The sequence below is a fragment of the Hymenobacter ruricola genome, from assembly GCF_015694525.1.
In the GTDB taxonomy this organism is placed as follows: domain Bacteria; phylum Bacteroidota; class Bacteroidia; order Cytophagales; family Hymenobacteraceae; genus Hymenobacter; species Hymenobacter ruricola.
In genome coordinates, this window is sequence record NZ_JADQDM010000004.1 from 57296 (window position 1) to 172638 (window position 115343).

Genomic DNA, 115343 nt, shown 5'->3' on the forward strand with positions numbered 1-115343 from the left:
AGACGACGTGTACTACCCCGCCAACCACGGCATGCCCGGCAACGACCAGCAGCCCCGCGTGGAAGCTTTGTGTTCTACCGCCGTGCAGCAGTCGCGCGCCGTGGTTTACCACGACCTGCTGCTCGAAAGCACCGCCCTCACTCCCGAAGCGGCCCGCGCGGCTAAGGAAAACGAGTTGCGTTTCTACGCCGGGGCCCTGCTGCAACTGCCCAACCAGCCGCCCCTGGGCACCCTGTGTATCATCGACCGCCAGCCCCGCACCCTCAGCGCGGCCGAGCAGCAGCTGCTGGAGCAATTGGCGGCGCTGGTCAGCCAGGCCATTGCCGTGCGCGTCAGCTGCCTCGGCCAGCCCACCGGCGGCCTGGAGCAGTGGGACGCACTGCGAAGCCAGCTGCAGGAAGAGCTGCGCGAACTGACGGCTTTGGTGCGTTACCTCTTCACCCGCCACGGCGTGCAGGTGCCCGTGCCCGCCGAGCTGCTGAGCCAGGTAGCCCGCCGCCTGAACGACATCAAAACGCTGCTCGATGAATACCACCGCGTATAATTAATTCCGTTTGCTGACGGACTCCGTCTCCGTGGCACCGCTGTCAGAACTGGGGTTCCGCTGCATGATAAAGCCCCTGCCCGACCAACATTCGTTGGACTGGGCAGGGGCTTTATCATGCAGCGGGCAAGGCGCTATTTAGCAGCGGCGCGCTTGCGTTCGCGTAGGCGCTTCAGGCCATAGGCGGCGCCGGCGGCCAGCAGCAGCGAGGCGCCGCCATCGAGCGGCACGTCGGTAGCGGCGGGCGTGCCGGGAGCGGGGCCGCCCGTGCTCGGGCCCTGGGCTAACACGGGCGTTAAGGCACCCGCCAGCAGGCATACGCCCGCGGCGGCAATAACCAGGCGGAAAGACGAGGTAATGATTTTCATAATCAGAAGGCTGAAAGACAAATACAGTGAGAGGCGGCGTTGCCAAACCCCGGAAGCATGAGCGCCTCCGGGGCCGGCAACTTAACCGGTTATTCTACCACGAGGCGTTTCACCACGAGGCCGGCAGCGGTGCGGGCCTGCACCGAGTACACGCCCGGCGCCAGCCCGGCCAGGGGCAGGGCCAGGGTTTCGGCCGCGCCGGCGGCTAGGGTGCGGGTAAGCACCGTGCGGCCCAGGTTATCCACCACCGACACGGGCGTGGCCTGCCGGTTGCGCAGGGCCACCGGCAGCAGCAGCGTGGCCGTGGCGTGGGCCGGGTTGGGGTACACCGTGGCCAACTGCGCCAGCTGGGCCGGAGCGGCCGCCAGCACGGTCAGGTTCTGGGTCGTGAACACGACGGCGTAGCGCCCGCCCGTGGCGGCATTGGCCGCCAGGTTCAAACTCACCGCCGGCGTGGCGGCCAAATCGGTGTAGGCATTGGTCAGGGCGTCGCGTAGGTAGGCGTGGTAGCCGGCGGGCAGGTTGGCCAGGTTATCGACGGCCAGCGTGTAGGCGCCCGTGGTAGCGGCGGCCACTTGCAGGGGCAGCACGGCATCGGCCCCGGACAGGGCGGGCAGGCCGTTGATGGCCAGGGCTTCCGGGCCGGCCTCGGTGGCCAGCAGCAGGCCATTGCTGGCCGGCAGGTAGTGGGCGTCGAAACCTGAATCGAAGCCAGCGGTGGCGCCTTGTTCAAAGTACATCACCGTTTGGTTGGCGGCGGTGGCGTTGCGCAGGGTGAGGGCCAGCTGCGGGCGCACATCCACGGCGGTGCGCTGGAAGGGCGTGTTGTCGGGGGCGTCGAGGCGGGCGGCGTTGGTGAAGTTCACGGCGCCGGTCTGGCCGGCGGCCGTCCGCACAAAGAAGCCCTGGGCCACGGGCAGCACGTTGGTGCCGCCGTTGGCGCTCACGCCGTTGTTGTAGCTGGCGTAAGCCCCCGTGTACTGGCCGTTGCTTTTGAACACGTACAAAGCCGGCTCCATGCCCGCGGAGTTGGCCGAAACCACGTCGTAGTTGAGGGCCGACGGGTAGGGGTTGCCCAGGAACTGGTAGCCAGCGGTGGCCTGCGGGCCGCGCGCGAGGCCGGTGCGCGAAATCGCCCCGTTGTTGAGCGTGCCCACGAAATCGACCAGCTGCGAGGCGTTGATGTTCACGGTGTAGCCGGTGCCCACGAGGAGGGGGTCGGTGAGGGCATTGGGCGACTGGAAGCCCTTGTCGAACTCCGGCGACGTGTTGCTCAGGCCCAGGCGCGACTGGTCGTAGGTGAAGACGTTGGGGAAGGTCGGGAAAAGCGGCGGCGTGGGGCTGGTGTTGTAGCCGGAATTCACCACTGGCGTGAAGCCCGCGGTGGCAAAGTCGGCCACCGTGTTGCCGTTCACCGGCGAACTGTAGTGGCGGTAGCCCGGCCCGTTATTCAGGTTAGACGTGATGTAGCGTTGCATCGTGGCGTCGTTGATTACCGCGTTCGTGCCATTGTTTACCACGTAGGCCGTGCCCGTCGGGCCGGAGAGCAGCGTGAGCGTCTGGGCCACGAAGGGCGTGCCCGAGCCCACGGTCAGGTTGCCGTTCAGCACCAGGCCTTGGCGAATGCCCACGGGGCCGGCGGTGTTGGCGTTGGCCGGGCCCACGGTCAGGTTTTGGAAGTTCGAGACCGACGTGCCGCCCAGGGTCTGGATGGCCACGCCGGTCAGCACCACCGCGCCGGTGCCGGCGCCGCCCACAGTGCCGCCGTTGTTGGTGAAGTTGCCGCCCACGCTCAGCGTGCCGCCGTTGGCGGTGGTCAGGCTGGCGCCGGTGGTGAGGGTCACGTTGCGGGCTTGCTGGGCGTTGCCCACCACGGGCTGGTTGGCCGGGGCGCCGGGAATGGTCACGTCGTTGCCGGCCGTGGGCACCTGGGCGGGCGTCCAGTTGGCGGCCGTGCCCCAGTCGGTGCTCACCGAGCCGTTCCAGGTCAGCAGCGAACCCGCCGAGATGAAGGCCGACAAGCCCGACACGTTCGTGCCCTGGCCAATGGGGCCGGCGTTGCTCACCGTGAAGTTGAACGGGCTGCCAAAATCGCCCACGATATACAGGTTGTCGTTGGCACTGGCCGAGGAGGCCGCCGTGGCAATAAAGCCCTGGTTAATCGTCGTGCCCGGCGTGTTGTAGATGTCGAAGTCGCCGCCGGTGGTCGTGCCGGTGCCCGTCACAAAATACACCGGGCCACCTATCACCCCGTTGTTGGGGTCGGTCACCCGCGTGAAGCTCCCGTTCGATGAGTCAAACACGTACTGTGCGGTGGTGTTGGCGCTGCTTTGGTTGTTCGTATAAGCAGTAGCTGAATACGTGCCGGCGGTCCCGTTCAGGTTGGGGTCCATGCTGGCCACGGCGCCGTTGGTGGGGTTGAGGCGGTAGTTCGCGTTGTTGGTGCTCACCACCCGAATGCGGTCCACCGTCGGGTTGAAGTCGAAGCCGACTTGCGAAGTGCCGGGGCCCAGTTCCAGCCGGATGGCCGTGCCCACGGCGGTCAGGCCGCCGCTGGCCAGGTTCACGGTGTACAGTTGGGCGTTGTTCGTGGGGTTGGCCAGGGCAGGGTCGTAGCCCAGGGCATACAACTGCCCATCGGCGGGCCGGAAATCGACGCCCACCACGGTTTGGCCCGCCGTGATGCCGCCCCCAAAATTCACCGCCGAGCGGATGATGCCGGGCGCGTTGGAATCAAAGGAAATCAGGTTGCCCCCGGCCACGGCATACAGCAGCCGGCCGGCCACGGGGGCCGGGCTGGCGGCCACGGTCGACGCCGCCGACAGCGGAATCGAGATGTCGCGCAACACGAGCCCCGCGCCAATCGCGCCCAGGTCGGTAGCCGCCTGGTCGGTGGTAGCCGTGGTGCTGAAAGCGGCCAGGCGATATAGACGGCTGGCAGCCTGTCCATTGGGCACCGCGGTCAGGTACCCGACGTTCGCAGTGCCATCATAATACACGTCAAAATCGTTCTGCGTGCCAATGGCCCCGCCCACGCCGGCGCCGTTCACCCCGGTCAGCGTGCGCGACAGGTCCTGCGTGCCGTTGTTTGGCGGATTCTGGAAGTTGATGAGGCCCAGCGCGTGGTCCAGGGTATACAAGGCGGTAGTGGTGGCACCCACGAAGGAATTGACATAGGCGCCCGTGCCCACCGTGGGGTCAGTGCCCGCATTGGGGTTGCTGGCCGCGTAGGCGATGTTGCCGTCGGGGGCCGCAATGGCGCCGTTGACGGGGTTGAGGCGGTAGTTGCGGTCGTTGGTGCTCACCACCCGGATGCGGTCCACCGTCGGGTTGAAGTCAAACCCGATGCTGTTGGTGGCGTCGCCCAGGTCCAAGGCAATGGCGCTGCTGCCCGGCACCTGCGTGGCCACGCCCGTCGTCCGGTCGATGGTGTACAGGTTGGCGCTGGGCGAGCCCGCGGCGGCCGTAAAGTCATAGCCCAGGCCAAACAGCTGGCCGGTGTTGGGCCGGAAATCGGTGCCCACCAGCGTTTGGCCCGCGGCCAGGCCCGTGACGGGCGCCGTGCTGCGGATGATGGACGGGTTGTTGGTGTCGAAGCTCACCAACACGCCCTGCGACGTGACGCCGAAGGCCAGCTGGCCCGTGAGGGCGGCGGCCGGCGCGGCGGCAATGTCGCGGATTTCAAACGGCGTGCCGGCTGGCACAGTGTTGCCGCGCCGCGTGGCCGCGCCCGTGCTCAGGTCCAGCGAGTAGAAATTGGTGCCGCCGGAGTTGTTCACTTCCGTCAGAAACGCCTGGTTCTGCTGCGTGTCGGGGTTGTAATAAATGTCGAGGTCGATGGCGCGCACCACACTGGTGGGAAAGCCATTGAACATTACCGGCAGCTGCGCCGTCAGGGTTCCGCTGTTCGGCGGATTTTGAATGGACAGGATGTTAGTGTTGCCGCCGGGACCGGCGATGAGGTTCAGTTCATCATAGTCGTAGAGCGTGGTGGCGGTGGAGCCCAAAAACGAGTTGGTGTAGGCCACCGACCCCACGCCGGGGTTGGCCGGGCTGCCGCCCGCGTAGTTCAGGGCCCCATCGGTGCCCGCCAGCGTGCCGTCGACGGGGTTCAGCCGTACGTCCGCGTCGTTGGTGCTCACCACCCGGATGCGGTCCACCGTCGGGTTGAAGTCGAAGCCAATGCGGTCAGTGGCTGTGCCCAGGTTCAGGGTAATGGCGGCGCCCACGGGCGTGGCCACGCTCGTGGCCGGGCTGAGGGTGTAAACCTGCACCGTGGTGGTGGCCGCGTTGTAGCCCAAGGCGTACAGCTGCCCGCCATTGGGGCGGAAATCGATGCCCACCAGCGTCTGGCCCGCCGTCACGCCCGAGATGGGCGTATTGATGAAGGGCGCAAAGCCGGTGCCCGCGTCGATGGTCACCAGTCCCTGCTGGCCATTTGTGAACGGACCCACGCTAGCCGTGAGCGTGCCCAAGCCATACACGGTCTGGGCTTGCGCGTCGGCCGCTCCCAGGAGCAGGGTCAGGCCCGCAGCGGTACCCAATAAACGACGAAACCGCCGGCGCGCTGCCAGCGGTGAAAGTAGGTGTTTGGACATGAAGTAAGGGGTAAGAATGGAACGATAGGAAAAGCAGCAACGCGGCCAATGACATCAGCCCGCTTCTTCCATACGTTGCCTTCGCTTTAGATAGATTCCCCTTTTTAACTTTTTAATCTTAAATTAATTCCGAGCCGTACTGCTCTTCCCGAAGCAGTGCCGGACAGTCCGGAATTTAGGCCGCAACGGTCGGCTCGTGCGGCCGTCCCCTCAACGGTTACGGATGGCCCGCATCATGTTGTTGAGGGCCGCCGCCGGGTAGGCCTTGCCCCTCGACACCACGGCGTCGATGTGGCGGATGTTGGCAATGTTTTCGAGCGGGTTGGCGGTCAGCAGCACCAGGTCGGCATCCTTGCCCACGGCAATGGCGGCCGTGCGCTCGGCCACGCCCATGAACTTGGCGCCGTTGACGGTGGCCGCCTGCAGGGCCTGCAGCGGCGTGAGGCCCGCCTGTACCAGCAGTATCACCTCGTCCTGCAGGGAAGCGCCGGGATAAACGAACGAGTTGAACGGCCCGCTGTCCGAGCCCGCCAGCAGCGTGATGCCCGCCGCCTGCATCTGCGGCACCAGGCTCGTGAACCGGGCGTCAAGCTTCTTGCTGAATTGCTGAGCCGCCAGCGGCTGCTGCTTGGCGTTGGCTAGCCGGCGCGCGTAGGTGGCCTGAATCTTCGGGTCGATGTAGGCGCGCAGGGTGTCGCGGGCGTGGTCGTTTTCGGGCAGCTCACTCAGCGTTTTGCCGATGTGGAGCGTGGGCACGGCGGCCGTGTGGTGCTTGGCCATCAGCTTGAAAATGCGGCTGGCGGCGGCCGGGCTGTAGGTGTCGTACACGGCCGGCAGCATGGCCGAAAGGCCCAGCGGCTTGGGCGTGTTCAGGCTGGCCCGCACCACGGCGGTGAGGCTGTCTTCCTTGCCGGAGCAGGCTTTCAGCACGTAGTACAAGTGCTCGGTGGCGTCCAGGCCGCGCTTCACGGCCTCGCCCAGCGTCACGGAGTAGGGCATGTGGCCGGTGGTTTTCAGGCCCCGCCGCTGGGCCAGCCGGATGGTGTTCAGGTAAGCCTCGCCGGAGATTTTGCTGTCGTAAATCTTCACGTAGTCCACCCGCAGGCGCTGCAACGAATCCAGCGCCTTGTTGATTTGGGCCGGCGTTTCCACCTCCAGCGAACCGGGCCAGTAGGCGCCGGGCCCGTCAATCTTGGGCCCCGAGGTGAAGATGCGCGGGCCGGCGTACTTGCCGGCGTCCATGTCCTGCCGCCACTGCAGCACGCTGGGCGTCAGGTCGCCGCCGGCGTCGCGCACGGTGGTCACGCCGTGGGCCAGGTACAGCGTCAGGCTCTTTTTGTTGGCTGCCACCAAGCTGTCGCCGCCCCGGAAGTGCACGTGCATATCCCAGAGGCCCGGAATGAGGTAGCGGCCGTTGCCGTTCACGTACTGCTTGGCGGCGTAGCTGTCTTTGTCGGCTACCTGCACTTCCACAATCTTGCCCCGCGAAATGGCCACCACCTGGTTGGGCAGCAGCTGGCCGGTGGCCACGTTCACGATGGTCACGTGGTTGATAACCACGTCGTAGATGGGCAGCTTGGTGGGCCGGCGGGCGCAGCCGGCCAGCAGCACGCCCAGGCTCAGGCCGAGCAAAACTCGATTCAAATTCATGCAGTAAGGCGGCGCACGGCCGGCGGCAAAGTTAGGCCGGCAGCCGCACCAGAAACTCGGTGAACTCGCCTTCCCGGGTTTCCACGGTCAGCGTGCCGGAATGGCCCTTCGTGATGATGTCGTGACTCAACGACAAGCCCAGCCCCGTGCCCTCGCCGGCCGACTTGGTGGTGAAAAACGGCTGGAACACCTGCGCCGCCACGTCTTCCGTCATCCCGGTGCCGTTGTCGCGCACCCGGATTTCCACCGCGCCGTCGGTGCGCTGGGTGCGCACGCTCACCGCGGGGTGGTAGGCAGGGTCGGTTTGCTGGCGGCTGCGCACGGCGTGCAGCGCGTTGGTAAACAGGTTCAGGAAGGCGCGGCCCAACTCCTCGGGCACGGCGGCCACCGGCCCCAGGTCGGGCGCAAACTGGGTGTCCCAGCGCACGGCTTCGGCGCCGGCGGGCGTGGGCGTGCCCAGCGTGGCCAGGCGCAGATTTTCGGCCAGCAGGGCGTTGAGGTCGGTGGGTTCGCGCTGGCCGGTGCCGGTGCGGGCGTGGGCCAGCATGTTGGTGATGATGGAGGACGCCCGCTGCCCGTGCTCGCTAATTTCGCGCAGGTTTTGCTTCAACCCGGCCATTATTTTCTGCTCCAGGCCGTCGGCGCCGGGCCGGGTGGGCTCCTGCTCCAGCAGCGCCTCGCTCACGGCCGCAAAATTCCGCATGAAGGCCAGCGGGTTTTGCAGCTCGTGGGCAATGCCGGCCGAGAGCTCGCCCACAAACGACCATTTTTCGGCCGCCACCAGCTGGGCCTGCATCGTGCGCAGCTCCGTCAGGGCCTCGTCGAGGGCGTTGCGCTGCGCTTCAATCTGGGCGTTGCGCTCGTTCAGCAGCCGGTTGGCGCGGCGCTGCTGGCGGTTGGAGCGCCACAGCAGCAGCGCAATCAGCAGGCAGAACCCCAGCGCGGCCAGCAAGGCCATGCGCTGGTAGCTAGCCGTTTGCAGCTCGTGGGCCTCGCGCTGGCGCAGCTGGCGCTGCTGCTCCGTGAACGCCAGCAGCTGAAGCTGCCGGTATTTCTCGGGCCCAAACAAACTGTCGCGGGCCGCCACGGCCAGGCGCTGGTAATGGTAGGCACTGTCCGGTTGCTGGCGGTCCTGGTAGAGGCGCGCCAGCAGGTTGCCGGCATCGAGCACGGTGATGCGGTACGAAACCCGCCGGGCTGTCTGGAGCGCCCGGCGGGCATACTGCAGGCTCGAATCGGGCTGGTGCAGGGTATTGAATAAGTCAGCCAGGCGGTACTGCGCCACCGCCTGGTTGCGCAGGTCATTGGTTTGAGCGGCCTCGCGCAGCGCGCGGCGGTAGTAGCCGAAGGCCTCCGGAAAGTGCCCCAGCCGGGCCTGCAGCAGGCCCATGTTGCGCAGGGCCAGTGCCTCGGCCAGCCGGGGGCGCGGGGTTTTGGCCATCAGGTCCTGGGCCTGACGCTGGCGCAGCAGGGCCGAGTCCAGCACGTTTAGCTGCTCGTAGCTGCTGCCCAGGTTGGTAAGCGCGCCCGCCACCCAGGCCGGCTGCCGCGTGCGCTCAAACAGGGCCCGAGCCTGCTCGTAGTAGCGAATGGCCTGCCGGTACTGGCGCAGGTCGAAGCTGATGTTGCCCAGAGCGTTGAGGCTGGCGGCTTCGCCTTCCAGGTCATGCGTTTTGCGGCTTATCTGCAGGGCAATGAGTTGGTTGGCGTAGGCTTTCGGCAGCTCGCCACGCTCGCGCAGCACCACGCCCATCATGCCCTGGGCGCGCCCCCGGCCTTTGTCAAACTCGAGGCGCTGCGCCAGTTGCCAGGCTTGCTGGGCCAGCGCCATCGCCGAATCGGGCCGGGAGGCGCGGAAGGAATACGCCAGCCTCAGCAGCGCCAGCACCCGGCCCGAATCGGCGGGGGTGCGCAGGTAGGCGCGCCGCAGGCTGTCGGTGGCGGGCGTCTGGGCCACCGTGAGCGGCAGCAGGCCCGCCAGCAGCGCCCCGGCGAGGAAAAAGCGCCGCAAGGCGGCGGGCAGCGGTAAGTAAGGGAGTCGGATACGAAAGAATCGAAAAGAACCAGACACTTGGCGGTGGAAAACCATTACGCATGCCGAACGTTTGTGGCGAGCGAAAAAGTCCCTTTTTTGTGCGGGTGCAATGAAGTTGAGGGCGTTCAGCGCCAGCGCACTCTGGCCGTGGCACCGCTGGCGTGCAGCCGGCCGGGCACGCTGGCCAATATCAGGTCGCGCAGGGCCGTGAGCAGCGTGGTGCGCACAAAACCGTGGTGCACCACCAGGCCCACCTCGCGCACGGGCGCCGGCTCGGCAAAGCGCTTGAGCAGCGGATTGTGGTCGACTTCGTCGAGCACGGCCAACTCGGGCACCAGCGTGTAGCCGTGCTGTCGGCGCACCAGCGCCATCAGCGTCTCAATGGAACCGCTCTCGTAAGTGACGGCGCCGGTGGGGGAAGTGGGGCCGCACAGGTTCAGCACCTGGTTGCGGAAGCAGTGGCCCTGCTGCATCAGCCACAGGCCGGGCTGTTTGAGGTCGGCGGGCTGCACGGTGGCCTGGGCGGCCAGCGGGTGCGTTTCGGAAGCCAGCAGCAGGAAGGGCTCGTCCAACAAAGGCAATTCGCGCAGTTGGCGGTCGTCGAGCGGCGTCACGAGCAGGCCCACGTCGAGCCGGTGGTCTTTGAGCTGCTGCATGATTTCCTCGGAGCGCAGCTCCTCTACCCGCACCCGCAAGTCGGGGTAAGCGGTGGTGAGGCCCACCAGGAAGCGCGGCACAAGGTAGGGCGCCAGCGTGGGGATGACGCCCAGGCGCAGGTCGCCCACCACTTCGCCTTTTTCCACCTGCACCAGCTCGCGCAGCAGCTGGGCTTCGCGCAGCACCAGCCGGGCCTGGGCAATGACCTTGGTGCCCACCGCCGTGGGCTCGGCGCCGCGCTGGGTGCGGTCAAACAGCAGCACGCCCAGCTCTTCCTCCAGCTTTTGCACCTGCACGCTCAGGGCGGGCTGGCTCACGCAGCTTTTGTCGGCGGCCAGGCCAAACTGGCGGTGCGTGTCCAGAGCCACCAGGTACGTGAGCTGTTGCAGGTTCATACTGTAAATATAACCTGGGATTATAAAATAAGAAAAAGTATTTGGTTTGATTATATAAATTGGCTAATCGAAACGCCGCAAGCAAAAAACGACGCCCCGGCAACCGGAGCGTCGTTAGTGACAATGCATTTATCAGCAGCTACAGCGGCTTCTTGCGCTCGGCCTGAAACTTCTTAAGCTGCGGCTCCACCACCTTTTTGTCGCCCACCACTACTATGGTCATGGCCTCGGGGCGGATGTACTTGCGGGCGGTTTCGCTCACCTGCTGCGGCGTCACGGCGTTGATGTTCTTGACCTGCTCGGTGAGGTAGGTGTCGGGCAGGCCGTGCAGGTCCAGGGTGTTGAGTTGGCCAATGATGCCGTCGGGCGTGGAGTTGCGCAGCACAAACATGCCGCCCTCGTAGTTCTGAATGCCCTTGAGCTCGTCGGCCGAGGGCGCTTCTTTCTGCAGGCGCTCCACTTCGTTCATGATTTCCTTGAGCGAGTTGCCGGTTTCGGAAGTCGTCACGTCGGCGGTTTCGGTCCAGGTGCCGGCCCGGTAGCGGGTGTTCAGGGAGCTGTACGGCGAATACGTGTAGCCCTTGTCCTCGCGGATGTTGCGCGTGATGCGCGAGCCGAACGAGCCGCCCAGCAGCGAGTTCATCACCCGCATCCGGATGTAGTCGGGGTGGCTGGGGTCCACCACGGGCAGGCCCACCACAATGGTCGACTGCGGCGCGTTGGGCCGGTCCTGGGTCAGCAGGTCGCCCCTGGTCAGCGGCTTGGCAATTTCAATCTTGGGCGCCGGGCCCTGCGGGAAACCGCTCCACGCCGCCGTGATGGCCTGGCGCAGGGCTGGCGCGTCGAAGCGCCCGGCCGCGTACACGCTGGTGCGCTGGGCGCCGTACTGGGCCTTGTAGAACGCCTGCACCTGCTCCAGCGTGAGGGCGTCAATCTGGGCGTCGGTGGGCAACCCGCGGCCGTAGGGGTGGTCGCCGTAAATGGCGTTCGAGAACTTCATGCGGGCCTGCGTGCCGGGCTGGGCCCGCGCCAGGGTCATCTGCCGCTTCATGTCGGCCTTGAGACGGGCCAGCTCGCTGGCCGGAAACGCCGGGTGCTGCACCACGTCGGCCATGATGGTGGCCAGCTCGGGCGCGTACTCGCTCAGGCACGAGGCGTACAGCGTGGTTTGGTCGAGCCCCACCGACAGGCTGAGCGAGCCGCCCATGCGGGCCACGCGCTGGGCCAGCTGGGCCGCCGTCATGGTGGCGGTGCCTTCCTGCATCAGCTTGCCCAGCAGGTCGGCCACGGCCACCTCGTTCGGGCCCTCGTGCACGTTGCCCACCTGCACGGCCACCATCAGGCTCACCTTCGGCACCTGGCCGAAGGGCACCAGCCGGGCCCGCAGGCCATTGTCGAGGGTGAAATCTTCCTTGGCGGGCAAGGCGAAATCGCGCGGCTGGCCGCCGGCCGGCGGGGCCTGTTTCGCCACGGCTGAAGCCTTGGCGGCCGCTACGGCCTTGGCCGCCCCTTTGGAGTAGATGACCGGCTTCGTGGCCGTTTGGGCTTTGGTGGTCGTTTTGGTTTTGGCGGGGGCCTTCTGGGCGTGGGCGCCCGGTGCGGCGGCACCCGCCAGGGCCGCGCTCAGCAGCCCGATAACTAGCTTGTTCATATAGCAGAAGTAAGAAAACTAGCTTTTGGCCAGCGGGTTGACGGTGATGATGGTGCGGTTGGTGGGCCGCAGGTACTCGCGGATGGTGCGCTGCATCAGCTCCGGCGTCACCTTGCGGAACTCGCCCTCTAGGCGGTTGATGCGGGCCGGGTCGTTGTCGAACATCGCGAACGAGGCCAGCAAATCGGCCCGCCCGAAGTTGTCGGAACCGCTCACTTGGTCGTAGAACGCGGAGCGGATTTTCACCATCGCCAAGTCCAGCGTGGCCTGGTCGATGCCCGTGCGGTTGAGCCGGTCAATTTCCTGGTCGAGCACGCGCACCACCGAGTCGGGCTGCACGGCGGGGTCAAACACGAGGTCGCCCATCCAGAGCATGGGGCCGTTGTAGTTGAACTGGTTGCCAAGGTAGTTGATGCCGCCGCTCACGTTGTCGGTGTAGCCGCGCTTCTGCACCAGGGCCTGGTAGAGGCGGCTGTCGTTGCCCTGCAGCAGAATCTGGTCGAGCATTATCATGGCGTAGTACTCCGGCGTGTTGCGCTCGGGCATGTGGTAGCCAAAGGCCAGCGCCGGCTTGGTGGCCAGCTTGTCGTCCTTGCTAAAGCGCTGCTCTTGTTCCTGGCGCGGCTCGGCAATGTCCGGCTTGGGCGGCTGCGGGGCGCTCGGGATGGCGGCGTAGTACTTCGCCACCCAGGCCTTGGCTTCGGCGGGGTCGAAGTCGCCCACCACGGCCAGCACGGCGTTGTTGGGGGCGTAGTAGGTTTTGAAAAACGACTTGGTATCGGCCAGATTGGCGGCGTCCAGGTCGCTCATGTCGCCGTAGAAATTGTGGGCGTTGTTCCAGTTCTTGTTGGCCTTCATGGGCATGTCAATCCACGGAAAGCCGCCGTAGGGCTGGTTGAGCACGTTCACGCGCACCTCGTTTTTCACCACGCCCTGCTGGTTGGTCAGGTTCACCTGGGTGATGGCCAGGCCGCGCATCCGGTCGGCCTCGGCCCACAGAATGGTTTCGAGCTTGTGGGCCGGCACCACCTCAAAGTAGTTGGTGAAATCGAAGCGCGTCGAGCCGTTCAGCGCCCCGCCATTCTTCTGAATCAGGCCAATAAACTCGTTCTTGCCCAGGTTCTGCGAGCCCTGAAACATCAGGTGCTCAAACAAATGCGCAAAGCCCGTGCGGTCGCGCGGCTCGGTGCGGAAGCCCACCCCGTAGTAGGCCGCCACGGTGGCCGTGGGCGCCGTGTGGTCGGGCGAAAGCACCACCTTCAGCCCGTTGGGCAGCGTGTAGTACTCCACCGGAATCTGGAAAGTGGGGCTGGCTGGGGCGGGCGGGGCCGCTGCCACGGGCGGCGCGGTCGCGGCCGCCGGGGCCGTCACTACCGAAGTCGCCTTCGGGCTGCACGCGCCCAGGGCCAACGCGGCCATCGGGGCCCAGCGCAGGCCCCGCGGCAAGGTAAACAACTGTCTCATAGGTAAAAGGTGTGAAGTGAGAAGAGAGTAAAAGTGGCTTTAAATTAGTAAATCTTAGCTCGCAGCCCAGCAAATGGCCCCGCGAGCCAGCAGAAGACCACGCAAATGAGGCAGATAACGCGCGCCCGTTGCACGGCGGGCAGCTTTTGCCGGGCGCCGCCCGACCTTTGCGCCGTGTTTGCCTTCTCCACGCTGCCGGCGTTGCTAGCCGGCCACCTCCTCCAGGCCCCCGCCGACCCGGCCGCCGACGTCCGCCACCTGCTGCTCGACAGCCGGCGCGTGGGCCTGCCCGCCGGCGCCCTGTTTTTCGCCCTGCGCGGCCCCAGCCACGACGGCCACCGCTACCTGCCGGCCCTCTACGCCCAGGGCGTGCGCCTCTTCGTCGTCGAAGCCGGCCAGGAACTGCCCGGCGGCCTTGCCGCCTACTCCGAAGCCGGCATCGTGGCCGTGCCCAGCCCGCTGGCGGCGCTGCAGGCCCTGGCCGCCGCCCACCGCGCCGCCTTCCGCGGCCCGGTGCTGGCCATCACCGGCTCCAATGGCAAAACCATTGTGAAGGAGTGGCTGGCCCAGCTGCTGAGCCCCGACGAAGACATCTGCCGCTCGCCGCGCTCTTACAACTCGCAAGTGGGCGTGCCGCTGAGTGTGTGGGAGTTGAACCCCGAACGGCACACGCTGGGCATCTTCGAGGCCGGCATTTCGGAAGTGGGCGAAATGGCCCGGCTGGCGGCTATCATCCGGCCCACCGAAGGCATTTTCACCAACCTCGGCACTGCCCACGACGCCGGCTTTGCCTCGCAGGAGCAAAAGCTGCTGGAGAAGCTGCAGCTGTTTCAGGGGCCGGGTTTTCGGCGCTTGTTCTATTGCGCCGACCAGCCCTTGGTGCAAGCCGCCGTCGCTCAGCTATGGTTGTTGGCTTTCAGCTGGACGCGCCGGGCCGACCAAGCGGCGGATGTGTTTTTTGCAGCCCAGCCCAGCGCCGAAGGCAGCACCTGCTGGCAAGCCCATTTTGCCGGCAACGAGCAAGTAGCCGAGTTCACTTTGCCTTTCGTCGATGAGCCCTCGGTAGAAAACGCGCTGCACTGCGTGTCCGTGCTGCTGCACCGCGGCCTGGAGCCGGCCGAAATCCAGCGCCGCCTGGCCCGCCTGCACCCCGTGGCCATGCGCCTGGAAATGAAGCTGGGCCGCCACGATTCCTACCTGCTCGACGACACCTATAATAATGATTTGGCTGGCTTGTCATTGGCCTTGAACGCCTTGGCCCGGCAGCCGCGGCCCGGACGGCGCACCCTCATCTTGAGCGACGTGCTGGAATCGAACCTCAGCAGCGAAGAGTTGTATGCCCAGGTAGCCGCCCTGCTTCCGGCGGCCGGCATCACGCGCCTCATCGGGATAGGAGAGGAAATAAGTCGGTTAAGAGTTAGAAGTGAAGAGTTAAGAGTTGAAAATTTGGGGACTAGAGCGACTGAGCCGTCATCCCAACTCTTAACTCTTCGCCCTCAGCTCTTAACTCAATTCTACCCCAGCACCGAGGCCTTCCTGGCTGCGCTCAACCCCGCCGACTTTGCCCGCGAAGTGGTGCTGGTGAAGGGCGCCCGCCGCTTCGGCTTCGAGCGCATCGTGGCCGCTCTGCAGGCCCAGCAGCACGGCACGGTGCTGGAAGTCAACCTCGATGCCCTCGGCCACAACCTGCAGCACTACCGGCGCCAGCTCCGGCCGGGCACCCGCCTCATGGTAATGGTGAAGGCCTTTGCCTACGGCGCAGGCTCCTACGAAGTGGCCAGCCTGCTCGAATTTCAGCGCGCCGACTACCTGGCCGTGGCCTACGCCGACGAAGGCATTGCCCTGCGCGAAGCCGGCATCAGCCTGCCCATCATGGTGATGAACCCGGCGCCGGATTCCTTCGCCACGCTGCGCCAGTATCGGCTGGAACCCGAGATATATTCTTTCGAGATGCTGGACGAGTACCTAGCGGCCTTCGGCTCGCTCGTCGCGGACGGCGCTCAGAGCCCGCCGCCGATTCCCAAAATCCACCTCAAGCTCGATACCGGCATGCGCCGCCTGGGCTTCGATGAAGCTGACCTGCCCGCGCTGCTCGCCCGCCTGCGCAGCCACGCCGCCCACCTGCCCGTGGCCAGCGTGATGACGCACCTGGCCGCCGCCGACGAAGCCGGGCACGACGACTTCACCCAAGAGCAGCTCGCCACGTTCCGCCGCATGGCCGCGGCCCTGGAAGCCGTGCTGGGCCATTCCGTGCTCAAGCACGCGCTGAATTCGGCCGGCATTCTGCGCTTTCCGGAGGCGCATTTCGACATGGTGCGCCTCGGCATCGGCCTTTACGGCGTGGACGCCAGCGGCCGCGACACCGATGCCCTGCGCCCCGTGAGTGAGCTGCGCACCACCATTTCCCAAATCAAAACCCTGCCCGCCGGCCACACCGTGGGCTACGGCCGCCGCGGCACCGCCGTTGCCACCGCGCGCCGCATCGCCACGCTGGCCATTGGCTACGCCGACGGCTACGACCGCCGCTTCGGCAACGGCGCGGGCGCGGTGCTCATCCGGGGGCAGCGGGCGCCGCTCGTGGGCTCGGTGTGCATGGACATGTGCATGGTCGACGTCACGCACATTCCCGACGCGCGGGCCGGCGACGTGGCGCTGGTGTTTGGCGAAGGCCTGCCGCTGCCGGAACTGGCCAGCCGCATCGGCACCATTGCCTACGAGTTGCTCACCAACGTGAGCGAGCGGGTGAAGCGCGTGTTTGTGAGCGAGTAAGCCCAGCCGCGGCGGCCCTACAGCTTCCGCAGCGTGCGCCGAATCTGGCGGTGAGCCGTCTTGAGGTAGTGCTTGGCTTGCTGCTTGCGCGACACCTTGATGACGTGGGGCGAAGTCAGTTTCACTGCGTCGTTCTGCTCCGTGACGGACAGCACCACCGGCACATCGGCGTAGCCCGCGTAGCTGACCGTGGCCGCCACCGGCCCGCTGGCCACCGGCACAGCCAGGCTGAACTCGCCGGCCGCGTTGGTGACGGTGGTTTGCTTGGAGCCGGTCAGGCGGACCACTGCACCGGGCAGGGCGCCGGCGGGGCTCTCCACCCGGCCGTAGATAACGCGGGTGGCCGGTGCGGCGGGCGCCACCACAGAAGTGTCACGCGGTGCGCTGGCTATGAAATCATTAAAGCTTGCGGCCGAGTTGGAAGCTGTAGAAGCGCCGGCATGGCTTTCGGCGGCAGCCAGGCCCAGCAATAAGGAGGCGAGTAGGGTAGAGGTAAGGCTCATGAAAGGGCGTGCGTAAAAGGTGGGTAGATGACCAACGAATGCTGCCCGATACGCCCCGCGCAAACCGTTGGTTTTGTGCGCTTCAGCTTAAAACTGTTCTGAACTCAACCTTAGTTGAACCTTGGAATTGCGTAAAATATTGGTGCCTAAGAATTACTGGTTGAAATTCTAAAGTCATTTTTATTTTCAATTTCTATATAATGCTATTGCCTGAAAAACAACGATTAAGCAGGTGAATTGCGATTGAGTTCGGCACCAAGAAAAAGCTTTTGTACTTGGCCGGAAGAGTGCGGATTCACAGTTTACAAAAGCTCGGCTTAATATTCTGCCTATAAATAATGTAGTATTTCTTATAACGCCCAATTTGCAGGTTGTCAGCTTAGAAAAAAATTTACAGTTGACAATCAGTAGATTAAATTTTCTCATAGTCTGGCTTTTGTATTAATGCTAGTTCGTATAGAACCGACTGTTTATCATTGTCCCATTATAGAACCTTATTTCCAATTTCTGGAAAGTCCTTTGATTGCATTTTAACTACTTTATGGTGCATTTTTCCAAAACAGCAATTTTATCTTTTTTCATGAGCGGTGCATTGGTGCCGCTCGTCCGGGCGCAATCGGCGCCGACAGCTACCACGGCCACGGCCACGGCGGAAATAACCGGCAGCGTGCAGGCAGAAAATGGCACGGCGCTGACCGGGGTCAACATAGTGGCCCTGCACTTGCCCACGGGCATTCGGCGCGTGGTCATCACCGACAACACCGGGGCGTTCGGACTGAAGATGCTGCTGCCCGGCGGGCCCTACGCGCTGCAGATTTCGCAGCCGGGTTTCCGGCCGCAGGTCATCAACAACGTGTTTTTGAGCGTTGACAAGCCCTCGACCCTGAAGCTGACGCTGGTGGCCGACGTGGTGGCCGTGGGCACGCGCCGCGTCGACCGCACGGCCCTGGAGTCGGTAGCGCCGGTGGATGTGATTGACATGCGCGAGCTGGCCCTCCTGGCGCCGCGCGTGGACAACACGCAGCTGCTCAACTACGTGGTGCCATCCTTTAACTCGGTGCGTGAAACCTCGGCCGACGGCGCCGACCACGTGGACGCCGCCACGCTGCGCGGCCTGGGCTCCGACCAGCTGCTGGTGCTCGTGAACGGCAAGCGCCGCCACACCTCGGCCCTCATCAACCTGCTGGGCAGCCGCCCCTACGGCAGCGCCACCACCGACCTGAACACCATTTCCTCTAACGCCCTGGACCGGGTGGAAATCCTGCGCGACGGCGCGGCGGCCCAGTACGGCTCCGACGCCATTGCGGGGGTGATGAACTTCAGCCTGAAAAATGACAACCACGGCGGCAACATCCTGGTGAACAACGGCATTCATCAGTCGGGCTTTGGCTACAACACCACCGTGAGCCTGAACAAGGGCCTGAAGCTGGGCGAAAAAGGCTTCCTGAACGTGACCGGCGAAGTGGACTACCGCGGCTACACCACCAGCCCCACTTACCAGCGCGACCTGACCTCTTGGCCCATCTATTCGCCCATCCGGGCGCAGGAAGATTCGTTTTTGCTGGCCAACCACAAAACCGAGAAGGACTACCGCCAGCGCAACGGCGACGCCATCATGCTGAACTACCGGGCGGTGTATAACGCGGGCATTGCGCTATCGGAGAAGGCGAAGCTTTATTCTTTCGGCACCTATAATTTCCGGCGCGGCCAGGCGGTGGCGCCGTGGGTGCTGCCCAGCGCCAACCCCGCCGACCTGGGCACCCGGCCCGGCTACGACCTGGGCTACCAGCCCAACATCAACACCCGCATCCACGACGGCGCCGCCGTGCTGGGCCTCGACCTGAAGCTGGGCCGCTGGGACCTGGACCTGAGCCAGAGCATCGGCACCAACCGCATGCGCTACGACCTGAGCAACACCCTGAACCCCTCTATGGGCGCGAACTCGCCCACGTCGTTCAACGCCGGCGGGCTGCAGTTTACGCAAGCCGTGACCAACGCCACGGTTAGCCGCCTGTTCGATAACGTGCTGGCAGGCACCAACGTGGCTTTCGGCGGCGAATTCCGCAACGACTTCTACGAAATCGTGGCCGGCGACGAAAACTCTTGGCAGGACTACCAGGCCGGCGCGCCCGGCGCTTCGGGGGGCTCGCAGGGCTTCATCGGCTTCGACCCCACTTCGGCCATCTCGGGCAGCCGCCAGAACGTGGCCGGCTTCCTCGACGTGGAAGCCGACATCGTGAAGCGCTGGACCGTGGGCGGCGCCGTGCGGTACGAAGACTATTCGGACTTTGGCTCGGCCTTCATCTACAAAGCCACCACCCGCGTGCAGGCGGCTAAGTGGCTGGCATTGCGCGCGGCCTACAACACCGGTTTCCGGGCGCCGTCGCAGCACCAGCAGCTGTACCGGCAGCTCACGCTGCTGCCCACGGCCAGCGGCACCACGTATTCGGGCATCTACAACAACCAGAGCGACATCGCCCAGGTGGCCGGCATCGGCAAGCTGAAGGCCGAAAACTCGCGCAACCTGAGCGCGGGCCTGGTGCTGACGCCCGCCAAAAACCTGGTGCTCACCGCCGACATCTACCAGATTGACATCGACGACCGTATTTCGCTGACCAATGAGTTCGGTGCTGGCATCTCGCCGCAGTTCGACGCCGCCCTCGACCGCGCCCAAACCACCAGCGTGCAGTTTTTTGCCAACGCCCTGAACACCCGCACCCGCGGCCTCGACCTGGTGGGCAGCTACAGCGCGCCGCTGGGCCGCGGCCAGCTGCGCTTTACGGCGGCGGCCAACTTCAACGAAACCACGCTGCGCAGCCTGAAGGTGCCCACCCTGTTCCAAGGCATTCAGAACGACGAAATTGCGGGCAACAACTTCATCGGCCAGCGCCAGCTCTCGCTCATCACCACGGGCAGCCCCAAGAGCAAAATCCTGGGCAGCGTGGGCTACGAGGGCGTGAAGCTGGGCCTCACAGCGCGCTACACCCGCTTCGGCGAAGTGGCTTCCTACGATTTCAACTTCGACGGGCTGGACGAAGGCGGCTACTACCTGGTGTTCAGCCCCAAGGCGGTTACCGACCTCATCCTGAGCTACAAAGTGACCAAGGGCCTGCTGCTGGCCGCTGGCGCGCAAAACCTGTTCAACGTGCGGCCCGACGACCTGCTGCAAGCCGCCAAAAACGGCCACGCTCCCGACGGCTTCGCCTCGATGGCCGACTACCAGGCCTACTATCTGAAAACGAACGGCACGCCCTCGACCACGCCCTACGACCACGACATCCTGCCCTACCACATGGTGCAGATGGGGACCAACGGCGCCTTTTTCTACCTGAAGGCTTCCTACAGCTTCGGCCAATAGGTTCGGCTTGATTAGCAAATTTTTAATTTCCAATTCCCATCCACTTTTACGCGTCCTCTATGTCCGAACCCATTACCCCCTCCTCCCGCATGGCCCGCACCGACCTGTTGCGCTCCCTGCAAAAGGCCTTCGGGCTGGCCGTGGCCGCCGAGCAGCCCGGCGCGCCGTCGGTGGCCGAGCTGATTGAGCAGGCCGAAGACCACAGCCGCCGCCGTTTCCTGTCCAACACCGCCAGGTTTGGCGTGCTGGCCGGCGCCACCGGCCTGCTGGCTGCCTGCGAAACCGTGGCCCCGGAGCCCGCCCCCGACCTCACCGCCTTCAACGCCGCCAATGCCCAGGGTGGCGCGGCCCGCGTGGTGATTGTGGGCGGCGGCATGGCTGGCCTCAACTGCGCCCTCAAGCTGCAGAAGGGTGGCATCACGGCCAGCATCTACGACGCCAATACCCGCACCGGCGGCCGCATTTTCACCGCCAAGAACCTGATGGGCTCCGGCCTCACCACCGAGCTGGGCGGCGAGTTCATCGACAGCGGCCACACGGACATGCTGAACCTGGTGCGCGAGTTTGGCCTGCCGCTCTACGACGTGGAATCGCCCAGCGAAACGGCGCTGGAGAAGGACACCTACTTCCTCAACGGCCGCCGCTACTCCCTGCAGGAGGTGATTCAGGCCTTCCGGCCCTACGCGGCCCGCGTCACCGACGACGTGCGGGCCATGCCCAATACCATCGTGTTCGACAATTACGGCGCGGCCGGTCCTTACGACCAGATGTCGATTTCGGGCTATTTCGACTCGATTGGCATGACGGGCATGATTCGGACCCTGCTCGAAGTGGCCTACGTGACCGAATACGGCCTCGAAGCCAACGAGCAGACCGCCATCAACTTCCTCTGGCTGTTCTCGCCCGACACCCGCAAGGGCACCTTTGACGTCTTCGGCGAAAGCGACGAGCGGTACAAAATTCAGGGCGGCAACCAGTTGCTGGTAGACGCCATGGCCCAGCGCCTGGCCGGCCAAATCACGCTGCAGCACAAGCTGGTGGCCCTGGCCAAGCCCGCCGACGAATACGTCCTCACCTTCCAGAAGCCTAGCGGCGCCACCGTGACCGTGACGGCCGACATCGTGGTGATGGCCATTCCGTTCAGCGTGCTGCGTCAGGTGAGCCTTAACCTGCCGCTGCCTTCCTGGAAAACGAATGCCATCAACAACCTCGGCTACGGCACCAATGCCAAGCTGCTGCTGGGTTTCAACAGCCGCCCCTGGCGCACCAACGGCTGCACCGGCTACCTCTTCACCGACCAGGCCGCGCAGGGCGGCTGGGACAGCAGCCAGCTGCAGCCCGGCACCGCCGGTGCCTACACCGTGTACGTGGGCGGCCAGGTGGGCGTGAGCATGGGCGCCGGTACGCCGCAGTCGCAGGTGAGCCGCTTCCTGCCCACCCTGAACGCCGCCTGGCCCGGCACCCAGGCCCAGTACAACGGCAAGGTGGAGCGCTTCCACTGGCCCAGCTTCCCGCTCACGCGCGGCAGCTACGCCTGCTACCGCCCCGGCCAATACACCACCATCGCCGGCGCCGAAGGCCGGCCGGTGGGCAACCTGTTCTTCGCCGGTGAGCATTGCAGCGCCTACTTCCAGGGCTTCATGAACGGCGCCGCCGAAACCGGCCGCGTCGCCGCCCAGGCCGTGCTGCAGGCCGCCACCACCAAAAAGGTGGCCTTGCTGTCGCGCTTCCGGCGCGTGCGGGAGCTGGTGTAAAGCAAAGCCTAGCCTTTGCGGCATAAAAAAAGCCTTCGTTTCTGGCAGGAAGCGAGGGCTTTTTTTATGCCGCAAAGGCTTCTTTAAAATGTTGGCAAGGTATTTATTTTGCTACTTTACAGTTGGCGCACCCTGGCTCTGATAACTTTGGCGCGCCATAGGCCTTTGGGGCGCTCTTTTTTAGTTATGAACATCAATACGTTTCGTGTCCTGCGTGTGCTGGGCGCAATTGCTATCTGCTTCGCGTTGGCCGCTCCGGCGTCGGCCCGGCCGGTACCCGGCCCGGTGGCCGTGGCCGACATTCCGCCGCTCGACGGCCTCTGGAAAGGCCCGCTGAAAGTGCCCGGCGGCCAGCTCGAAGTCATCTTCCGGTTTGTGAAGCTCACCGGCGGCGAATACTTCGCCACCCTCGACGTGCCGCTGCAAAAGGTAAGCCGCATGGCCGTGAAAACCGAGCTCAAAGGCGACACCGTGCGCCTCTTCGCCGAGGAAGCCGCCACCCGGTTCACCGGCCGCATCTCGGCCGACGGCAAGCAAATGGTGGGCACCTGGCAGTCGCCCGGCTTCAAAGTGCCCATGACGCTCACCTTCAGCGCCCTGCCGGCCCTGAACGACAAGAAGGCGCGCCTCACTCCGCCGTACCGTGAGGAGGAAGCCACCTTCAGCAACCTGGCCATCAACACGCGGCTGGGCGGCATGCTCACCATTCCGGCGGGTCCGGGCCCCTTCCCCGCCGTGGTGCTGCTGAGCGATGCCGGGCCCCACGACCGCGACGGCACCGTGGGCGACTTTGCCCCGCTGGGCCTGTTGGCCGACTACCTCACCCGCCGCGGCGTGGCCGTGCTGCGCTTCGACGACCGCGGCGTGGGCAAGTCGGGCGGCACACCCGCCATCACCACCGCCGACTTGGTGAGCGACGCCCAGGCCGGCCTGAACTACCTGCGCACCCGCCCCGAAATCGATTTGGCCCACCTCGGGCTGGTGGGCCACGGCGAAGGCGGCAACGTGGCCCTGCTGGCCGCCGCGCAGCCGCTGCCGCCCGCGTTTGTGGTGGCCTTGGCGCCCTACGGCCTGCCCGGCCGCGACATCGTGGTGCAGCAGCAGGCCACCACGCTGCGCACCCTCGGCACCGAAAACCCCCAGATTGAAGCCGCCACCAAGCGCCAACTGGCCATGCTGGAAATCATCCGGCAAACCACCGACAACGCTCAGGCGCAGGCCATTGTGGCCAACATGCTGAAGCAGAACAACGCCGCCATCGACAACGCCACGGCCCAGTCGAGCGCCGCCGAAATGACCTCGCCCCGCTACCGCTACTTCCTGGCTTTCAATCCCGTGGAAAAACTTTCGGCCGTGAACTGCCCGGTCCTGCTCCTCAACGGTACTTCTGACCTCACCATTAATGCCGACGCCAACCTGAACGCGCTGAAAAGCGGCCTGAGCAAAAACAAAGCCCTCACCATCAAAAAGCTGCAGGGCGTCAACCACCTCTTCCAGCCCGACCAGTCCAAGTGGCCCGTCATCAACGGACAGCCGCAGCCCAACTTCTCGCCCGAAGCCCAGGAAACCATCCGCGAGTGGATTGTGGAACAGACGAAAAAGTAGACCGCAGATTCTGCAGATTGAACGGATTTCACAGATTCAACCTCAATCGCCTATCAATTACTATCCTCGCTCCGCTCTCGGAGTTGACAACAAAAAAGGTCCCGCTTATGAGCGGGACCTTTTTTGCTTACTAAGCTGAAGTCGGCTACGAGCCGTCTGAATCTGCGCAATCCGTTCAATCCGCTTAATCTGCGGTTCAGACTACTTAATCATGTCCACCTCGGCCTTAATCATGGCGTTGTAGCGGCGGCCCTGGCCGTTGGCCAGCGTGAGCAGGTTCCAGCCCTTGCCGATGGTGTAGCTCCAGGTGCGGCTTTCCTTGTATTCGAAGGTGGGGCGCATTATCTGGCCGTAGGGCGTGTAGTTGTCCATGAAGTTGGTGGTGTAGAACTTGTCGCCGCCCACAATCCACTCCATGGCCACGAAGAAGCCTTCTTCCGGCGCCGGAATGTTGTAGGTGCTCAGGTCGATGGTGTACCACTCGCCGCCGCGCGAGGCCGAGACCACCACGTTTTCGGTGAGCAGGTCGGTGTTGGGGGCGTTGTAGTTGCCGTCGGCCTTGTAGAGGCGCACGCGGAAGGGCTCGCGCGGGAAGCCGTTCTCGCCGATGTAGAACGACACCGTCCGCACGTTGCCCAGCTTTTTCTGCTTGTCATTTTTGACGAAGAAGGCGTACTGGCTGCCGGGCAGGCCCTGAATCATGCCCTCGCCCGGGTTGTTCGACTTTGAGCCGAGCTCCAGGTTTTTCACCTTGCCGCCCTTCACCGTCACGTTGCCCAGCTCAATCACGCGCTTTTTGAGCTCGATGATGAGGTCTTCGGTGGCGCCGCGCTTGATGAAAATGGCGGTGCGCTCGTAGCCCAGCGTCATCACGATGAGGGAGTCCTGGCTGGTTTTTTCCAGGCCGGCCAGCTGGAAGTAGCCGTACTCGTTGGTGAGGGCGCCGGTGCCCTCTTCGCGCAGGCCGATGGAGGCAAACGGCACCGGGTCCTTCGTTTTAGCATCCACGACACGACCGGTAATGCGGTTTTCCTGCGCCCAGCTCAGCGCCGGCAATAGCAGCAGCACCCAGAATGCGAGAAAAGGTAAGCGTTTCATCATTGCCAAAGATAATAATAATGGGATGTCGACTGGCAAATTTACAAATTCCGAGTCATAGTATTGCCATTGATGTTCAATCAAGGCAGTAATGAAGTTAGGGAATGCAAATTGAATTCCGCAAGACAACGCCTCAAATGACGCCGTATTGCCTTAAAAATACGTTCTGCTTGGCCCGACCGGATGCTGCCGCCGCCCATATAAAATTAACACAGGAACCCTGCCGGCCGGGCTGCGTATCGGGGCCAACGTTTATTCCTTCACCTTTTTCTTTCTAACGTGAAAAAAACCTTCCTCTCCCTGCTGGCCGCCAGCGCCCTGCTGGCCAGCTGCGAAACCAAGCATTCGGAAACCAAAGACCAGCTCGCCGAAGCCGGCCAGGACACGGCCGTGATGGCCCGCACCGGCCAAACCGCCGGCGACATGGCCGCCAGCGCCGCCAACTCGGCCGACAACGCCTGGGACCTGACCAAAGCCAAGCTGGCCGACGTCAAGTTCAAGGAAATCACCTCGCCCGGCGTGACCGTACGCGGCGACAGCACCTATAACGTGTACAGCGTCGACGAAACGGTGCTCTTCGACACCGACAAGTCCGACATCAAGCCCACCGCGGCCGAAACCCTGAAGCAGATTACTGGCTCCATTGGCCAGCGCTACGCCACCGGCCAGGTGCGGGTGATGGGCTTCGCCGACTCGCGCGGCGACAAAAACTACAACAAAGACCTGAGCGAGAAGCGCGCCGAAGCCGTGAAAAGCTACCTCGTGGCCAACGGCGGCATCGAGGCCGGCCGCGTGAGCGTGGAGCCCATGGGCGAAGCCATGCCCGCCGCCTCCAACGCCACCGCCGAAGGCCGCCAGGAAAACCGCCGCGTCGAAATAGCGGTGCGCACCAAGTAGTCTGCTGGCGCTCCTCCCGAGAAAGCCCGAATGCGCAAGCATTCGGGCTTTTTTAGTTGTGCATTTGAGGGCCCGGCAGTGCTTGGCTGCGCCGTCGGCCCTGAATTGAGCATTTTCGGCGGGCCGCTGGCTTGAAGGTGCATGTCATATAGGAGTTTTGTTATTTTTTAAATGATTGGTAAAAAAGCCCTTATCTGTTAATACGCTGGCTGTTTTCTGAAGGCAATGCCTTGCTGCGTACCTTTAGGGTGCCATAAATGGATTCGTATTGTATTGAGATGAACAGGTACTTACTATGGGCTTTGTTGTGGTTGGTGGGGCTGTGCGCCGCGCAGGCCCGCCCCACGGCCCCAACCGATGAAGCCATTCCGCTGGCCGGCCTGTGGAAAGGCAAGCTGACCGTGCTGGGCGGGCAGCTGGACCTGACCATCAGCGTGGTGCCGCTGACGGGGGGCAAATACTTCGCCGCGCTCGACGTGCCGGCCCAGAAAATGAGCCGCGTGGTGACCGAAGTCACCGTGCGCGGCGACTCGGTGCTGCTCGTCATGCCCGGGGCCGGCAGCCGCTACGCGGCCCGCTTCGACCGCGTGAAAAATGAGCTCAACGGTACCTGGACGCAGGGCAAGGAGAAGTCGACGGTGCGGCTGACGCACTCGCCCATGCCCACGCTCACCGGCGCGGGCACCCGGCTGGCCCCGCCCTACCGCGAAGAGGAGGTGACCTTCAACAACCCGATTTCGCGCCTCAACCTGGGCGGCCTGCTCACCGTGCCCGCTGGTCCGGGGCCTTTTCCGGCCGTGGTGCTCGTGAGCGACGTGGGCGCGCAGGACCGCGACGGCACCGTGGGCGACTACCACATGATGGGCTCGCTGGCCGACTACCTCACCCGCCGCGGCATTGCCGTGCTGCGCTACGACGACCGCGGCGTGGGCAAATCGGGCGGCAGCACCGCCACGGCCACCACGGCCATGCTGGTGGGCGACGTGCAGGCGGCCGTCAACTTCCTGCGCTCCCGCCTCGAAGTGAACATCAGCCGCATTGGCGCGATAGGGCACGGCGAAGGCGCCAACGTGGCCCTGATGGCCGCGGGCCAGCCCCTGCCGCCGGCGTTTGTGGTGTCGCTGGCCGGCTACGGCCTCACGGGCGAGCAAACCCTGCTGCAACAGCAAGTGGACGAAAACCGCGCGCAAAAAATGGACCCCGTCAAGGTGCAGGCCGCCTACGAGCGCCAGCGCACCATGTACGACATCATTCGGCAAACCAACGAGCCGCAAGCCAAGTCCATCGTGGCCAACATGCTGCGCCAGGACCACCCCGACCTCGACCCCAAAGAAGCCCAGGTGCAGGCCGTGAAGCTCCTCACGCCCTGGCGCCGCTTTTTTCTGGCTTACGACCCCATTGCCGAACTCGACCAGGTGGCCTGCCCCGTGCTGCTCCTGAACGGTACCGATGACCGCGAAGCCCCCGCCGACCTGCACCTCACCGCCTTGGAAAAAGAGCTGAAGAGCGTGAACCGCAGCACGGTATCGAAGCGCCTGCCCGGCGTCAATCACCTCTTTCAGCCTCCCAAAACCGAGTGGACCCTAATGAACGGCGAGATGAAGCCCTTGTTCTCGCCCGTGGCCCTCGACGTCATCCGCGAGTGGATTATGGGCCTGGGGGTGAAGAAATGATGTGCTGATTATTTGATGTGCTGATGTGCTGTTTTCTGCAAGGCAGATGTTGCAACAAAAAGGCCCTGCTCGACAGCAGGGCCTTTTTGTTGAACGAGAAGCGAGGTGTTTGACGGCCTGTGGGCTGGTTTATAGCGCAGCACATCAGCACATCGACCCATCAGCAAATTATTTAATCATGTCGACCTCGGCCTTAATCATGGCGTTGTAGCGTAGGCCCTGGCCGTTGGAGGCGGTGATGAGGCTCCAGCCCTTGCCCATGGAATAATTCCAGGTGCGGCTTTCCTTGAACTCGAAGGTGGGGCGCATTATCTGGCCGTAGGGCGTGTAGTCGTCCATGAAGTTGGTGGCGAAGAACTTGTCGCCGCTCACCACCCATTCCATGGCCACGAAGAAGCCTTCTTCCGGCGCCATGATGTTGTAGGGCGTGAGGTCGACGGTGTACCACTGGCCGCCTTGCGGGGCCGACACCACCACGTTTTCGGTGAGCAGGTCGGTGTTGGGGGCGTTGTAGTTGCCGTCGGCCTTGTAGAGGCGCACGCGGAAGGGCTCGCGCGGGAAGCCGTTCTCGCCGATGTAGAACGACACCGTTCGCACGTTGCCCAGCTTCTTTTTCTTGTCATTCTTGACAAAGAAGGCGTACTGGCTGCCGGGCAGGCCCTGAATCATGCCTTCGCCGGGGTTGTTGGACCGGGCGCCCAGGTCCAGGTTTTTCACCTTGCCGCCCTTTACCGTCACGTTGCTCAGCTCCACTGCCCGCTTGGGCACTTCGATGGTTAGGTTGGCCGCCGCCACGCCGCGCTTCACCAGCACCGCCCGGCGGGCGTAGCCCAGGGCCACCACTACCAGCGAGTCGTCGGCGTTCTTGGTGGGAGCGGGCACGATGAACTGGCCGTGCTCGTTGCTGAGCGCGCCAATTTGCTCGTTTTTAAGGCCAATAGAAGTAAAAGGCAAAGGCTCTTTGGTGTCTTTGTCGACAATAACGCCTTTGATTTGGACTTGCTGAGCCCAGCCTGCCGTTGCAGTGCCGGATAAAAATAATGCTATAAAAAGTAGGCGTTTATACATAGTATGCCAGGTAGAACGAACAAAATTACAAATTAGAGAGCGGAAAGTTATTAGAAATTATTAGCACATACAACCATTGCGGAAAAGCAGGCACCCCAGACCTCACGAATTGCATTATTTCCGAAGGGCTTGGCGGGGCCAAAAAAATGTTGGCCGCTGGAAAGCCTTTGCCGTTGTACCTTTGTTTGTATTCTTTCTAAATAAGCTTTTCCCACATCCCACCCGTGGCCCTATTCCGTCGTTCCTCGCAAAAAGTCGCTGCCAGTGCCGCCACTCGGCGCACCGCCAAAGACCTGCGCCTGGGCGAAACCGGCACCATTTGCTGCCTGGAAGACCCCGAGATGGCACTTAAGCTGCTCGAAATGGGTTGCGTGCCCGGAGTGAAAGTGCGGCTGAGTGGCCGCGCTCCGCTGGGCGACCCGCTGATGCTGGTGCTCGGCGACCAGGAATACACCTTGTCGGTGCGCGCCAATGAGGCGGCCACCATTTTGCTGAAAGAATAGGGCGCAGCGTATGGCGGCGATTTTGAGCAACCCCAGCGCGGCGGAAGCCGTCGCCTCGCAAGCCGGCGCGGCGGCCGGCGCGCGGCCCATGCGCATCGCCCTCATTGGCAACCCCAACAGCGGCAAAACCTCGCTCTTCAACCAGCTCACCGGCCTCAACCAGAAAGTGGGCAACTTCCCGGGCGTGACGGTGGACCGCAAGTCGGGCTTCGCGCAGCTCACGCACACGCAGCGGGCCGAGATTGTGGACTTGCCGGGCACTTATTCGCTCTACCCCAAGAGCCTGGACGAGAGGGTGATAACCGACCTGCTTTACGACAAAAGCTCGGCCAGCTACCCCGATTTTGTGGTGGTGACGGTAGACGCCAACAACCTGCGCCGCAGTTTGCTGCTGTTTACGCAGCTCGGCGACCTGGGCCTGCCCGCCGTGCTGGCCCTGAATATGATGGACGTGGCCGAGCGCCACGGCGTGAACATCGACCTGCCGGCGCTGGAGCAGGAGCTGGGCGTGCCCATTATCCCAATGAACGCGCGGAATGGCATCGGCGTCGCGGCCCTCAAAATTGTGATGGCCCAGCGCCTGGACGCGCCGCCGGTGCGCTGCTGGGAGCCCGACGACCAACTGCTGCCCATGGTGCGGCAGATTCGCTACTACTTCGACCTGCACAACGACTACCTGGCGCTGCACTACGCCCAACAGTTCCGCCAAATCGGCTTTCTGAGCGCCGACGATAAAGCGTATCTGCAGGAGCTGACGCAGCAATACGGCTTCGACCCCACGGCGCAGCAGGCGAGCGAAACCATTGCCCGCTACGCTCGAATCAACGAAATCCTGCTGGAAACGGTGACGGTGACGCGCACCGAAACCCGGGAGCCCATCAGCAACCGCATCGACCGGGTGCTGACGCACCGGGTGGGCGGCTACCTGATTTTTCTGGCAATTCTGTTCCTGCTGTTTCAGGCCATTTTTGCCTGGGCCCAGTACCCGATGGACTGGATTGACCAGGGCATTTCGGCCCTGAGCGCGACCATTCAGGACAACTTCCACGGGCCTCTGATTCGCCTGTTAACGGAGGGCGTGCTGGCCGGCCTGGGCGGCGTGCTGATATTCATTCCGCAGATTGCGCTGCTGTTTGGCTTCCTGGCCATTCTGGAGGAAACGGGGTACATGGCCCGAGTTACCTTCTTGATGGACAAGCTGATGCGGCCGTTTGGCTTGAGTGGAAAGAGCGTGGTGCCGCTGATTTCGGGCCTGGCCTGCGCGGTGCCGGCCATCATGGGCGCGCGCACCATTGAGAGCTGGAAGGACCGGATGATAACCATCTTTGTGACGCCGCTGATGTCGTGCTCGGCGCGCATTCCGGTGTACACGGTGCTGGTGGCGCTGGTGGTGCCCGACGAGGCCGCGTGGGGCATTTTCAACCTGCGCGGCGTGGCCTTGATGTCGCTGTACCTGTTGGGCTTGTTCTCGGCGCTGGCCTCGGCCTGGGTGCTGAAAACGGTGCTGAAGGCGCGGGAGCGGAGCTATTTCATCATGGAGTTTCCGGTGTACCAGTGGCCGCGCTGGAAAAACGTGGGGCTGACCATTTACCAGAAGGTGCAGGCGTTTGTGTTGCAGGCCGGCAAGGTGATTGTGGCCATCTCGGTGCTGCTGTGGGTGCTGGCCAGCTACGGCCCGGGCCAGCAGCAGGAAACGGCCGAAGCCCGGGTGCGGCAGGAAGCGCCCGCGCAACACTGGGGCGACGCCGAGATTAGCCGCCGCGTGGCCTCGGCCCGGCTGGAGAATTCCTACGCCGGCTCGTTTGGGCGGGCGCTGGAGCCGGCCATCCGGCCGCTGGGCTACGACTGGAAAATCGGCATTGCGCTGCTCACCTCGTTTGCGGCCCGGGAGGTGTTCGTGGGCACCATTTCCACCATCTACAGCGTGGGGCAGGACGCCGACATGGGCACGCTGCAACAGAAGCTGCAGGCCGAAAAGGACGTTAATGGGCAGCCGTTTTTCACGCCGGCGCGGGCGTTTTCGCTGCTGGTGTTTTACGTGTTTGCCATGCAGTGCATGAGCACGCTGGCCGTGACCTACCGCGAAACCCAGAACTGGAAGTGGCCACTGGCGCAGCTCCTGTACATGACGGGCCTGGCCTACGTAGCGGCGTTTGCGGTGTACCAGGCGTTGGCCTAGAGGCGCAATGCGTTGCGCCTTGTCGTTGAACGGCCGGGACCGCGCCGTTCGGGTATCGTTCCGCCGCAAGTCGTTCTGCCGTCATCGTTCAATGACGAGACGCAAAATGTTGCGCCTCTACAGCGTTCGGGTGTCCGATTAAAAGCAAGGTGTTCAGAAATGGACACCTTTTTTATTTGAGCCGCCAGCCTGTTTTCTATTTATGCATTGAAATTCATGTAATTATATAAATGGCACGCGGCTTGGCAGTGCTTGGAGGAAACCCCTTTACTCCTGCACGAAAATGGACAGAGCCATTGCCCCATCAATCCAAACCCAACGGCAGCGCCGCCGCTGGCTGCTGGGGGCCGGGGTGGCTGTGGTGGCCCTGCTGGCCGTGCTGGCTTTTCGGTCGGTGCTGAAACCCGGCATCCGCCGCACCGATTTGCTGACGGCCACGGTGGCAACCGGCGACGTGGAAGCTTCGTTGAGTGCCGCCGGCACCGTGATTCCGGGCCGCGAGGCGGTGCTCACCAGCCCCATTCAGAGCACCATCCGGCGGGTGGCGGTGGCCGTGGGCGCCCAGGTGCAGCCCGGCGAAACCATACTGGAGCTGGACAAGGACCTGGCGAACTCTTCGCTGGCCAAGCTCGATGACGAGCAGCTGCGCAACCAGAATAAGAACTCCCAGCTGCAACTCACGCTGGAGCGCAGCCTCAACGACCTGCGCACCCAGGCCGAGGTGCAGGCCGTGAAAGTGCGCAGCCTGCAATCGGCCCTGCGCGACGAGCAGCAACTGCTGAAAATAGGCGGCGGCACCGCCGAAAACGTGCGCCAGGCCGAACTGAACCTGACTGTGGCGCAGCTGGAAGCTCAGCGCCTGGCCCGCCAGATTCAAACCCAGCAGCGCTCGAACGCGGCCGACGTGCGCGAGCTGGGCTACACGGTTTCGATGCAGCAGCGCAGCATTGCCGAGTTGGCCACCAAGCTGCGGCAGGCCGACATCAGCAGCCAGCAGCCCGGCGTGCTGACGTGGGTGAACGAGAGCATCGGCACCACGGTGCAGGCCGGCGACCCGCTGGCCCGCGTGGCCGACCTGAGCAGCTTCCGCATCCGGGCCACCATTTCGGACAGCTACGCCGACGCCCTGCATCAGGGCGACCCGGTGGTGGTGCGCGCCAACAACACCGACCTGCGCGGCACCCTGACCACCATCAGCCCGAGCGTGGAAAAGGGCGTGGTAACGTTTTACGCGCAGCTCGACAACCCACACCACCCGGCCTTGCGCGCCAACCTGCGGGCCGACGTGTTTGTGATAACGCGCGCCCACCACGGCGTGCTGCGGGTGAAAAACGGCCCCTTTTACCAGGGCGGCAAGGAGCAGCCGGTGTTTGTGTTGAAGGACGGGCGGGCGGTGCGCCGCACGGTGCGCTTCGGCGACAGCAACTTCGACTTTGTGCAGGTGCTGAGTGGCTTGCAGGCCGGCGAGGAAATCGTGGTGTCGGACATGAAGGACCACCTGGACACGCCGGAACTGAAGCTTAAGGACTAAGGCGATGAAACGAGCTTTCCTCTTCGTTCTGGGTTTTGTGGCGCTGCTGATGCCGCCGGCAATTGCGCAACAGGCGCCGCCGGTGGCCGGCAGCGGCCTCACGCTGGACCAAATTATCAGTCTGGCGCTCGACCACTCGGCGGTGGGCCAGCAGGCCTTCACCACCCGCGAAACCAGCTACTGGGCCTGGCGCGGCTACCAGGCCAACTACCGGCCGCAGCTGGGCCTGCAGGGCACGCTGCCCAATTTCAGCCGGGCCATTGCGCCGGTGGTGCAGCCCGATGGCACCACCAGCTTCCAGTCGGTGCGCATCAACAATTCTGATTTGGCCCTGACGCTGAGCCAGAACATTGGCCTGACCGGCGGGCAGGTGTTCATCGGTTCTCAGTTGCAGCGGTTTGATGATTTCAATGGCTCGTTGCGGCGCTACAACAACCAGCCCTTCACCGTGGGCCTCACGCAGCCGCTGGGCCAGTTCAACGCCCTGCGCTGGGCCCGCCGCATCGAGCCGCTGCGCTACCAGGAAAGCCAGCGCCAGTACGTGGAAGAGCGCGAAACCATTGCCCAGCGCGTCACAGAGCTGTATTTCGACGTGCTGCTGCAGCAGGTGAACGCCGAAGTGGCCCGCCAAAACGCCCAGGCCACGGCCGAGCTGCTGCGCATCGGGCAGGAGCGGTACCGCCTGGGCCGGCTCTCGCAAAGCGACTTGTTGCAGCTGGAGCTGAACCTGTTGAACGCCCAACAGGCCCAGACCCAGGCCCAGCTCGGTGCCGAAAATGCCACCGTGGACCTGCAGGGCTACACCGGCCTGGCCGAGGCGCCCGCCCTAGCCGTGCCCGCGCCCGCGCCGCAGCCGGCCGTGGCGCCCAAGCTGGCATTGGAGCAGGCTCGCCAAAACCGCAGCGCCACGCTGGCCTTTCGCCGCCGGCTGCTGCAGGCCGAGCGCGATGTGGCCCAGGCCCGCGGGCTCACCGGCTTCCGGGCCACGCTCACGGCCAACACTGGCTACGTGAACCAGGCCGCCAGCCTCGGCGCCACCTACCTCAACCTGCAAAACCAGCAGCAGGTGGCCCTGGCCTTCTCGGTGCCGCTGGTGGACTGGGGCCGCCAACGCTCCATCATCAAAACCGCCGAGCTGACCCGCGACCAGGTGACGCACACCGTGGCCCAGGAAGAGCGCACCTTCGAGCAAACGGTGCTGACGCAGGCCAGCCAGTTTGCGGCGCTGGCCCAGCAGCTGCGCCTGGCCGGCCGGGCCGATTCCATTGCCCAGCGGCGCTACGACATTGCCCGCGCCACCTACCTGCTGGGCCGCATCAGCCTCACCGATTTGAGCCTGGCTTCCAACGCCAAGGACGGCGCCAAGCGCGACTACATTTTTGCCTTGCGCTCGTGCTGGGTGGCCCATTTCCGGCTGCGGGCCCTCACGCTGTATGATTTTGAAAAACAGGTGCCCATCGTGGCCGCCCGCTGATAAACAGAACGTCATGCCGAGCGCAGCCGAGGCATCTCGTGTGCCAGAGTAAATAATTACTTCTCCGAGCGAGATGTCTCGACAAGCTCGATATGACCGTCCAATAAATTTCACATTCGCGCTTTTCTCACCTTTTTTCTTATGGAAAATCTGCTCGCTACTTCCCCCGAAACCCGCTCGCAGCCGGCCGCCGGCCTGGGGGCCACGCCGGTGCTCCGCCTCACCAACATCGAAAAGGTGTACCAAACCAAAACCATCGAAACGGTGGCGCTGAACCAGGTCAACCTCACCATCAACCGCGGCGAGTTCGTGTCGGTGATGGGGCCCAGCGGCTGCGGCAAGTCCACGCTGCTGAGTTTGATGGGCCTGCTCGACGAGCCCACCAGCGGCACGATTGAGGTGGACGGCCGCGCCGTGCAGTCGTACTCCGACCGCGAACTGGCGGGGCTGCGCAACCTGAAAATCGGTTTCGTGTTCCAGAGCTACCACCTGATAAACGACCTTTCGGTGGTGGACAACGTGGAAGTGCCGCTGCTGTACCGCAAAAGCATGGGCGGCAGGGAATGCCGCCAGCGCGCCCTCGCGGCACTGGACAAAGTGGGCCTGAGCGCCCGCACGGGGCATTTTCCCAGCCAGCTCTCGGGCGGGCAGCGGCAGCGCGTGGCCATTGCGCGGGCCCTGGCCGGCGGGCCGGAAATCATTCTGGCCGACGAGCCCACCGGCAACCTCGACTCGGTGATGGGCGAGGAAATCATGGACCTGCTGCTGGGCCTGAACCGGCAGGACGGCGTGACCATCGTGATGGTGACCCACGACGAGCAGCAGGCGCTGAAAACCCAGCGCGTGGTGCGGTTTTTCGACGGCAGCCAGGTGGGCTGACTCAGTTAAAAGTTATGAAACCAATCGGACCGTCATGTCGAGCGCAGCCGAGACATCTCGCGTGCAAAAACTAATTAGCTACTCCACGCGAGATGCTTCGACTTCGCTCAGCATGACGTTCTGGTAAAGCCCAATTCCCATGCTCCTTTCTTACCTCAAAATTGCCTGGAAGGTGCTCATGCGCCGCAAGTTTTTTACCTTCATCAGCCTGTTTGGCGTGAGCTTTACGTTGATGATTTTGCTGGTGGTAATGGCCATGTTCGACCACTTGGTGGGGCCCGGCACCCCGGCGAAGCGCGTGGATAGGATGCTGTTCGTGAACGTCATCCGGCACCAGATGGTGGGCGGCCACGGCTGGATGAACATGCCGGCCAGCATTCACTTCGTGGACGACTACGTGCGCAAGCTGAAAACGCCCGAAAAGGTGGGCATCACCACCACTTCCTCCAACGCTACGGCCTTCACCAAAAGTAAGCTGCTGGCGCTGGACCTGACGTACACCGACGGCAACTTCTGGCAAATCATGGACTTTGACTTTGTGAGCGGGCGGGCCTTTACCGGCGAAGAAGTGAAGAGCGCGCAGCGGGTGTGCGTGCTGAACGAAACCACCGCCCGCAACTATTTTGGCACGCCCGACGTGGTAGGCCGCACCATCGAAATCGACCTGAAGCGTTACCGCGTGGCCGGCGTGGTGCGCAACGTGTCGGCCGCCCACGTGTATGCTTACGCCGACGTGTGGGTGCCCTACACCCTGAGCCCGCAGTTTTACAAAGACAACCGCCTGAGTGGGGAGTTTCTGGTGGTGCTGCTGGCGCCCTCGGCGCAAGCGGTGCCGGCCGTGCGCGAAGAATACCGGCAAATGGTGAAGCGGGTGGAAATTCCGAACCCCAAGGAGGTGCAGGCCATTTTCTCCTATGCCGACCCCGTGCTGGCCAGTTTCACGCGGGCCATACTCAACCACCAGGACCAGACCGTGGACGACGACAACATCGACACCTTCTACTTCATGGTGGGCGGCCTAGCGCTGCTGTTTATGCTGCTGCCGGCCCTGAACCTGGTGAACCTCAACGTGACGCGCATCCTGGAGCGCTCAGGCGAGATTGGGGTGCGCAAGGCCTTTGGCGCGGCCGGGCCCGATTTGGTGGGCCAGTTCCTGGTCGAGAACCTGGTGCTGGCCCTGGTGGGCGGGCTGCTGGGCCTGGGCTTGGCCGCTGGTGCGCTGGCCCTCGTGAACGAAGCGCACCCCGTGGCCTACGCGCACTTCGCCCTGAGCTGGCGGGTGTTTGGCTGGGGCATGGTCCTCACCCTGGTGTTTGGGCTAATGAGCGGCGTGTACCCGGCCTGGAAAATGTCGCGCCTAAACCCCGTGGCCGCCCTGCGCGGCAGCGGCGAGCAGAAATGAGCTAAGAGTTAAAAGTTAGGAGTTAAGAGTTGGCTACAGCGCTTCTCCAATTCCTGCTTTCCCAAGCCTGCCGGCTAACTCTTAACTCCTAACTTTTAACTCTTAACTCAAGAAGCCATGCTTCGCCATCTTTTCACCCTCATCTGGAACCGCAAGCGGGCCAACCTGCTGCTGATTTCCGAAGTCTTCTTCTCGTTTGTGGTGCTGTTTGGGGTGGGCGCGGTGCTCATCACCGTGGGCAAAAACTACTTCACGCCGCACGGCTTCAACTACGAAGACGTGTGGCGGCTGGAAGTGCGCGCCGGCCAGGGCCTGAAAATGCCCCGCGCCGAGCTCGACGACGTGGTGCGCCAGGTGAAAGCCCTGCCCGGCGTGCGCACTGTGGCCCTCACCAGCGGCAACCTGCCGTTCATTTTCAACACCAACAACTCGGCCTTTGCCTACAAGGGCAAGAAGTCGCCGCCCACCAACTACTACGACGCCGACGACCACTACCTTGAGGCCACGCAGCTGCACCTGCGCGAAGGCCGCTGGTTTACCCAGACGGACGACGGCAGCAACCACCGCCCCGTCGTCATCACCCAGGACCTGCGCGAAATCCTGTTTGGCGACGAGCCGGCGCTGGGCAAAATATTCACCTTCAGCGAGCCCGGCCCCAACATTAAGCCCGAAGACGAGTTTCAGGTGATGGGCGTGGTCGACAACGTGAACATGGAAAGCGACTTCTCGGCGCCCATCCCCGCGATGTGGAAACGCCTGATTCCCTACGACACCACCCACTGGGAAACGGCCAGCATGCTGGTGCGCGTGGCCCCCGGCGAAGGCGGCGTGCTGCAGGAAAAAATAGCCCGCACCGTGGCCGGCGTCACCCGCCAGTGGACCACCGAAGTGCGTGTGGTGAACGACGACCGCCTGCACCGCCGCATGTTCACGCTGGTGCCGGTGGTGGGCCTGTGCATCATGGGCTTGTTTTTGATTATCAACGTGGCGCTGGGGCTGTTTGGGGTGCTGTGGTACAACATCAGCCAGCGCCGGGCCGAGATTGGGCTGCGCCGGGCCATGGGCGCCACGGGCGCGGGCATCGGCTGGCAGTTTCTGGGCGAAATGATGGTGGTGACGACCTTTGGCGTGGTGCTGGGCGCCGTACTGGCGGCCCAGTTCCCGCTGCTCAACGCCTTCGATTTGCCCGCCGAGCCCTACCTGCTGGCCATCGGGGCGGCGGCGCTGGCGGTGTACCTCATCACGGCCCTGTGCGCGTGGCAGCCCAGCCGGCTGGCGGCGGGCATTCAGCCGGCAGTGGCGCTGCGCGAAGAGTAAGCTGTAGCGCGAACTTTGTAGTTCGCGTGTGCCGCGCCGGTAGCACCGTTCTGACACGCGAACTACAAAGTTCGCGCTACAGGGCAACCCCGCCCGCGCGGCCCGCATCTGGGTTGTCAGAAGCCAACTTCATCACTCACCCTTTACCCTTTTTTCGCATGAAAAACCTCACCGTTCTCGCCCTGCTTTGGCTGCTGGCCCTTGTGCCCGCGCTGGCCCAAACCTCCCCGGAAGTGCGCTCCGTAGGCAATTTCCGGGCCCTGAAAGTTTCCGACGGCATCATCGTCACCCTCGCTTCGGGCGGGGCTCAGCGCGTGGAAGCCAGCGCCGACACGCCCGAATTCCTGGCCCGCATCAAAACCGAAGTGAGCGACGGCGTGCTCAAGGTAAGCTTCGAGCACAAGCTGAACGAGGCCTGGAGCAAGGACAACCGCCCGCGCAACCTGCGCGTGAGCATCACGGCCGCGCCCCTCACCGGCATCGAAGCCAGCAGCGGCGCCCGCGTGGAAGTGAAAAACGCCTACGCCACCGGCGATTTTAAGCTCGAAGTATCGTCCGGGGCCGTCGTCACGGCCCCCGATTTCACGGCCAAAAGCGTGAAAGCCGAGGTGAGCAGCGGCGCCGTGGCCAGCGTGGGCGGCAAAGTGCAAAGCCTCACGGTGGAAGCTTCCAGCGGCGCCGAATTCAAGGGCAGCGATGTGCAGGCCACTACCTGCAGCGCCTCCGCGTCGAGCGGCGGCAGCGTGGCCGTGGGCTCGCTGGAAAAGCTCACCGCCGATGCTTCGAGCGGCGGCAGCGTGCGCTACGCCAGCTCGGCCCAGGTCACCAAGCACACCAGCAGCGGCGGCAGCGTAAAGCCGCGGTAGGCGGGCACGCCTCCGCAATACCGCGGAGCGCCCATCGAACGCCCAGTGGGCACTCCGGAACATTGCGGAGGCGTGCCCAGGCACCCGGTGGGCACGCCGCAATGTTCCGGAGTAGTCCCCAAACGCCCGATGGGCACTCCGCGGTATTGCGGAAGCGTGCCCGGACGCCCGGCGGGCACTCCGGAACATTGCGGAGGCGTGCCCGCACGCCCGACGGACACCCTGTAAAGTAGCGGAAGGCTCTTTGAGACCTTCCGAAGCACTGTTTTTCAGTATAAGCCATGTTTCTCATCGTCGACGACGACCTCGCCGTCCGCACCTCGCTCCGGCTGCTGCTGAAGCAGGCCGGCTACCCGGCCCAGGCCGTGGCCACGCCCGCCGAGGCCCTGGCCGCGGTGCACGAGGCCCCGCCCGCGCTGGTGCTCATGGACATGAACTTCTCCCTGGCCACCACCGGCGACGACGGCCTGGCCTTGCTGCGCGAAGTGAAGCAGCTGGCCCCGCAGGTGCCCGTCATCCTCATCACCGGCTGGGGCTCCATCAGCCTGGCGGTGGAGGGCATGAAGGCCGGCGCGGCCGAGTTCGTGACCAAGCCCTGGCACAACGACGCCCTGCTCCAGACCATTCGCACGGTGCTCAGCCTGCACGACACGCCGCCCGCCGAGCCCGACACCCCCGCCGCCAGCCGCCGCCAGCTCGACCGGCAGTACCGCTTCGCCGACATCATCGGGCAGGATGCGCAGCTGCTGCACGTGCTGCGCCACGTGGGCCAGGTGGCGCCCACCGATGCTTCGGTGCTGATAGAAGGCGAAAGCGGCACCGGCAAGGAGCTTATTGCCGAGGCCATTCACCGCAACAGCCAGCGCAAAAACCAGCCGTTTGTGAAGGTGAACCTGGGCGGCATCTCGTCCTCGTTGTTCGAAAGCGAAATGTTCGGCCATCGCCGTGGCGCCTTTACCGACGCCAAGGCCGACCGGGTGGGCCGCTTCGAACTGGCCAACGGCGGCACCATTTTCCTCGATGAAATAGGGGAGCTGGAGCTGGCCAGCCAGGTGAAGCTGCTGCGCGTGCTGCAAGACCGCACCTACGAAGTGTTGGGCGACTCCAAGCCGCGCCGCCTCGACATCCGCGTCATCGCCGCCACCAACCGCAACCTGGCCGAGATGGTGCAGCAGGGCCGCTTTCGCGAAGACCTGTTCTACCGCATCAACCTGATTACCGTGCGCCTGCCCGCCCTGCGCGAGCGCGCCCCGGACATCCCGCTCCTCGCCCAGCACTTCGTGGACCAGCTGCGCGCCACCTACCACCGCCCGGCCCTGAAAGTGGGCGCCCGCGCCATGCACTGGCTGCGCGAGCAGCCGCTGCCCGGCAACATCCGCGAGCTGAAAAACCTGGTGGAGCGTGCCGTCCTCGTCAGCGGCAAGGATGAATTGGGGCCGGAGGACTTTCAGGCCAACGCCCAGCGCCTGCCCGCCCGCGCCCCCGCGCCCGGCGAGCTGCCCACGCCCGGCACCATGACCCTGGACGAGCTGGAAGCCCAAATGATACGCCAAAGCCTGGCGCACTACGACGGCAACATCAGCCGCGTGGCGAAGGCGCTTGGGCTGAGCCGGGGCGCGCTGTACCGGCGGCTGGAAAAGCACGCCATTCCGTTTGACGAGTAAGCAGAACGGCTTGCATCAGGCCGTCATGCATAGCGGAGCGAAGCATCTTTACCTCAATACTAACTGATTAGTGACTGCGGTAAAGATGCTTCGCTCCGCTCTGCATGACGTTCTTTTTTCATCCCAATAAATGTCCCTCCGCACCAAATTTCTACTTTTCGTCACCATCATCCATGCGGTGCTCATTGCGCTGGCGGCCCAGCTGCGCACCACCAACCCCGTGCTGTTTGTGGCGGCCGAAGCGCTGCTGCTGGTGAGTGTTTTCCTCACTGCGCAACTCTACCGCGGCTTCGTGCGGCCGTTTCAGCTCATTGCGGCGGGCACAACGGCCATTCAGGCCAAGGATTTCTCGATGAAGTTCGTGCCCGTGGGCCAGCGCGAGATGGACCAGCTCATCGACGTGTACAACCGCATGATTGACGAGCTGCGGCACGAGCGGGTGAGCCAGCACGAGAAAAGCTTCCTGCTCGAACGCCTCATCCAGGCCTCGCCGGCCGGCGTGCTCATTCTCGATTTTGAAGGCCGCATCGAAAGCGTGAACCAGGCCGCCGAACGGTTTCTGGGCCAGGCGGCCGCTGCGCTGCTGGGCCAGGCGCCCGCCGCGCTGCCCGGCGCCTGGGGCCCGGCCCTGACCGGCCTTACCGAAAACCAGCCGCAGGGCCTGCGCCTCTCGGGCCTGCAAACCTACCGGGCCCACGCCGCGCACTTTTTCGACCGGGGCTTCACCCGCCGCTTCATCGTGCTGGAAGAGCTGACCCAGGAGCTGATTCAGCAGGAAAAACAGTCCTATGGCCAGCTGATTCGGATGATGTCGCACGAAATCAACAATTCCATCGGCGCCATCAACTCCATTCTGCACAGCTTTCAGCACTACCGGCCGCAGCTCGACCCCGCCGACCAGCCCGATTTCGCGCAGGCGCTGGAAGTCAGCATCGCCCGCAACACCCAGTTGGCCAACTTCATTGCCAACTTCGCCCGGCTGGTGCGCCTGCCCGCCCCCACGCCCCAGCCCACCGACCTGCACGCGCTGCTGCGCGGCATCGGCCGGCTGCTGCAGCCGCAGAGCGAGGAGCGCCGCGTCCGATGGCACCTAGCGCTGCCCGAAACGCCGCTGGTGCTGCCCTTCGACGGCCAGCAAATGGAGCAGGCCCTGCTCAATATCGCCAAGAATGCGCTGGAGGCCATTGGGCAGGACGGCAACATCTGGGTGCGCACCACGGCTCAGCCGCCCACCCTCACCATCGAAAACGACGGGCCGGGCCTAACCCCGGAGGTTAGCCAACGCCTGTTCACGCCTTTCTTTAGCACCAAGCGCGACGGCCAGGGCATTGGCCTGACGCTGGTGCGTGACGTGCTGTTGGCGCATGGCTTCCAGTTCCGGCTTGTTACAGCTGCCTCCGGGCGTACGGAGTTTATTGTTGAAATGAAAAATGACCTTTCAAAACAAGGGGGTATGTGATATTGAATAGGTATTTTTACCAGTAAAGCCTATTTCGTATAGGGGTGGTTTAAGATTTGTAGGCTAATTTCGTGGGGTAGCCCTAAAGGTGCTCTCGTTATGACGCGTAAACAATACTTAGCAACGGCCTGCCTCGGCCTCATCCTGCTACTAGCTGGCTTGGCTGCATTTCTGCCCCAAAACCATCCCGAAGCCAGGCCCGATGCCTTCAATCCCGCCGACTTGGCCTGGATGCTGTCGGCCTCCGGGCTGGTGCTGCTGATGACGCCCGGCCTCGCATTTTTCTACGGCGGCATGGTGAGCAAGCGCAACGTCATTTCCACCATGTTGCAGAGCTTCATTGCGCTCGGCGTGATTTCGATACTCTGGTACGTGGTGGGTTTTTCGCTGGCGTTTGGCGACAGCATCGGGGGCGTTATTGGCAATCCGCTCACGTTCTTCATGTTCAACAACGTGGGCACGGCGCCGCACCCGCGCCTGGCCAGCAACCTGCCGCTGGTGCTGTTTGCCGCGTTTCAGCTCAAGTTTGCCATCATCACGCCGGCCCTCATCAGCGGCGCCTTCGCCGAGCGGATTCGCTTCTGGGGCTACCTGCTGTTCATGTGCCTGTTCAGCTTGCTCATCTATTGCCCGCTGGCCCACTGGACCTGGCACCCGGACGGCTTCCTGATGAAATGGGGCGTGCTCGATTTTGCCGGGGGCACGGTGGTGCACATCTCGGCCGGCTTCGCGGCGCTGGCGGGCGCGCTGGCGCTGGGCCGCCGCCGCACCCACCTAGAGGGCCACACCCACGTGCCGCCCAACGTGCCGTTTATCCTCATCGGCACGGGCTTGCTGTGGTTTGGCTGGTTTGGGTTTAATGCTGGGTCGGCGCTGGCGGCCAATGCCACGGCGGTGCAGGCCTTCATGACCACGCACCTGGCTTCGGCCGCCGCCATGCTCACCTGGATGATGATTGAGGCCGTGCGCGGGCAGCGGCCCTCGGCGGCGGGCGCGGCCATTGGCGCGGTGGTGGGCCTGGTAGCTATTACGCCGGCGGCGGGCTACATCAGCTACGGGCCGGCGCTGTTCATCGGGGTGGTTTCGGCGGCCATCAGCGCCGGGGCGGTCGATTTGAAGAACCGCACCACTCTGGACGACACCCTGGACGTATTTCCCTGCCACGGCGTGGGCGGCATCGTAGGCATGATTCTCACGGCCGTGTTTGCCAAAGAGGGCGGCCTGGCCACCACCGGCTCCTGGACGCTGCTGCTGCACCACCTGGGGGCACTGGCCTTCATCTCGGTGTTCACCTTCGGCGGCTCCTACCTGCTCTATAAGTTTACCAACCTGCTCATTCCCATTAGGGTGAACGCCGTGCACGAAGCCCACGGCCTCGACATGAGCCAGCACGGCGAAACGGTGCTGCCCGTGGTGCCCGAAGCCGTGCCCGAGAGCGAACTGCGTTACGTGGTGCGGGCGTCGTAACGTAGCGTGGACTCTGTGAGTCCGCGCCTGGGCGAACATCCTAACGGAACGCGGACTCGCAGAGTCCACGCTACATCCCCAGCACAAACACCGTGGGAACCTTGTGCAGCTCCGGGGCCGGCAGCCGCTTCCAATCACCCACGGTCAGCGTCTTGATAAACTCGCCGGCGCCCGTCACATCGGCCGCCACGCACAGGCGGGTACCGGGCTGCAGGTGCGCCAGCAAATCCGCAAACAGCGCCCCGTTGCGGTAGGGCGTCTCGATAAACAGCTGCGACTGCTGCCGCTGCTGCGCCTCTTTTTCCAAGGCTTTGATGGCGGCTACGCGGGGGGCTTTCTCAATGGGCAAATACCCGTGGAAGGCGAACTGCTGCCCGTTCAGCCCCGACGCCATGAGGGCCAGCAGCAGCGACGATGGGCCCACCAACGGCACCACTTTCAGCCCCAGCCGGTGCGCCTCGCGTACCAGCGCCGCGCCGGGGTCGGCAATGCCGGGGCAGCCCGCTTCGCTGAGAATGCCGCCGTCCACTCCCTCTTTCACCAAAGGCACCAAGGCGGCACGCACTTCGGCATCGGTGCTGTCTTTGTCGATGACGGTGAAGCGGATGTCCTCAATCACGCGCTGCGGGGCCACGCTTTTCACGAAGCGACGGGCCGTGCGGGCATTTTCCACCAGGAAATAGGGGAGGCGCGCCACGGCGGCCAGCACCTGGGGCGGCAGCACTTGCGGCGCGGTGTCGTCGGCTAGGGGCGTGGGGAGGAGAAAGACAGTGGACAACGAAATGGGAAGCGGAGTACGGACGCAAAAATACGGCCGGCGGTTTACCCCGCCGGCCGTATCGGTTTACTTAGAACAAGCCCGTTTCAGCAGGGGCTTTCTCGCTTCCGCGTTTGCTCTGCTCCTGCCAAGGGGTTTGGTCAGCTGCGGCAACTGAAAAGCAAGCGTGGTCTTTGGCGCACCCAAAGCGGCGCCGCTACACTTGGCAGGGGCGGCCTTGTGGCGGTGTTGGAGTGTCCCAGCACCGCCACAAGGCTTGTAAGACGCCTAACCGGTGCCGCCTATTCGACAACCAAGCGGCGGGTAGCCACTGGCGAGCCGTCTACAAGCAGGGTATAGAAATAGGTGCCGGCGGAATAGCTTTCCAGGCGCAACACACTCGATTGTGCCTTCACGTCAAGGGGCAAGGTTTCCAGCACCTGCCCGTCCATGGCCCGGCGGACAAGCAGCGTTGCTTTATGGCAATCATTGGGCACACGATAAAGAATCTTGGTGCTGCCGTGAGCCGGATTCGGGACGTTTTGGTCTAGTTGGGAATCATCAGATAGCAATTTGCTGCTTTCCACGGACGGTGCCTGGCGCGGTAAGCCATTGCCCGAGACGCAGTCGGTATTGTTGTTCGGGTAGTTATAGCCGACCGGAACCAAGTTGACTGCACTGGGGTCGACCCATTGGCTTATCACCGGAATGTAGTCGTCGTAGGTCTGGTAATTGACTGGAGAGATGGAGTTGGCGTTATAAATCGCCTGAAAACCATTGAAAGTCAGTCCCCCGTCCAAAAACTTATTATTGCGCACGTTCCCCGTGCCACTGATGGTGGCGGTGAAACTGGGTTGCACGTAAATCCCAAAATACTGACCCGTGTTCACGCTTTGACCCGATACGCGCTTAAACGTGTTGCAGTCGAGAAGGGCCGTGCCGGTGGTGCCTTCCTGAGAGCTAAACATATACCCCGCACCACAGCCCTCAAACAGGTTTTGGGTAGCCGAATGAATTCCGGTGCCGGCCGTGTTAAAATCCTGGGCAATGCCATAGGTCACGTCCAGAAAATTGTTGCTGGTGGCCGTCAGGTTCACGGCGTGAATGCCCGTCTGCAGGTGGGGCTGGAAGGCGGCGTGGTCAACGGGCGTGGCTTGCCGGAAAACAGCCGATGTGGCATCCACCAGCATGCTGCCATCGGTCCGAATGCCCGTGGTCCCGTACGTCAGCGGGGAGCCGTAGGCGGTGAGGTCGTGGGTGAACTGCCGGGTAGCCGGGTAGGAGGGCAGGCTGGGGAAGTTGAAGGTGCAGGTATTGGGCTGGCTGCCGATGCTGCCGCCGGGCAGCGTCAACACGTCGTTGCCTGTCACGCTCGGGAGCGGGCCGCCTCCGCTGGCATAGTTAACCCCGGCCAGATAAAAATTGCTGAACGTGGAGCTTTGCAGCCGCAAGGGCGTGGCCGTGTAGGCCCGGATGCCAAACATGGAGTGGTTCAGCGTATTGTTCTGGAACACCATGTAAGGATAGGTGCCATTCACATTGCCCGAAACCTGGATGTGGGCGAAGGAATACCAGTAGTCGGCACTGCCGTTATAGGTATACGGCGCCTTCATCAGCGTGGGGTCGGAGTCGAAGGTGCAGTACACAATCTTGTTGAGAATGCCCGTCGAGGGCGTGTGCACGGGCGCCCCATTGCGTGCAATGTTCATGCTGCTGTAATTGTGGAGAAAATCCACGAAGTTGAGCTGAAACTCCGGGCCATGGTCTTCGAGCACGATGCCCGACATGCTGTGCATGATGCGGTTGTGCATCAGCGCGTTGCTGGGGTTGGTGCCCACTCCGTGCATATCGAACTGGTCGGAAGTGCCCCGGACGTATAGGCCGCGCCACATGCTGTTGCACGCGGCCGTGATGGTGGCCCCGTTGGTTTCGAGCCGCGCCCCGTCCTGCACGTATATCGCAGCGAAGGCGTCCATAAGCAGCACCGTGCCGGGCGGCATCGTGAATTTGTCGTTCGTGTTGAAGGGGTACGGGTAGCCCGGGTCGCCGTGCAAGGTCAGGTCGCCGGTCACGTGGAAGGTGGTGCCGGGAGGATATTGCCGAAACGGGTCGTTGTGGGTGGTGGAGCCGTAGTTATACACGTAGTCGTTGTTCAGCTCCACAATTTTCGACGCTGGGATGGTGCTGGTCTGGCAGCAGTTGGCCTGCACCGTAATGGTGGTGCTATAGGAACTCACCGAGCCGGTGCTCGACGTTACCGTGATGGTGTACGTGGTGGTCACCAACGGATTGACAACTACGCTGGCCGTATTGGTGGCCGAAATATCCCGGGCCGGTGACCACGAGTAGGTGTAGGATGTGGAAGTAACTACGCACGAGCTGGGGCTGAAAGAAAGCACGGCCGAACCGCCCTGGCAGATGGTGCTTTGGCTGGTATAAAACGACGGCAGACAAGGGTCGACCGGCGGTATCTTGGCGGCAACAGGGCTGGCTTTCTGCGCGTGGGCCGAAAAGCTGAGGGCGACCAAGAGCAGCGTCAGCTTATGCCAAAGAAGCGACGGACCGGCTGTGCGGCGTGTGGGGGGGTAGGAATTTTTCACGGGTGACTGAAAAAGGGTTGGGAGATGGAAAAGAACTTGCTTCGGCAAGGTACTGGAAATAACGAGCTTTTATATATCGTTCTACCAGTTTCTTTTGGCCTGTCCTCCCGGCCCGGTTCCGGTCAGTCTACTGCTGCGCAAAGGCCCGCACCAGCCCAAATACTTCCTCCGGATTCTCGGCGTGCACCCAGTGGCCGGCGTTTACCACGGTGGCCACTTCGGAGTTCGGGAACAGGGCCGGAATGCCGTGCAGCTTGTCCTCGGCCGTGATGTAATCCGACTTGCCGCCCCGGATGAACAGGGCCGGCTTGAGAAACGGCGCGGCGGCCGTGGTGGCTTCGCCCACAGCGGGCAGTTGGGCGGCCAGCACCCCCAGGTTGATGCGCCAGGCAAAGCTGTTGTCTTCGCGACGGTACAGGTTTTTGAGCAGAAACTGGCGGACGCCCACGTTGCCGATGTGCCGGGCCAGGGCCGCGTCGGCCTCCTGCCGGTTGCTGATGGCGGCCAGGTTCACGGCCTGCAGGCCGGCCAGGACGTCGTCCTGGTGCTCCATGTCGGAGAAGCGCGGGGCGATGTCGACCACGATGAGGCGGGCCAAGCGCTCGGGGTGGTCCAGGGCCAGGCGCATGGCCACTTTGCCACCCATGCTGTGGCCCAGCAGCGTCACATCGGGGCCGAGGTGGAGGTGGTCGAACAGGTCGAGCACGTCCTGGGCCATGAGGGCGTAGGTGTGCTCGGGGCTGTGGAAGGAGCGGCCGTGGTTGCGCAAGTCCACGCTCACCACGCGCAGGCCGGCTTCGGTGGCCCAGCGGCGGGCCAAGCTCTGCCAGTTGTCGAGGGTGCCGAACAGGCCGTGGAGGATGACCAGGGGCCGGCCCTGGCCTTGGTCGAGGTAATGGAGCAAAGGCATGGGGCAAAAATAGCAGGTGGCTTCCTGGCCGGCGTGGGAAAAGCCCGGCCGGCAGCGCTTGTTGCTACGGCGGCCTTCATGCTTCATACATAGAAGCAGCGCTAGGTTTGTTGCCGTTTTACGGGCGCCTGGCCCCGCACTTTTCTTTCTCATTCCCCTGAAACTTCCCCTACTTCTGCTCGCGGGAGCCCTGCTGCTGGCGGGCCGCGCGGCTGCCCAGGTCACGCCGCCCGGCACCGCCACCCCCGCCACGCCCCCCAATGCCGCCCCGGCCCAGGAGCCCGCCCACCAGCCCAACGACACGCCCGAGCAGCCCCGCAACTGGAGCCTGCACTTCCAGCAAACGCTCATCGACCAGTGGCACAACGACCTGCGCACGCCCTACGCGGGCGACTACAGCCTGGCCGACCGCGAATCGGCCAAGCTGTCCTTCACGTCCACGCTTTTCATCGGGCGGCGCTTGTGGCGCGGGGCGGCGGTGTATTTCAACCCCGAAGTGGCCGGCGGCAGCGGCCTGAGCGGTGCGCGCGGCATTGCCGGCTTTGTGAACGGCGAAACCTTCCGCATCGGCGACCCGGCCCCGAACCTGTACCTGGCGCGGCTGTATTTGCGCCAGACGTTTGCCTTAGGCCCGAACACGGAGGCGGACGAGGACGACCTCAACCAGCTGGCCGGCCCACGCCCCACGCGCTACCTTGCCGTCAACCTGGGCAAGTTCAGCACCGCCGACTTCTTCGACCAGAACAGCTACTCGCACGACCCGCGCACCCAGTTTCTGAATTGGAGCCTGATGAGCGCCGGCGCCTGGGACTACGCCGCCAACACCCGCGGCTACACCGTGGGCGGCGTGCTGGAGTACGTGACGCCCGGTTTTGCCCTGCGCTTTGGCTCCACGCTGATGCCCACCACCGCCAACGGCCCCGACCTGGATTTCCACTACGGCACGGCCCACGCCGAAACCGCGGAGCTCACCAAAACCTACCGCCTCGGCGGCCGGCAGGGCACCGTGCGGGCGTTGGGCTTCCGCAACGTGGCGGCCATGGCCTCCTACCGCACGGCGGTGGCGCTGGCCCGGTACACCGGCGAGCAGCCCAGCACCGAAGCCGTGCGCTCGGCGCACCACACCAAAATGGGCTTCGGCCTGAACGCCGAGCAGGAACTGACGAAGGAAGTGGGCCTGTTTGCCCGCGTGAGCTACAACGACGGCCGCAACGAAACCTGGGCCTTCACCGAAATTGACCAGAGCGCCAGCTTGGGCCTGGTGAGCACCGGCGCCCGCTGGCAGCGGCCCGACGACCGCCTCGGCGCGGCCGTGGTGCTGAACGGCCTCAGCCCCGAGCACCGCGCCTACCTGGCGGCCGGCGGCTACGGCTTCATCGTGGGCGACGGGGCGCTGAACTACGGCCTTGAAAGCATCGGGGAAGTGTATTACAGCATCAGCCTGCCGCGCTACCACGCCGCCATCAGCCCCGATTACCAACTGGTTATCAACCCGGCTTACAACAAGGACCGAAGCGGGCCGGTGCACGTGGTGGCGGTGCGGCTGCACGTGGAGTTTTAGGGCATGGCGGGACCGGCTGCGTATCTTTAACCGAAACCTCACCCGCGTGCATCATGGCCCCTATCACCTCGCTTTCGCAGCTTGACGCTAATCAAACGTATTCTTACGCCGATTACCTGACGTGGCGGTTTGATGAGTTTGTCGAACTCATCAAGGGCAAGCTGATGCGGCCGATGGCGGGGCCCAGCCGGCTGCACCAGAATTGTTCCTCGAACCTACTGGCGCAGATACTGCCTTTCCTGCGCGGGGAGCCCTGCCGGGTGTACCATGCCCCCTTCGATGTGCGCCTGACCACGGGCGGGTCCAACGGCGACCAGGAGATTCTGACCGTGGTGCAGCCCGACATCTGCGTGGTGTGCGACGCGGCCAAGCTTGACGACCGGGGCTGCGTGGGCGCGCCTGATTGGATTATTGAAATTCTCTCGCCCGGCAACATTTCCCGCGACACCCGCACCAAGTTCGACCTCTACGAAGAAAGCGGCGTGCGCGAATATTGGATAGTGACGCCGGGACTGAAAACCGTGGCTGTCTACCTCCTCGAAAACGAGCGGTACCAACTGGTGGACGAATACTTTACCCCCGGCTTCATCCCGGTGCACACCCTGCCCGGGCTGGCCCTGGAATGGGCCGAGGTATTTGCCGGAAACTGAGGCCGGAAACGGACCTTGCGTGTAAAATTCGGGCATCTGAACGAGTGAAACCGACCGCCGCGGGCCGGGCATCGTACCTTTGCCGGCCCGCAGCGCGGGCTCGATTCCCCCACGCATCACCAGTCTGTGTACCTTCATCATGTGGCGTCCTACCTCCCGGAGGCCGTCGTAACCAATGCTCATTTCACCCGCCTGAATGGCCTGGCCAGCGAGTGGATAATTGAGCGAACCGGCATCCAGGAGCGGCGCAAGGCCGGGCCCGGCGAGAATGCCAACACCATGGCCATTGCCGCCACCCGCGCGGCTTTCGCGGCCGCCCCCGCCTTTGCTCCGGATAGCGTCGACCTTATCGTGGTGGGCACCTACACGCCGCACGACACCATTTTCACGGCTGCCCACGCGGTGCAGCGGGACCTGGGCGTGAACGAGATTCCCACGGTCAGCATTTCCTCGGCCTGCTCTTCCTTGCTCAATGCGGTGGAAATCGTGGAAGGCTACTTTGCCATGGGCAAGGCCACCCGCGCCGTGGTGGTGGTGACCGAGCACAACACCGCTTACAACAACGAGGAAGACACCATGGCCGGCCACCTCTGGGGCGATGGTGCCGCCACGCTGCTCATCAGCAAGGAGCGCCTCGCGCCCGACGACCTGCGCATTGCCGAAGTCATCACGGGCGGGGCCGCGCCCGTGAGCAAAGCCGACGAAGCCGTGACCCTGAAGCCGGTGGAGCGCGGCATCGTGATGCCTTTCGGCCGCGACGTGTTCCAGCAGGCCTGCATCTACATGGCCAAGGTGACGCAGCTGCTGCTCGACAAGCACGCCATTGCCACCGACCAACTCACCTACCTCATTCCGCACCAAGCCAACCTGCGCATCTCCAAGAACGTGGTGAAGCAGCTCGGCCTCGACCCGGCCCGCGCCGTGAGCAACATCGAGCGCCTGGGCAACACGGGTTGCGCCGGCGCCGCCATTGGCCTGGCCGAAGTGTGGGACACGCTCAAGGGCGGCGACAAGGTCATCATCACCGTCTTCGGCGGCGGCTACTCCTACGGCGCCATGCTGCTGGAAAAGTAGAGCGTTCACGCGGTAGACGGTCATGCCGTGAACGTCATGCAGAGCGCAGCGAAGCATCTTTACCGCAGCAGTAATTTCAATCGATTGGATTAGTAGTGGCGGTAAAGATGCTTCGCTGCGCTCTGCATGACGTACTTTATTCCATGTTACCTGCTGCCGACGCCTTCCTGCCCGAAATTACCTTCCAGACCAGCCGCAGCAGCGGGCCAGGCGGGCAGAACGTGAACAAGGTGGAGTCGCGCGTGGAGCTGCGCTTTCCCCTGCGCGACTCGCAACTCCTGACCGAGGAGCAAAAGGCCCTGATACTGGAGAAGCTGGCGGGTCAGCTCACTGCCGAGGGCCTGCTATTGGTGACGGCGCAGGACGACCGCAGCCAGCTGCGCAACAAGGAAACTGCCCTGGCCCGCTTCCACGCGCTGCTGCTCAAGAGCCTACGCCGGCCCAAGCCCCGCAAGGCCACCAAGCCCAGCAAAGCCGCCGTGCGCAAGCGCCTGGAAGGCAAAAAGCTGCACAGCGACAAGAAAGCCAGCCGCCGCAAGCTGGACTAATACCACCCACGGCCCCCGGCACATGTGCCGGGGGCCGTGGGTGGTGTGCTCATGCCTATCGGCACATGTGCCGGTACCCATCAGCAGTGTGCCCACGCTTATCGGCACATGTGCCGATGGCCTTGCCCGGTGTGCCTGCATGGCCCGGCACCGGTGCCGGTAGCACAGGAGGCCTGCCGCTGCACCGGGCCGGGAGCAAGGCCGTGCGAACGGGCGGCCTGCTATTTTAGCTGCATGAATCGAAGTCTGGCGTTGATGATGGGAGGACTGCTCGCGCTGGGGCTGAGCAGCTGCCTGGACTGCAAGGAGCAGACCTGTGATTGTTTTTCCGAATTCGAGGACAGCATTCGCCTAGCCTTCGACGTGGACAGCCTGCACGGTGGCTTCCGCAAGGCCGAGCTGGGCGGCGTGTACGTGGTGCGCTACGCCAAGCCCAACTTCGCCACGCCACTTGATACCGTGCGCGAGCAGCCCCGGCAAAACGGCCTGACCTTCTACCAATACGGCATTGTCCTGAACTACCTGTTTGAACCGCGAGGCGGCGAATACGACATCAGTCGCTACAACTATGCCGTGGTGCTGCCAGCCATCGGGCGCCGCTACCAGCTCTCGGAGCTGGAGCTGGCCGGCGAAACCCTCGGCAACAAATGCTGCCGCTGCTACCGCAACACGCGCAAGCGCTTCCAACTCGATGGCCAGTACGTCATTGCCGAGAACATCATCGACCGGCCCGCCGCCTTGCTGCAACGCTAGCGCCGCCCGCGTGCCCGGCGGCGCCCCATACACTTACAGCAGCGTGCCGCGCAGCAGCACCAGCGCCACCGTGAAGTAAATGATGAGGCCCGTCACGTCGACCAGCGTGGCCACGAAGGGCGCGGAGGAAGTGGCCGGGTCCAGCCCCAGGCGCTTGAGGATGAGCGGCAGCATGGAGCCTGCCAGCGAGCCCCACAGCACGATGCCCACCAGCGCGATGCCCACCGTGAGGGCCACCAGCACCCAATGCTCGCCGTAAATGGGCGTGATGCTCTGCCAGATGGCAATGCGCGCAAAGCCCACCACGCCCAGAATCAGCCCCAGGGCCAGGCCCGAGAGGATTTCGCGCCGCAGCACCCGCCACCACTCGCTGAGGGTGAACTCGCCCAAGCTCATGGCCCGGATGATGAGCGAAGTGGCCTGCGAGCCCGAGTTGCCCCCGCTGCTGATGATGAGCGGAATGAACTGCGTGAGCACCAGCGCCCGCTTCAGCTCGCCCTCAAAAAACTGCATGGCCGAGGCCGTGAGCAGCTCGCCCAGAAACAGCACCACCAGCCAGCCGGCCCGCTTCTGCACCATGCGTATGAGCGGCGTGGCCAGGTAGGGTTCGTCCAACGCTTCGGAGCCGCCCAGCTTCTGAATGTCCTCGGTGTCTTCCTCTTCGCGAATGCTCAGGATGTCGTCCTGCGTCACGATGCCGAGCAGCACGCCCGAGTCCGACACCACGGGCAGGGCCACCCGGTCGTTGCGCCGGAAAATGTCGATGGCCTCTTCCTGGTCCTGGTTGGCGTTGAGGCTCACGTAGCGGCGGTCCATGAGGTCGCGCACCCGCGCGGTGGGCGAGGTCAGCAGAAACTCCCGGATGCGGATGTCGTCAATCAGCACGCCGTGGGCATCGGTCACGTAGAGCATGCTCAGCGTTTCGGACTGCCCGCCGTGCTGCCGGATGTAGTCGAGCACCTGCTGCACCGTCCAGTTCTCGCGAATGGCGATGTAGTCGGGCGTCATCAGGCGGCCCACCGAGTATTCGGGGTAGCCCAGCAGCTGCAGCGTCACCTTGCGCTCTTCCTCGCTCAGGCTCTGCACCAGTTCGGCCACGAAGTTGGCGGGCAGAAACTCCAGCAGGGCCGTGCGGTCGTCCGGCGACATCTCGTTCAGGATGTCGGCCATCTTGTCCTGGGCTAGGTTTTCCAGAAAGTGCTTCTGCACTTCCAGGTCGAGGTATTCGAACACCTCGGTGGCCAGCTTCAGCGGCAGCAGCCGGAAGATGATGAGCTGCTCCCGTTCTTCTTCCTCCTCAATAAGGGCCACCAGCTCAGACGGCTGGAAGTCGCGGAGCAGCTGCTTAAGCTTGAAAAATTCGCCCTCCTGAATCAGGGACGTGATGGTTTCTACAGTTTGCGGCTGCATGAAATGAGGGCGGGAGGTGCTTCGCTAGGCAAGCAGAGTTGGGGAACGGATAATTGCGGCGCAAAAGTAGGGCGAAGCCGGCGGTAAACAGGCAGCCCAACGCACAGAAAAGCCGGGCATATCGGGTGTTTGCGTCGGGCCGTGGTTGTCATTCTGAGTGCAGCGAAGGACCTTCTCATGCTCGCTGCCGTATGGTGGGAGCGTGGCAAGGTTCTTCGCTGTGCTCAGGATGACTGCTCCACATTCCGGCATTCATCGCATCTTGTTCCCCCAACCCCGTGCCCATGCCCCTCGATATTACCGCTACCGCTGCCACGCGCGGCACCCTCGTCCTGCTAGGCGGCGGCGACGACGACCCCATGCTGGCCCTGCTCGCCGGCCTGCTCGCCGACCGCGCGGCCCCCATCGAAATCCTCACCACGGCCACCCGGCGCCAGCCCTCGCGCACAGCCGCCGCCTACGCCCACGCCCTGCACCAGCTGGGCTGCCCGAACGTGGGCCACCTGCGCGCCGACGAAAACAACCCCGCCGACGACCCCGCCACGCTGGACAAGCTGCGCCGGGCCAAGCTCATCTTCATGAGCGGCGGCGACCAGGAACGCCTCACGGAGTTTTTGCTGAATACCGAATTTCTGGAAATCCTCAAAGACAAGTATCGTGGCGAGGAAGGCTTCCTGCTGGCCGGCACCAGCGCCGGTGCCTCCGCCATGGCCGAGTTCATGCTGGTGGACGGCTACGGCTGGCGCGGCCTCGTGCGCGGGCGCATCGAGGTGCAGCCCGGCCTGGGCCTGCTGCCCGGCGTGCTCCTCGACCAGCACTTTGCCGAGCGGGCCCGCTACCCGCGCCTCATGCACGGCGTGCTGGCCCAGCCCAACCTGCTGGGCATCGGCCTCAGCGAAGAAACGGGCCTCATCGTGCACCCCGCCCAGGCGGCGGAGGTGTTTGGCGAGGGCGTGGTGGTGGTGGTCGACGCGGCCCACGTCACCCACAACAACCTGCCCGAAGTGGCTGAGGGCCAGTTCATCAGTGCCCACGGCGTGCAGCTGCACATCCTGGTGGCGGGCCAGCAGCTCAGCCTGCCCACCCGGGCGGTTTCATTGGGTGAATGAGTGGAGTACTTGGTTTGATGTTCAGTTTGCGCAAGCCGCACAGTCAAAACAGCAAATCCACTAACCTACTACTTCACTCATTCACGCCGGGCACCAAAGCGTCCTACATTTGCGTTGATGCGGCGAAATTATTTGGTGCTTTTCATGCGTAATTCTCGTTTGTGGCTGCGGCCGCTGCGTTTCCTGAGTGTTTTGGTGCTGGCGCTCACGCTGCTGCCGTGGGCGTGCACGCGCAAAACGGTGTCCTTCAAATCCACGCCCGACGAGCCGGTAGCGGCCCTCGTGTCCGACACGCTCACGCGGCCCGGCGACACGCTCAAGGGCAAGCCCTCGCTCAGCACCGAGCGCAAAGTGGCCCTCACCAAAGAGCAGGAAAAAGCTGCCAAAGACGCCGACAAGGACGCTCAGCGCAAAGCCAAAAAGAAGAAAAAGAACGTCTTCCTGGGCGAGAAAATCAAGAAAGCCTTCGTGAAGAGTGGCCCCAAAGGCCGCAACCAGAAAATTGCCATTTTCTACTTCCTGAAGTACCCTAAAACCCTGAGCGACTACGCGCCGGCGCACTATTACTACGACACCAAGAAGCACAAAATCTTGAAGCTGGCGGCCGTGGAGGAGGACGCGTCCACCCTCAAGATTTTGCACGGGCCCTACCGGGTGATGCAGGACAACAAGGTGATTGAGAGCGGCTATTACGCGTTGGGCACCCGGCACTTGCGCTGGGAAACCTTCGACAGAAACGGCGTGCTGCTGACCAAAACCCACTACGAAATGGGCTTCCCGCGCGACGCCAACGTGAGCTACTACGGCGAAGACCGAGCAAAAATCAACGAGGTGGTGCCCTACGTGAACGGTAAGCTCGAAGGCGATTACGCCAAGTTTCTCGACAACGGCCAGCCCGACTGGCGCGGCCAGTTCGAAAACGGCAAGCGCGTGGGCATCTGGACCAAGTACTGGGGCTTCCGCGGCCGTCGGCGCTACGAGTACCAATACGCCGAATCCGGCTACGACCCCGAAGTGAAGGACCCCGAGCTCGTGCGGGAGTACAACCGCAACGCCACCCTTATCTACGACAAAGAAAAGAACCTCGACAAGCGCGGCCAGGCCGAAGCCGAGGACCGCCCCGGCCAGACCCGTCGCCCCGGCTACACCCCCCGCACTGTGCCCAAAGCCGCACCCAAAGTGGCCCCCCGCAAGAAGTAAGGGGCTGATTTGCTGATTTGTTAGTGTGCTGATGTGCTCACAAGCGGAATTTGGTGCATCGACAACACATCAGCACATTAACAAATCAGCAAATCAATAAAAGGCATCCTCGAAATGCTCCAGCCGAAAGCCCTGGCTGAGCAACGTCAGGGCCACGATGTCGAAGCGGATGTCGCCGCGCCAGTCCAGCTCATCCTGCAAATGCGTGGCCGCCAGCCGGAATAATTCCTTCTTGCGGGCCGAAACGAAGGTTTCCGGGGCACCAAACTGGCTGCCAGAGCGGGTTTTTACTTCCACAAACACCAGCAGAGCGTTGCCCTGGCGCAGCACCAGGTCCACTTCGGCGCGGCCGTGCCGGTAGCCGCGCGCCAGCACCTCGTAGCCCTGGGCCTGGAAGTAGTCGGCGGCGGCGGTTTCGCCGGCTTGCCCTAGTTCGTGGGGAGCGTGCGCCATAAGAAAGAGGAGGGGAGAAGAACCAGGAGTATTTGGCGGGCGCAAGCTAACCGCAGGAAGGCGTTAAGCCAACCACCGGTCGGTGCAAGCCAATGCCTACGGCGCTTAGTACCTTTGCGTCCCGTTTCACCAACCCCCGCTCATGGCTTCTTCCGTAGACATGGTTCCGGCCGCGCCCCTCGCGGCCCTTCGCGCCGATGACGCCCAGCCGTTCGCCAACCGGACGGTGGAGGTGCGCCGGCTGGGCTTGGTCGACTACGTGCCCACCTGGGAGTTGCAAGAAGAGTTGATGGCCGCCACGCTGGCCATCAAAACCCAGAACCGCGCGGCCGAAACCACCGGCGCCCTGCCCCAGCCCACGCCCAACTACCTGCTGCTCTGCGAACACCCGCACACCTACACGCTGGGCAAAAGCGGCAAGCCCGAGCACCTCTTGCTCAACGACGAGGCCCTGACGGAGCACCACGCCAGCTTCCACCGCATCAACCGCGGGGGCGACATCACCTACCACGGCCCCGGCCAGCTGGTGGGCTACCCCATTCTCGACCTCGACAATTTTCGCCCCGACATCCACTGGTACCTGCGCGTGCTGGAGGAGGCCGTCATTCGCACCCTGGCCGGGTACGGGCTAAACGCCGGCCGGATTGCCGGCCTCACCGGCGTGTGGCTGGGTTGGGAAGAAGGCGCCGCCAACCCGCGCAAAATCTGCGCCCTCGGCGTGAAGTGCAGCCGCTGGGTCACGCTGCACGGCTTCGCTCTGAACGTGGCGCCTGATTTGTCGTATTTCGGCCACATCGTGCCCTGCGGCATCCCCGACAAAGCCGTGACCTCGCTGGCTCAGGAGCTGGGCAGGGCCGTGGCGGTGGCCGAAGTGCAGGAACGCTTGCTTCCTCATTTGGCCGAGCTGCTGGGCTCCCGCCTCATCTGAGCGACATCCTCCAGCGACCGCAAAAAGCCGTCATCATCCGTTAAATTCCGTTTAATCTGCGGTCTGTGAAACAAGACATTTCCTTCGACCCCGTGGAGGGCGTTTCCGTTGCCATCATCCCCGACAACGAGGCCCTGACGCCCGACGGCCAGCCGCTGTGGCAGGTGTACCTGCTGAACCACAACGACTTTCCGTTGCAAAACGTCATCGTGAATGCCAACGGCTACGGCCAGCAGCCCGACGGCGAAAAGGTGCGCACCTCCACGCTGCGCTACGTTTTTGAGGAAGTGCCGCCCCGCACGGCCGTGCCCGTCGAGCCCATCGACCCGGCCCTGTTTCACCTCAACAACCAGTACTGGGTGAGCTACTACCACGGCCCCCAGATTTTCGACAAGAAATTCATTTTCGTGCCCGATTCCATCGTGGCCGACAACTTCACGCACATTGCCCTGCTCGACCAGTTGGGCGTGCTGCACAGCTAAGCCGCCGCTTCCGGCGGCCGTAGTCATTGCTTTCTAACGTATTTATATGAACCATTTCGATATTCCTTTGGGCCTGTCGTGGATGTGGGCGCTGCTGGTGTCGCTGTTTGCCGTGCCGTCCATCATTTACATCGCCCACCTCAAAAACATGCTGGATACGCCCAACGGGCGCACCGTGCACCAGTCGCTCACGCCGCGCCTGGGCGGGGTGGCCGTGTTTGCCGGGTTCATGTCGGCCCTCACCATCTTCGCCCCCCTGCAAAACGGCGTGAAGGAGCTGCTGGCCGGCTGCATCATCCTGTTTTTTGTGGGCCTGAAGGATGACCTGGTGGGCATGTCGGTGGCCAAGAAATTTGTGGGTCAGCTGCTGGCCACGGGCATTGTGATGATAATGGCCGACGTGCGCATCACCAGCTTCCAGGGCATCCTTGGCATCGGCACGCTGCCGGTGGGGGTTAGCTACGCTTTCACGCTCGCCGTCATCGTGGGCATCACCAACGCCATCAACCTCATCGACGGCCTCGACGGCCTGGCCGGCACCATCGTGCTGATTATCTGCGGCACGTTCGGCTACTATTTCTATCAGCACGGCGGGCCTTATTTTAGCAACTATGCCTACGTGGCGCTCTGCCTCATTGGCGGGCTGCTGGGCTTTTTGCGCTACAACTTCCACCGCGCGCCCATTTTCATGGGCGACACCGGCTCGCTGGTTTGCGGCTTCATCGTATCGGTGCTGGCCATTCAGTTCATCGAGATGGGGCTTAAAGTGGGCCAGCCCTTCGGGGCGGCGGCACCCTCGGTGGCCGTGGGCATTTTGTTTGTGCCGTTGTTCGATACCATCCGGGTGTTTTCTCTGCGCATGCTGGCCGGCCGCTCGCCCTTCGCCCCCGACAAAAACCACATTCACCACCGCATCCTGGCCATGGGCTTCCAGCAAATCAGCACCGTGCTACTGCTAGGCCTGCTCAACGTGCTGGTGATTTTGTTCGTCATCCGTTTCGCCAGCCTGGGCAACACCATCCTGATTGCGGCGCTGGCCGGCTTCTCGGCCCTCCTCAGCATCTTCTTCGGCGTGTACCAGAGCCGCATTTCCCGCCGGCAGCTGCTGGCGGCCAATGGCAGCAACTAGCCCTCGCACTATGTGGCGCGCAGCACGCATCTCCTGGCTTCTGGTGTGGGGCGTATGCTTCGCCCTGGCCGGCGGCGTGCGCCCGGCCCGGGCCAGCGAGTACAAGCAGCTGCCTCCCGCCTCGCCCGCCTCGCTATCGGCCGACTGGCTCATCCACGACGCGGCTCGCAACCGGCTGGTTTTTTACCTGCCGGGCTACCACCAGCCGGCGCACGCCTACTACCAATGGGTGCGCATCAGCCGCAATCAGTCCTTCCCCTTGTCATTTGCCGCCCAGCCCGGGCTGAGCCTTTTTCTTGACAACCAGCTCATCTTCAATGCCCGAGCCGCTACCACTTATTCGCTCGATTTGGCGCAGCTCCTGCCCGCGCAGTTGGCGCCGGGCAAGCATCTGCTGGCGGTGTGGCAGCCCGACGGGTCGCCCGCTCTGGCTTCTTTCTCGGGGCTGAGCCCCGTGAGCGCCGCGGGCCATGCCACCGCCCGCACCGGGCAAGCCCAGCCCCGCCTGCCCGGCCCCCAGGGCCAGAACGTGTATCTGGCCTTCCTGCTGGTGCTGGGCTTGTCTTATGGAGCGGTGCGCACCACCTACCAGCCCGGCCTCGCCCGCATCTTCCAGATTGACGAGCTTTTCAGCAACAGCAGCGACCAGCAAGCCTTCCTGGCCAAGCCGGCCTTCTCGCTGCTCAACTTGCTGCTAGTGGTCCTGTTTGCGTTTTCCTTCGCGCTGCTGCTCACCGCCATCCACACCGACCTGCAAAACCTGCCCCTGCTGCGCCGCTTTTTCGACGTGCCCGAAACCGCCATCGTGGCCCGGGTGCTGCTGTACACGGCCATCATCACGGCTTTCGTCTTGGGCAAGTACGCGTACGTGGGGGTGCTGGCCTACATCTTTGGCCTGCAGCCGTTGGTCAACGTGCAGTACCGGGAATTTTTGCGGACCACGCTGCTGGCGGGGCTATTTTTGCCCGTGGTGCTGCTGCTCTACCTCAGCCTCAACAGCGGGCATCCCCGCACAGTGGCGTGGGCCGCCAGCGCCGCCATTGCCGTGGTGCTGGTGGGCACCGTGCTGCGCGTGGCCCGCACCTTGCACCAGCACGCCTCCCTGCTGAATCTGCATTTGTTTGCCTACCTTTGCGCTACTGAAGTATTGCCTTTATTGGTTTTACTTAAACTTATTGTCTTTACGTACTGATTGGCGTCGGGCCGCGCGGTCCGCATTAGTTCATTCTCCTCCTCTTATTGTCCTAGCATTACCCTTTTTTTTCCTGTATGGCCGAGAGTGCAGATAAGCCGGGCACAGGCCGGCACGCCAAGCGCATCAGTAGCATCCTGGTTACCCAGCCCAAGCCCGCCAACGACGTTTCTCCCTACTTCGCCATTGCCGAGAAATACGGCATTAAGGTGGATTTTCGCGAGTTTATTGACGTACAGCCGGTGTCCTACAAGGACTTCCGACGCGAAAAAATCAACCTCCTCGACTTTACGGCCGTCATTTTCACGAGCCGCAACGCCGTCGACCACTTTTTCCGCATCTGTCAGGAAGCCAAGCTGGAAATGCCCGCAGAAATGAAGTATTTCTGCATTTCCGAGCAAACGGCTAACTACCTGCAGAAGTACATCGTGCTGCGCAAGCGTAAGCTCTTCGTGGGCGAGCGCACCGCTGCCGACTTGTTCGATGTCATCAAAAAGCACAAGGGGGAGAATTTTTTGTACCCCTGTTCCGATATTCGCAAGGACGACTTGCCCGTGTTCATGCGGGCCAACAACCTCAAGTTTTCGGAAGCCGTCATCTACCGCACAGTGGCCAGCGACTTGTCCGATTTGTCGGACGTGAAGTACGATTGCATCGCCTTTTTCAGCCCGTCCGGCATCAGTTCGCTGTTCATCAACTTTCCTGATTTTGTGCAGGACGGCACCCGAATTGCGGCTTTTGGCCCCACTACGGCCAAGGCCGTCATCGACGCCGGGCTCATTCTCGACATCGAAGCCCCGCATCCCAATGCCCCGTCGATGACGGGCGCCATCGAGGCGTACATCCGGCGGCATGCGCAGCCCGACGTGGGCAAGCCAGCTCCCAAAAACGCCAAACCCGACGCCTGATTTAGGTAATCGACTGAAAACCGGAGCAAGCCCTTTGCCCCGGTTTTTTTGGCCCAAGTTTTTTGGCCGCGCTTTTTCCCTTACATTTGGAAGCGAGTCTTCCACTCGCACCACCCAACTTCCACCTCCCTCTTCTTTCACCCCCCGTTACCACCTGTCCCTATGAAAGGAACGTTACTTGCGACCCTCTTTTGCGTGGCCGCAGCTGGCTCGGCGTATGCTCAGCAACAGCCCCAGTTCACCCACTACGCCTTCAACGGCATGGCCCTGAACCCCGCCTACGCCGGCATCAAAGGAAACGGGGAATTCAACCTGATTGGTCGTTACCAATACTACAACTACGGCAATTTCGGCGACGCCAACGGCTCGCCCCGGACCGGCCTGTTTTCGGCCTCTATGCCCATTCTGGCCACCGGCGGTGGCGTGGGCGCCGTGGTGTACTATGACCAAGTGGGCCAGTCGAAAATGACCAACGCCTCGCTCTCCTACTCGCAGCACATCAAGCTGGGCGAGGGCAAACTGGGCATCGGCATCCAGGGCATCTATACCTACCTGAGCAAAGGCACCTACATCGCCATCGATAAGTACGACGTGAACGTGCCCAGCGGCGCTTCCGACAGCAAGTTCGACGCCGGCGTGGGCCTGTGGTACGAGTCGCCGAAATTCTATGCGGGCATTAGCATGAACAACCTGCTGCGCTCGAAGTACACGTTCAAGAGCGCTGGCGTACCGGACCCGCAAACCGGCAAGATAGGAGGTACTCCCAACCAGTACATTGCCGAAAACCACGCCTACTTCACCGCGGGCTACAATATCGACGCCTCGTCCTCCGTTGTAGTGACGCCAACCGTGTTGGTGAAGTCCGTACTGCCGGGTGATTTCGCCAGCAGCAACAAATTTAGCAACTCCAAGAACTACTCTTTTGAAGGCGGCGTTCGGGCAACGATTGACGACAAGTATTGGATAGGTGCTAACTATCGCACCGAAGAATCCGTTTCGGGCCTTCTGGGCATCAGCTTTGCCAAAGACAACGCGGTGCGCCTGGGGTACGCTTTCGACTTCATTGCCTTCAACCAGGATGCCCGTGCGTTCGGTTCACACGAAATTATGCTCTCCTACCGCTTGCCCAAGGCCGCTGCTAATATTCGCCCGGCCATCCGCACGCCCCGTTACAGCTTCTAATTTTCCTATTTCTCATTCGCACCTCAGAATGAGCATTATCCTATTCAGTTAGGATAAATTTTAGGCGGCTTCGCAAAATATAATACGGATTAACCGAGTTATTTGCGCTATTCAGCGTGTTTACCCCGAATTTGGCCCTGTGCAGCGAAACGTAGGTATTGCACAGTTTCCTAATTTAGTGTAGATTTGCCAGCCCTTCTAAATGTACTTTAGCGGTATCGGTATCTAAAAACAGAATTTTAACTCACATGAACAAGCTTCTAGCATTATCCCTTTTTGCTATCTCCGGGACGTTATTAGGCGGGTGTTTTGGCAAAGGACCCACGGGTGACCTGGTTGGTTCTGAGGACCGGCCCTTCTTTATTCCGCAGGAAGTGCCTTATGGCATGGTGCCCTGCCCCGGTGGCACGTTCCACATGGGCCAGACCGACCAGGACATCTCGGCTTCTATGGTAAACATGAATAAGCAGGTAACCATCGCCGGCTTCTACATGGACGAAACGGAGATTACCAACAACGAATACCGCCAGTTTGTGGATGCCATCAAGCAGGACTCGCTCGACGTTTTGGGCGAGGAGTACGTGATGACGGAATTGTACCCCGATACCACAGTTTGGGTGCGCGACTTCACCTACCACATGGGTGACCCGCTGCTCGAATACTACTACACCCATCCGGCTTTTGATGACTATCCGGTGGTTGGCGTTGACTGGTTTGCCGCCAAATACTTCTGCAACTGGCGCACCAAGTTCCGGAATGCCGCACGTGAGGAATCGGGCTACGCCAACGACCCCAACTTCCGCCTGCCTTCCGAAGCCGAATGGGAATACGCCGCCCGCGGCGGCCGCGACCTGGCTACTTACCCTTGGGGTGGCCCATACCTGCGCAACACCAAAGGCTGCATGCTGGCCAACTTTAAACCCGGCCGCGGCGACTATGCCTCCGACGGCTTTGCTTACACCTCGGAAGTCGGCTCCTTCTTCCCCAACGACTTTGGCCTGTATGACATGGCCGGCAACGTCTCGGAATGGTGCGACGATGCCTACATGGAAGCGTCGGTACCGGTGGTGTGGGACTTGAATCCGACCAACCCGGATGACAACGAACCCCGGAAAGTGGTGCGGGGCGGCTCCTGGAAAGACATTGCTTACTTCCTCGAAACCGGCACTCGCAACTTTGAATACCAAGACTCGGCACGGTCTTACATTGGTTTCCGCTGCTCGATGATTCAAATTGGGATGGGTACCAATAGCTCCCTCAACTAAGGCTACAGCACAATATTATCACAACCACCCTCCCCCTTCTAACACCTTCTTCAACCCCCCTTTCAAGTTAAATTCTCATGGCAGCTAAAGGAAGTTTTCTCTATGACACGCTGATGCCCAAAATCTATGGCCTCGGCGCAGCAGTAGTTATCGTTGGTGCTTTGTTTAAAATTGAACACTGGGCTGGTGCTGACACTATGCTCATCGTGGGTCTCGGCACCGAAGCCCTCATCTTTGCCCTCAGCGCGTTCCAGCCCCAGCACAAAGAGCACGACTGGTCGCTGGTGTACCCCGAATTGAGCGAAGGCTACGACCCTTCGACCGGCAGCAACAGCTTCTCGACCGATAACTCGGCCAAGGGCCTGACCATGAAGCTGGACGATATGCTGAAAAACGCCAACGTAACTCCGGAAGCTATTTCGAACCTCGGCCAGGGCCTGAATCGTCTGAGCACCACCACCTCGCAGCTTTCGCAACTGGGCGAAGCCACCAACGTCACCGACGAGTACACCAAGAAAGTACGCTCGGCCGCTGATTCGCTGGAAAAAATCAACGTGGCATACTCGAACACCGTCGATGCTATTTCGGCCATGTCGAATGCTACCTCCGATGCCAAAGAGTATCACATGCAGGTGCAGAACGTGACCAAAAACCTGGGTGCGCTGAATGCAGTGTACGAAATGGAACTCCAGGATGCCAACACGCACCTGAAGTCCATGAACCAGTTCTACGGCACGCTCAGCAAAGCCATGGAAAACATGACGCAGGCTGGTAAAGACACCGAAAGCTTCCAAAAGCAAGTGGCTGACCTGACGGGCAACCTGACTTCCCTCAACCGCGTGTACGGCAACATGCTGAATGCCATGCGGGCCGGCGCTCAAGCCTAAGCGCTTTTTATCATTCCTTCCACCAATTTTTTTAGCGGAACCAGATAATGGCAGGCGGAAAAGAAACCCCGCGGCAGAAGATGATTGGCATGATGTACCTCGTGCTAACCGCTCTTCTGGCGCTTCAAGTGAACTCAGCGATTCTGCTGAAGTTCAAGTTCATCGATGACAGCCTGTTGGGTGTTAACGATAAGACCTCAGTAGGTGCCGACGGTACAGTGAAAGGCATCCAGGCTGCTGTGCAGAAAAACAACAACCAGCCGGGTGACTTGGCGGTGCTGAAGCAAAGCGAAGAAATTCGCACCAAGACCAAAGAGTTGGTTGCCTACCTGCGCGACGTTCGGCAAAAGCTGCTGACCGCAACCGAGAACAAAGGTCCTGAAATGACCAACCTGAGCGGTGAAGACAAGGTAGCCATCACCATGCTCGGCGGTCAGAAGCACAACGGCATTGCGTACACCGGCCTCAAGCCGAAGCTGAACGAGTATTCAGACTACATCAAGCAGTTCGTGCCAACCGCAGTTCCGTTGGCAATCGATGCGAAAGATGACCCCCGCGTGACGGAGAAGGCGCAGAAGAACAAAAACTTCGCCGAACTCAACTTCGAGAACACGCCGGTAGTGGCTGCTTTGGCAACCATTTCGCAGAAAGAAACCGAGGTGCTGAAGTACGAAGCGGACGCTCTGTCGGCGCTGGCTCAGAAAGTGGGTGCCAAAACGATTGTGTTCGACAAAATTGGTGCTTTTGCTAGCGCCGAGTCCAATACGGTGGCCGCCGGCACGAAGTACAAGGCTGAGCTTTTCCTGACGGCTTCGGCCTCCACCATCAGCCCGAAAATGACGTTGAACGGTTCGCCCATTTCCGTGGGCCCCGATGGTCACGGCAAGGTTGAATTCACCGCTAAACCCGGCTCTTTTAACGCAGAAGGCATTGCTAAAGCTTCCTGGACGGGCACGATTCGCTTCAACCAGAATGGCCGCGACACCACTTTCGTGAAGAAAGTTGAGTACAACATTACCAAGCCGGTGATGCAGATTCAGTCGGCTTCGGTGCAGGCGCTGTACTTCAAGTGCGGCAACAAGCTGAACGTATCGGTCCCTGCTCTGGGCGCTCAGTACAAGCCCAGCTTCTCGGCTTCGGGCGCTTCGGCCATCCAGGGCGCTAAAGTTGGCGACGTAACCTTGATTCCGAATTCGAGGGAAGTAACCCTGAACGTGAGCAGCGGCGGCAACCCCATTGGTTCGCAGACCTTCCAGGTTCGTCCCATTCCCAAGCCTACCATTCAGTGTTTCGTAGGCGGCCGTGAGGCCAATGAGAAGCAGGGCACTCCCGGCACCGCCGTACGCTCGATGACGCTGAAAGCCGTTCCGGATGCTGGCTTTGCCACCTTCCTGCCGGAAGATGCGCGCTTCCGCGTGACGCGCTACGAAGTAACCCTCGTGCGTGGCCGTCGCCCGGCGCTGGCTACCAAAACCATTAGCGGCCCGCAGGCTGACCTCAGCGACGTGGTGAATGCTTACCGTGACGGCGACCGTCTCTATGTGGAAGTGAAGGAAGTGCAGCGCATGAATTTCCAGGGCACTACCGAGCCGGTGAGCGTTTCCAAGCAATTTAATATCCCCCTGCTGTAATATCTGTGGCGTGTCCACGTTAGCGAACTATCCTACAATTAATTTGCTTTTGCCCGATATGAAATCCATTCACACCTTGGCCGCGGTTGCGGCGGGCTTGTCGCTGTCGCTGACGGCTTCGGCCCAGGAGCAAGCCACTACGGCGAGCAGCACCGGCTCGCACCGGCCCATTCCGCCTTCTGACCAGATGTTCCGCAAGAGCATTTGGCGGCAAGTGGACCTGCGCGAGAAACAGAACAAGCCCATGTTCTCCGAGGGCAAAGAAATAAGCCGGGTTATTCTCGACGCAGTAAAGCGCGGTGAACTGACGGCCTATAAGAACGACTCACTCACTTCTACTTACACCCCGCAGGAGGTTCAAGGCAACGCCTCCTACGTTGACGAAGCTGTGAAGCTGAGCGATGAGGAAAAAGCGGCCGGTTTCAGCCAAGCTGACCTAGGTGGCGGCGGCGACGATTGGGGTGCTCCTAAGCCTAAGAAAGGTGCCACTGGTGCTACTGCAGCCACTACCAAGCGCCAGCCTAAATTGGGTGCCAATGGAAAGCCGCTGAAGGACAAAAAGGGCAAAATTATTTATGAAACTGTAGCCGTAGCTCCTCCGCCTCCCCCCGCTCCGGTGGGTAATGAGTATCGCCCGAAGGACTTGTATGAGATGGAAGTGAAGGAGGATATGATTTTCGACAAGAAACGGTCGAGAATGTATCACGACATCAAGTCCATTACGTTGCTGGTGCCTTCAACGCTGCCGACTAACGTATCGGGCATTGAAAAGCCGATTGGCACGTTCAAATACAGCGACCTGGTGAAGGTGTTCCGCGCCAATCCGCAAAATGCCATTTGGTTCAACGCGGAGAACGATGCGCAGCACAAGAATCTGGCTGATGCTTTCGAACTGTGGCTGTTCAACTCGTACATCACCAAAGTGTCGAACGCCGGCGATAGCCGCTTGGATGACATCTACGGTGGTGCTCAGCAAGGCATCCTGGCTGCTCAGCAGACGGCGGCTGACTTGGTGGAGTACGAATACAACCTGTGGAGCTTCTAACGTCTAGTAATAGCAAAAAAGAAAAAGCCCCTTGCAGCAATGCGAGGGGCTTTTTCTTTTTATAGACTGCGATTTAACCCGGGAGTTGCCGCGCGGGCATTGGGTGGGCGGGGGCGTCGTTTTCGGCGAAATAGTTCTGCAGGACTTTGGCTTTCGCTTTGCCGACTTCGGCGATGAGCTCGGCCTCGCTGAGCTCGCGGATTTTTTTGACGGACTTGAATTTATTGAGGAGTTTTTCGGCGGTGACGGGGCCGAGACCTTTCACGTCGGTTAACTCAGTTTTGAGGGTGGCGGCGTCGCGGCGCGAGCGGTGGAAGGTGATGCCGAAGCGGTGGACTTCGTCGCGCATGCGCTGAAAAAGGCGCAGGGATTCGCTCTTCTTGTCGATGTAGAGGGGGAGGGGGTCGTTGGGCACGTAGATTTCCTCGAGGCGTTTGGCAATGCCGATGACGGGAATCTGACCCCAGAGGTTGAGGTCTTTCAGGGCTTTGACAGCCATGCTGAGCTGACCTTTGCCGCCGTCGACAATAACTAACTGCGGGAGGCTGGCGCCTTCGTCCACGAGGCGGCGGTAGCGGCGGGTCACGACTTCGTACATCGAATCGAAGTCGTTGGGGCCGATAACGGTTTTGATGTGGTAGTGGCGGTAGTCCTTCTTGCTGGGCTTGGCGTTGCGGAAGCAGACCATGGCGGCCACCGGGTTATCGCCCTGGAAGTTGGAGTTGTCGAAGCACTCGATGTGCTTGGGGAGCTCGGTGAGGCGCAGGTCCTTTTTGATGGTTTCCATGATGCGCACTTCGTTTACGTCCTTGCTGCGCTCGTTCATGCTTTCCTTTTCTTTGCGGGCGTAGAGCACGTTTTTGATAGCTAAATCGAGGAGCTTGCGCTTGTCGCCGATTTGGGGGACGGCGACGGTGACGCCCGGCAGCGGCAGCTCCAGGGCCACGTTGGTGAGGATTTCGCGCGATTCGCTTTCAAACTCCTGGCGCATCTGCATGATGAGCGGGGCCAGGATTTCGGCGTCTTCCTCATCCAGCTTTTTAGTAACTTCCAGGCTTTGGGTGAGGATGATGGACCCATTCATCACCTTGAGGTAAGTGATGAAGCCCGATTTTTCGTTGCTGGCGATGGCGAAAACGTCGATGTTGGTCAGGGACGCGTTGACGATGGTCGACTTCACCTGGAAGGCCTCAATCTTGTCGAGTTTGACCTTGAACTGGTGGGCCAACTCGTACTGCATTTCCTGGGCGGCGGCGGTCATCTTCTCCCGGAAGTACTGCTTGGGGATGCGCAGGTCGCCGTTGAGGATGTTGCGGATTTGCTGGATGTAGCCGTTGTAGGTGGCCTCGTCTTCCTTGGCCACGCAGGGGGCGTTGCAGTTGCCGAGCTGCAGCTCCAGGCAGGGCCGAAACTTACCGGCTTCGACGTTGGCTACGCTCAGGTTGAAGTTGCAGGTGCGGAGCGGGTAGAGGGCCCGGATGAGCTCCAGCAGCACGTTGAGGGCGGTGCCGTTAGCGTAGGGGCCGTAGTAGCGCGAGCCGTCGTTAATCTTGTTGCGGGTGGGAATGAGACGCGGGAACCGCTCGTTGGTGAGGCAGAGGTAAGGATAGGTTTTGCCGTCTTTTAACAGAATGTTGTACTTGGGCTGGTGCTGCTTGATGAGGTTGTTTTCAAGCAGAAAGGCGTCGGACTCGCTATCCACGATGGTAAACTCCAGGCGCTTGATGTTGCGGACCAGCTGCTGGGTTTTCTTGTTGTGGTCCTGCTTGGTGAAGTAGCTGCTCACGCGCTTGCGCAAGTCGATGGCCTTGCCCACGTAGATGATGCCCTCGTCGTCGAAGTACTTGTACACGCCAGGCTTGTGAGGCAGGGCGTTGATTTGGGCTTGGAGCTCGGGATTGGCGGCCATAGTTTTTGCAGGGCGGGGGAGTGTTGCTTAACGCGGGGACGAGGGGAATTTGTTCAGCCAGAAATACGTAGCTGTCGGCGGCGTGGCCGAAAGCGCGGAAGGCAAGTGGTTTGGGTCAGAACCGGCCCAGTTGCCTTCCGAAAGGAGTTAGTTGCTCTCGGAACCGAACAAGTTACCTTCCAAGCCGAACTAGTTGCCTTCCGAATCGAAGTAATTGCCTGAGAAGCGAAACTAGTTCGGTTTTTTCCTAAACCAGTTGCCCTCCAGGGGCAGTGAGTTTCGCTTTTCGGGCAACTCACTGCCCCTGGAGGGCAACTGGTTTGAGGCGGACTGGTATTAAATGTCCTTGTCGTCCAACTCAGATGCGTCGGGCACAGTCATCTTCTGGTCGTAGGGAATGGTGTCGCGCTGGCCGCCGTAGTACCTCGAGCAGTCGAGCTCGATGGTGAGCGGGGCGGCGGGCTTGGGGAAAGGGCCGGTTTCGATGCCGATGCTCTTGTCCTTGTACACCTTCTGCATGAAGAGGCCGTAGAGCGGCAAGGCGGCGCGGGCGCCCTGGCCGTAGGCGCCGGTGCGGAAGTGGATGCTGCGGTCTTCGCCGCCTATCCACATGCCGCACACCAGGTCCGGGGTGATGCCCATGAACCAGGCGTCGGAGTAGTTGGAGGTGGTGCCGGTTTTGGCCCCGATTTCATATGGAAACTTGAAGCCCGTGTGCAGGATGGTGCTGGTGCCGCCGGGCTCGGTGGTGCTGGCCTGCAGCATGTTGGTCATGATGTAGGCAGTTTCCTCGTTGAGGACTTCCTTGGTCTGGGGCACGAATTCGCGCAGCACGTTGCCATTCTTGTCTTCGATACGGGTGACCATGATGGGCGAAGTCCAGACGCCCTTGTTCACGAAGGTGCTATACACCCCGCACAGCTCGAAAATGCTGCAATCGGACGTGCCAAAGCCCATGGACGGCACGGCGTCGACGGGCGAGGTGATGCCCAGCTTCTTGGCTTCTTGGGCCACGGTTTCGGGGCCCAGCTTCATCACCAGCCACGCCGTGATGGAATTCATGGAGCGGGCCAGGGCTTGGCGCAGCGTGAAGGTGCGGCCCGAGAAATTGCCCTCGAAGTTGCGGGGCGTGTAGGGCGCCCGGCCGGCCACGGCGGGGAAGGTAGTGGCCACGTCGGGCCGCGGAAAGCAGGGCGAGTAGCCGGCCTCGATGGCCGCCGTGTACACAATGGGCTTGAACGTGGAGCCGGGCTGGCGCTTGCCCTGCCGCACGTGGTCGAACTTGAAGAACTTGTAGTTGGGGCCGCCCACCCAGGCCTTCACCTGGCCGTTCAGGGGGTTCATGGCCATGAACCCGCCCTGCAGGTAGCGCTTGTAGTAAGCCAGCGAATCAAGCGGCGACATCAACATCTCTTTCTCGCCCTGCCAGGTAAACACGGGCATCTTGTACTTCTTGCGCAGGTAGTAGTTCACCGAGTCGCGGTTGCCGTCGTACTGCACCATCAGCGACTTATAGCGCTGGGTGCGGCGCATGGCCACGTTCAGAAAGTCGGGGATGACCTTGCCGTTCTCGTCGCGCCAGGGCAGCTGCCCCTTCCACTGCGCGTTGAACCACTTCTGCTGCAAGGCCAGGTGCTCGGCCAGCGACTTCTCGGCGTAGGCCTGCATGCGCGAGTCGATGGTGGTGTAGATTTTCAGGCCGTCGGCGTACAGGTCGTGGTCGGTTTCCTTGGCCCAGGCAATGAGCGACTTCACCACCTCGGCCCGGAAGTAGGGCGCCAGGCCCTTGCTGGGGTTTTCCACGGAGTAGTGCAGCACAATGGCCTTGGCTGTGTCCTGGGCCAGCTCGGCGTCGGTGATGTAGTGCGACTTGGCCATTTGGCGCAGCACCCAGTTGCGGCGCTTGCGCGAGCGGTCGGGGTGCACCACGGGGCTGAAGCGGCCGGGCGCGTTCACGATGCCCACCAGCGTGGCGGCCTCGGGCGTGCTCAGGTCTTTGGGGCGCTTGTTGAAGAAGGTTTTGGCCGCCGTGTTGATGCCGAACGAGTTCGAGCCGTACTCCACCGTGTTGAGGTACATGCGCATGATTTCGCGCTTGGTGTAGTTGCGCTCCAGCCGGATGGCCAGAATCCATTCCTTGGCTTTGGTGATGAGCATGCCCAGCTTGCCAGTGCCGTTCAGGGCGCCATCGTTGAGGTCCTGGCGGGTTTTGAAGAGCACCTTGGCCACCTGCTGCGTGAGCGTGGAGCCGCCGCCGTTGTGCGAGAAGGTGAGCACGCCGGTCACGGCCCGCAGCACGCTCTTGGCATCGATGCCGGAGTGCTGCTCAAAGCGCACGTCTTCGGTGGCAATGAGGGCGTCAATCAGGTTCTGGGGTAGGTCCTTGAACTCGACGGGGGTGCGGTTTTCGCGGAAGTACTTGCCCAGCAGCACGCCATCGGCCGAATAAATTTCCGAGGCCAGCTCCGAGCGCGGGTTTTCCAGGGTCTTCAGGTTGGGCATGCGCCCGAACAGGTTCAGGAAGTTGCCGCTCACGGCCAGCACAAACAGGCCCAGCCCCACCACGCCCGCGCCAAACAGCACCCACATGGTCCGGATGAAAGCCGTGAACCGGCCCCGGCGCGCGGGTTTCAGCGGCGTGGGCTTGGGGCGGCGGGCAGGGGAGGAGGTCGGCATGGGAAATAAAACAGAAATAGTCCGGCAAAAATAAAGCCTCCGAGGGCGGGCGGAGGCTTTATACGGTTTCAAGGCATTGGTCACCCATGCGCGCCGGGCAACTACCGGCGCTCCGCTACTTGTACACGCGCTGGTAAAAAGCCGAATACCCCGCCAGGTCCCCGCTCGCCTGCAGCAAAGCCAGGTTTTCCAGGCTGATAACCAACGCCTGGTACCCGGCCCCGCGCAAGCGCGCCAGCGGCGACTGCGGCCCGCGCAGCTTGGTGGCGTAGCTCTGGGCCACTTTGGCGCCCGGCAGCGTCCGGATAACCACCATGGATTGGTCGGCACTTGGCGGCGGCGTTTCCATTTGCAGGTTGTTGGCCCGGAAGAAGCGGTTGTTGTAGGCCGTCAGCTGCGTCACCAAGTCGGCGGCGGGCGGTGTGGCCTTCGGAAACACCAGCACCACGGCGTGGGCACCGCTGAGCTGCGTGGTGTAAGCCACTGCCGGGGCAACAGGAGGCGGCGCAACGGTGGCGGCCGACGGAGTGCCGGCCGGAGCTCCCGAAGCTGCCGTAGCCGGCGCGGGAGCTGGGCTGGTAGGCGCGGGAGCCGGGGCGGGGGCTTTCTTCTGGTCTTTGAGGTCTTTGGCGGGAGTCACCTTCGTCGGGGCCGGGCCGGCAGAGCCCGCAGGTGCCAGCGCTTCCGTCTTGGCTACCGGCGCCGCAATGGCTGTCGAAGTTGGGGCGGGGGCCGGGGCTGCCGTTGCGGGCGCGGGCGCCGCGTCAGGCGCCACGGGGTTCAGGGCTTTGTAGGGCGTCTCGTCTTCGCGGTAGAAGATGCGCATGCGGTTGTCCACCTCGCCGGGCCGGAAAAGCGAAATCACCGGCTTTTCGGTCGAAGCCAGCGCCCCGGCCAGTTGGCCGGCGCTCTGCTTTTTGTAGGATTCGGCCAAAGCCTGGGCCTGGGGCACCAGGGGGCTGTCCGGGTAGTCTTTGTAGAACTTCTCCACCGACGAGCGGGCCGTGAGCGGGGCCTGGGTGCGCACCACCAGCAGGGTTTTCAGGTAGGCCACCCGGTCGTTGAGGTCGCTCTTCGGGTACTGCTTTTCGGTGCGGGCCAGCACGGCCGAAGCCTTTTTGAATTCCTGGTTTTTATAGTGCGTAAACGCCGAATCGACGCGGCTGGCCACGGCGTTGTGCAGGGCCAGCTCGTGCTCGCGGTACAAAGGGTCGGCAATCAGCTTGGCGTAGAGCGAAGTGGGAAATTCCTTTTGCAACGCCGCCGCGTACTGTGCCATTTTCGCCGCATCGGGTTTGTCCTTGTAATAGAGGTAAAGAAGGTAATAAGCGTCAGGGGCGTGCTCGCCGCGAACGTAGCGCGCCACTTGCTTTTCGTACGTCTCGAAGCCTTTCTCACGCTCCTTCAACTGCTCTTTGTAAATCCCGCCCAGCTCGTACATGGCCGCTTCCACCTGCTTGTCGGAGGCTTGCAACTGCGTAGGGGTGAGCGGCAGGGCGGCGCGGTACTTGGCCACCAGGGCGTTGCGTTCCGCGCTGGGGTCCACGGCGGCGGCGGTGCGGGCCGAGTCCTGGCCACCGTTCACCGCCGTGGTCGAATTGCCGGTCACGGACAGCGGCGCGCCGCCGTTGTTTGCGGCATTGGGCGAGCTGCTGATTTGGCGGTTGGTGCGCCAGTTGTCCTGCAGCTGCCGGTTGTTCCATTTCCGGATGAAGTCGGCCCGCGCCGTCCCCAGGGTGGCGGGGTTGTCGAAGTACCACTTGGCGCCGCTGGCCACGGCCGTGGGGTCGAAAGCCATGGGGTCGGGGGCAGCCCCGCCGCCGGGCAGCGAACCGAACGCGCTGGGCGGGTTGCTGCCCGCGGCGCGCGCGGCAAACTCCGCGTCTTTGGCCTGGGCCTTTTGCTGCGCCGCCAGCCGGGCAGCTTCCTTTTTCTTAAAAGCTATTTCGGCGTCAGCGTACTGGTTCAGCTTCTCGTCCAGGGCCTCTTTGGGCAGCTGGGCCAGAGCCTGCAGGCTGTCCTGCGTTTCAATGATGGTCCACTGCTTGGCGAAATCCCGCAGAATGTCGCTGCGCTCCTTGATGGCGGCGTAGGTCTTGGCTTCCTTATTGAGGCTCTGCACCGTGCTGTCGTAGTAGGCGGCCGCCAAGCGGTACTTCTGCAGGTTCTCGTAGTAAATCCGGCCCGCCAGCAGGTAGGTGTAGCTCTTCTGCAAGCGGTTGGTGGTGGTGGCCGCAATGGACTGCCGCACCAGCTTCAAAGCCTCGGGGTAGTTTTGCTCCCGGTAGTTCAGCCGCGCCATCTCGTAGTAAATCTTGTCGCGGTAGTCCTTGTTCTTCGGGTCTTTCAGCAAGCCCGCGAAGGTCTTATTTAGCCGCGCCCGGTTCTCGGGGCTCAGGTCCGATACCTGCGGCAGCATCAGCTTGGCCTGAAAATCCAGCTCATACGGCGGGTTGCGCGCCAGCAGCAGGTCGAGTTGCTCGTACGCCTTCTTGTTCTCGCCCGCGTCCTGGTACAACTGCGCCAGAATGTATCGCGTCCGCGACCGTTCGTTTTTAAATTCAATCAGCGGAATGGCCTTTTCCAGCTGCGGAATGGCCTTGGCCGGCTCATCGGTCCGGATGTAATAATCGGCCCGCGTCAGAAACAGCTGCCGGGCGTCTTTGGGCAGGCCCACTTCCTTGTCCAGCAAATCCGAAACGGCCTTGGCGCTTTCCATTTCGCCCTGCGCCACAAAGGTGCGCATCAGCCCAATCAGCGCCTCGTGCTTGGCGTTGGCGTCCTTGCTGGTCGAGTTGACGTACTTAAACGTCAGCGCCGCGTCGTTGAACTGCATCTGGTAAAAGCGCGCCCACGCCACCAGAATGTAGGCGTCGTCGGTCCAGTCCGAGCCCGGCCGGTGCTGAATCGGCATCGAGGCTTTCTTAATGATATCGTTCAAATCGGCCCGGTTGGCGCGCACCGTCGTGCTGTCCAGCGTCGGAAACAGCGGCAGCGTCTGGTTGTAGTCGTTGATGCGCGCGGCGTACAGCTTGTCTTCCGCAGCTAGGAGCTTCTCGCGGGCCAGGAAGTACGCATTGTCGCGCGCGGCCACGTTGTTAAAGGCGTGCGCCACCAGGTTTTTGTCCGAAGCGCAGCCCGCTGCCCCCAGTCCCAGCAGGAAAAGGAAGAGCGCGGCCCAACGGTATGTCAGCAGATGTTGTGTCAAAGCAGAAAGGAGTAAAGGCAACCCGTAGGCCCCGCAACGCCGGAGGCCACCCGAAATGTTCGTTCGGCCGCCCTCGCGCTGGCAAGCTAACGGCAGCAGACCGGTAAAATTACGTTTTTTCATTCCAGCTCGCGTCATACCGTATATGGCCGGGGCGGCCTGCTGGAAATTTGCCCGTTACCTTGTCGTACCCATTGCCATTTGCCGCGCCATGACCCCCGACCCGCCCAAGCCCGAAACCCCCGCCGACCAGGCCAACACCGTGGCCAAATACTCCGGCATTGCCTTCACCATGCTGGCCATCATTGGCGGCAGCGCCTGGCTGGGTAGCTGGCTCGACGGCCACTTCCACAACAAAACCCCCTACTACACCGTGGGCCTGATGCTGCTGGGCTTGTTCGCCGCCCTCTACCACGTCATTCGCTCGCTGACGAAATAACGCCCGATGCCCCGCTTCCTGCTGCACTTAGCCCTGTTCACCCTGGCCCTGGCCGCCGTCCTTTACCTCCTCGGGAGCCAGCTTGGGCCGCACGTCATCCACCCGTATGCGGGTCGGGTGCTGCTGCTCATGGCGGTGCTCACGGCTGCTACTTACTACATCACGGCGCGCGTCACGGCCGCCAATAAGGACTATTTTATCGCCGGGTATTTTGGCGGGGTAGTGCTGCGTTTCCTGGGGTCCATTCTGGTGCTGGGCATCTACTTGTACCGCGCCGGCGGGGTGCGCGGCGAGGGCACCATGAGCCTGTTAATTACCTTCTTCGTTCTGTACTTTTTGTATGCCGGGTTTGAAATCTGGGCCATTCTTAGTAACTTGCGCCCGTTTTCAAAATCAGGGTAATCGGCCCGCTGGCTCCTTTCGCCGCCGCCGTCCCTAAGTCAGCCTTAATGAAGCATTTACTGCTCGCCCTCTGTTTTCTCTTCACGCTGCCTTCATTTGCAGTTCAGCCCGAAACCGGTGCTGCTGAAGCCGCCGAGACCGAAAATTTCGACCCCGGCAAAGTAATCATGGAGCACGTGGCCGACGAGCACGAATGGCACTTCGCCACGTTGGGCAACGAGCACACCGGCACCCACGTCACCCTGCCGCTGCCCATCATCGCCTACCAGCCCAGCAAGGGCGTGTCGGTGTTCTCCTCGAGCCAGTTTCATCACTCGGCCAACGGCACCTACAACGGCCTCAAGATTGAAGAAGGCCACCTCGTGGCTGAAGACGGCAGCAAGGTCTACGACTTCTCCATCACCAAAAACGTGGCCTCGCTCATCCTGAGCTGCCTCATCCTCATTCTGGTGTTCCGCGCCGTAGCCAGCGGCTACCGCAAGCGCCACGGCAGTGCCCCCAAAGGCATTCAGTCGTTCCTGGAGCCCGTCGTGATGTTCATCCGCGACGAAGTGGCCAAGAAGAGCATCGGCCCGAAGTACGAGCGTTACATGCCGTACCTGCTCACCATTTTCTTCTTTATCTGGTTCAACAACCTGCTGGGCCTCACGCCCGGCGCGGCCAATCTGAGCGGCAACATTACCGTGACGTTCATGCTGGCCGTGGCCACGCTGCTCATCACGCTGTTCAGTTCCAACAAGTACTATTGGTCGCACATCTTCAAGCCCCCGGGAGTACCGGCCTGGCTGCTGCCCATCATCGTGCCCGTTGAAATCGTCGGCATTTTCATCAAGCCGATTTCGCTGATGGTTCGACTCTTCGCCAACATCACGGCCGGTCACATCATCATCCTGAGTTTTATCAGCCTGATTTTCCTCTTCAAGTCGGTGGCTGTGAGCCCGCTGTCGCTCGCCTTCGGCTTGTTCATCAGCATGCTTGAGCTGCTGGTGGCGCTGTTGCAGGCCTACATCTTCACGCTGCTGTCGGCCATGTACATCGGCGGCGCGGTGGAAGACCACCACGATGCCGACTACCAGATGGGCTACGACGACGGTTCGGAAACGACCCACGCCACCCACTAATTCCCGTTTTTCCTGCGAACCCGCGGCGCTCCCCCCCCCAGTCGTGGTCTAGCTGATTTTCAATTTTTTTCTTTTTTCTTTTTCCAAGTTCTATGCTTCTCTCTTTGTTCTTGCAGGCTGTGGCCGCAGTAGCCGGCAACGGTAACAACCTCGCTGTAATGGGTGCCTGTATCGGTGCTGGTCTGGTAGCCCTCGGCGCTGGTGTTGGTATCGGCCGCATCGGCGGCTCGGCCATGGACGCCATCGGCCGTCAGCCCGACGCTTCGGGTAAAATCCAGACGGTGATGCTGATTGCCGCTGCTCTTATCGAAGGTCTGGCCCTGTTCGCAGTGGTAGTCTGCCTGCTGGTGAGCTTCAAACTGTAGAAGTAGCCGCTACAAGTTCGGCAGCCCGCTGGCGCGTCCGCCCCTCGCGGCGCGGCGCGGGCTGCTTGACTTTTGAGCCACTGGCTAATAGCCGTTAGCTGATAGTTTGTTCAGTTTGGTTAAAAAAGCTAACGGCTAACAGCTATTAGCTAACAGCTTACATAACGATACTATGGACTTAATCACCCCCCAATTAGGGCTGCTGTTCTGGCAGACGGTCCTGTTCTTACTGCTTCTTTTCATCCTGACCAAGTTCGCCTGGAAGCCCATCATGGCTTCGCTGCGCGAGCGGGAAGACAGCATCGAAAGCGCCCTGCGCATGGCCGACCAGGCCAAAATTGAGATGCAGCAGCTGAAAGCCGGCAACGAGAAGTTGCTCGCCGACGCCCGCCAGGAGCGCGACCGCATGATGCAGGAAGCCACCATCATGGCCAACCAGCATCGCGAGACCGAAAAGGCCCGCGCCACGGAAGAAGCCAACCGCATCATCACCCAAGCCCGCGAAGCCATCCAGCAGGAGAAAAACGCCGCGCTGGCCGAGGTGAAAAACACCGCCGCCCAACTGTCGGTCGACATCGCCGAGCGCATTCTGCGCCGCGAGCTGGCCGAGCCCGCTGCCCAAACGCAGCTGGTGGATTCGTATTTGAAAGACGTTAAACTGAACTAGTTGCTAGCTTTTCGTTGTCAGTTGTTAGGCTGTGTGCAGCCCTCGTTAACAAGCCTGGCAACTGACAATCAATCAACTGACAACTAATACTAACCAATGGCTGACCAACGAGTAGCGGCCCGCTACGCCAAGTCGCTCCTCGACTTGGGCAAGGAGATGGGCACGCTGGATAGCGTGAAAGAGGACATGGACCTGCTGAGCAAGACCATGTCCGAAAGCCGCGAATTGCGGCTGTTGCTGCGCAACCCGATTGTGAAGCACGACAAGAAGCTGGCCATCCTGAACGCCATCTTCAAAGGCAAGGTGTCGGACATGACCATGCGTTTCTTCACCATCCTCACCGAGAAAAACCGGGAGGCGGCGCTGGAAAGCATGGGCACCGAATTCCAGGTGCAGTACAACGCCATGCAGGGCATCCAGATGGCGGAAGTGACTTCGGCCACGCCGCTCACGCCGGCTTCGCGCGCGGAGATGGAAAAGCTGGTGACCCAACAAACCGGCCTCACCGAAGTGAAGCTGACCGAGAAGGTGGACCCCAGCCTGATTGGCGGGTTTATTCTGCGTGTCGGCGACAATCAGATTGACGATTCCGTGCGCACCAGCCTCCGCAAGATGCGCATCTCTTTGCAAGAAAATTCTTACCAACAACAACTGTAGGGTATAGGGCAGAAGGGATAGGGGATAAGCAACCGGTTGCGGCACTAACGTGCTGATTTGCTGGTTTTCTCCAAGTCCCCGCACCTTATCCCTTGTCCCCTATACCTTATTCCCAAAACCATGGCAGAAGTACGTCCGGACGAAGTATCCGCAATCCTGCGGCAGCAGTTGTCCAATTTCAAGTCCGAAGCCGAGCTGGAAGAAGTCGGCACCGTGTTGCAAATCGGCGACGGCGTGGCCCGCATCTACGGACTGAGCAAGGCCCAGGCGGGCGAATTGATTGAGTTCGAGAACGGCCTGCAAGGTCTCGTGCTCAACCTCGAAGAAGACAACGTGGGTGCTGTACTGCTCGGCGACTACTCGGAAATCCGGGAAGGCGCCACAGTGAAACGCACCAACAAAATTGCCTCCATCAAGGTGGGCGAAGGCATCGTGGGCCGCGTGGTGAACACCCTCGGGCAGCCCATCGACGGCCGTGGGCCTATCACCGGCGAGCTGTACGAGATGCCTTTGGAGCGCAAGGCTCCCGGCGTAATCTACCGTCAGCCGGTGACCGAGCCGATGCAAACGGGCATCAAGTCGATTGACGCCATGATTCCGATTGGCCGTGGTCAGCGCGAGCTGATTATCGGTGACCGTCAGACTGGTAAGTCGGCCGTGGCCATCGATACCATCATCAACCAGCGCGAGTTTTACGAAGCCGGCCAGCCGGTGTTCTGCATCTACGTGGCCATCGGCCAGAAGGCTTCGACCATCGCCCAGGTGGTGCAGTCGCTGACCAAAGGCGGTGCCATGGACTACACCGTGGTGGTAGCTGCTCCGGCCGCCGACCCCGCGCCGCTGCAGTTCTACGCGCCCTTCACCGGTGCTGCTATCGGTGAGTTCTTTCGCGACACGGGCCGTCCGGCTCTAGTGGTGTATGATGACTTGTCGAAGCAGGCTGTGGCTTACCGCGAGGTGTCGCTGCTGCTCCGTCGTCCTCCCGGACGCGAGGCTTATCCCGGCGACGTATTCTACCTGCACAGCCGCTTGCTCGAGCGCGCCGCTAAAATCAACTCGTCGGACGAAATCGCCCGCGACATGAACGACCTGCCCGACAGCATCAAGCACTTGGTGAAAGGCGGCGGCTCGCTGACGGCTTTGCCCCTGATTGAGACGCAGGCCGGTGACGTATCGGCGTACATCCCGACCAACGTGATTTCTATCACCGACGGCCAGATTTTCCTTGAGACGAACTTGTTCAACTCGGGGGTGCGTCCGGCCATCAACGTGGGTATTTCGGTGTCGCGCGTGGGTGGTAACGCTCAGATTAAGTCGATGAAGAAGGTATCGGGTACCTTGAAGCTTGACCAGGCCCAGTTCCGCGAGCTGGAAGCCTTCGCCAAGTTCGGCTCCGACCTCGATGCCTCGACCAAGCTCACCATTGAGCGCGGCCGTCGCAACCTCGAAATCCTGAAGCAGCCCCAGTTTTCGCCCGTGAAGGTGGAAGACCAAGTGGCCATCATCTACGCCGCCACCAACGGCCTCCTCGATAGTGTGCCGGTTAACCGCGTGCGGGAGTTCGAGAAGGAGTTCGGCCAGGTGATGAACTCGCGCTACCCCGACGTGCTGAAGGCCCTGAAGGCTGGCAAGCTGGAGGACGCAGGCACCAAGGCCATCCGCGAGGTAGCCAAGGACGTGTCGGCGAGCTACGCGTCGTAGTAAAAATTAAGTACAGAACGTCATGCAGAGCGCAGCGAAGCATCTCGCATGAGTTAGTAACTCAACGATGCGAGCAAGATGCTTCGCTGCGCTCTGCATGACGTTCAAACGCTTAGTTTATAATAATTAACAAGGATAAATGGCAAGCTTAAAAGAAGTCCGCAACCGCATTCAGTCGGTGACGAGCACGCAGCAGATTACCAAAGCCATGAAAATGGTGGCGGCGGCCAAGCTGCGTCGTGCCCAGGACAACATCATCCGGATGCGGCCTTACGCCCAGCGCCTGAACACCATTCTGGCGAACCTGACGCGCACGGCCGACGCCGACATCGTGAGCGACTACGGCGTGGCCCGCGAGGTGCGCCGCGTGCTGGTCATTGCCGTGACTTCGGACCGTGGCCTGGCCGGCGCGTTCAACTCGAACGTGTTCAAGGGCGTGAACGCGGCCATTGCCGAGCGTTATGCTAACCTGCCGGCCGCGAACATTTCGTTCATGGCCATCGGCAAGAAGGCGCACGACTACTATGGTCGCCGGGGCTCTTTGGTGGGCAACTACACCCACGTCTTCGCCAAGCTGTCGTTTGAGACGGTGCGCGAGGCCGCCGAAGTGGCCATGGACGGTTTCCGCAACGGCACCTACGACGAGGTGGTGATGGTGTACAACGAATTCCGCAACGTGGCCACGCAGATTATCCGCACCGAGCAGCTGCTGCCGCTGGTGCCGGCCGCCCAGCCCGCTTCGGCCACGCCGACGGCTAATGTGGACTACCTGTTCGAGCCGAACAAGGAGGAAATCGTGCAGACGCTGATTCCGCAGTCCATCAAAATTCAACTCTACAAGGCGGTGTTAGAAAGCAACGCTTCGGAGCACGGCGCCCGCATGACGGCCATGGACAAAGCCACCGACAACGCCGGTGAGCTGCTCAAAGCCCTCAAGCTGACCTACAACCGGACGCGTCAGGCGGCCATCACGACCGAGATTCTTGAAATCGTGGGCGGTGCTGAGGCCTTGGCGGCGGGGTAAGGCATCGATTCGGTAAAATTAAAAAAAGCCTGTCTTCCTTGAAGACGGGCTTTTTTGTTGAGTTATAGGAAAGGCCGTTAGGCAGCAGATTGCCAGGGGGAAAAGAAATGCAGCAAGCCGAAATGAGGGTGTTCAACTTATGCTCGCCATACCATATTACAGAGCGCTTGCGTTAGCAGTGCCCTGCGGCCGATGGCCTAAGGAATTATTTTTTATTCTTGTTCCTCCTATTACGCTATGCTTACGCTTTCCTCCCCGGAGCCCTTTACCGGGCGACGTCCACTGGCCTTGCTGACATTGCTGGTGTTGTTGGCGGCACCGAAGGTTCGGGCCCAGGCGTCGGAGCCCCTGGCCGACCTGCACCTATACCCCAACCCTGCCCACATCCGGGCTACCGTGGAAGTGCCCGCGGTGCCCGGCGCCACGCAGGCCACGGTCACACTCCTCAATGCGCAGGGCACGGCGGTATTTGAGCAACCCGTGAGCCTGCCGGAAACCGGCGGCACGGCCGAAATACCCCTGCTGGGCCGGGCCCCCGGCCTCTACCGGGTGCAGGTGCAGGTGGGGGAGGTGCGCACGGCCAGGACTTTGAAAGTGGAATAAACAAGGAGTGGTTTTGGTGACCCTATTGGCCTGGGTGGGGTATGCTCATCTTGAGCGAGGCTGCTGGCGGGGTGTTGGGAGAACTGTCGCAATGACAGCACGGGCAACTTTGAAAAAGCGCGATATCGGCTGGTGCCAACACGCTGATTATGAACGTGTGTAGAGTCGGCGAAATGGGGGTAAATGTGGCCAGACGCCACCGGCTCTAGGAAGCGCTTAGCAATTATCAGGAAAGCACAGAAACAGTGCTTGTACTATCGCCGGATAAACATAGATTTGTACAAAGTCAGCTTTTTCTTTTCTTAAGCCAACTCCCTTTGATGAGAAATCTCTACGCCCATTGTCTGGTAGCCACGGGGCTGCTAGCTGTCGCCTGGCAGCCCGCCAGAGCCCAATCCGAAGCCGCCAGGCAGGCCACCGAGCTGGCCTGGCAAACCCGCCAGCAGTGGGCCAACTCCGACGTGGCCCAAAAGGACCTGCGCATTTCCAGCGCCCACGCCGAAGCGGCAGGAATCCTCTATGCTTATCCACAACAGCTGCAGGACGGCATCCCGGTGTATAACCAAGTCGTTACGCTCGTTTTTAAAGGGGGCAAGCTGGCCAACCATGCGGGCAGCTTTGTGCCGGCTAAGGCCTTTGCGGGCCTGTCGGCTGTGCCCCAGGTGCCCGCCGCTACGGCCGTAGCCACGGCCATTGCGGCGCTGCCGGGCCACCCCGACGCCCGGCCCGCCGCCCAGGAAAGCCCCAACGGCCCCGACCAGCAGCAGCGCTTCGCCCCGGCTGGGGTGGCGCGCCGGCCCATTGTGGCCCGCTTGGTGTGGGCCAAGGATAAAAACCAACGCCCCCACCTGGCCTGGAACGTGAACGTGGACGTACTGGCCTCGGCCGACTGGCTCAACATCCGGGTGGATGCCACCACCGGGCAGGTGCTGGACCAGGACAACTGGACCGTGAGCGAAAAGGCCGCACACCCGGCTGCGGCGCCCGGGCGCCAGGCCACGGCCAGTGCCCGCCCGCAGGCACCCTTCTTGCGCCGCCCGAGCGGGGCCAAAGGCATTTTGGCGGTGACGCCGGCCAGCTACATTGTGGTGCCTTTCCCGGGCGAGCGGCCCGACGTGACCACGCCCACCACCGAAACCAACCCCTGGCTGCGGGCCGGGGCCGGCAATGCCGCCACTACCCACGGCTGGCACTTCGACGGCACCACCAACTACACCGACACCCGCGGCAACAACGTGTGGGCCTACGACGATAGCCTCAAGCAGAACGCGCCGGGCCGCTTGGTTACTTCTACCGGTACGGCCGGCTCGCTGGTGTTCAACGACGTGCCCAACTTCTCGGCGAAGCCGACGCTGGGCAGAAACCGCCGGGCCGCCACGGTGAACCTGTTTTACTGGAACAACCTGATGCACGACGTGATGTATCAGTACGGCTTCAACGAAGCCAGCGCCAACTTCCAGACCGACAACATCGGCCGGGGCGGCGTGGGGGCCGACCACGTGCGCGCGGAGGCCCAGGACGGCCTTGGCTTGAACAATGCCAACTTCAACACCCCGCCCGATGGCACCAGCGGGCGCATGCAGATGTACCTGTTCAACCCCGTCACGAGTAATACCTTGGTGGTGACGGCCCCGGCGGCCATTGCGAGAACCTACACCATGGCCGAGGGCGCCTTCAGCACCCAAAACCTGCTGGCTAACAAGGGGCCTGTTTCCGGCACCCTGGCGTATTATACCGACCCGGGCGCGGGCACACACATTGCCTGCACGTCGCCTTCTTCCACCAGCGTGAGCGGGAAGATTGCGCTCATCTACCGGGGCTCCTGCAACTACGTCGTGAAAGTGAAGGCGGCCCAGAACGAGGGCGCCATTGCCGTGGTGATGGTGAACAACGCACCCGGCCCGCCCGTGACGATGGGCGGCACCGACAACACCGTCGTCATTCCGGCCGTGATGGTGTCGCAGGCCGACGGCGCCACCTTGGCGGGACAGCTCAATGCGGGGGCCACCGTGCAGCTCACGCTGAACGCCCCCCTGCAGCTCGACGGCGACTTTGACAGCGGCATCATGGCCCACGAGTACGGCCACGGCATCAGCAACCGCCTCACCGGCGGCGGCCCCAACGTGAGCTGCCTGGGCAATGCCGAGCAGGCCGGCGAGGGCTGGAGCGACTTCTTCGCCCTGATGATGACCACCGACTGGACCGCTACGCCCCTCACCGACGGCCCCCGCGCCCGGCCCATGGGCACCTACGTTCAGGGCCAGGCCACCAGCGGCAGCGGCATCCGGCGCTACCCTTACAGCACCAGCCTGGCCGTGAACCCGCTGACCTACGCCGACATGGCCGCCAGCACGGAGGTGCACAACATCGGCGAAATCTGGGCCGCCACGCTCTGGGACATGACCTGGAACATCATCCAGCAGCAAAGCAGCATCGAGCCCAACCTCTACAACAGCGCCAGCACCGGCGGCAACGCCGTGGCCCTGCAGCTGGTGATGCAAGGCCTGAAAATGCAGCCCTGCGAGCCCGGCTACCTCGACGGCCGCGACGCCATTCTGGCCGCCGACTCGCTGCTGTACGGCGGGCGCTACCACTGCGCCATCTGGGGGGCCTTTGCCCGCCGGGGCATGGGCTACAGCGCCCGCGAAGGCTCCTCGAACAGCGCCACCGACCAGACGGCGGCCTATGACCTGCCCGGCGTGCGCCTGCGCCGCCGCAGCACGCCGCTGGTGGGCAATCAGTTTGCCATCAACCTCGCGGCCACCTGCGAGTGCCAGACCCAGACGCCGGTTACTATTACTGACGAACTGCCGGCCGGCCTGCAATACATCAGCAGCACGGGCGGCACGCTCAGCGGCAGCACCGTCACCTTCCCGGCCCTGAGCTTCGCGACGGGCCAGCAGCGCAACTTCCAGATTGTGGCCCAAACGGCGGCCGGTGCGGGCTGCGCCGTGACCATGCCCGTGAACGACGACCGCGAAGCCAACACCGTGGGCGGCTTCACGCCCGCCGTGGTGGCCGGCGGCGCCAGCAACGCCTGGGCTCCCAGCACAACCCGCGCCCACAGCGGCACCGCCGCTTGGCGCGCCGGCGACCCCGACGCCGCTTCCGACGTCACCCTGACCTCAGCCGCGTTCACGCCGGGCGCCTTCTCAGTGCTGTCGTTCTACCACTACTTCAACTCGGAAGCGCGGTACGACGGCGGCCTGGTGGCCATTTCGGTGAACAACGGGGCCTGGCAGGACGCGGGTGCCTTGTTCCTGCAAAACGGCTACAACAACACCTTCGACAGCGGCACGGCTTCGTCGGGCAAGCCCTGCTTCTCCGGCAAATCGTCGGGCCTGGAGGGGACTGCGGCTTTCCAACAGTCCCTGGTCAACCTCGCTTCGTTTAGCGGGCAGTCCATCCGGGTGCGCTTCCAGTTCCAGTCCGACTCGAACAATCCCTCCGCGAATGCCCTGCCGGGCTGGTTCGTGGACGACATTCAGGTGATGAGCGGCTGCGGCGGCTTGCAGCAGGTGCAGCTGCTGAACAGCGCGGGCGCCCTGACGGGCAGCTACGCCCAGGCCACCTTCCTCACCCCGCTGGCCGTGCCCGTCATCACCCTGCTCAACCCGAACAGCGGGCCGGTGGGCACGAGCGTCATCGTCACGGGCACGGACCTGGCCAACGCCACCGGCCTGACCCTGAACGGCGCAACCATTGCCTTGAGCAACGTTACGGCCAACACTGCTACGAGCCTGACCTTCACGCTGCCCGCCGGCGCCACCACCGGCCTGCTGACCGTGGCCACCGCCGGTGGCACCAGCAACGGCCTCACCTTCACGGTGCTGCCGGCAATCAATACCTGGACCGGCGCCCTGAGCACCGACTGGAACACGGCCGGCAACTGGACCAACGGACTGCCCACGGCCACCACCGATGCCCTGATTCCGGGCAACGTGACCAACATGCCTGCCATTGCCTCGGCCACGGCCGACGTCCGCAACCTGACCCTGAACGCGGGCGCTACGCTCTCGCAAACGGCCGGCACCCTCAACGTGCTGGGCAACCTGACCAACAACGGCACCTTCCGGCCCACGGGCGGCACGGTGGTGCTGGGCACCACCTTCCAAACCAACGGCCCCAACCTGCTGGGCAGCGCCGCCGTGCGCTTCTGGGACCTGACCGTGAACCCCAACGGCGTGCTGCTGAGTACCTCGGCCGGCGCTTCGGTGCAGCACTTGCTCACGTTGAACGGGGCTTTTGTGACGCAGGGCAATACGTTCACGCTGGAAAGCAACGCCACGAACACGGCCCTGGTGGTGAACAATGCCGGGGGCTTCGTCTTTGGCGCGGCCACGGTGCAGCGCTACATCGACCCTAGTCAGAACCCGAACCGGGGCTATCGCCACGTCTCGGCGCCCGTGGGCACCGCCACGGTGGCCAGCCTGACCACCAGCACCTTCACGCCGGTGGTGAACCCGGCCTATAACACGGTGGGCAACACCGTGACGACCTTCCCCACGGTGTTCGGCTACGACCAGACCCGCCTGGCCACGGCCGCCACCCCAGCGGCCGCCTTCGACAAGGGCTGGTACTCGCCCGGCGCCCTCACCGACCCACTGGCCGTGGGCCGGGGCTACACCGTGAACCTGGCCGCCAACCAGACCTGGAACTTCACCGGCGCGCTCACCAACGGTGACGTGACGCAAACCCTGGCCCGCAACGCCGGGGCCACGGCCGCCGACGCGGGCCTGCACTTGGTGGGCAACCCCTACCCCGCGCCCCTGGACTGGAGCCGGGTGGCCGCCGCCGACCGCCCCAACGTGGACGGCGTCATGTACGTGTTCACCAGCGACGACCCGGCCAACCCCTACGCCGGCACCTACCGCTTCTACCAAGTAAACCCCGGCGGCGACTTTGGCACCGTGAGCCCGGTGCTGCCGCTGGGCAAGGCCTTCTTCGTGCGCGTGACCCCGGGCCAGACCAGCGGCACGCTCGCCTTCAAGAACGCCCACCGCGTGACCAGCTTTGCCGCCCCCGTCCCCGTCTTCCAGCGCCCGGCCGACGCCCGCCCGGCCGCGCACCTGACCCTGCGCGCCGCCGCCGGCAGCGCCCCGACCGACGACGCCTTCGTCTACTTTGACGGCGCCGCCACCGACGGCTTCGACGCCGCCTACGACGCCGAGAAGCTGGCCAACCCCTCGGGGCTGAACCTGAGCAGCAGCGGCACGGCCACTCCGCGCCTGTGCGTCAACGGCCTGGCCCCGCTCACCGCCACGCAACGCGTGGTGCCGCTGGCCGTGGGCGTGCCCGCGGCCGGCAGCTACACGCTGAACGCCGCCGAGCTGCGGAACCTGGGCAGCACCCCCACCTACCTGCGCGACTTGCAGACGGGGGCGGTGGTGGACCTGGCCCAGCAGCCCAGCTACTCGTTCACGGTGAGCAACGCCGCGGCGCTCATCACCGGCCGCTTCGAATTGGTGTTCTCGCCGCAGGCCGTGCTGGCCACGGCCCCGGCCGCGCTCGCCGCCCAGGTGGGCCTGTATCCCAACCCGGCCAGCACGGCGGTGACGGTGGAACTGCCCGCCTTGCTGGGCCGCAAGGCCGTGACGGCGGGCCTAGTGGATGCCCTGGGCCGCGTGGTGCGCACGCAGGTGCTGCCCGCCGGCCTGGCCATCCACACGCTGCCGCTCACCGGCCTGGCCACGGGCGTGTACTCGCTGCGCCTGCAAACCGACGTCGGCGTCATTGTGAAGAAGCTGGTCGTGGAATAGCCGCCCGCCGCTTCACGGACCTGAAAAAGGCCCCGACTGCTTTGGCAGTCGGGGCCTTTTTTGTGGGCAGGTCTGATGGCTAGGTGAGTTGCATGTAGTTGCGCTGGGCGCGCTGCTTGTCGGGCTTGGGCACCCGGGGCTGCCCGGCCAACAGTTCCAGCAGGTGCTCGGGCGTGAGGCCAGTGAAGTCCTTGATGACGGTGAGCGGGGCCTGGAAGGCCTTGGCGGGCAGGAAGGACGCCACGGCCACGCAGCGCATGCCGGCCTTGTAGGCAGCCTGCTCGCCCAGCACGGCGTCTTCAAACACGATGCATTCTTCGGGTTTGGCGCCCAGCTTGGCGGCGGCGATGGAGAAGGTGTCGCCGTGGGGCTTGCCGCGCTCCACGTCTTCCTTGCCGATGACGACATCGAAGAAGCGGCGCAGGTTGAGGTGGTCGACGATGTAGGCAATGGTTTCGGGCGGCGAGCTGGTGCCCAGGGCAAGGCGGAAGCCGGCCGCCCGGGCCGCTTCCAGGAACCGGCTGAGGCCGGGCGTCTCGCGGCGCTTGCTCCAGTACAGCGTGCGGTAGAGAAACTCGCGCTGCGAGGAATACTCCTTGAGCTGTTTCTCGGGCACGGGGTCGCGGAAGACGGTTTTGAGGATGTTGGTGGCCGGCATGCCGTTGAGGCGAACCAGGAGTTTGCGGGCGTTGGTGGTCAGGCCCAAGTCGCGGAACAGGAGTTGGAAGGCGCGGGCCTGGTAGGGCGTGTTGTCGATGAGCACGCCGTCCATGTCGAAGATGAGGGCTGGGGTTGGCATAAGTAGAGCATTTGAAAGAACGTCAGGCGGAGCGCAGCGAAGCATCTTTACCGCGAGAGTAAATCTGGTCGATGGGATTGCATTGCGCGGTAAAGATGCTTCGCTGCGCTCTGCATGACGAGGCCGGGGCCCGAGGGTATCTTTGCGGCTGCTTAGCCTTACCCGCTTTCCATTGAAAAAGATACTACCGTTCACCTTGGCCGCCGTGCTGGCCGCTGCCCCGGCCTTCGCCCAGAAGGCCGGCAAGCCCGTGCCCCGCCCCAAGCTGGTGGTCGGCATTGTGGTCGACCAGATGCGCTACGACTACATCTACCGCTACTGGAACAAATACCCGGCCGGCGGCTTCCGGCGGCTGCTGGGCCAGGGATTCAGCTACGAAAGCTGCCACTACAACTACGTGCCCACCTACACCGGCCCCGGCCACGCCAGCGTGTACACGGGCACCACGCCGGCCGTGCACGGCATCATCGGCAACAACTGGTGGGTGCGCGAGGAAGGCCGCGAAACCTACGTGACCGAGGACAAGACCGTGCAGGCCGTGGGCGGCACCGAAGCCGCCGGCCAGATGTCGCCGCGCCACCTGCTGGCCACCACCATCACCGACGAGCTGCGGCTGGCCACGAACTTTCAGGCCAAAACCATCGGCCTCAGCATGAAGGACCGGGGCAGCATCCTGCCGGCCGGGCACTCGGCCACGGCCGCCTACTGGTACGACGGCACCAACGGCGCCTTCATCAGCAGCACGTTCTATCAGCCGGCTTTGCCCGATTGGGTCACCAAATTTAACGCCGCCGGCCACGCCGCCGAGTACCTGGCCAAGCCCTGGAATACGCTGCTGCCCCTCGCCGACTACACCGAAAGCTCGCCTGACGACGTGCCCTGGGAAGGCGCTTACAAAGGCGAAAGCAAGCCCGTGTTTCCGCACGACCTGCCCACGCTGGCGGCCGGCGCGCCCGCCTCAGTGCAGCCCGCCCTGAAGAACTCGGGCGAAACCAGGAACCCGCAGGCGCCCACCCAGAACCTCGACCTCATCCGCAGCACGCCCTTCGGCAACTCGCTCACCACCGACTTCGCTCTTGAAGCCCTGCGCCAGGAGCAGATGGGCCAGCGCGGCGTGACCGACTTCCTGGCCATCAGCTTCAGCAGCACCGACTACGTGGGCCACCAGTTCGGCCCCAATTCCATCGAAGCCGAAGACACCTACCTGCGCCTCGACCGCGAGCTGGCCCGCCTCCTCGACGCGCTGGACCAGCAGGTGGGCAAGGGCCAGGCCCTCGTCTTCCTGACCGCCGACCACGCCGCGGCCCACGCCGTGGGCTTCAACCAGGCCCACCGGCTGCCCGGCGGCGGCGTGGGCCCCAGCGTGATGCGCGACTCGGTGCAGCGCGCCCTCACGCGCCAGTACGGCCCCGGCCAATGGGTGCTCAGCTACGAAAACCAGCAGGTCTACCTCAACCGCCAGCTGCTGCGCAAGAAGAACATCGACCTGGCCAAGGCCCAGCAGGACGTGGCCGCCGCGCTGCTCACGCTGCCCGGCGTCACGCAGGCCCTCACGGCGCTGGATTTGCAGCGCGCCCATTGGAGCGAGGGCCTGGGCATGTACCAGGAAAACGGCTTTTTCGCCCCGCGCTCCGGCGACGTGCTCACCGTGCTGGCCCCCGGCTGGCTCGAAGCGTATGCCTACCCGGTGGTGAAGGGCACCACCCACGGCTCGAGCGGCGCCTACGACACGCACGTGCCGCTGCTGTTCTGGGGCTGGGGCGTGAAGCACGGCGAGTCGGCCGCCGCGGTGCGCATCGTGGACATCGCGCCCACCATCGCGCGCTTCCTCCACATCCAGGAACCTAGCGGTTGTTCGGGGGTTCCTTTGGTGGAGGTGCTGCGTTGATTTGCTGGTTACCCGATGTGTTGATGTGCTTTATCCTCCGTGGGAGTGGGGCTGCCAGCGCGGGCAGAGGAAATGATTTTCGACAAAATCTTGCGAATGCTCAGCAGGCGCGGCAGCAGCTCGCCGGGGCTTTCGTAGGACGGGGCGTGGTGGCAGAGCAGCAGCCAGTAGTCGGTTTCTTCGGCTTCTTTGGCCGCAATTTTACATTTGTGCACAAAGTCGGCGCGGCTTTCGGAACTTTGCGCCTCCCGAACGTTCGCACCAATCGCCGTGCCGCTCCTTATCAGCTGTTTTGCCATGACGTAGCGCCGCTACGCTTCCAGGCGCTCGGTGTAGTCAATAATCAACAGCGAAAATTCAAAAGTCAGCCGAACAATCAGGTTGTCGGTTTCAGGAATTGCCACGGCAGAGCTTTTAAGAATCAACAAATTATACTTCAAACATAACTTTCGCTTCGGCTTTCAGGCGGCCTTTTGCTCCGCAGCCACGCAGCACATCAGCACATCAAGTAATCAGCAAATCCAAAGAATGGCCCATTTTAATCCCTGGCACGACGTGTCGCGCGGCGACGAGACGCCCACCATCGTGCAATCCATCATCGAAATCCCCAAAGGCAGCAAGGGCAAATACGAGCTCGACAAAGAAAGCGGCCTGCTGAAGCTGGACCGCGTGCTGTTCTCGGCCGTGCACTACCCGGCCGCCTACGGCTTCATCCCCCAAACGTATTGCGACGACAAGGACCCGCTCGACATCCTGGTGCTGTGCTCGGTCGACATCGTGCCCATGTGCCTGGTGGAGGCCAAAGTCATCGGCGTGATGCAGATGGTGGACCAGGACGAGGAGGACGACAAAATCATCGCCGTGGCCGCCCACGACATTTCCGTCAATCACTACAACGACATTTCCGACCTGCCCCCGCACACGCTGCTCGAAATGCAGCGCTTCTTCGAGGATTACAAAGCTCTGGAGCACAACAAGCACGTGGTGGTGGAGCGCTTCATGGGCAAGGAAGACGCCTACCGCATCATCAACGACAGCATCACGCTCTATAATACCACCTTCGGCGAGCAAAAGGCGGTGCTGGCAGAAAAATAGCCCAAGCCCGACCTTAGCAGCGTTTTTTCGTAAAGGCGAAGCATGACCATTCAGCGTCCTGCTTCGCCTTTTTGGCGTTTTATCTACGAAAACAGTCTGCTACTGGTGATTACCGCCATGGTAGTGCTGACCTTGGGCGGCCAGTTCCTCACCGGCTGGCACGACTACAACGACGAGCTGCAGGAAATGGGCCTGGCCCAGCTGTCGGCCGGGCAGTACTTCACGTCGGGCCATTTCCTCGAAGCCACGTTTGAGAACTGGGAAAGCGAGTTTCTGCAAATGGGCCTCTACGTGCTGCTAACTGTGTGGCTGCGCCAAAAAGGCTCTTCGGAATCGAAAAAACTCTACGAAGAGGAAGAAGTGGACGCCGAACCCGACCCCACTAAAAAGGACGCGCCCTGGCCCGTGAAGCAGGGCGGCTGGGTGCTGGCGCTGTACAAGAACTCGCTGAGCATCGCCTTCTTTCTGCTGTTTTTTGCCTCGTTCTGGCTGCACGCCAAGGGCGGGGCCGAAGTTTACAGCATCGAGCAGGTGCACGACGGCAAGCCGCCCGTCGACACGCTGGAATACATGGCCACCTCGCGGTTCTGGTTCGAGTCGTTGCAGAACTGGCAGAGCGAGTTTCTCAGCATCGTGAGCGTGGTCGGGCTCAGCATCTTCCTGCGGCAGCACGGCTCGCCCCAGAGCAAGCCCGTGGACGCCCCGTACAGCGAAACCGGGGACTAGGTGCGGCCCAGTGGCGCTCCGGCGCTAATTTCGGCCGTGCCCACGCCGTCGGTTCCTGCTTCTCGTTTGTCGTGGCCCCGGCGGGGGCTCGACGCCGTGCTGTTCAGCAGCGTGTGGCTGTCGGCCGCCGCGGCGGCCCAAACGGCGTACAGCCTGCACCTGTGGCCCCCGCTCCACGCGGCCGGCTACCGCCTGGTGCTGCTGGTGTTCGCGGCCACGTTGTTGGTGTATAATCTTGACGCGGCGCTGCCTTTCAAGCACCGGCAGCCGGCGGGCACCTCGGGGCGCAAGGCCTGGCAGCAGCGCCACCGCCGCGGGCTGGCCCTGCTGGCGGCCGGGGCGGCGCTGGTGTCGGGCGGGTTGTTTCTGGCCGATGGCTGGTGGCGCTACCTGCCCCAACTGCTGCCGCTGGCGGCGCTGGCGCTGCTGTACTCGTGGCCGCTGCTGCGCTGGCGCGGGCAGCGCCGGGCCCTGCGCGAAGTGCCCCTGCTGAAGGTGTTTCTCATTGCGGGGGTGTGGTCACTGGTCACGGTGGGGCTGCCGGCGCTGTTGCTGCGCCACCCGGTGGCGGCGGTGGCGGGCCTGCTGGCGCTGCGCTTTTGCCTGGTGCTGGCCCTGGCCATCGTGTTCGACATCCGGGACCTGAGCCGCGACCGGGCCGCGGGCACGCCCACGTTTCCGGTGGTGCTGGGGCTGCGGGGCGCCAAAGCCGTGGCGCTGGCCTTTCTGGGCGCGGCCATGGGCCTGGGCGTGGCGTGGGGGCTGCCCACGCTGGGCTTGCTGCTCACGGGGCTGCTGGCGGCCGTGGTCATTGTGCTGGCCGATGAGCGGCGCGACGACTACTTCTTTGCCCTGCTGGCCGATGGCGTGCTGCTGGTGCCGCCCGTGCTGTATTTCCTGAGCTGAAACCAATCCTCAGGCCTGCGTAAGTTCCGCCAGCGCCGGGCCGATGTGGCGCACGATGTCGCCGGCCACCAGCCCGGCCTGCCCGGTTGCGGCCGCGGCCACATCGCCGGCCCGGCCGTGGGCGTACACCGCCAGCCGCACGGCCTCAAACGGCGGCAGTTGCGCGTGGGCGCGCAGGGCCAACATCAGGCCCGTGAGCACGTCGCCGCTGCCGCCGGTGGCCATGCCGGCGTTGCCGGTGCTGTTGAAGTGCAGCTCGCCGGTGGGCGTGGCCAGGCAGGTGTAGGCCCCTTTCAGTACCACCAGGCACTTGTGCTTTTGAGCAAAGTCGCGCAGCAGGTCCAGGCGGTGGTAGTCGTCGCGCGCCGGCTCGGTGAGGCGTTCAAATTCCTTGGGGTGGGGGGTGAGCACGGCGTTTTCGGGCAGCAGGTCCAGTAGTTCGCGGTGCGCGCCTAGCAGGTTCAGCGCGTCGGCGTCGATGACGAGCGGCAGGGGAGTGGGGCGCTTATCGGTGGGTTTGCCCGCGGCTTCCAGCAACTGGCGCAGCACTGCCACGCCCGCTTCGGCCTGGCCCAGGCCAGGGCCCATGCCCACGGCTTGGTACGGTTTCAAGTCCGGCAATTCGCTAATGAAATCGGCCTGTGCGTCGGTCAGGCACATGGCTTCGGGCTGGCTGATTTGGAAGATGTCGTAGCCGCAGCCGGGAACGTGGGCCGTGAGCAGCCCCACGCCGCCGCGCAGGCAGGCGCCCGCCGCCAGCACGGCCGCGCCCATCTTGCCCCGGCTGCTGGCCAGCAGCAAAGCGTGGCCGAAGGTGCCCTTGTGGCTGAATTTGGGGCGCGCAGGCAGCGCGCCGGCCACGGCAGCAGCATCGGTATAGTGCCAGGGCGTGGCCGTTTCGTTGATGAATCTTTCGCTCAGCCCAATGTCTTTCACTTGCCATTCGCCCACAAAATCTGCATTCTGCGGCAGCAGGAAAGCCAGCTTGGGCAGGCCGAAAGCGACGGTGTGCCGGGCCCGCACCACGGGGCTGTCGGCCGGCTGGGGCGCGTCGGCGAAGAGGCCGCTGGGCAAGTCGATGGCCACTACGCGGGCCTGGGCCTGGTTGAGGTGCTGCACCAGCTGGGCCGCTAGGCCCACAAGCGGCCGGCTGAGGCCGGTACCAAAAAGCGCGTCAACGACAACGGCGCCGGCTGGAATTTCCGGCAGACTTTCTGCGCTGATTTCGGCCACGGGCACGGCTTCGGGCAGCAGCTGGCGGTTGTGCTGCCAGTCGGTCGACTGCTTTTCGGCGGGCAGCAGAGCCACGCGCGGCCGGTAGCCGGCCTGGTGCAGCATGCGGGCCGCCGCGAGACCGTCGCCGCCGTTGTTGCCGGGGCCGCAGAGCAGCAGGATTTCGCCGGCTTCGTCCTGGTCAAATTGCCTGAAAAACCATTCGACAAAAGCACCGGCAGCCCGCTCCATCAACTGAGCCGAAGTGATGCCTTGTTCCTGGATGGTAGCCTGGTCAAGCTGGCGGGTTTGGGTAGCAGTCAGGATTTTCATGAAAGTACGTACGGTTAAGTCTCGGTCTGGTAAAGAATGGCAAACCTACTTTTGGGCATGCAGGAAACCACTCAAGTCTTTATTGTGCCGGGCCTTGGCAGTTCGGGCCCTGAGCATTGGCAAACCTGTTTCGAGCGCGCACTGCCCGATTGTACGCGCATTGAGCAGCGCGAGTGGGACGTGCCCGACCGTGCCGAATGGGTCGAGCGGCTCGAAGATGCCCTCAACGGCCAGGACCTGAGCGAAGTGGTGCTGGTGGCCCACAGCTTGGGCTGTGCCACCATTGCGCACTGGGCCGCGAAGTACGGCCACCGCATAAAAGGCGCGCTGCTGGTAGCCCCGAGCGACGTGGAAACCGCCCACTACGCCGCGTTTCCCACCACCGGCTTCGCGCCCATGCCGCTGGCCCGGCTGCCTTTTCCGAGCAAAGTGGTATTTAGCCAAAACGACGAATGGGTGACGCCGGACCGCGCCCGGCAGTTTGCCAAGGCCTGGGGCAGCGAGCTGGTGGACATTGGCGAGGCCGGCCACGTCAACGCGGCCAGCGGCCACGGCGAGTGGCCGGCCGGGCTGGCGCTGCTGCGCGCGTGGCTGTAAGGAAAACTGCGCCGCCACGTCTGACCCGGAGCAAGGGCAAACATCCCGGCCACAGCTGCGTTTACCTTTTTTAGCCCGCAACTTTCCCTTATTCTTTCGATATGCAAACCTGGAACGACGTCATCCGCCTCGCCAATAACCCCATCCCCTCGCCGCGCCGCGTCGAGAAAACGCCCGCCGAATGGCGCGCCCAGCTCACGGCCGAGCAGTTCCACGTCACGCGCGAGCACGGCACCGAGCGCGCCTTCACTGGCGAGTACTGCGAAGCCCACGAAGCCGGCCTCTACGCCTGCGTGTGCTGCGGCACCCCGCTCTACGACTCGCGCACCAAGTTCGAGTCGGGCACCGGCTGGCCCTCGTTCACGCAGCCCGTCGACGAAAGCGCCATTCGCTACAAGAAAGACACCAGCTACGGCATGACCCGCGTGGAGGTGCTCTGCAACGTGTGCGACGCCCACCAGGGCCACGTGTTCCCCGATGGGCCGGCGCCCAGCGGCCTGCGCCTGTGCATCAACTCGGCCAGCATCAAGCTGGTGCAGGGCGAAGGTCAGCCGGCATAAGTTTCGCAAGCCCACATCCCGGAAAGAGACAATTTCTGACAACGGAGCCAGTTCGAACAATCCTCGAAGCGACCTCGAAGAAGCCTCGAACAAAGCCGAACCGCCTTCGCAACGCGCTTTCCCGGCAAAAGCCAATTCCTCCCGCGCCCCCTACTTTTAAGCCCCGGTTGAAGACACCTTCGGCCGGGGCTTTGCGTTACGGTTCTAATCCCACTCCATCCCACCCGCCATGTCTTTGCTCTTCACCGATTTTGCTTCCTGGCAAGCGCACTGCGCCGCCACCGGCGAGCCCCTTTACCAACCCGTGCTGGCCTACGAGGTCGAGCAAAAGGGCCGCACCGAAGACGAAATCTGGACCGGCCTGCAGCGCGCCTACGACGTGATGCGCGACGCCGTGCACGAGGGCCTGACCGGCGACATGACCTCCCGCTCGGGCATGATAAACAACGGCGCCAAGAAGATTGCCGCCTCGCCCGTCACCGTTCTCTCGCCCGAATTCAAGCAGCTCGTGACCCGCGCGCTGGGCGCCAAGGAAGTAAATTCCTGCATGGGCCGTGTGGTGGCCGCGCCCACGGCCGGCGCTTCCGGCATCCTGCCCGGCGTGCTGGTCACCATACAGGACATCCACAAGCTTTCCGACCGGCAAATTCTGGAAGGCCTGCTGGTAGCGGCCGGCATTGCCCTCATCATCGAGCAAAATGCCTCGCTGGCCGGGGCCGTGGGCGGCTGCCAGGCCGAAACCGGCTCGGCCGCGGCCATGGGCAGCGGCGCCATCGTGTACTGCCTGGGCGGGCCCGTGGAGCAGGTGTTTGCCGCCGTGGCCGTCACCATTCAGTGCATGCTCGGGCTGGTGTGCGACCCTGTGGCCGGCCTGGTGGAAGTGCCCTGCGTGGTGCGCAATGCCTCGGCAGCGGCCATTGCCTTCTCCTCGGCCCAGATTGCCATCGCCGGCATCGACCCGGTGATTCCCGTCGACCAGTGCGTGGCGGCGCTGGGCGAAGTGGGCCAGGCCATGGAAACCCGCTACAAGGAAACCGCCCTCGGTGGCCTGGCCGCCACCAAGCGTGGCAAAGAAATAGAGAAAATGGTGCTAGTACAGGACGTGAACATCCTGCCCGACGACGAGTAAATCAGTTAAGAGTTAAGCATTTCTGAACTTCTCTTTTAATCCTTAACAAAAAAGCCCCGCCGGCATTGCCAGCGGGGCTTTTTTGTTAAGCGCCGAAAGCGCTATTCGCGCACGATGCGGCGGATGTCGGTACCGCCTTCGGTGGTCACGCGCAGCGTGTACACGCCCGAGGCCGCGGCCGACAGGTTCAGTTGCGTTTGCGTCTGGCCGGCGGCCACCTGCTGGGTGAGCACCACGCGGCCCATGGCATCATACACGCTCAGTTGCACGGCTTTGGAGTAGCCTTTGAACTGCAGCGTGAGCAGGCCCGTGGTGGTGGGGTTCGGGAACAGGTGCAGCGCCGAGCCGGCCAGCGGCTGCGTCGTCGCCGTCACGGTCACCGCCGTCGAGGGCGCCGACTGGCAGCCGCTCGCCGTGGCGATGAAGCGCACCGAGTAGGTGCTCGGGGTGGTGGTGCCCACAGCCGTGTAGGTCTGGTTGGTGGCGCCGGTGATGGGCGTTGTGCCCTGGTACCACTGGTAGGTGGTGCCGGCCGGGGCCGCGCTGCTCGTGAACACGGCCGTGCCGCTCGTCGGGTAGGCCACCGTCACGGTGGGCGTGGCCGGCAGCGGGATGGCCGTCACTTGGATGGGCGTGCGGGTGGCCGCCGCGCAGGGGGTGCTTATCTGGATGTTGTACAGGAAGTAGTAGGCGGCCAGGGCCGAACCCACGTTCACCCCCGTCGTGATGGTGAAGCCCCCGGGCGAAGTGGCGAAGGGGAACGTCACGCCGGCCGGCAGCGGGTTGTCGCGGACCAGGCCGGTCAGGCCGGTAATGGCTTTGATTTGAACGACGTAGCCCGTGACGGCGGCCGGCAGGCTGAGGTTAATCGGAATGGTCACGGGGGTGGCCAAACCAGTGCCCGTGACAGAAATAGGGGCCGTGGCCGCTACTTCTGTGCCGCTCAAGCCGTTCAGGATGGACACCACCACCGTGCCCGTGCCCGCCGGGTAGATGACGGCCGAGTTGAAGGTGGTGGGGCCGGTGGTGCTGAACTGCAGGCCCGAAGGCACGTTGGCGGTGCCCGTCACCGAGCCCGAAGCGCCGGGCGCGGTTAGTCCCACCGTCTCGGCACTCTCCACATATGCCTCGGCGTAGTACGTGGTGGTAGCGGCAACGGCCGGCGTCACCACGGTGGTAGTAGTACCCGTTGTGGTGGCCCCCGTCAGGACCGTGCCGCCCGTGGCGGTGCTAAAGAACTGCACTTTGGTGCCGGTCGGCGCATTGGCCGTGAGGGTGGCCGTGCTGCCAGTACAAACGGATACCGGCGCCGGCGTGCCGGTCAGTTGCGGGTTGTTCACCGTCACCGCCACGACGTTCGATGTCACCGTGGTCGAGCCGCAGGTTACCTGGGCGCGGTAGTAAGTGGTGCTGTTGATAACCGCCGTGGTGTAGCTGGCCGACGTGGCGCCCGTGACGTTGGCAAAGGGGCCCGTGGCGCTCGTGCTCGACTGCAACTGGATGTTGCCGTTGAGGAAGCCGCTCAGGTTGAGCACCGTGGTGCCCGAGTTACACAGCGACGTCGACGTGGCCGCCAGCGTGCCCGCCACCGGCGCTGCCACCGTGATGGTGGGGCTGGGCGTGAGGGTGTTGTTGGCCGTGTTGGCGTCGCCGGTCACCGAGGCCGTGATGGCAAACGAATAGGTGCCCACGGTCGAGAGGTTTACGGTGGTGCCCGCGCCGGTCAGCGGCACACTCAGGGTGGCGCCACCGGCCAGCGTGCCGGTGTTCAGGGTGAAGCTCAGCGTTTGGGTGGCCACGCCGGTGGGGCCGGTCACGACCACCGAGATGGTGGCGGGCGTGGTGGCAAAGTTGAGCGCGGCGGTGCCGGCGTTGCGGATGCTCACCGTCACGGCTTCGGCCGAGCCGTAGCACGCGCCCGAGGTGCCCGGTGCGGCCGGAGCCACCAGGCCAGCGGCCGCGATGTCGACGGCCACCACGGTGAATTCATAGGCACCGATGTCGGGCGTGGTGCCGCGCGCGGCGCCGGTGTAGTCCACCGTGACGCCGGTAATGGGCGTGCCGGTGTTGTTGAGGGCCACGTTGGTGGGCGTCAGGTTGTAGGGCAACGCGGTGGTTTGCACAAACTGCGGGTCCACGCTCAGCGAGTTGGCTTCCTGGCCGGTGGCGGTTTGCCAGGCGGCCAGCGTGGCAGCGTCGGCGTTGTTGAGGCGGCCGATGCGGGCCGCGCCCGTGGCGCCCACGCTCACGTACAGGTCGTTGTAGTTCAAGGTGCTGCCCGTCACGTTGGTGCCCTGCTCGTAGTGCGCGTACAGCGGCGTGGTGGCCGTGCCGCCCGTGCCGCCGATGATGCTGAAGATGTTGTTGCGCACGTCGATGTTGGTGGCCGAAGTCGTCACGCTGGGGTTGCCGTTGGCAAAGGCGGCCGAGCCGGCCGTGCCGCCGGCCGCGCTCAGCTGCCCGGTCAGGTACACCGTGTTGTAATAGAACTGGTCGCCATAGCCGCCGCCCAGGTTCAGGCCCACCGTGTTCCAGGTGGCGCTGGCGGCCGTCGAGTTGATACCGTACACCAGGTTGTTGTCGAATCGGTTGGCACTGGCGTTGGCGGCGGTGTTGAACGTGGCCGAGGCGCTGTTGATGGCCCACACCTTGGTGGTGGAGGTGCCCGTGTAGCTGAGGCCGTGCACGACGTTGCGGCTGACGACGGCGCCCTTGCAGTCGGCCAGGAAAATGCCGTACAGGTTGGAAGCGGCGGTGCTGCTGGTCAGGTTTTGAATGTCGTTGTTGCGCAGCGTCAGGCCCTGCTGGTACACCACCCGCACGGCTTCCTGGCCAAAGCCTTCGCCGGCGGCCGCCTGCCCAATCTTGTTGTCAGTGAAGGAATTGTTCTGGTCCAGGGTCGTGGTCGACCCGCCAAACACGAACAAGCCGTAGAAGCCTTTCGAGATGACGTTGTTGATGAAAACGTTGTTGGAGTTGGCCGCTGCGGGGGTGGCAGCCGTCGGCGGTGTTGGCGTGGCCACTCCCGCGCCGCCGCCCAAGAATACCGTGAACTGCGGAAAGCCGGTGTTCGAGTTGCCGCGAATGACGGTGTTCTTCACCGTGTTGAACGTGGCGCCGTCCGTAGCCGAAGCCGCCGCTACCCACAGCACCGTATTGCCCGAGCCCGTGGCGCTGGTGTTCTCAATGGTCAGGTTCTGCGACGTCGTGCCGTTGTTCGAGCCGTCAATGGTCACGTAGTCCGCGCCATTCAGCATGAGCACCGCCCCGGTGGCCACGCTGCCCGAAATGCTGGCCGTCACGCCCGTGTTGGGCTTGATGGTAAGCGTATTGGTGGCCGAGGCCGTGCTCACCGAGCCAAACCGGATGGGGAAGGTTTCGGCGGTGCCGTAGGAGTTGTCCAGCAGCACAAACGTGACCGCGCCCGCCAGCGTGGCGGTGTTGTAGGCACTGGCGGCGGCGGTCAGGGTGGCGTAGGTGCGCGTGGGCTGGGGCGAGGTGCCGGTGCCCACGTAATAGACGCCGCTGAGCGTGGCCCCCGACGCCGTGGTGAACGTACCCGTCGCGGCGGTGCTGGCCCGGCCCTGGCCCAGCGCCAGCACCCGCACGGTGTAGGCCGTGTTGGCCGAGAGCCCGGTGAACGTCGTAGAGTACGAAGTGCCCGTGCCGGCCGTCGTCGTCGAGGGCACGTTGTTGGTGAAGGAGGAGCCCCCCGCCGTGGGCGTGACGGTCACGGCAAAGCCGAACTCGTTGGTCGAGTTATCCGTGAACGTGACCGTGCCGCCCGTCGTGGTGATGGCGCTGATGACGGGGGTGGAAGGCGCCAGCACCGCCGCCCCGGCCGGGGTGAAGGTGTACACCTGGCCCGAAGCCGGCTTGGTGGCAATGGAAGTGGTTTCGGCGGCGGAGCTGGCTGTGGGCGTTGCCGTGGCATCGCTCAACGACAGGTAGTTGCCGGCCCCCGTGGCCACGGCCGAGAGGCCGATGGAAGCGCTGGGCGTGTCGAGGGCGCCGGTTTCCTGCCGGTACACGTATTCGATGTGGCCGTCGGCTTCGTACAGCTTGGCCTGGAACGAGATGCCGGGCGTCGCGGCCGTATAGCGCCAATAGACATTCACCCACTCCACGGTCAGCACCCGGCTGCCGGCGGTGCCGGTGGTCAGGTACGAGATGTCGGAGGTGGTGGAAAGTTCGAGGTCGTCCCACAGCGGCGCAATGAAAGGCCGCACACCCGTGCCGGTCGCCAGATTGTTGCTCGCGTTGGCCGTCACCTGGCCGCCGAGGCCAATGAAGCCGTTGGTGCTGGCCGAGAATGAAGTGTAAGCCACACCGTTGTACACAAACGTGAACCCAATGGGCAGCACGGCCGTCACGTCGTCGTCGGTGGAGGGGACCGTAGCCACCGTGGCGCCGCTCAGGGCCGTGAACGTCCCCGTACTGGCCGCGAACGTGTAGTTGGCCACGCTCTGCGCCTGGGCGCCCACCGCGCCCAGCAAGGGCAAAGCCAGGGCCATCATTGAACGGGCCCAGCGCCGCCGGGTCCGGCTCCAGCCGGAGTCGGGAGAATGTAAAGTTGTGTGCATAAGTGTGAGAAATTTGGTGAGGGAAAAAGTGAAGGAAACAGCGGCAGAGAAAGCAGGGCAGGAGCCCGTTGGCCCGAATGGGATGTAAAATAGGAATTATTATGATACTTACATGAAACGAAAGGAATTAAGGACAGATTTTATCTGCTTTTTCTTCTATAAAGCGCTAGCCGGCAGGCTTGGTATTCCATGTATGCCGGTGGTTTCAACGCCCTTCGACCCTTAGATGCAGTTTGTTGAGATGATATAAGACCGCAAGGAGAATTAAAAGAAGGTATTCAGTTTATCAACTGACTTACCCGTACTGGTGAGCTGCCCGCAGGTGGCCAAAACGCAAAAAAGCCCCGCCGGCACTGCCAGCGGGGCTTTTCAATGAAGCTGCGAAACGCTATTCGCGCACGATGCGGCGCAGGTCGGTGCCGCCTTCGGTGGTGGCGCGCAGCAGGTACACGCCCGAGGCCGAACCCGACAGGTCCAGCTGGGCTTGCGTCTGACCGGCGGCCACTTTCTGCGTCAGCACCACACGGCCCAGCGCGTCGATAACCGTCAGCTGCACGGCTTTGGCGTAGCCGGTGAGCTGCAGGGTCACCTTGCCATCGGCGGTGGGGTTCGGGAACAAGGTCAGTGACGAGCCAGCCAGCGGCTGGGCCGTGGCCGTCACCGGGAGCGCCGTCGATGGCGCCGACTGGCAACCCGTGGTCGAGTTGATGAACCGCACCGTGTAGGCACCCGGCGCCGTGGCGCCGTCGGCCGTGTACGTCTGGCCCGTGGCCCCAGCAATAGCCGTGGTGGTCGTGCCCGTGGTCAGGTACCACTGGTAGGTGGTGCCAGCCGGCGCTGCGCTGCTGGTGAAGAGCACTGTGCTACGCGTGGGGTAGGTGTAGGTATACGTCGGCGTAGCGGGCAGCGCGTTGATGGTCACCGTCGCGGTGCTCGTGGCCGCCGCGCAGCCGCTGGCGGCGGCTACCGTGTTGGTCACGGTGTACGTGCCAGCCGTCGAGGTAGCCGGGTTCACCGCGCCCGTCGTGGCGTTGATGGTCAGGCCCGCGGTCGAGCTGAACGTACCCGCCGTGGCACCCGTGCCCAGCGTGGGCGTGAGCAGCGTGGCCGAGCCGGCGCAAGCATTGGCGTTGGCGTAGCTGAACGTGGCCACCGGGGCCGCCGTGATGGTCACCTGAGCCGTGGCCGTAGCCGCCGCGCAGCCGCCGCTGGCCGCGATGGTGTTGGTCACAGTGTACGTGCCGGGCGTCGACGAGCTGAGTGTAATCACGCCGGTGGTGGCGTTGATGGTCAGGCCCGTGGTCGAACTAAACACGCCGCCGCTGGCACCCGCGCCGAAGCTGGGGGCCGGGTTGGTGGTGCCGCTCACGCAGTAGGTGGGGCTGGTGCCGTAGCTGAACGTGGCCAACGGCGCCGTGGTGATGGTCACCGACTGGGTGCTGCTGCTGCCGCAGGCGCCGGCCACCGTGTAGGTCACGGTGTAGGTGCCGGGCGTCGAAGCGCTCAGGTTGATGGCGCCGGTGCTGGCGTTCAGGCTCAGGCCGGTGGTCGAGCTGAATACGCCGCCGGTGGTGCCCGTCACGGTGGCCGTGGGGTTGGTGCCGCTCACGCAGAACGTGCCGCCCGCATAGGCGAACGTGGCCGACGTGGCCGGTGTGATGGTGACCGTGCTGGTGGCCGTGGCCGCGGCGCAAGCGCCCGAAGCCGCGATGGTGTTCGTCACGGTGTAGGTGCCGGCCGTCGAGTTAGCCAGGCTGATGATACCGCTAAACGGGTCAATGCTCAGGCCCGTGGTCGAGCTGAACGTGCCGGCGGTAGCGCCCGTGCCCAGGGTGGGCGTCACGGTGCTGGTGCTGCCAGCGCAATAGGTCGTGGCCGTGGGGTAGCTGAACGTGGCTACCGGCGCGGGGCTGATGCCCAGGGCCAGCGTGGCCGTGGCGCCTGCGCAGGGGCCCGAAGCCGCCGACGTCAGCGTGATGGTCACCGAGCCGGCGGCCACGTCAGCGGCCGAAGGCGTGTAGGTGGCCCCCAGCGTGGTCGCGTTGGGCGAGAACGTGCCCGTGCCGCTGGTGGTGTAGGTGCCGGTGGTGGCCGAGCCGCCCACCGTGCCGGCCAGCGTGTAGGCCGAGGTGCCGCAGGTGCTGGCCGTAGCGGCCGGGAAGCTGGCCGTGGCCGGCTGCGTCACGTTCACCTGGATGGCCGTGCGGGCAGCGCTGCCCACGCACTCGTTGCTAAACTGCAGGTTGTAGAAGAAGTAGTAAGAGGTGCTCGTGCTGGGCGGGGTCAGGGTGCCATTCACCGTCGTTACCGAGCCGCTGGGCGTCGAGTAGTTGGCGGCGCTGGCCGTGCCCCGTATCAGCGCGATGCCGGTGTAGGCCTTCACCAGCAGGCGGTAGTTGGTGCCGTTCGGAATGTTGGCGAAGTTCAGCGGCACCACCACCGGGGTGCTCACCCCCGTGCCGGTTACGTTCACGTTGCCCGTTTCCTGCGGTACGCCGCCTATCGTTACCTGCGTCCCGGTATTGTCGTAGAGCGCAATGTTTATCGTGCCCGTGCCCACCGGATAGATGGTGGTGGAAACCAGCGTAGCGGAACTGGCCGCCACCGTGAACAATACCCCCGACTGGGTGAAGATGGTACTGCCGTCGGTCGCGTTGGGCGCCGGCATGCCGGTGGCCTCGGTTCCTCCCGTGTAGGCCTCGGCATAGTAGGTCGTGCTGGCCGTGAGCGCCGGCGTGGTGTAGCTGCCGGCCGTGGGGGTGGCCAGGGCCGTGCCGCCGGTGGCGGCGCTGAAGAAGCGCACCGAAGCCCCGGCCGAAGCCGCAGCCGTGAGCGTGGCCGTGTTGCCCGCGCAAATGCTAACCGGCGTGTTGGTCGAAGCCACCGTCGGGTTATTCACCGTGATGGTGCTCACGTTGGAAGTGGCCGTGCCCGTGTTGCAGCGCACCTGGGCGCGGAAATACGTGGTGCTGGTGAGCACCGGCGTGGTGTACGCGGCGCTGGTGGCGCCGGCAATGTCCGTGAACGTCACGTTGTCCGGGCTGCGCTGGTACTGGATGCTGCCGTTGGCGGCTCCCGTCAGGGTGAGCGTGGCCGTGCCGCTCACGCAGATGTTCGAAGCAGCCGGAGCCAGCGTGCCGGCCACCGGAGCCAGCACCGTGCGGGTGGGCGCCGGCGTCAGCACGTCGTTGGCGGTGTTGCCGTCGCCGGCCACCGTGGCCGTGATGGCAAACGAGTAGGTACCCACGGTGCTCATGTTGAGCGTGCCGGGCAGCACCACGGTCTGGGTAGCGCCAGCGGCCAGCGTGCCGGTGTTCACCGTGGCCGTGAGGGGAGCCGTGGTGGTGCCGCCGGGCAGCGTCACCACCACGCTGATGGTGGCGGGGCTGGTGGCGAAGTTCAACGAAGCCGTGCCCGCGTTGCGAATGCTCACGCTCACCGGCTCGGCCGTGCCGTAGCAGGTGCTGGTTGTGGCCGGAGCCACCAAGGCCGCCGGGGCCAGGTCGTTGGTGAGGGGCGTGAATTCATAGGCACCGATGTCGGGCACCGTGCCGCGCGTGGCGCCGGTGTAGTCCACCGTGACGCCGGTAATGGGCGTACCCATGTTGTTGAGGGCCACGTTGGCGGGCGTCAAATCGTAGGGCACCGCGGTGGTTTGCACGAATTGCGGGTCGAGGCTCAGCGAGTTGGCTTCCTGGCCGGTGGCCGTGCGCCAATCGGCCAGCGTGGTGGCGTCGGCGCTGTTGACGCGGCCGATGCGGGCCACGCCGGTGGCGCCCACCGTCACGTACAGGTCGTTGTAGTTCAGGGTGCTGCCCGTGTAGTTGGCCAGCGTGGTGTAGTGCGCGTAGAGGGGCGTAGTCGCCAGGCCCGTGCCGCCGATGATGCTGAAAATGTTATTCCGCACATCGATGTTGGCTGCGGCCGTGCTGGTGATGCCGTTGCCGTTGCTGAAGGCCGCCGAGCCGGCCGTGCCGTTGCTCAGCTGCCCGGTCAGGTACACCGCGTTGTAGTAGTACTGGTCGCCGTAGCCGCCGTTGTTGTTGATGCCGCTGGTGTTCCACGAAGCGCTGGTGGCCGTCGAGTTCAGGGCGTACACCAGGTTGTTGTCGAAGCGGTTGACCGAGGCGTTGGCTGCCGTGTTGAAGGTGCTGGTCGACAGCTGAGTCGAGATGCCGTAGAGCTTCGCCGTGCTCGTGCCCGTGTAGGCCAGGTTGTGCACCGAGTTGCGGGTCACGCTAGCCGTTTGCACGTCCTGGAGCAGGATGCCGGTCATGTTCGAAGCGAACGTGGCCGTGGGGTTCACGATGTTTTGCACCTCGTTGCGGCTCACCACGGGGCTCAGGGCGCTGGCCACCACAATGCCGTACTGGTTGATGTTGGCACCGGTCGTGGCCGTGGCCGGTCCCACCACGTTGCCCGTAATAACCAGGTTGTCGAGGCCGCCCACCGACGTGTTGGTGCTGCCAAACGCCTGAATGCCGGTCGTCACGCCCTGCACGCTGTTGTTTTGCAGCGTCACGTTGTCGTTGTCGGCGCCGCCCAGCGCGATGCCGATGGTGGCGTTGGCCGTAACGCCGCCGCCCACCACGTTCACGTTGCGAACCGTGGCAAACAGGTTGGACTGCGCCAGGCCGCTTTGCGTAAGCAGGCCCAGCCCGTAGGTGCTGGCCGTGAGCGTCGTGTTGGTCAGCGTCAGGTTGCGCGTGGTGCCGCCCGCCGTGTTCGAGCCGTCGATGGTCACGTAGCGGGTGCTGGCCAGGGCCAGCACGCTGCCCGCCGCTGTCACTACCGGGGTAGCCCCCGCGTTGGGCTTGATGAGCAGCGTGTTGGTGGCGCTGGCATCGGGGTTGTTGAAGAAAATGACGGGGAAGGTTTCGCCCGTTGCCGTCGAGTAGGCGTTGTCGAGGAGCAGGAAGGTCACCGCGCCGCTCATGCCGCTGCTGCTATACGCATTGGCCGCCGCCGTGAGGGTGGCGTACGTGCGGGTGGGGTCGGGCGAGGTGCTGGTGCCCACGTAGTACACCCCGCTCAGCGCGCTCAAGATGGTGAATTGATTCACCGTGGCGGGGGTGGTGGTGAAGGTGCCGCCGACCGGGCTGGTCGACGTGTTGCCGGGCACGTCCTGCGCGGCCACGTAGTACTGAATGACGTCGTTGGCGGCCACCCCGCCCAGGGCGGAGTAGTCGAACGTGAACGTGTAAGTGCTGCCGCTCACGGCCGTGGCCAGGGCCGACGTGAAAGCGCCGGTGGTGCCTTTGCGGTAGAACAAGCGCGGCGGCGTGGTGGTCGAAACGCCGCTGAAGTCGGTGATGGTCACGGCCAGGGTCCGGTTGGCCGTGCTGGCGGTGCTGTTGAGGGCCGTAAACGAAATGGCCGGGCCGGTCAGGTCAAGCGGGGTGAAGGTGCCTTCGTCGGCGCCGATATCGGGCGTGCTGGCGTTGCGCACGTCGCCGTCAAAGTCGACGGTGATGCCGCTCACGGCCTGCGCGCTGCTTTCTACCTGGGTGGGCGTGGTGGGGTTGATGTGCAGGAAGGTGGCCGCCGTGCCCGTCGTGCTCAAGAAGGCCACATCTTCCGTCACCGCCAATTGCTCGCGGTTCACCAGGAAGGCTTTGTAGGCGGCCAGCGTTTGCTGGGCGTTGGTGGCCGTGGTGGTGCCTTCCACGTAAATCAGGTTCGTGGCCGACGGCGTGCCGGCGTAGTAGAGGTTGTTGTTGGTGGTGGCGGCCAGGTTGGCCGGGGCCGTGCCCGCGGTGCCGCTCACGCGGCGCAGGGCCACGGTGTAGCCGCCTGTGCCCACGGCCGTGCTTTTGTTCACCACAATGTTGTTGCGTAGGTCCAGCACGGCGCTGGTCGAGTTCAGGTAGATGCCCGACGAGCCGAACGTGGCGCCGGTGCTGGTGGCGGCCAGGTTGATGGTGTTGTAGTAGGCGTTGACGGTGGTGCCGCCGCTCACCAGCAGGCCGGTGACGCCCAGCAGGCTGGTCGACGTCGCCGCGCGCAGGTCCCCAATCAGGTTGTTCGTCACGGTGGTCGTGGTGCCGCCCGTCAGCCAGATGCCCGTGCTGAGAGTGGCCACCGTGCCGGCTGCGGCGCTGCCGCCGGCCAGGTTGTAGATTTTGTTGCGGCTGATGGTGGGCGAGCCCGTCGACGACAGAATGCCGGCCACGTTCACGGCCACCGTGGCGGTGCCCGCGCCGGTGATGTTGCTGATGGTGTTGCCGGAAATAGTGATGGCGCCCGACGAAGCCGACGAGATGCCGAAGGCGTAGCCGCCGGTGGAGGTACCGGTCACCGTAATGGGGGCCGCGGCCCCGCCGATGGTGTTGCCGGCGGTGGTGCCGATGTTCACGTCACCGCTGCTCACGTAAATGCCCGACAGGATGCCGTAGGTAGTGCTGGCGGTGCTACTGCTCGTCCAGGCGATGTTGCCCACGCTGTTTCCCTGCACGCTGGTGGCCGTGCCGGTGGTGGTGGCCAGGTAAATGCCCGCGTAGCGGTAAGCCGACGTGCCGGTGGTGGTGAGCGGCGTGCCGCCCAGGCTCGGGGCCGAGCCGCCCAGGAAGTTACCCGACACGGTGTGGCCGTTGTTGGCGTTGATAAAAATGCCGTACATCGTGCCACTCACGCTGGCGCGGCTGGCCGTCTGGTAAAAGCTGTTGCCGCTGATAATCCAGCCCGCACCGGTTTGGTTGAGGTAGATGCCGTAGGTGCTGGCCGTGCTGTAGTTGTTGAACAGGTTGTTGTTCAAAATGCTGTTGCGGGCGTTCAGCGCGTTGCCGCCGTAAATCAGCGTCACGGGCGTGGTGGCGCCGTCGCCGATGTTGCAGTACTGCACCGTGTTGTCGCTGTTGCCGGTGGTGGTCACCGTGCCGGTGAAGTTCACGTCGGGCGAACCCGAGTCGCTGGTGCCCACGCCTTTGATTTGCACGTGCTGCACCGTGTTGAAGGTGGCGTCGCTGGTGAACTGCAGCGGGATGCCGCTGGTGCTCGTGCTGCTGATGGTCAGGTCGGTGGCCGCGGCCGCGCCGCTCACCGTGGCGCCCGAGCCGCCGGGGCGGCCGTCAATAATGAGGTATTTGCCCCCGGCGATGCTCATCACCGCCGTGGCGCCCGTACCCGTAATGCTCAGGCCCGTGGCGCCGGCCGCCGGCCGCACCGTCACGGTGTTGGTGGCCGTGGCGCCCGTGTAGTTGTAGATTATCGGGAAAGTTTCGGTGCTGCTCACGTAGCCGCTTTGCAGCTCCAGCACCAGCGGCCCGCACAGGCCGTTGACGTTGAGGGCCGTGAAAGCAGCAGTCAGCGTCGCGTAGTCGGCGCCGGGGCCCACGGTTTTGGTGCCGCAAACCGGCACGGCCGGCAGCGTCGTAGCGGTAACGTTGGCGGGGCCCGACACGCCGGCCGCTTCGTTGTTGGCCGTCACGCGGTAGTAGTAGGCCGTGCCCGGCGTCAGGCCGGTTTGCGAAAAGGTGAGCGCGCCGCCCGTGGCCGCGCTGCCCGTGGTGAGGAGGGTGCCCACCGCAGCGAAGGTGACGTTATCCGTGGAGCGGGAAATGACAAAGTAGCCCTCGTTCGTCGAGTTGTCCGTGATGGTCAGGGTGGCGTTGGTTTGCCCCACGGTGGTGGCGGCCACGGCCGGAGCCACGGGCGTGCCCGAGGGCGGCGTGAACGCGAACACCGTGCGCGAGCCGTCAGCTGCCGAGTTCAACACCCCAATTGCGGCGTTGTCGGCCAGCGAAGTGGTCGTGGCCGACGTCACCGTGGCGTCGTAGGTCGGCGTCGTGTTGAAGGTTTTCACCACGCCAATCTGGCTGGCGCTGGTGCCGGACGAGATGAAGATGGCGCGCGTTACGCTCGTGCTGTTGTTGTAGGCGGTGCCGTAGCGGTACTCAATCCTGCCGGTGTTTTCTTCGAGCACCACCTGCACCTGCGTGGGGGTGCCCGCAGCCGGGTCGCCCGCGTAGGGGATGCGCAAGCCCGTCCATTCCACCACCAGGGTGCGGTTGGTGCCGGGCACCACTTTATACACCACGCGGCCCGCAGCCTGCATGGCGTTGTCGCCCCCGAACGCGCCCAGAATGGCCGCGCCCGAAGCCGGCGTTGCGTTGGTGCCCGAAATGACGGTGGCGCCCAGGCGCAGCTGCCCGTTGGAGTTCACGCTGAATTGGGTGTAGGCCGTGCCCATGAAGCCGAACGTGAACCCGATGGGTTGCACCGTCGAAGCGTCGTCGTCGCGGTAAACGCCGGTGGCCAATGCGTTGGTCGTGCCCGTCGACATATCCACCAACGAGCCGGTGCTGCTCGTGGTGAAGGCATAGTTGGCTGTGCTTTGCGCCCAGGCCGCCGAAGTGCTCAGCAGCGCCAGAAGCGTCACGACCAGCCACCGGCTCAGCCGGTTAGCAAGTAAGGGTGTGTGCATAAAGGGTTGAAAAAGAGTGGGGGAAAAAGTAGGAAAAATGAAAAAAGAGGGCAAATAGTAGTGAGAACCAACTATCTCAGCAGAGAATAGCGGCGTAAATTAGTCATTATTTCAAGGTGTTTCAGTTATATGAAGCGAAGAACTTCATATAAAGGAATACTCAAAACCTTAAAAAAGGCCTCCGACAGTGCATCGGAGGCCTTTTTACTAACGTAGCACGCGGCCGGCTACTCCTTAATAACCTTGATGCGCACCAGCTGGCCATCCAGCACGGCCTGCACCAGGTACAAGCCCGCGGGCAGGGCCGCCAGGTCGGTCACGGGCAGCTGGCTGGTGCCGGCCGGCACGTCTAGGCGCAGCGCGCGCACCACCCGGCCCGTGGCGTCGGTGAAGGTGAGCGCCGTGGCCGGCTGGGCGGTGCGGGCCCGCACCGTGAAAGTGAGCGCGGCCCCAAACGGCACGGGCGCCGCGCTGAGTGCCGCCGCGGCCCCAGCAAATTCCAGCTCGCGCACGGCCGAGTAGGTGGTGGTGCCGTCCTGGTCCTGCTGGCGCAGGCGGTAGTAGCGGCGGCCGGCTTTGCCGGCTTCGTCGTCGAGGTAAGCGTAGCGGTGCGCGGTGCTGCTCGACCCCGCGCCGGCCACGAAGGCCAACTCCCGGAAGGTGCGGCCGTCGGTGCTCACCTGCACCCCGAAGCCGCGATTGTGGCGCTCGGTGGCGGTGGTCCAGGTCAGGGCCGCGCGGTCGCCCTGGCGGGTGGCTTCGAAAGCGGTGAGCTCCACGGGCAGGGGGGCAAGCTCGTTGCCCAGCGTCCAGATGGAGAAATCGGTGATGCCGGTTTTGCTTATCACGTTGCCGGCCGCGGTGATGGGGCGCTGGTTGGCCCAGGGGCCGGCCGGGCCGCTCACCGACTTGAACAAGGCCAGGTTGGCGGCCGGAATGCCGTTGAGCTCGTGGTCGAGGTAGGCAAAATCCATGGCCACGCTCAGGCCCGCGTTGGTGGTGGGCTGAATGTCGAAGTTGCGCTTGATGCTCACGCTGGCGCCCACGCCCGTGAGGACGGCGCCCGTGGTGCGCACCACCGTGGTCAGACCGGGGAAAGCAGCGGAAGCCGCATCAGGCGTCAGCGTCAGGCCGATGTTGCCGAAGGTTTCGGCGGTGGCGGTGCTCAGGTCGCGGCCGGGCACGGCCACCCGGCCCAACACGTAGCTCAGGTCGGTTTCGGCCGGCGAGAGGGCGGCGGTAGTGGGCAGGGTGAGGGTGTTGGCGCCGGTGCTGAGCACGCCCTGGGTCATGGTCAGGGTATTGTTCACCGTCAGGTCGTTGGCCAGCGTGAGGGTGGCGGTGGCGCTGCTCAGGTTCACCGTGAGGCCGTAGAAAGCGGCCACGCCGGTGCTGCTGGGCGCCGCGCCGCGGAAGCTCACCATGCCTCCCGTCAAACTCAGGTTGGCGGCGGGCGTGCTGCTGACCAGGTCGCCGTAGATGCTCAGAGTGCCGCCGCTTTGGGCGAGGCGGGCACCGCTGGCCAGGGTGAGGGTGCGCACCCTGGCGCTGCCCGCCGCAATGCTGGGGTAGTTGGCCCCGAGGCCGGCCGGAATCACGGCATCCAGCAGGCTGGTGGGTACGCAGTTGGTCCAGTTGGCGGCGTTAAACCAGTTGGTGGCGTCGCCGGGGGCTGCGCCGGTGTAGGTGGTGGTGCCACTCACGGTGATGATGACCGGGGCCAGCGTGTTGTTGGCCGGGTTGGTGTCGCGGGTGGCCGCGGCCGTGAGGCTGATGGTGTAAGTGCCCGGCGCGGTCAGGTCCGCCGTCGTCACGAAGCTCACCGCCCGGGTGGCGTTGGGTGCCAAGGTGCCCGTGCTCACCACCACCGGCGCGAGGGTCGTGGTGCCGTTTGGCCCGGTCACGGTTCCGGTCAGGGTCACGGGGTTGGCGCCGAAATAAATGTCGGTGGCAGCCTCGTTTTTCAGGGTCACGGTCACCGTTTGGGTGGCGCTGAAGCAGGTTTGGGTGGTGAGCGGGGCCGTCAGGGCCGTGAGGCTGACGTCGAAGGAGGGCGGCGCGAAGTCGCCTTCGTCGGCGCCGATGTCGGGGCCGGTGCCGCCACCGTTGGCTTGGCCGGCCAGCGGGTAGCCGGTGCGCACGTTATTGGTTTCAAAGTCGTCGGTGAGGCCGCCGATGGCCACGCCGCCGCTTTCCACGCGGGTGCCCAGGCCCGAAGCGGGCACGGCTTTCACCCGCAGAAAGTCGGCGCTGGTGCCGTCGGTGCTCACAAATTCTACGTCCTCGGCCTGCGAGTTCGACTCGCGGGTGTTGGCCCCGCCGGCCTGGATAAAGGTTTTGTAGGCGCCCACGGTAGCCTGCGCGTTGGTGGGGGTGGCCGCGGCGCTTTCGCCGTACACGTAAGCGTTGGTGCCGCTCACGAAGTAGATGTTGTTGTTGGTGGTGCCGGCCAGGTTGGTGGTGGCTGGCACGGTGCCGGCCGTGCCCGAAGCCCGGCGCAGCGCCACGGTGCTGCCCGTGGCGCCGGCCACCGATTTGTTGATGACGATGTTGTTGCGCAAATCAACCAATCCGCTTGCTGGGTACGCAATGCCTGTGCTGCCGAAAGCGCCCGCCGTGCTGCTGGCCGTGAGGCGAATCGAGTTGTAGTAAATGTTGTACGTGGCAGTAGCGTTCAGGCCCAGGCCGGTAACGCCAGTGCTGCTGGTGGCCGCCGGCGCCCGCAGGTCGGCAATGCGGTTGTTGCTGACATTGAAAACGGCAGCAGATAAAGCCGAAAGACTAATGCCGCTGAGAGTAGACCCGGAAGCACTGGTGCTGAGGTCGTAAACGCTGTTGCGCGCCACGTTCACCGTCGTGCCATCGGTCACACTGATGCCGCTTACGCTGCCCGTGGTGCCATTGCCGTGGCTAAGGCTGGCAATGGTGTTGCGCGAGGCCGTGAGGGTAGTGCCACTATTGAAGCGGATGCCGAACAGCTGCCCGGTGGAGGCGCTGCCGCCGCGAAGCCCGGTAATGGTGTTTTGGTCAACCGTAACAGCCGAGCCGCCCTGAATCAAAACCCCGTAAACCACCGTGTTGCCCGAGCTGGAGCTTGACAGACCCAGAATATTATTGGTTGCTACGGTGGCTTCCAGCGAGGAACTGGCGTTGAGCGCAACGCCCGCCACCGGGCTGGGCCCTGCGTTGTTCAGGGGGCTGGCCAGCGTGCCGATGTTGTTCGAATTGATGCTGACGTACTTCGCGTTTTGGCTGGCGCCTAAGGCAGCACCCACGAAGATGCCGTAAATCCCTGTGCCGGTGCTGCTGGCCACCGTGCCTGTCAGGCCATAAATGGTGTTGCCGTTCACGGTGGAAATGTTGGCGGTGGCGCCGCTCGTATCCCCGTAGTTGAAGTTGATGCCGAAAAGCGAGCTGGTGCCGCCGGTGATATTGGTAATGGTGTTGCCGTTGATGATGCCCTGGGGGCCGTTCAGCACGCCCACTACCTGCCTGATGCCATAGAATACCGTGGCTCCCGTGAGCGTGATGTTGCTAACGGTGTTGCCGGTAATGGTGTGCACAATCGGGGTGGTAGCCGGCGCGTTGCCCGTGTTGCTATACCCATAAAAAGTGGCGCCGGCGGCTTTGGTCACATTCGTTACCGTGTTGTTGGTGAACGTGATGGTGGCCGTGGGCGTCGAAGCGGCGACGTTCGCGAAATACGCGCTGCCGGAGGTGGCAAGGGTCTTGTTCGAGTTATCCCAGGTGTTGGCGTTGGCCGTCCAGGTATTCAGCGACCCATCAATCAGAAAGCACTGCACCGGGGCCGAAGAACTCAGGGTGGCTTCTATGGTGAACGTGTTGTTGCTCGTGGTGAGCGTCAGCCCATTGGCGGAAGCCTGAATGCCCCGAATTTCGGTATTCGAGCCGGAGTTGTTCAGCGTCAGGGTATTGTTGCTCGCGGTGATAATGCCTGCGGTCCCGTTATCAAAACTAATGCCGCGCAACAACCGAATGGCGGGGCTGCCGCCAGCCGCGTTGTCCACCGTGTTATACTTCACGGTCAGGTTGTTCTGGTAGCTTCCCCGAATGCCCGCCACGTCCTGGCCCCCCGCAAACGCGTTGAGGTTGCGAAGCAGGTTGCCGGAACCCGTGCCGCCCACGCCGGGCGTGCCGGCAGTGCTGCCGCCGATGTTGTTGTCCTGGTCGTAATTGGCGTAAGGCGCGGCGTCAACCAGCCCCAGCAGCGAAATGCCCTGGTTGCAGTTCTCAATGGTGTTGTTGGTGAACGCGTTGCCGGAGTTCTGGGCCGCCACAGTGGCCCCGGTCGCCGCTACGGCGGTCAGGCTGGCGTTCGTTGAGTTGGCCCCGTAAATGCCCGTGGTGTTGTTGGCGATGGCTTTCGGTTTCTGCAACACAATATTGCAGTTGCGGATGATGTTGTTCTGGCACCCGTCGGCGGTGGCGCCCGCACCCGTCCGGAACAGGGCGTACCCCATTTCCATCTGCAATGCCTGCGTGCCGTTCGAGGCGGGGTCGTTTAGGTCAATGCCGTCGAAGGTCACGAAATCGGTGCCGTTCAAGGCCACAATGGCGTCAACCGTAGTGCTGGTAGGGCCCGCCGGCGCAATGATTTTCGGAGCCGTGCTGCCGGTATTCGAGCGGATGAACGTGACGCGGTTGGTAGCACTGGCGCCGGCAATGGCGTTGAGCACCATTTTCTCGGTGTAGGTGGTGCCGTCCTTCACCACGAAGGTGGTGGCGCAGGTCACGCCAAAGTTGTTCAGGGCCGTGGCGGCAGCGGAGAAGGAAACAAAGTTGGTGGCCGAGGCCGGCAGCGTACTGTCGATGGTGTACACCGAGCCGCACAGGCTGCTGACGGAGAACGTGGCCGTGTAGTTGAAGCTGTTGTTGCTGAAGAAGTTGGTGCCCGAGCCGCAGCCATCGTAGTAGGACTCGGCATACACCTCCAGGGTGTAGTTGCCGGCGGCCAGGCCGGTCAGCACGTTGGCGGTGTTGCCCTGGTTGGTCCACTGCTGGTCGCCGTTGGTGGGGTTGTTGAGCTCCCCGTCGTAGTTCAGCGTCACCTGCGCGAAGCTGGGCGTGGCGGGCCGGGCCCCGGTAGGGTACACCACGTAGTTAATCTTGCTGCCCGTCACGTTGGTGCCGTTGCCGGGGCAGGTGCTGTTTTTGAAGGTCTTGAGCTGGCCCCCGCTGAAATTCAGCACGCCGCCGTTGGTGGCCAGCGCCAGGGTGCCCAGGTTGGTGCCGTTGAACGGGATGTTGGGCGACACCGTCTGCGGGTTCAGGCGGTAATAGGTTTGGTTGGCCGGGTTGCCAAAATGGAGCACCACGTAGCCTTCGAAAACCCCGGTGTTGGCCCAGGCCCGCGCGGCCGGCAGCAGCACCAGGGCCGCCAGCAGCAAGCCCAGCAGCGGCCGCCGGAACGCGCGCCGACTGCCAAAAACCCGTGAAAGAGAACGTAAAAAGTGTTGCATAGAAAAAAGATGAGGAAAACGAAATGCAGCGCTGACCAGGAACTGAAAAGCCCTTCACCAACAAGTTTCTGCCGCAGGCATACCGGGCCGAATTTCAAAGGTCACACTTTGATGAGCGCAAATCAAAGTTTTCCACCATCTATCATTGCCCGGCGAATGCTTATGACGAAAGCCCGAAGCCCGCGCGCCGGCGTGGGCTATATATCGGCCTTCGCGTTGGGGGCCATGGTCAGCCGGGCCAGAAAGTGCAGGGCCGACGTGTAGCGGCCGCGCAACTCGCGGTATTGCGCAAACGCCGCGCCGCGGTCGGGGCACAGGGCCAGGCCCTGTTCGGCCAGAAACTGGCAGGCGTCGTCGAAGTCGGCCCGGCCGGGGTCTTCCGGGCCTTCGTCGGGCAGCAGGGCGCTGGGCTCGGCGCCGGCTTTAGTGTTGAAAAAGCGGTACACGCGGTTCAGGGCCAGGCAGCCGGCCTTGAAGGTGATTTCGGCCTGGCGGGGCCGCGGGCCATCCACGGCGGCAAACAGCAGGGCGGCCGCGTCCAGAATCAGCCCGCCGGCCGTGACCCAGGAGCGCCCCGGCT

General features: G+C 63.3%; 77 protein-coding genes (2 of these 77 running past the window's edge). 52 read left to right on the forward strand and 25 right to left on the reverse strand.

The annotated features are described in order from the left end of the window. Positions 1–544 carry the 3' portion of a GAF domain-containing protein gene (locus I2H31_RS10280; RefSeq protein WP_196292952.1) on the forward strand. Its footprint begins 170 nt before the window's first position, so only the last 544 of its 714 coding nucleotides appear in the window; its start codon lies beyond the left edge, outside the window; it ends in the stop codon at positions 542–544. A gap of 134 nt (positions 545–678) precedes the next feature. On the opposite strand, the gene I2H31_RS10285 is transcribed toward I2H31_RS10280, so the two are convergent. The 7 genes from I2H31_RS10285 to I2H31_RS10315 form a co-directional block, all read right to left on the reverse strand. After that, positions 679–912 (reverse strand): PID-CTERM protein-sorting domain-containing protein, encoded by a 234-nt coding sequence (locus I2H31_RS10285; RefSeq protein WP_196292953.1) that lies wholly within the window; start codon positions 910–912, stop codon positions 679–681. 89 nt (positions 913–1001) lie between these two features. Then, the gene (locus I2H31_RS10290) at positions 1002–5510 is read right to left on the reverse strand and encodes a DUF4394 domain-containing protein (RefSeq protein WP_196292954.1); all 4509 of its coding nucleotides are present in this window, start codon (positions 5508–5510) and stop codon (positions 1002–1004) included. A gap of 210 nt (positions 5511–5720) precedes the next feature. Further along, the gene (locus tag I2H31_RS10295) at positions 5721–7160 is read right to left on the reverse strand and encodes an amidohydrolase family protein (protein ID WP_196292955.1); all 1440 of its coding nucleotides are present in this window, start codon (positions 7158–7160) and stop codon (positions 5721–5723) included. Positions 7161–7191: 31 nt separating this feature from the next. Next, complete coding sequence (locus I2H31_RS10300; protein ID WP_196292956.1) at positions 7192–9171, reverse strand: tetratricopeptide repeat protein; 1980 nt, start codon at positions 9169–9171, stop codon at positions 7192–7194. A 149-nt stretch (positions 9172–9320) separates the two neighbouring features. Beyond that, positions 9321–10247, reverse strand: coding sequence for a hydrogen peroxide-inducible genes activator (locus I2H31_RS10305; protein ID WP_196292957.1), 927 nt, complete (start codon positions 10245–10247; stop codon positions 9321–9323). Positions 10248–10386: 139 nt separating this feature from the next. Beyond that, entirely contained in the window at positions 10387–11898 is a 1512-nt protein-coding gene (locus I2H31_RS10310) for a M16 family metallopeptidase (RefSeq protein WP_196292958.1), read from the reverse strand. A gap of 18 nt (positions 11899–11916) precedes the next feature. Next, positions 11917–13362, reverse strand: a complete 1446-nt coding sequence (locus tag I2H31_RS10315; protein WP_230687666.1) for a M16 family metallopeptidase — start codon at positions 13360–13362, stop codon at positions 11917–11919. Positions 13363–13536: 174 nt separating this feature from the next. Between I2H31_RS10315 and I2H31_RS10320 the strand changes: the two genes are divergently transcribed. Then, on the forward strand, positions 13537–16131 hold the full coding sequence (locus tag I2H31_RS10320) for a bifunctional UDP-N-acetylmuramoyl-tripeptide:D-alanyl-D-alanine ligase/alanine racemase (RefSeq protein ID WP_317192214.1): 2595 nt from the start codon (positions 13537–13539) through the stop codon (positions 16129–16131). 17 nt (positions 16132–16148) lie between these two features. Here the strand turns inward: I2H31_RS10320 and I2H31_RS10325 are convergent, their stop codons facing one another. Further along, positions 16149–16634 (reverse strand): carboxypeptidase regulatory-like domain-containing protein, encoded by a 486-nt coding sequence (locus tag I2H31_RS10325; protein WP_196292960.1) that lies wholly within the window; start codon positions 16632–16634, stop codon positions 16149–16151. A gap of 580 nt (positions 16635–17214) precedes the next feature. On the opposite strand from I2H31_RS10325, the gene I2H31_RS10330 reads away from it, so the two are divergent. From I2H31_RS10330 to I2H31_RS10340, 3 genes are all read left to right on the forward strand, one after another. After that, positions 17215–19992 carry a TonB-dependent receptor gene (locus I2H31_RS10330; RefSeq protein WP_196292961.1) on the forward strand — a complete coding sequence of 926 codons (2778 nt, stop codon included), beginning with the start codon at positions 17215–17217 and terminating at the stop codon, positions 19990–19992. 59 nt (positions 19993–20051) lie between these two features. Beyond that, the gene (locus tag I2H31_RS10335; protein WP_196292962.1) at positions 20052–21746 is read left to right on the forward strand and encodes a flavin monoamine oxidase family protein; all 1695 of its coding nucleotides are present in this window, start codon (positions 20052–20054) and stop codon (positions 21744–21746) included. Between the two features lie 186 nt (positions 21747–21932). Next, a complete protein-coding gene (locus I2H31_RS10340) occupies positions 21933–23351 on the forward strand; it encodes an alpha/beta hydrolase family protein (RefSeq protein ID WP_196292963.1) in 1419 nt (472 codons plus the stop codon). A 201-nt stretch (positions 23352–23552) separates the two neighbouring features. On the opposite strand, the gene I2H31_RS10345 is transcribed toward I2H31_RS10340, so the two are convergent. Next, a complete protein-coding gene (locus tag I2H31_RS10345) occupies positions 23553–24452 on the reverse strand; it encodes a carboxypeptidase-like regulatory domain-containing protein (protein WP_196292964.1) in 900 nt (299 codons plus the stop codon). Positions 24453–24728: 276 nt separating this feature from the next. Between I2H31_RS10345 and I2H31_RS10350 the strand changes: the two genes are divergently transcribed. Continuing rightward, entirely contained in the window at positions 24729–25346 is a 618-nt protein-coding gene (locus I2H31_RS10350; RefSeq protein ID WP_196292965.1) for an OmpA family protein, read from the forward strand. 278 nt (positions 25347–25624) lie between these two features. Next, positions 25625–27019, forward strand: coding sequence for an alpha/beta hydrolase family protein (locus I2H31_RS10355; protein ID WP_196292966.1), 1395 nt, complete (start codon positions 25625–25627; stop codon positions 27017–27019). Positions 27020–27187: 168 nt separating this feature from the next. Here I2H31_RS10355 and I2H31_RS10360 read toward each other — a convergent pair whose 3' ends face one another. Then, positions 27188–28087 carry a carboxypeptidase-like regulatory domain-containing protein gene (locus I2H31_RS10360; RefSeq protein WP_262895778.1) on the reverse strand — a complete coding sequence of 300 codons (900 nt, stop codon included), beginning with the start codon at positions 28085–28087 and terminating at the stop codon, positions 27188–27190. A 224-nt stretch (positions 28088–28311) separates the two neighbouring features. On the opposite strand from I2H31_RS10360, the gene I2H31_RS10365 reads away from it, so the two are divergent. From I2H31_RS10365 to I2H31_RS10415, 11 genes are all read left to right on the forward strand, one after another. Further along, the gene (locus I2H31_RS10365) at positions 28312–28590 is read left to right on the forward strand and encodes a FeoA family protein (RefSeq protein WP_196292968.1); all 279 of its coding nucleotides are present in this window, start codon (positions 28312–28314) and stop codon (positions 28588–28590) included. Between the two features lie 10 nt (positions 28591–28600). Next, positions 28601–30769 carry a ferrous iron transport protein B gene (gene feoB, locus I2H31_RS10370; RefSeq protein ID WP_317192215.1) on the forward strand — a complete coding sequence of 723 codons (2169 nt, stop codon included), beginning with the start codon at positions 28601–28603 and terminating at the stop codon, positions 30767–30769. Between the two features lie 283 nt (positions 30770–31052). Next, a complete protein-coding gene (locus I2H31_RS10375) occupies positions 31053–32300 on the forward strand; it encodes an efflux RND transporter periplasmic adaptor subunit (RefSeq protein WP_196292969.1) in 1248 nt (415 codons plus the stop codon). A 4-nt stretch (positions 32301–32304) separates the two neighbouring features. After that, entirely contained in the window at positions 32305–33774 is a 1470-nt protein-coding gene (locus I2H31_RS10380) for a TolC family protein (protein WP_230687668.1), read from the forward strand. A gap of 210 nt (positions 33775–33984) precedes the next feature. Then, positions 33985–34653 carry an ABC transporter ATP-binding protein gene (locus I2H31_RS10385; protein WP_196293183.1) on the forward strand — a complete coding sequence of 223 codons (669 nt, stop codon included), beginning with the start codon at positions 33985–33987 and terminating at the stop codon, positions 34651–34653. Between the two features lie 139 nt (positions 34654–34792). After that, entirely contained in the window at positions 34793–36055 is a 1263-nt protein-coding gene (locus I2H31_RS10390) for an ABC transporter permease (protein ID WP_196292970.1), read from the forward strand. 117 nt (positions 36056–36172) lie between these two features. Then, positions 36173–37372, forward strand: coding sequence for an FtsX-like permease family protein (locus I2H31_RS10395; RefSeq protein WP_196292971.1), 1200 nt, complete (start codon positions 36173–36175; stop codon positions 37370–37372). A 158-nt stretch (positions 37373–37530) separates the two neighbouring features. Next, positions 37531–38238, forward strand: a complete 708-nt coding sequence (locus tag I2H31_RS10400) for a GIN domain-containing protein (RefSeq protein WP_196292972.1) — start codon at positions 37531–37533, stop codon at positions 38236–38238. Positions 38239–38519: 281 nt separating this feature from the next. Next, positions 38520–39902 carry a sigma-54-dependent transcriptional regulator gene (locus tag I2H31_RS10405; protein ID WP_196292973.1) on the forward strand — a complete coding sequence of 461 codons (1383 nt, stop codon included), beginning with the start codon at positions 38520–38522 and terminating at the stop codon, positions 39900–39902. Positions 39903–40032: 130 nt separating this feature from the next. Then, a complete protein-coding gene (locus I2H31_RS10410) occupies positions 40033–41361 on the forward strand; it encodes a sensor histidine kinase (RefSeq protein WP_196292974.1) in 1329 nt (442 codons plus the stop codon). 99 nt (positions 41362–41460) lie between these two features. After that, positions 41461–42828 carry an ammonium transporter gene (locus tag I2H31_RS10415; RefSeq protein ID WP_196292975.1) on the forward strand — a complete coding sequence of 456 codons (1368 nt, stop codon included), beginning with the start codon at positions 41461–41463 and terminating at the stop codon, positions 42826–42828. 70 nt (positions 42829–42898) lie between these two features. Here the strand turns inward: I2H31_RS10415 and I2H31_RS10420 are convergent, their stop codons facing one another. The 3 genes from I2H31_RS10420 to I2H31_RS10430 all read right to left on the reverse strand — a co-directional run bounded on the left by I2H31_RS10420 (position 42899) and on the right by I2H31_RS10430 (position 47095). Continuing rightward, positions 42899–43606, reverse strand: a complete 708-nt coding sequence (locus tag I2H31_RS10420; RefSeq protein WP_196292976.1) for an SAM-dependent methyltransferase — start codon at positions 43604–43606, stop codon at positions 42899–42901. A 281-nt stretch (positions 43607–43887) separates the two neighbouring features. Continuing rightward, positions 43888–46113, reverse strand: a complete 2226-nt coding sequence (locus I2H31_RS10425) for a hypothetical protein (protein WP_196292977.1) — start codon at positions 46111–46113, stop codon at positions 43888–43890. Positions 46114–46312: 199 nt separating this feature from the next. Next, on the reverse strand, positions 46313–47095 hold the full coding sequence (locus I2H31_RS10430) for an alpha/beta fold hydrolase (protein WP_196292978.1): 783 nt from the start codon (positions 47093–47095) through the stop codon (positions 46313–46315). 16 nt (positions 47096–47111) lie between these two features. Here I2H31_RS10430 and I2H31_RS10435 point away from each other — a divergent pair, with 16 nt between their 5' ends. The 5 genes from I2H31_RS10435 to I2H31_RS10455 all read left to right on the forward strand — a co-directional run bounded on the left by I2H31_RS10435 (position 47112) and on the right by I2H31_RS10455 (position 51681). Further along, complete coding sequence (locus tag I2H31_RS10435) at positions 47112–48656, forward strand: carbohydrate porin (RefSeq protein ID WP_317192217.1); 1545 nt, start codon at positions 47112–47114, stop codon at positions 48654–48656. Positions 48657–48709: 53 nt separating this feature from the next. Continuing rightward, positions 48710–49306 (forward strand): Uma2 family endonuclease, encoded by a 597-nt coding sequence (locus tag I2H31_RS10440; RefSeq protein ID WP_196292979.1) that lies wholly within the window; start codon positions 48710–48712, stop codon positions 49304–49306. A 126-nt stretch (positions 49307–49432) separates the two neighbouring features. Further along, on the forward strand, positions 49433–50380 hold the full coding sequence (locus I2H31_RS10445; RefSeq protein WP_196292980.1) for a 3-oxoacyl-ACP synthase III family protein: 948 nt from the start codon (positions 49433–49435) through the stop codon (positions 50378–50380). Between the two features lie 143 nt (positions 50381–50523). Then, on the forward strand, positions 50524–50928 hold the full coding sequence (gene arfB, locus I2H31_RS10450) for an alternative ribosome rescue aminoacyl-tRNA hydrolase ArfB (RefSeq protein WP_196292981.1): 405 nt from the start codon (positions 50524–50526) through the stop codon (positions 50926–50928). A gap of 234 nt (positions 50929–51162) precedes the next feature. Beyond that, positions 51163–51681, forward strand: coding sequence for a hypothetical protein (locus I2H31_RS10455; RefSeq protein ID WP_196292982.1), 519 nt, complete (start codon positions 51163–51165; stop codon positions 51679–51681). Between the two features lie 33 nt (positions 51682–51714). On the opposite strand, the gene mgtE is transcribed toward I2H31_RS10455, so the two are convergent. Continuing rightward, complete coding sequence (gene mgtE, locus I2H31_RS10460; protein ID WP_196292983.1) at positions 51715–53091, reverse strand: magnesium transporter; 1377 nt, start codon at positions 53089–53091, stop codon at positions 51715–51717. A 284-nt stretch (positions 53092–53375) separates the two neighbouring features. On the opposite strand from mgtE, the gene I2H31_RS10465 reads away from it, so the two are divergent. Next, positions 53376–54200 (forward strand): cyanophycinase, encoded by an 825-nt coding sequence (locus I2H31_RS10465; protein ID WP_196292984.1) that lies wholly within the window; start codon positions 53376–53378, stop codon positions 54198–54200. Between the two features lie 144 nt (positions 54201–54344). Further along, the gene (locus tag I2H31_RS10470; RefSeq protein WP_196292985.1) at positions 54345–55400 is read left to right on the forward strand and encodes a toxin-antitoxin system YwqK family antitoxin; all 1056 of its coding nucleotides are present in this window, start codon (positions 54345–54347) and stop codon (positions 55398–55400) included. 93 nt (positions 55401–55493) lie between these two features. On the opposite strand, the gene I2H31_RS10475 is transcribed toward I2H31_RS10470, so the two are convergent. After that, a complete protein-coding gene (locus I2H31_RS10475) occupies positions 55494–55853 on the reverse strand; it encodes a YraN family protein (protein WP_196292986.1) in 360 nt (119 codons plus the stop codon). 160 nt (positions 55854–56013) lie between these two features. On the opposite strand from I2H31_RS10475, the gene lipB reads away from it, so the two are divergent. The 10 genes from lipB to porN all read left to right on the forward strand — a co-directional run bounded on the left by lipB (position 56014) and on the right by porN (position 66502). Beyond that, the gene (gene lipB, locus I2H31_RS10480) at positions 56014–56781 is read left to right on the forward strand and encodes a lipoyl(octanoyl) transferase LipB (RefSeq protein WP_196293185.1); all 768 of its coding nucleotides are present in this window, start codon (positions 56014–56016) and stop codon (positions 56779–56781) included. Positions 56782–56846: 65 nt separating this feature from the next. Beyond that, positions 56847–57263: a hypothetical protein gene (locus I2H31_RS10485; RefSeq protein ID WP_196292987.1), complete on the forward strand. Its 417-nt coding sequence runs from the start codon at positions 56847–56849 to the stop codon at positions 57261–57263. 46 nt (positions 57264–57309) lie between these two features. Continuing rightward, on the forward strand, positions 57310–58392 hold the full coding sequence (locus I2H31_RS10490; protein ID WP_230687671.1) for an MraY family glycosyltransferase: 1083 nt from the start codon (positions 57310–57312) through the stop codon (positions 58390–58392). A gap of 10 nt (positions 58393–58402) precedes the next feature. Then, positions 58403–59584 (forward strand): DUF4271 domain-containing protein, encoded by a 1182-nt coding sequence (locus I2H31_RS10495; RefSeq protein ID WP_196292988.1) that lies wholly within the window; start codon positions 58403–58405, stop codon positions 59582–59584. Between the two features lie 77 nt (positions 59585–59661). After that, the gene (locus tag I2H31_RS10500; RefSeq protein WP_196292989.1) at positions 59662–60492 is read left to right on the forward strand and encodes a uroporphyrinogen-III synthase; all 831 of its coding nucleotides are present in this window, start codon (positions 59662–59664) and stop codon (positions 60490–60492) included. A 162-nt stretch (positions 60493–60654) separates the two neighbouring features. Next, on the forward strand, positions 60655–61674 hold the full coding sequence (locus I2H31_RS10505) for a PorP/SprF family type IX secretion system membrane protein (protein WP_196292990.1): 1020 nt from the start codon (positions 60655–60657) through the stop codon (positions 61672–61674). 248 nt (positions 61675–61922) lie between these two features. After that, positions 61923–62939 (forward strand): T9SS ring complex lipoprotein PorK/GldK, encoded by a 1017-nt coding sequence (gene porK, locus I2H31_RS10510; RefSeq protein WP_190926681.1) that lies wholly within the window; start codon positions 61923–61925, stop codon positions 62937–62939. A 113-nt stretch (positions 62940–63052) separates the two neighbouring features. Further along, complete coding sequence (porL, locus tag I2H31_RS10515; RefSeq protein ID WP_196292991.1) at positions 63053–63826, forward strand: type IX secretion system motor protein PorL/GldL; 774 nt, start codon at positions 63053–63055, stop codon at positions 63824–63826. Between the two features lie 47 nt (positions 63827–63873). Beyond that, positions 63874–65457, forward strand: coding sequence for a type IX secretion system motor protein PorM/GldM (gene porM / locus I2H31_RS10520; protein WP_196292992.1), 1584 nt, complete (start codon positions 63874–63876; stop codon positions 65455–65457). Positions 65458–65515: 58 nt separating this feature from the next. Continuing rightward, entirely contained in the window at positions 65516–66502 is a 987-nt protein-coding gene (porN, locus tag I2H31_RS10525; protein WP_196292993.1) for a type IX secretion system ring subunit PorN/GldN, read from the forward strand. A gap of 73 nt (positions 66503–66575) precedes the next feature. On the opposite strand, the gene uvrC is transcribed toward porN, so the two are convergent. The 3 genes from uvrC to porW all read right to left on the reverse strand — a co-directional run bounded on the left by uvrC (position 66576) and on the right by porW (position 74295). Then, entirely contained in the window at positions 66576–68411 is a 1836-nt protein-coding gene (gene uvrC, locus I2H31_RS10530; protein WP_196292994.1) for an excinuclease ABC subunit UvrC, read from the reverse strand. A 336-nt stretch (positions 68412–68747) separates the two neighbouring features. Continuing rightward, the gene (locus I2H31_RS10535) at positions 68748–71087 is read right to left on the reverse strand and encodes a penicillin-binding protein 1A (protein WP_230687674.1); all 2340 of its coding nucleotides are present in this window, start codon (positions 71085–71087) and stop codon (positions 68748–68750) included. Positions 71088–71202: 115 nt separating this feature from the next. Next, positions 71203–74295 (reverse strand): type IX secretion system periplasmic lipoprotein PorW/SprE, encoded by a 3093-nt coding sequence (porW, locus tag I2H31_RS10540; RefSeq protein WP_196292995.1) that lies wholly within the window; start codon positions 74293–74295, stop codon positions 71203–71205. Positions 74296–74506: 211 nt separating this feature from the next. Here porW and I2H31_RS10545 point away from each other — a divergent pair, with 211 nt between their 5' ends. From I2H31_RS10545 to I2H31_RS10590, 10 genes are all read left to right on the forward strand, one after another. Beyond that, the gene (locus tag I2H31_RS10545; protein WP_196292996.1) at positions 74507–74734 is read left to right on the forward strand and encodes an AtpZ/AtpI family protein; all 228 of its coding nucleotides are present in this window, start codon (positions 74507–74509) and stop codon (positions 74732–74734) included. A gap of 6 nt (positions 74735–74740) precedes the next feature. Continuing rightward, complete coding sequence (locus tag I2H31_RS10550; protein ID WP_196292997.1) at positions 74741–75136, forward strand: hypothetical protein; 396 nt, start codon at positions 74741–74743, stop codon at positions 75134–75136. A 47-nt stretch (positions 75137–75183) separates the two neighbouring features. Beyond that, positions 75184–76257, forward strand: a complete 1074-nt coding sequence (atpB, locus tag I2H31_RS10555; RefSeq protein WP_196292998.1) for a F0F1 ATP synthase subunit A — start codon at positions 75184–75186, stop codon at positions 76255–76257. A 92-nt stretch (positions 76258–76349) separates the two neighbouring features. Further along, positions 76350–76622, forward strand: a complete 273-nt coding sequence (gene atpE / locus I2H31_RS10560) for an ATP synthase F0 subunit C (protein ID WP_191007053.1) — start codon at positions 76350–76352, stop codon at positions 76620–76622. Positions 76623–76794: 172 nt separating this feature from the next. Beyond that, positions 76795–77289 carry a F0F1 ATP synthase subunit B gene (locus I2H31_RS10565; protein WP_196292999.1) on the forward strand — a complete coding sequence of 165 codons (495 nt, stop codon included), beginning with the start codon at positions 76795–76797 and terminating at the stop codon, positions 77287–77289. Positions 77290–77385: 96 nt separating this feature from the next. Continuing rightward, positions 77386–77946: an ATP synthase F1 subunit delta gene (gene atpH / locus I2H31_RS10570; protein ID WP_196293000.1), complete on the forward strand. Its 561-nt coding sequence runs from the start codon at positions 77386–77388 to the stop codon at positions 77944–77946. Positions 77947–78066: 120 nt separating this feature from the next. Then, on the forward strand, positions 78067–79647 hold the full coding sequence (gene atpA, locus I2H31_RS10575) for a F0F1 ATP synthase subunit alpha (RefSeq protein WP_196293001.1): 1581 nt from the start codon (positions 78067–78069) through the stop codon (positions 79645–79647). A 139-nt stretch (positions 79648–79786) separates the two neighbouring features. Further along, positions 79787–80671, forward strand: a complete 885-nt coding sequence (gene atpG / locus I2H31_RS10580; protein ID WP_196293002.1) for an ATP synthase F1 subunit gamma — start codon at positions 79787–79789, stop codon at positions 80669–80671. A 237-nt stretch (positions 80672–80908) separates the two neighbouring features. Further along, positions 80909–81274 carry a T9SS type A sorting domain-containing protein gene (locus tag I2H31_RS10585; RefSeq protein WP_196293003.1) on the forward strand — a complete coding sequence of 122 codons (366 nt, stop codon included), beginning with the start codon at positions 80909–80911 and terminating at the stop codon, positions 81272–81274. A gap of 320 nt (positions 81275–81594) precedes the next feature. After that, on the forward strand, positions 81595–87033 hold the full coding sequence (locus I2H31_RS10590; RefSeq protein WP_196293004.1) for a M36 family metallopeptidase: 5439 nt from the start codon (positions 81595–81597) through the stop codon (positions 87031–87033). Positions 87034–87112: 79 nt separating this feature from the next. Here the strand turns inward: I2H31_RS10590 and I2H31_RS10595 are convergent, their stop codons facing one another. After that, the gene (locus I2H31_RS10595; RefSeq protein WP_196293005.1) at positions 87113–87832 is read right to left on the reverse strand and encodes an HAD family hydrolase; all 720 of its coding nucleotides are present in this window, start codon (positions 87830–87832) and stop codon (positions 87113–87115) included. Between the two features lie 172 nt (positions 87833–88004). Here I2H31_RS10595 and pafA point away from each other — a divergent pair, with 172 nt between their 5' ends. After that, entirely contained in the window at positions 88005–89720 is a 1716-nt protein-coding gene (gene pafA, locus I2H31_RS10600; protein ID WP_230687675.1) for an alkaline phosphatase PafA, read from the forward strand. 8 nt (positions 89721–89728) lie between these two features. On the opposite strand, the gene I2H31_RS10605 is transcribed toward pafA, so the two are convergent. Further along, positions 89729–90019: a four helix bundle protein gene (locus I2H31_RS10605; protein ID WP_230687676.1), complete on the reverse strand. Its 291-nt coding sequence runs from the start codon at positions 90017–90019 to the stop codon at positions 89729–89731. 229 nt (positions 90020–90248) lie between these two features. Between I2H31_RS10605 and I2H31_RS10610 the strand changes: the two genes are divergently transcribed. The 3 genes from I2H31_RS10610 to I2H31_RS10620 are packed head-to-tail and all read left to right on the forward strand — an operon-like array spanning position 90249 to position 92447. Then, the gene (locus tag I2H31_RS10610) at positions 90249–90815 is read left to right on the forward strand and encodes an inorganic diphosphatase (protein WP_196293006.1); all 567 of its coding nucleotides are present in this window, start codon (positions 90249–90251) and stop codon (positions 90813–90815) included. 42 nt (positions 90816–90857) lie between these two features. Continuing rightward, positions 90858–91541 carry a DUF6766 family protein gene (locus I2H31_RS10615; RefSeq protein WP_196293007.1) on the forward strand — a complete coding sequence of 228 codons (684 nt, stop codon included), beginning with the start codon at positions 90858–90860 and terminating at the stop codon, positions 91539–91541. Positions 91542–91577: 36 nt separating this feature from the next. Continuing rightward, entirely contained in the window at positions 91578–92447 is an 870-nt protein-coding gene (locus tag I2H31_RS10620; protein ID WP_196293008.1) for a UbiA prenyltransferase family protein, read from the forward strand. 9 nt (positions 92448–92456) lie between these two features. On the opposite strand, the gene I2H31_RS10625 is transcribed toward I2H31_RS10620, so the two are convergent. Beyond that, positions 92457–93992 carry an NAD(P)H-hydrate dehydratase gene (locus I2H31_RS10625; protein ID WP_196293009.1) on the reverse strand — a complete coding sequence of 512 codons (1536 nt, stop codon included), beginning with the start codon at positions 93990–93992 and terminating at the stop codon, positions 92457–92459. Between the two features lie 36 nt (positions 93993–94028). On the opposite strand from I2H31_RS10625, the gene I2H31_RS10630 reads away from it, so the two are divergent. The 3 genes from I2H31_RS10630 (at position 94029) to sdaAA (ending at position 96278) form a co-directional block, all read left to right on the forward strand. Next, on the forward strand, positions 94029–94589 hold the full coding sequence (locus I2H31_RS10630; RefSeq protein WP_230687677.1) for an RBBP9/YdeN family alpha/beta hydrolase: 561 nt from the start codon (positions 94029–94031) through the stop codon (positions 94587–94589). A 101-nt stretch (positions 94590–94690) separates the two neighbouring features. Next, complete coding sequence (gene msrB, locus I2H31_RS10635) at positions 94691–95149, forward strand: peptide-methionine (R)-S-oxide reductase MsrB (RefSeq protein WP_196293010.1); 459 nt, start codon at positions 94691–94693, stop codon at positions 95147–95149. A 229-nt stretch (positions 95150–95378) separates the two neighbouring features. Continuing rightward, positions 95379–96278, forward strand: coding sequence for an L-serine ammonia-lyase, iron-sulfur-dependent, subunit alpha (gene sdaAA, locus I2H31_RS10640; protein ID WP_196293011.1), 900 nt, complete (start codon positions 95379–95381; stop codon positions 96276–96278). 101 nt (positions 96279–96379) lie between these two features. Here sdaAA and I2H31_RS10645 read toward each other — a convergent pair whose 3' ends face one another. The 4 genes from I2H31_RS10645 to I2H31_RS10660 all read right to left on the reverse strand — a co-directional run. Further along, positions 96380–100861: a beta strand repeat-containing protein gene (locus tag I2H31_RS10645; RefSeq protein ID WP_196293012.1), complete on the reverse strand. Its 4482-nt coding sequence runs from the start codon at positions 100859–100861 to the stop codon at positions 96380–96382. A 388-nt stretch (positions 100862–101249) separates the two neighbouring features. Beyond that, positions 101250–109283, reverse strand: coding sequence for a T9SS type A sorting domain-containing protein (locus I2H31_RS10650; protein ID WP_196293013.1), 8034 nt, complete (start codon positions 109281–109283; stop codon positions 101250–101252). Between the two features lie 227 nt (positions 109284–109510). Then, positions 109511–114763, reverse strand: a complete 5253-nt coding sequence (locus I2H31_RS10655) for a beta strand repeat-containing protein (protein WP_196293014.1) — start codon at positions 114761–114763, stop codon at positions 109511–109513. Positions 114764–114960: 197 nt separating this feature from the next. Next, positions 114961–115343: the 3' portion of a hypothetical protein gene (locus I2H31_RS10660; protein WP_196293015.1), read on the reverse strand. The gene runs 676 nt beyond the window's last position; 383 of the gene's 1059 nt are visible here — the last part of the coding sequence; its start codon lies off the right edge, out of view; it ends in the stop codon at positions 114961–114963.

Excerpts from the sequence above, each read along its gene's own strand:
- I2H31_RS10410 (WP_196292974.1), top strand. The coding sequence starts at position 40,033 with ATGTCCCTCCGCACCAAATTTCTACTTTTCGTCACCATCATCCATGCG.
- msrB (WP_196293010.1), top strand. The coding sequence starts at position 94,691 with ATGCAAACCTGGAACGACGTCATCCGCCTCGCCAATAACCCCATCCCC.
- I2H31_RS10625 (WP_196293009.1), bottom strand. The coding sequence starts at position 93,992 with ATGAAAATCCTGACTGCTACCCAAACCCGCCAGCTTGACCAGGCTACC.
- I2H31_RS10330 (WP_196292961.1), top strand. The coding sequence starts at position 17,215 with ATGAGCGGTGCATTGGTGCCGCTCGTCCGGGCGCAATCGGCGCCGACA.
- I2H31_RS10390 (WP_196292970.1), top strand. The coding sequence starts at position 34,793 with ATGCTCCTTTCTTACCTCAAAATTGCCTGGAAGGTGCTCATGCGCCGC.
- I2H31_RS10415 (WP_196292975.1), top strand. The coding sequence starts at position 41,461 with ATGACGCGTAAACAATACTTAGCAACGGCCTGCCTCGGCCTCATCCTG.
- I2H31_RS10645 (WP_196293012.1), bottom strand. The coding sequence starts at position 100,861 with ATGCACACAACTTTACATTCTCCCGACTCCGGCTGGAGCCGGACCCGG.
- I2H31_RS10455 (WP_196292982.1), top strand. The coding sequence starts at position 51,163 with ATGAATCGAAGTCTGGCGTTGATGATGGGAGGACTGCTCGCGCTGGGG.
- porN (WP_196292993.1), top strand. The coding sequence starts at position 65,516 with ATGAAATCCATTCACACCTTGGCCGCGGTTGCGGCGGGCTTGTCGCTG.
- I2H31_RS10430 (WP_196292978.1), bottom strand. The coding sequence starts at position 47,095 with ATGCCTTTGCTCCATTACCTCGACCAAGGCCAGGGCCGGCCCCTGGTC.
- I2H31_RS10375 (WP_196292969.1), top strand. The coding sequence starts at position 31,053 with ATGGACAGAGCCATTGCCCCATCAATCCAAACCCAACGGCAGCGCCGC.
- I2H31_RS10500 (WP_196292989.1), top strand. The coding sequence starts at position 59,662 with ATGGCCGAGAGTGCAGATAAGCCGGGCACAGGCCGGCACGCCAAGCGC.
- I2H31_RS10610 (WP_196293006.1), top strand. The coding sequence starts at position 90,249 with ATGGCCCATTTTAATCCCTGGCACGACGTGTCGCGCGGCGACGAGACG.
- I2H31_RS10585 (WP_196293003.1), top strand. The coding sequence starts at position 80,909 with ATGCTTACGCTTTCCTCCCCGGAGCCCTTTACCGGGCGACGTCCACTG.
- sdaAA (WP_196293011.1), top strand. The coding sequence starts at position 95,379 with ATGTCTTTGCTCTTCACCGATTTTGCTTCCTGGCAAGCGCACTGCGCC.
- I2H31_RS10550 (WP_196292997.1), top strand. The coding sequence starts at position 74,741 with ATGCCCCGCTTCCTGCTGCACTTAGCCCTGTTCACCCTGGCCCTGGCC.
- atpH (WP_196293000.1), top strand. The coding sequence starts at position 77,386 with ATGGCTGACCAACGAGTAGCGGCCCGCTACGCCAAGTCGCTCCTCGAC.
- feoB (WP_317192215.1), top strand. The coding sequence starts at position 28,601 with ATGGCGGCGATTTTGAGCAACCCCAGCGCGGCGGAAGCCGTCGCCTCG.
- porL (WP_196292991.1), top strand. The coding sequence starts at position 63,053 with ATGCCCAAAATCTATGGCCTCGGCGCAGCAGTAGTTATCGTTGGTGCT.
- I2H31_RS10340 (WP_196292963.1), top strand. The coding sequence starts at position 21,933 with ATGAACATCAATACGTTTCGTGTCCTGCGTGTGCTGGGCGCAATTGCT.
- I2H31_RS10595 (WP_196293005.1), bottom strand. The coding sequence starts at position 87,832 with ATGCCAACCCCAGCCCTCATCTTCGACATGGACGGCGTGCTCATCGAC.
- I2H31_RS10615 (WP_196293007.1), top strand. The coding sequence starts at position 90,858 with ATGACCATTCAGCGTCCTGCTTCGCCTTTTTGGCGTTTTATCTACGAA.
- I2H31_RS10475 (WP_196292986.1), bottom strand. The coding sequence starts at position 55,853 with ATGGCGCACGCTCCCCACGAACTAGGGCAAGCCGGCGAAACCGCCGCC.
- atpE (WP_191007053.1), top strand. The coding sequence starts at position 76,350 with ATGCTTCTCTCTTTGTTCTTGCAGGCTGTGGCCGCAGTAGCCGGCAAC.
- I2H31_RS10535 (WP_230687674.1), bottom strand. The coding sequence starts at position 71,087 with ATGCCGACCTCCTCCCCTGCCCGCCGCCCCAAGCCCACGCCGCTGAAA.
- I2H31_RS10295 (WP_196292955.1), bottom strand. The coding sequence starts at position 7,160 with ATGAATTTGAATCGAGTTTTGCTCGGCCTGAGCCTGGGCGTGCTGCTG.
- I2H31_RS10335 (WP_196292962.1), top strand. The coding sequence starts at position 20,052 with ATGTCCGAACCCATTACCCCCTCCTCCCGCATGGCCCGCACCGACCTG.
- lipB (WP_196293185.1), top strand. The coding sequence starts at position 56,014 with ATGGTTCCGGCCGCGCCCCTCGCGGCCCTTCGCGCCGATGACGCCCAG.
- I2H31_RS10470 (WP_196292985.1), top strand. The coding sequence starts at position 54,345 with ATGCGTAATTCTCGTTTGTGGCTGCGGCCGCTGCGTTTCCTGAGTGTT.
- I2H31_RS10565 (WP_196292999.1), top strand. The coding sequence starts at position 76,795 with ATGGACTTAATCACCCCCCAATTAGGGCTGCTGTTCTGGCAGACGGTC.
- I2H31_RS10360 (WP_262895778.1), bottom strand. The coding sequence starts at position 28,087 with ATGTATAAACGCCTACTTTTTATAGCATTATTTTTATCCGGCACTGCA.
- I2H31_RS10315 (WP_230687666.1), bottom strand. The coding sequence starts at position 13,362 with ATGAGACAGTTGTTTACCTTGCCGCGGGGCCTGCGCTGGGCCCCGATG.
- atpG (WP_196293002.1), top strand. The coding sequence starts at position 79,787 with ATGGCAAGCTTAAAAGAAGTCCGCAACCGCATTCAGTCGGTGACGAGC.
- I2H31_RS10505 (WP_196292990.1), top strand. The coding sequence starts at position 60,655 with ATGAAAGGAACGTTACTTGCGACCCTCTTTTGCGTGGCCGCAGCTGGC.
- I2H31_RS10630 (WP_230687677.1), top strand. The coding sequence starts at position 94,029 with ATGGCAAACCTACTTTTGGGCATGCAGGAAACCACTCAAGTCTTTATT.
- I2H31_RS10395 (WP_196292971.1), top strand. The coding sequence starts at position 36,173 with ATGCTTCGCCATCTTTTCACCCTCATCTGGAACCGCAAGCGGGCCAAC.
- porK (WP_190926681.1), top strand. The coding sequence starts at position 61,923 with ATGAACAAGCTTCTAGCATTATCCCTTTTTGCTATCTCCGGGACGTTA.
- atpB (WP_196292998.1), top strand. The coding sequence starts at position 75,184 with ATGAAGCATTTACTGCTCGCCCTCTGTTTTCTCTTCACGCTGCCTTCA.
- I2H31_RS10380 (WP_230687668.1), top strand. The coding sequence starts at position 32,305 with ATGAAACGAGCTTTCCTCTTCGTTCTGGGTTTTGTGGCGCTGCTGATG.
- I2H31_RS10490 (WP_230687671.1), top strand. The coding sequence starts at position 57,310 with ATGAACCATTTCGATATTCCTTTGGGCCTGTCGTGGATGTGGGCGCTG.
- I2H31_RS10590 (WP_196293004.1), top strand. The coding sequence starts at position 81,595 with ATGAGAAATCTCTACGCCCATTGTCTGGTAGCCACGGGGCTGCTAGCT.
- I2H31_RS10285 (WP_196292953.1), bottom strand. The coding sequence starts at position 912 with ATGAAAATCATTACCTCGTCTTTCCGCCTGGTTATTGCCGCCGCGGGC.
- I2H31_RS10325 (WP_196292960.1), bottom strand. The coding sequence starts at position 16,634 with ATGAGCCTTACCTCTACCCTACTCGCCTCCTTATTGCTGGGCCTGGCT.
- I2H31_RS10545 (WP_196292996.1), top strand. The coding sequence starts at position 74,507 with ATGACCCCCGACCCGCCCAAGCCCGAAACCCCCGCCGACCAGGCCAAC.
- I2H31_RS10495 (WP_196292988.1), top strand. The coding sequence starts at position 58,403 with ATGTGGCGCGCAGCACGCATCTCCTGGCTTCTGGTGTGGGGCGTATGC.
- I2H31_RS10305 (WP_196292957.1), bottom strand. The coding sequence starts at position 10,247 with ATGAACCTGCAACAGCTCACGTACCTGGTGGCTCTGGACACGCACCGC.
- porM (WP_196292992.1), top strand. The coding sequence starts at position 63,874 with ATGGCAGGCGGAAAAGAAACCCCGCGGCAGAAGATGATTGGCATGATG.
- mgtE (WP_196292983.1), bottom strand. The coding sequence starts at position 53,091 with ATGCAGCCGCAAACTGTAGAAACCATCACGTCCCTGATTCAGGAGGGC.
- I2H31_RS10655 (WP_196293014.1), bottom strand. The coding sequence starts at position 114,763 with ATGCAACACTTTTTACGTTCTCTTTCACGGGTTTTTGGCAGTCGGCGC.
- I2H31_RS10605 (WP_230687676.1), bottom strand. The coding sequence starts at position 90,019 with ATGGCAAAACAGCTGATAAGGAGCGGCACGGCGATTGGTGCGAACGTT.
- uvrC (WP_196292994.1), bottom strand. The coding sequence starts at position 68,411 with ATGGCCGCCAATCCCGAGCTCCAAGCCCAAATCAACGCCCTGCCTCAC.
- I2H31_RS10355 (WP_196292966.1), top strand. The coding sequence starts at position 25,625 with ATGAACAGGTACTTACTATGGGCTTTGTTGTGGTTGGTGGGGCTGTGC.
- I2H31_RS10405 (WP_196292973.1), top strand. The coding sequence starts at position 38,520 with ATGTTTCTCATCGTCGACGACGACCTCGCCGTCCGCACCTCGCTCCGG.
- atpA (WP_196293001.1), top strand. The coding sequence starts at position 78,067 with ATGGCAGAAGTACGTCCGGACGAAGTATCCGCAATCCTGCGGCAGCAG.
- I2H31_RS10400 (WP_196292972.1), top strand. The coding sequence starts at position 37,531 with ATGAAAAACCTCACCGTTCTCGCCCTGCTTTGGCTGCTGGCCCTTGTG.
- I2H31_RS10310 (WP_196292958.1), bottom strand. The coding sequence starts at position 11,898 with ATGAACAAGCTAGTTATCGGGCTGCTGAGCGCGGCCCTGGCGGGTGCC.
- I2H31_RS10650 (WP_196293013.1), bottom strand. The coding sequence starts at position 109,283 with ATGCACACACCCTTACTTGCTAACCGGCTGAGCCGGTGGCTGGTCGTG.
- I2H31_RS10465 (WP_196292984.1), top strand. The coding sequence starts at position 53,376 with ATGCCCCTCGATATTACCGCTACCGCTGCCACGCGCGGCACCCTCGTC.
- arfB (WP_196292981.1), top strand. The coding sequence starts at position 50,524 with ATGTTACCTGCTGCCGACGCCTTCCTGCCCGAAATTACCTTCCAGACC.
- I2H31_RS10345 (WP_196292964.1), bottom strand. The coding sequence starts at position 24,452 with ATGATGAAACGCTTACCTTTTCTCGCATTCTGGGTGCTGCTGCTATTG.
- I2H31_RS10290 (WP_196292954.1), bottom strand. The coding sequence starts at position 5,510 with ATGTCCAAACACCTACTTTCACCGCTGGCAGCGCGCCGGCGGTTTCGT.
- I2H31_RS10440 (WP_196292979.1), top strand. The coding sequence starts at position 48,710 with ATGGCCCCTATCACCTCGCTTTCGCAGCTTGACGCTAATCAAACGTAT.